Origin of the sequence: Rhodococcus sp. NPDC058505 (assembly GCF_042720095.1) — a bacterium.
In the GTDB taxonomy this organism is placed as follows: Bacteria; Actinomycetota; Actinomycetes; order Mycobacteriales; family Mycobacteriaceae; genus Rhodococcus_G.
Genome location: NZ_JBHXNB010000013.1, coordinates 1 through 114,393, shown reverse-complemented (window position 1 = coordinate 114,393; position 114,393 = coordinate 1). Strand labels below are relative to the sequence as shown.

Sequence of the window (114,393 nt, the reverse complement as noted above, 5' to 3'; positions counted from 1 at the left end):
ATCGGTACGCGAGCAGCAGCGCCCCGAACACCGCGCCGCCGACGAGCAACGCGACGGCGAGGAACAGCAGTATCCGGGTGACCAGCACCGTCGTGAAGACGCCGCGGAACCCGACCTCACCGAACCAGAGCCAGCTCGTGTAGGTCTCGATCAGGCGCGGCCCGATCAGCAGCAGCACCGCCGCAACGAGCGCCAGTACCAACAGGACTCGGCTTCGTCTTGACAGCGAAGGTAATCCGGTGGGGGGCCGCATGCCCACGTGTCACGCTCCGGGGGTCGGGCGGCGCGCCGGGCGAGCCGCAGGGTGTTTTGTCCCACTCTACGTGGGAGCACCGAGGCCGACCGGCGTCGTCCGGGTTGTCCGGGTCCCTCCTGCTGGTGCGAGGATGGCGGGGTGAACGACTTCGACGGCACCCCCCATCCTGCCCGGATCTCCGCCGACGCGCTGCCCCGGTGCGTGCAGGAGGTCGCCGGTCACGTGGATCCCGACGGGTGGGGGCAGCCGCCCCGAATGTTCGCGCTCGTCCCGACCGCCGCGATCGCGGTCGCCGAACCCCACCTGATCGACCAACTCGAGGCTGGCTCCGAACTCACCCCGATCGAGCAGCATCCCCTCCCCGACGACCTGCACGGCACCGGCACCGCCATCGAGGAGTACCTCGGCACCACCAGTTGGTCCGAGGGGGTGGCCGGGTGCCTGCTCGTCCAGGAGATTCTGGTGCTCCCCCCGGCCGCATCCGAGGAGCTGAACTCCGCCGTGTCCGCCGCGCTCGCCGGCGACAACCCGGCCGACGACGTCATCCGGGCGTCGGCCGGTGCGCATCCCGAGCGCCGTGCGGCCCGACTGTTCGCCGCCGTCCTCCGTGACGGACGGTCCGAGTGCGCCCTCGCGCTGGCGCCGGACGAGGACGACGACCCGTTCGCCGAGCCGGAGCTGCGGACCGGGGAAAACCTGGCCCCCGGCCTGGTGCACGCCCTGCACGCAACGTTCGAGGCCACCGACGACGACTGGTGACCCGCACACCCGCCCCCGCACCGCACCGCCCCGCCTGACCCGCCTGACCCGCCTGCCCCGCCTGACCCGCCTGCCCCGCCTGACCGAATGTGGGATTCGGTCACATCAAGTGACCAAATCCCACATTCGGTCAGAGGGCGGGTGTGCGAGGCGAGGCGAGCTGGGGTGGGCGGGTCAGCAGGAGGGCGCGTCGCCGCCCGCGTTCAGCGAGTCCAGCGCGTCGACCGCGCCGGTGAGGTCGTCGACCCGCACCAGCCGCAGCCCGTCCGGTGTCCGTTGGGCGGCCTCGTCACAGTTCTTCGACGGCACCAGGAACGTCGTCGCCCCGGCCTCCCGCGCCGCGATCAGCTTGTACTGGATACCGCCGATCGGCCCGACGTCGCCGTCCGAGTCGATGGTCCCGGTTCCGGCGACGAAACCACCGCCGTTGAGCTCGCCAGGGGACAGCTTGTCGATCACCGCGAGGGTGAACATCAGGCCTGCCGACGGACCACCGACCTCGGCGAGGTTGAAGTCGACGGTGAACGGCACCTCGGGGATCTCGGTGGGGGTGACGCCCAGGTAGCCCACCTCGGTATGCCCGGGCCGGGCACCGAGCGTGACCGGCACCGTCACCGGCCCACCGTCGCGGTCGACGACGATCGGCGCGACGGTGCCCGGGGCGAGGTCGGCGACGGCACGCTGGACGTCCCCGACCGTCTGCACCGGCACCCCGTCGACACTCACGATGCGGTCGCCGACCCGGAGCAGATCGTGGGACGGTCCGTCGTCCGCGACATCCGAGATTTCCAATGCCACCGGCAGGTCAAGGAAGTGCAGCGCGGCGAGTTCCGCGGACTCCTCGGACTGCGCGAAGTCGGCGGCGTTCTCCTGCTGCACCTCGTCGCGACTGCGGTCGGCCGGGTACACCTCCTCGCGGGGCACGAGGCCGTGCCTGCCGCTGAGCCAGAACCCGAACGCGTCGAAAATGGTCAGTCCGTCGCGGACCGACACGGTGGTCATGTTCAGGTTGCCGGAGGTCGGGTCCAGCTCGGTGCCCTCGATGTCGATCACCGGCTTGCCCTCGACCTCGCCGAGGGTGTTGAAGGTCGGACCCGGCCCCAGCGCGACGAACGGCACCTGAACGACCGTCCCGAGCCCGAGTAGCGCCGCGACCGGCACCAGCGCCGCGACCAGGGTCAGCATCCGTCGATTCACCCGGCCCAGCGTAGAGGTCGACGACCGGTGTGACCGCCATCAGGGCGTGTTCGCGCTCGGCGTGATTTCCGCGGCACCCCCCGCCATCGATGCCTTGTACCGTTGACGTATGAGCAATCCGCCGTTTGGCTTCTCCAACTCCGACGACGACCCCGACCGCGACAAGAATTCCGGTGGCGGTCCGACCGGGCCCGGCGGGATGCCGTTCGGCTTCAACACCGGGGGATTCAACCCGGACGGTGCCAACGCGGCGGGCGGGTTCGATCCGGCCGCGCTCGGGCAGATGCTGACCCAGTTCGGGCAAATGCTCAGTGGGATGGGCAGCGCGATGGGCACCGGCGGCCAGTCCGGACCGGTGAACTACGAGGTCGCGAAGAAGCTGGCGATGCAGCAGATCGGTTCGGTCACCCCGGTCACGGCGGGCGCGGCGTCCGCGGTCACCGACGCCGCGCACCTCGCCGAGGTCTGGCTCGACGGTGCGACGACGCTGCCCGCTGGCGCGACCCGGACGGTGGCGTGGACCCCGGTCGAGTGGCTCGAGAACACCCTCGACACCTGGAAGCGGCTGTGCGATCCGGTCGCGGAGCAGGTGTCGGGCATGTGGGTGTCCGGGCTGCCGGAGGAGGCGCGGCAGATGGCCGGGCCGATGCTCGGCATGATCGGTCAGATGGGCGGGCTGGCGTTCGGTTCGCAGCTCGGGCAGGCGCTCGGGCAGTTGGCCTCCGAGGTGTTGACGTCGACCGATGTGGGGCTTCCGCTCGGCCCGACCGGTGTCGCGGCCCTGATGCCTGCCGCGGTGGAGAAGTTCAGTGAGGGTCTTGAGCAGCCCGACCGCGAGGTTCTGGTGTTCCTCGCGGCGCGGGAGGCAGCGCATCAGCGACTGTTCGTGCACGTGCCGTGGCTGCGGCAGCGACTGCTCGCGACGGTCGAGGAGTATGCGCGGGGCATCAAGATGGACTTCTCGGCGATCGAGGAGGCCGCGCAGGGCCTGGACCCGAGCGCGCTGACCGACCCGTCGAAGCTGGAGGAACTGCTCGCGCAGGGCAGCTTCGAGCCGCAGACGACCCCGGAGCAGAAGCAGGCCCTTGAGCGATTGGAGACGCTCCTCGCCCTGATCGAGGGTTGGGTGGAGGTCGTCGTGGCGCAGGCGCTCGGTGACCGGCTGCCCGGCGTCGCGGCGCTGAGTGAGACGCTGCGCCGCCGCCGCGCGACCGGCGGCCCTGCGGAGCAGACCTTCGCCACCCTGGTCGGGCTCGAATTGCGTCCCCGTAAGGTCCGTGAGGCCGCGCAGCTGTGGCGTCTGATCGGTGACGCCGCTGGCGCGGACGGCCGGGACGGGGTGTGGGCCCACCCCGACCTGCTTCCCGATTCGAGTGACCTGGACAACCCGGCCGGGTTCGTCGACCGGGTCGTCGGCGGCGGCACCAGCACATTCGACGATCCGATCGCGCAGCTTGAGGCGCTGCAGGCCCGTGAGCGTGAGGAGCGGGGCGACACCGATTCCCCCGACTCCCCGAACACCTAGCGCGCGGAGCCGGATTCCCAGGTCAGCGCCGCGCCGGCCTGTGGATAACCCCGTCCACTGGGCGGCAGGCAAGGGGTGGGTGCTGGCACGCTGACCGCATGTCGCCCGTTGCCACCCGCCCGCTGACCGGCCCCCGACTCGACCCGTGGACCCCGGTCCTGATCCGCCCCAGCGGAACGCTGCAGGTCGGGTGGAACCCGGAGACGGCGCTGCTGGTGCGGCCCCCCACCGGGGTCACGGCCGAGACGGTCGCGTCCCTGCTGCGCCTGCTCGACGGCAGCCGCAGCCACACCGAGATCGCCTGGCAGGCGAACCGGGCCGGTATCGACAGCGCCGACATCGGCCGGATCCTCACCGAATTGACCGGCGTGGGCGCGCTGCTCCCGCAGCGCCGGGAACCGACGGTGCGCGAGGTGCACCTGCACGGCCGCGGACCGCTGGCCGACGGCATCGCCGCGGCCCTGTCCGATGGCCGGATCAGGGTGGGCCGGTCGGTCCCGGACCGCGCGGGCCCCGAGTTGCCTGCGGGGCGGGCCGACTGCGTGGTGCTCACCGACGAACTGGTGACGGAACCGAGCACCGTCGCGGCGCTGATGTCCGCGGGGACGGCGCACCTGCCGGTCCGTCTCCGGGACGGGCGCGGCGTCGTCGGGCCGCTGGTACTGCCGGGACGGACCAGCTGCCTGCGCTGCGCCGACCTGCACCGCACCGGCGTCGACCCCGAGTGGCCGCACCTGGCGGCGCAGCTGCTGGGGCGGGTCGGGGCAGCAGCTCCGGCGACGGTGCTCGCGACGGTGGCCCTCGCCGTCAGCGAGGTGACGACCCTGGTTGATGGCGATCCGGCCCGACCGCCCGCCAGCCTGGACACCACCCTCGAGTTCGACCTCCGGTCGCCGACGTTGGTCCGGCGACGGTGGCGAGCACACCCGGACTGCGGTTGCCGAGCGGCGGACTAGGGCATGATTGGTGGGTGCCCGACATTCCCCGCCGCAGCTCAGCCCGCACCGCCAAACTGGCGAGCATCCCGTTGGGAATCGCGGGCCGCGCCGCCGTCGGATTCGGCCGCAAACTCGCCGGTGGGGACCGGGAGGAGATCGACGCGAAACTGACCCAGCAGGCCGCGGAGCAGCTGTTCAGCGTGCTCGGCGAACTCAAGGGCGGCGCAATGAAGCTCGGTCAGGCGCTGAGCGTGATGGAGGCGGCCGTCCCCGAGGAATTCGCCGAACCGTATCGGGACGCGTTGACGAAGCTGCAGGCCGAGGCGCCGCCACTGCCCGCGAAGAAGGTGCACCGGGTCCTCGACACCCAGCTGGGCACCCGGTGGCGGGAACGGTTCACCAGCTTCGACGACGCCCCGACCGCGTCGGCAAGCATCGGTCAGGTGCATCGCGCGGTGTGGTCAGACGGCCGGGACGTCGCGGTGAAGGTCCAGTACCCGGGCGCCGACGAGGCGCTGCGCGCCGACCTGAAGACGCTGTCCCGGATGGCGGGAATGTTCGCGGCGGTGATGCCGGGGGCGGACATCAAGCCGGTGCTCGACGAGCTGAGCGCCCGGACCGAGGACGAGCTGGACTACCGGATCGAGGCGAACAACCAGCGGGCGTTCGCCGCCGAGTTCGACGCGGACCCGCAGTTCGCGATCCCGAAGGTGGTGGCCAGCTCGCCGAAGGTCGTGATCACCGAGTGGATGGACGCGACACCGCTGTCGGCGATCATCGGCAGCGGCACCCTCGAGCAGCGCAACACGGCTGGCGCGCGGCTCGCCGAGTTCCACTTCGCGTCGCCTGCCCGGGTTGGGCTGCTGCACGGCGATCCGCATCCGGGCAATTTCATGCTGTGCGATGACGGCCGACTCGGCATCCTCGACTACGGCGCCTGCGCGGCGATGCCCGGCGGGCTGCCGCCGGTGCTGGGGCGGATGGTGCGGCTGGCGCTCGAGGAACGATTCGACGAGCTGACGGAGTTGTTGCGCGCCAACGGGTTCGTGCTCCCCGGCCGGACCGTCACCGAGGCCGAGATCGCGAACTACCTGCGACCGTTCACCGATCCGATCCACACCGAGTCGTTCCACTTCACCCGGGCCTGGCTGCAGCGCGCCGCGGGCACCGCGACCGACTTTTCGTCGGAACATTTCCGGACCGCACGGGCACTGAACCTGCCGCCCGAGTACGCGATGATCTTCCGGGTGCTGCTCGGCTCGGTGGGGATCTGCGCGCAACTCGACGCGGAGGCCCCATACATGGGGATCCTCACGCGGTGGCTGCCCGGCTTCACCGAGGACGTGCGGCGAGCTGAGTAGGGACCCGATTTCCGATCAGGGCACCCGGGCCTCGGACCGCATTCGATCTACCGCTGGCGCGACCCATTTCCGCAGATATGTCCGGAGATCGGCGCCGCTGCGAGGCGGTCGGCCGGGGTCGATGACGAACGACTGCACGATGCGGAGCATGTGCTCGACCAACTCGTCGAGCTGCGCGCCGGCCAGTCCTGCCTGCGTCCAGTCGACGGCGAACCGTTCGAGGATCGACCGGCCGAACGCGAGCGCGGCGTCTGAGGTGACGCCGGCCGAGAAGGCGCTGGCCCGGCCGGGCGCGAGCACCATGTTCAGGTACGTTTCCTCGGGTATCTGCTCGAGGGTGTAGGCGATGCCCTCGACGACGGCTTCGGCGGGGTCGCCGATACCGCCAAGGTGCGCGGCGAGCAGGTCGAGAAACGGTCCGGCCTGAGCGATCACGGTCGCGCCGAGCAGCGCCTCCGTGGTCGGGAAGTACCGGTAGACGGTCTGCCTCGTGACACCGAGATCCCGCGCAACCTCCGTGATGCTGACGTCGCCACCCGATCGGTCCAGGGCGCGACGGGCCGCCGCGAGGATTCGGGCAACGGCCTCGTCGTCGTCGGCCGGTGTTGCCCCCGACCAACCGTGAGTGCGCATCGGCCCGTCTCCCGTCCCGCCCAGCCAGTGTCGGTCGAACCCTACCCGCGCGCGACCCACCGACACGGACCCGGCAACGCGACTCGGATTCCCGGAAAACACAGACCGTACAGACTGGCTTCGTTGTATGGTCTCGGTCACAGCGGCCCACCCGGGCGCGGGAAGGGACACCAGACGATGACCACACCACCCGATACCCGTCGGTCCGACCCGACGGACGACCTCACCCGGCGCGCGCTGCGGCATGTCATGGCAGGCACGACCGACATGGCGGAGACACCGCTGCGCGTGCCCTTGCACTACTACCGGGACCCGAAGCTCACCGAGGTCGAGGAGGCGCAGATCCTGCGCCGCACTCCCCTCGCGATCGTCCCCACCGCCCAGATCGGAGGACCGGACGACTACGTCGTCCGCAGCGTTCTCGGCGACTCCCTGCTCGTCACCCGGGACGGATCCGGCACCGCACACGTCTTCCTCAACTACTGCCGACACCGCGGCGCCATGCCCGCCTGCGGTTCCGGCAATGCGACCCGGTTCACCTGCCCCTATCACGCCTGGACCTACAAGAACACCGGGAAACTGGTCGGCGTGCCCGGCAAGGAGGGCTTCACCGGCATGGAGCGGTCGGAGTACGGACTGGTGGAACTCCCCAGCCAGGAGAAGTACGGATTCGTCTGGGCGGTGCTGACCGCAGGCGAATCCATCGACGTGGACACACATCTCGGCCCGATGGGCCCGGAACTGGCGCGGTTCGACTACCACTCCTACGGCTACCACGACGAGCGCGAGTTCGAGTCGGACGTGAGCTGGAAGGGCGCCCTCGAGGCGTTCGCGGAGAGCTACCATTTTCCCTTCGTCCACTCCGAGAGCGTGATCGGCCAGAACACCGTGGCCAACACCTCGATTCACGACGCGTTCGGCAGGCATCACCGAATGGGCTTCCCGTTCAACTGGATCGCCGACCTGGACACCAACCCGCAGGGATCGTGGGACCCGTCGGCGAACATGGGCGTGATCTACTGGATCTACCCCAACCTCATCCTGGCGAACAGCCCGGTCGGCGTCGAGATCCTCGACATGCTCCCCGCAGGCGCCCCGACGCGGTGCACTCTTCGCCACAGCTGGATGGCCCGCATTCCCGCGACCACGGACGACCAACGCGACCTGTACGACACCGTCTTCGCACAGGTGCACGGCGCGGTCCGCGACGAGGACTTCGCGATGTTGCCGCAGTGCGGGGAGGGTGTGCGGCGCGGCCAGCACGACCACATGATCATCGGCCGCAACGAGATCGGCGTCCAACACATGATCAAGACGTTCGCCGCCGAACTCGGCGTGGCACTTGGTTGAGGTCGACGCCCCGCGACCCACGAAGGAGGAGGCACCAGTGAACGTATCGTCCGCACGCGCCACCCCACCACGACCCCGGCAACTCGACTCCCCCGTCCTGCCCCGGATCTTCAAGCACGTCGGCCGGTGCCAGGTGTGGCTCTACCGCCGGACAGGAGGGCGCATCGGGGGACGATGGCGTATCGGCGCCGGATTCCGCAAGCCGGTTCCGACCCTCCTGCTCGAGCACCGGGGCCGCACGTCCGGCGCCCGGTACACGACACCGTTGCTGTACATCGAGGACGGACCGGACGTCGTCGTTGTCGCGTCGCAGGGCGGGCTGCCGAAGCATCCGCAGTGGTACCGCAACCTGTGCGCGAACCCGGACGCACGCGTCCAGATCGGCAGGCAGCATCGCGACGTCATTGCGGCCACGGCCGACACCGGGCAGCGTGCCCGGCTGTGGCCACAGCTCGTCGACGCCTATGCCGACTTCGACACCTACCAGTCGTGGACCGAACGGGAGATCCCGGTCGTCGTTCTTCGGCCCCGCTCCCCCGGATGACCGCGTGGGCTGCTGCCTAGACTGGGCGATCGTGCGGATTGCGACGTTCAACATCAACGGTATTCGGGCCGCCCAGCGCCGCGGATTCGAGCAGTGGCTGCACGAGCGGGAGCCCGACGTGCTCGCGTTGCAGGAGATGCGATCGCGGGCGGCGACGATCCCGCCCGGCGTGTTCGGCGGATATCACCTGTCCTACGACGAGGGCACGCTGGCCGGGCGGAACGGCGTCGCGATCCTGACCAGGCGTGCCCCCGCCGCGGTCCGGACATGGAGCGGCACCGCGCTGGTGCGGGCGCCGGGTGAGGTGCACACCGACCCCGTCGATCTCGACCCGGTCCCCCTCGCCAGGGGTCTGCGCGAGTTCGCCGACCAGGGCCGCTACATCGAGGTGGACCTCGCCGACGCCCCAATCACCGTCGCGTCCCTGTACCTCCCGAAGGGCGGCCTGCCCGCGCACCTGCAGAAGCCGGGGCGCATGCGCGAGCAACCCGACGGGGGCGCCCGGTATGACCGGAAGATGCGCTTCCTCGACGCGTTCGCCCGGCAGCTGACGCGCTCCCGCCGGGACGCGGGGGCCCGCGGCCGGGAACTGCTGCTGCTGGGCGATCTGAACATCGCGCACACCCGGCGCGACGTGCGGAACTGGCGGACCAGCAGCCGGTCCGAGGGGTTCCTCCCCGAGGAACGCGACTGGTTCTCGTCGATCCTGTCGCCGCGCACCCTGGTGGACGTCGTGCGCGGCCTGCACCCCGACGTCGACGGACCGTACTCGTGGTGGTCGTGGCTGGGGCAGTCGTTCGACCGGGACACCGGATGGCGGATCGACTACCACCTGGCGACCCCGCGACTCGCCGCGGCGGCGGTGGCCGCAGGCACCGACCGCGAGGCGGCAGCGGAGCTGCGGATGAGCGATCACGCCCCCGTCGTCGTCGACTACGACCGGAGCCGCCTGCCCCTCGCCCCCTGACCGAGTGAACGGAAGCGTTCAGTCGATCTGATCGACTGAACGGTCCGTTCACTCGGAGTCAGGCGCAAACGGCGATCTTCCGGGGCCGCCCGCGCGGCCGTTTGCGGGCGATCACCACACCGTGGTCGAGGATCTCCCCGCCCCACACCCCCCAGGGTTCCGCGCGGTCGAGGGCGGCGCTCAGGCATCGGGCCCGGATCGGGCATTCGGCGCACAGGGACTTGGCCTGTTCCAATTCGGCGGGGGTCTCCCCGAACCACAGGTCGGGGTTCGCGGCACGGCACGGTAATTCGGTTGCACGGCTGGGCAATTCGCGCAGCACCGGCCCGGCGGTGGTGGGTTCGATGTTGGTGCGGACTGTCGCGGTGGACACGTCGTGCTCCTTACGGACTGGTCGATGGGTTCGGGATGCGAGCCTGCGACCTGTCCTGGAGCGTCCGCCCCGGAGGGAGATACTCGAAAACACGAAAGGCCACGGTCCGCTGGGCGTCCGTGGCCGGTGAGGAGAGTGCTACCGAGGGCGAGCTCGGAGAGCGATCCGGGGCACGGACGACAGGGCTGCTGCATGTGCGCGACGGCGAAGGACACGCTTCGGCGCCTCCGCCCACATGGCGGCGGGCAGGTGAGCGGCGCCGCCGATTGATGCCGACGGCAGGGGACGCTGGGCGACCACCGCGCAGTGCTGCACGCTGCTGATCCGATCGATCATGGTTCCGATCACCTCCCTTGCTCTTCGAGACGACAACGTCGTCCGTGCGGTCCCGCCGATGCCGGGCATCGGGGGCTGGCCGTGACGGCAGGCCGAAGCCCGCGACGTCGGAATCCAGGGTAAGCGGTCCCGACGGAACCACACAACCCATTTTTGACCTGCGGTTACATGCCTTCGATGAGGGACTGCTGCGCGACGGACCGCGGGTTCTCCCCCCGCACCACCGCAAGGACGTCCGCACCAAACCGTTCGAGCTTCTTCGCGCCGATCCCCGGAATCGTGACGAGCGCGCGGTCGTCGACGGGCTGCTGCTCGGCGATCGCGGTCAACGTGGTGTCGCTGAACACCACGTAGGCGGGCACCTTCAACTCCTTCGCCTTCTCCAGCCGCCACGTCTTAAGCGAGTCGAACAGGGCCGCGTCGAGGTTCGACGGGCAGGTCTCGCACCGTCCGAGCATCGTCGCCGCGGTGCCGAGGAGCTGCTTGCCGCACACCCGGCAGCGGGGGCGCTTCTTCTGCGCTGCCGGCGCCGCGATCCGCGACGCCGGTGAGTCGTCGGGGATCAGTCCGAGCAGGAAGCGGGACCGCCGTCGGGATCGGCGACCGCCCTCGGCGCGCGCCAGCGCCCACGAGAGCTGGAGGTGTTCGCGAGCCCGGGTGACGCCGACGTACAGCAGCCGGCGTTCCTCCTCCACCGCCGCCTCGTCCGGCGGCGTGGTCTTGTCCCCCAGCGCGTGTTGGATCGGGAGGGTTCCGTCGGCGAGGCCGACCAGGAACACCGCGTCCCACTCGAGCCCCTTCGCGGCGTGCAGTGACGCCAAGGTCACCCCCTGCACGGTCGGAGGGTGCCGGGCCTCGGCACGCGCCGCCAGGTCGCGGAGCAGCCCGGCCAGATCCAGGTCCGGCTGGTGGGCCAGCAGTTCCTCGGTCAGCGCGACGAGGGCGGTCAGCGACGCCCACTTCTCACGGGCCTGCGCGCCCGCGGGCTCGGTGTCCGTCAGGCCCATCGGCACCAGCACCGCACGCACGAGGGTCACCAGCACGTCGCCGCGGTCCGCGCCCTCGGGCAGATCCTCCCGCGCCGCGGCCTGCCGCAGCGCGTTCACCGCCTGCCGCACCTCCGGGCGGGTGAAGAAGCCCTCCCCGCCGCGCACCTGGAACGGGATCCCCAGTTCCGTCAGCGCCTGCTCGTGCACCTCCGACTGCGCGTTGATCCGGTACAGCACCGCGATCTCCGCCGCAGGCACGCCCGACTCGATCAGCTTCTTGATCGACGCGGCGACCGCCGCCGCCTCGGCCGGTTCGTCGTCGAACTCGACGAACGTCGGGTCCGGTCCGCTCGGGCGCTGACCGATCAGTTGCAGGCGGGTGCCCGCGATCCGGCCGCGGGCCGCGCCGATCACCCGGTTCGCGAGGGACACCACCTCGGGGGTGGACCGGTAGTCGCGCTCGAGCCGGACGACGGTCGCCTCCGGGAAGCGGCGGGAGAAGTCGAGCAGGTGCCGCGGCGACGCACCCGTGAACGAATAGATCGTCTGATTCGCGTCACCGACGACGGTGAGGTCATCCCGCTCGCCGAGCCACGCGTCGAGGACCCGCTGCTGCAGCGGTGTCACGTCCTGGTACTCGTCGACGACGAAGCAGCGGTACCGGTCCCGGAACTCCTCCGCGACGGCGGCATGATCCTCAAGCGCGGCGGCGGTGTGCAGCAGCAGGTCGTCGAAGTCGAGCAACATCGTCTCGCCGCGCAGCTTGAGCGACTCGTAGGACGCGTACACCTGCGCGACCTTCGCCGCGTCGGCGGGCGGTTCGCGGCGCGTCCGGGCCGCGGCCGCCGGGTAGTCCTCCGGGGCCACCAACGACGCCTTCGACCATTCGATCTCCCCCGCCAGGTCCCGCACGCTCTCGGTGGTGGTGGGCAGTCCCGCACGGTTCGCGGCCTGCGCGACAACCGCAAACTTCCGGTCCAGCAGTTCCCACTGGGCGTCGCCGACCACCTGCGGCCAGAAATACCGCAGCTGCCGCAGCGCCGCCGCATGGAAGGTGCGGGCCTGCACCTGACTCGCGCCGTCCCCGATGCCGAGGCCCCGCAGCCGCTCCCGCATCTCGCCCGCCGCGCGGGCGGTGAACGTCACCGCCAGCACCTGCCCGGCCGCGACGTGGCCGTCCGCAACGAGTCGAGCGATCCGATGCGTGATGGTGCGGGTCTTGCCCGTCCCGGCACCGGCGAGCACGCAGACCGGTCCCCGCGGTGCAAGCACGGCCGCCGACTGCTGCGGGTCCAGACCCTCGACGGTGCCACCGGGTTCCCGAACGCTCGCAGACATGCCACCCATCATGGCAGGACCAACCGACAGACCCGATCCGCCTGCGGCAACCGTGCGCGATTTTCACCCCCATTGGGGTAAGGATCACTCACGGCGGCGGAGCCGCACGGAACAATCCGGCGAGACCGTGGTGTTATATGCCACGTGACCGCAACCGAGACCGCCCCCGCCCTGACCATGTACTCCACCACCTGGTGCGGGTACTGCCGCCGCCTGAAGAAGCAGCTGGACGAGAACGGCATCAGCTACGTCGAGGTCGACATCGAGCACGATCCCGCCTCCGCCGAGTTCGTGGGAAGCGTCAACGGCGGCAACCACGTCGTCCCGACGGTGAAGTTCGCGGACGGCACGACGGCCACCAACCCCACCCTGGCCGACGTGAAGAAGATCCTCGGCGTCTGAGCGGACGCCCGCACCACCGTCGACAACGGATGGCCGCCTCGATCGGAGGCGGCCATCGGCATTCACAGAGACCGGATGCCAGCGAGTTGGCCACGCCGGCGGTGCCGGCTATTTGGCCACGCCGGCGGTGCTGGCTATTTTGCCCACGCCTCGATCATCCCGCGGGCGATGGACACCGAGCCGGGAACGAGCAACCGCGCCTCCTCCGGCGACGACCAGTCTCCGAGGGCGAGGGCGTCACGAACCTCGTCCCGCGAGAACCAGTGCGCCTCCGCGATCTCCCCGTCGGTGAAGGCCAGCGGGGCTTCCGGGTCAGCGATGGCGGAGAAGCCGATCATCACCGATCGGGGGAACGGCCACGGTTGACTTCCGAGGTAGTGGATGTCCCGGACCGCGAGGCCGACCTCCTCCTCGATTTCCCGCGCGACGCACGCCTCAAGGGACTCCCCGGCCTCAACGAACCCGGCGAGCACCGAGAACCGGCGATCCGGCCACATTCCGTTGCGCGCCAACAGGACTCGGTCTGCGCCGTCGTGCACCAGGCAGATCACCGCTGGATCGGTGCGGGGAAACTCCTCGTGTCCGGTGCTGCTGCTGTGCCGGGACCACCCCGACATCGTCGGTTCCGTCGGGGACCCATCGATCGCACTGAATCCGGCGCCGTCATGCCAGTTCAGGATCGCGACCGCGGTGGTCAGCAGTCCGGCACTCGCGTCGTCGAGCCGATGACCGATCATCCGGAGGTCGGCGAGCTGACCGGTCATCGCGGGGACCCGCACCGCCCACAGGTGCTTGCCCTCCCGACGTCCGAGGAACACCGCGCCGGGGACCGGCTCCGCGCCGAGCGCCGCCGCCGGTTCGAGCACCAGGTCCGCACCGTCGACGCGAGCCTGTCCGCGATGGGTGATCCGCAGCAGCAACGCGTCCGCCCACCCGGCCCGCAACGCGTCGACATCGGAACGCAGTTCCTCCGCTCGATCGAGCGCCGAACGCGACAACAACGGGACCTCGGTCATCTCGAAATCAGCCACGTACTCACCCTAGGGCGCGGCCTCCGCGGCACCCCGCCCAGACCCGGGCCCGCCGGTCAGTTGCCGACGCGGCGAATGTAGAGCAGCCGGTCGTCCGCCTCGACGGCGTCGACCTCCGGCGCACCGACCCGGACCAGTCGCCCGTCGCGCACCACGGCAAGAACAATGTCGGACAGGTGCCGCGGCGAACCACCGACCTCGTCGTGCTCGACCTCGCGTTCGGCGATCGCGAAGCCGGCCTCCGGGGTGAGGAGGTCCTCGATCATCTCCACGACGGTCGGGGTGGTGCGCGCGATACCGAGCAGGCGTCCCGCCGTTTCCGACGACACCACCACCGAATCCGCACCCGACTGCCGCAGCAGGTGCGCGTTGTCGGTCTCCCGGATCGCGGCGACGATCTTCGCCTTCGGACCCACCTCGCGGGCCGTGAGCGTCACCAGCACCGCGGTATCGTCCCGGTTGGCCGCGACGATCACCGACGCGGCGTTCTGCACGCCCGCCAACCGCAGCACATCCGACTTGGTTGCCGATCCGAGCACCGTCACCAAACCGAGCCCGGCCGCCGAGTCCAGCACCGTCTGATCGGTGTCGACGACCACGATGTCGGACGGCTTGATCCCGTCACCGAGCATCGCGTCGACCGCGGTCCGCCCCTTGGTCCCGTAGCCGACGACGACGGTGTGATTGCGCATGGTGTTCCTCCAACGCTGAATCTTGTATGCCTGCCGGGACCGTTCGGTCAACGCCGCCAGGGTGGTGCTGATCAGGATGATCAGGAAGAGCACCCGCAGCGGGGTGATGACCAGCACGTTGATCAACCGTGCACTCGGGCTCAGCGGGGTGATGTCCCCGTACCCGGTTGTCGACAGGGACACCGTCGCGTAGTACAGGCAATCCAGGAACGACAGCTCGTTCTCCTGCGCGTCCCGATAGCCGTCCCGATCCAGATAGATGACGATCACCGCGAGAAACAGGACCGTGACCGCCATCATCACCCGGCGGAAGATCAGCCGGAACGGGCTGCGCACCGCCTCCGGGATCCGCAACACGCCAACGAGCGCGTAGTCCGGCTGCGCGATCAGGCTCTCCTGATCGCGTAACCGTTGGCGCAACTTACCGGCCATGTGCGGGACTCCAGTTCGCAGACATCGGCACGGAGCCTAGCCAACGACGCACCCGGCGCGCGCGGGACCACACGGCGCGCACCGAAGAACCGCGGCACACCTGGCGCGGCCCGCCGCGGCACACCTGGCGCGGCCCGCCGCGGTCGTGCACCCTGATGGCATGACCCCCTCCCCCGCCGCCACCCTCTCGGCGCTGCTGATCGGTTCGGGCACCCTGCACTTCGTGTCCCCGGCAGCGTTCGACTCGATCGTTCCGCGCGCGCTTCCCGGGCGGGCACGCACGTACACGCAGGTGTCGGGCGCGGCGGAACTCGCGATCGGTGCCGCACTCGCGGTCCCCCGCACCCGTCGCCTCGGCGGCACCCTCGCCGCCGCACTCTTCGTCGCGGTCTTCCCCGCCAACGTGAACATGGCGGTCGACTGGATGCGCCGCGACTCGGTGTCGGCGCCGCTGAAGGCGCTCGCCCTGGCGCGGCTTCCGCTGCAGGTCCCGCTCGTCGCCACGGCGTTGAAGGTTCGCCGACAGTCGGGTCGACCGGTCACGTAGCCCGACCCGCCCTGCCACCGTCGGCGCCGGTCCCCCAGCCGCCCGCTCGGTCACTCCGCGGCCCTCGTCGACTCGCCCGGTCCGTCCGCTCCTGCCGTCTCGATCAGGTGGGCCAACTCGCCTGCGTCGGGAAGGTCGTCAGGCGAGATTGTCCGGCCGGTCCGCACGTAGTGGAACGCGGCCCGCACCCGCGCCGGGTCGACGGGATCCCCGCCGTTGGCCCGTGCCCGCGCCGACATCAGCTCCGCCCAGGCGAGTCGGTACGCGGCCAACTGCATCGCGACGGCATGCTCGTTCGTGGCGCTCGGTTCGGCGCCGGTCTTCCAGTCGATCACGGTCCAGCCGCCGTCGGGATCGGCGAACACCGCGTCGATCCGGCCGCGCACCACGGTTCCCGCGATGGACGTCTCGAACGGCACCTCCACCTCGACCGGGCTGCGGTTCGCCCACGCCGACCGCAGGAACGCGTCCTGCAACGCCGCCAGCTCCCCGTCCGTTGCGCCGTCGGTGTCTGCCGACCCGGGCAACTCGTCCATATCCAGCAGGCGGGTTGCCCCGAATCGCCGCTCGATCCAGGCGTGGAAAGCGGTTCCCCTGCGCGCCAGTGGATTCGGCGGGAACGGCAGCGGGCGACGCAACCGCGCGGCCAGTGCGTCGGGCGCCGCCGCCAGGTCGACCAGCTGGCTCACCGACATCTGCGTTGGCAGCGACACCTGCGCGCGCGACGCGGCACGGGCGGCCCGCTCGGCGAGCAGGGCGTCCACATCCGCGGCCCACCCCTCGGGATCCGGATCGTCGCCCTCCCCTCCCGCCGCGGGTGACGGGTCCGGATCGGTCAACGCCGCCAGCACCAGAGCAGCTCCCCGCTCGACCGTGATCCTCCTGTCCCCCAACGGGTCCCGTGGCCACTCCGCGGTCACCGGATCCGCCGTCAGCGGGTTCTCGTCCTCCGGGCCGGGGTCCGGCGCCCACTGCTCGACGACCCCGATCGGGCGATCCTCCCCCGCCGCCGCGTCGACGACGGCGCGCATCTCGGTCAGGAAGTCCGACGGCCCCTTCGGGGTGCCGCCGGACTCGGCCCAGTGGTGCCCCGAGAGGTACAGCGCCCGCTCGGTGCGGGTCAACGCCACGTAGAAGAGCCTGCGATCCTCCTCCAGCTTGCGCCGCGCGAGGGCCTCCTTGTTGGCGAGCAGCACCTCCTCGAGGTCCCTGCGGTCGTGCACGTCCTCCAGGTCGGGGACCGGAACCCCGTCGGACCCGTCGCCGCCCTGTGCGCGGTCACCGCGCAACGTTGGCGGCAACTCCGCGACGGAGCCGAGCCACGTGCCGGTGCCGGTCCCGGACGGGAACACCCCAGCCACGATGTGCGGCACCGCGACGACCTGCCATTCGAGGCCCTTCGCGGAGTGCACGGTCAGCACCTGGACCCGGTCGGGCGCGACCTCCACCTCGCCGGGCGCCAGCCCGTTCTCGACGGTCTCGGCCGCGGTCAGGAACGCGAGCAGCCCGGTCAACGTCGCGGCCGGGTTGCGCGCGTACCCCGCGACGGCGTCGGCGAACGCGTCGAGGTGTTCGCGGCCCGCGCCGCCGGGCCGCACCCACGGCAGCCGGGCCTGTGCCTCGATCCCGATGCCGAGGACCCGCTCGACCTCGGCGACCAGTTCCGTGAGCGGCTGCCCGATCCGTTCCCGCAGGGACGTCAGCTCCGCGGCGAGCGCGTCGATGCGGGCGTACCCGAGCGCCGAATACCGGGACGGCGCACCCGGATCGGCGATCGCGTCGGCGAGACCGGCCTGCTCCGCGTACTCACCGGGCAGCGCCGCATCCAGGGCCAGGTCCAGACTGTCGGGGTCGGTGACGGCGCCGCCCGCGTTGCGGGCCGCCCCGACTGCGAGCTCGCGTGCCCGCCGCCACAGCGCGGCGAGGTCGGCGACCCCGAGGCGCCACCGGGCCCCGGTGAGCACCCGAACCGTGGCACTGCCCGCGAGCGGATCCGCGACCAGGCGCAGCATCGCGATCACGTCCGCGACCTCGGGCACGTGCAGCAGCCCGCCGAGCCCGACCACCTCGACCGGCAAACCCCGGCGGCGCAGTGCGGTGGCGATCGGCGCCGCGTCGGCGTTGCGGCGGATCAGGACCGCCGCCGTCGGTGGGGCCTCGTCACGCTCACGTGCGGACGCGTACTCCGCGGCGATCCGTTCCGCGATCCAGTCCCGCTCCCGCTCGACGTCGGCGAGCAGGGCGAGGCGGATGTCACCGGGCGCGACCTCCGGTTTCGGCCGCAGTTCGGGGACCGGTACGCCCCGTTCCCGGAGGCTTGCCGATGCGGCGTTCGCGAGTTCGAGCGCCTCCGCCGGGTTGCGCCAGCTGGTGAGCAGTTCGAGCCGCGGCGCGGGACGCCCGTCGGGCAGCGGAAAGTCGGTCGCGAAGCGGGGCAGGTTCGCCGCGGACGCGCCGCGCCACCCGTAGATCGATTGCATCGGATCCCCGACCGCGGTCAACGCGAGGGATCCGTCCTCGCCGCCACCGAACAGGGACGCCAACAGCACCCGCTGCGCGTGCCCGGTGTCCTGGTACTCGTCGAGCAGCACCACCCGGAAGCGTTCCCGCTCGGACCGCCCGACCTCGGGGTGTTCGGCGGCGACGCGGGCGGCGAGGGACATCTGGCTGCCGAAGTCGAGGGCTCCGTCGCGGCGCAGCGCCTCGGCGACCCGCTGGACGAGCGGCAGCAGCGCGACCCGTTCGTGCTGGGTGTCGAGCAGGTCGAGCAGCTCCTTCTTCGGCCCACCGCGCTGCCGCGGTCCGGCGGGCAGGGTGTGGATCAGCTTGTCGAGTTCGGTGTGCGCCTCGCGCAGGTCCTCGGGCTCGACAAGGTGCTCGGCGAGCTGCCCGGACAGCGCGAGCACCGCCTCGGTCAGCGAGGTCGGGCTGCGGTCGGTGTCGAGGTCGCCGTCGTATGCGCTGACGACCCGGTACGCGAGCTGCCACAGCGCGGTCTCCGACAGCAGTTCGGCGGACGGCTCCATCGGCAGCAGCAGCCCGTGCTCGGTGAGCAGTCTGCCCGCGTACGAGTGGTAGGTGCTGACCTCCGGTTCCCCGGTGAGGATCCGTCCCCGCAGGTCCTCGCCGAGCCCGAGCCTGCGGGTGACCCGCGGGTCCGCCAGCCGAGCGAGGCGCTGCCGGATCCGGGACGTCAACTGCTGCGCCGCTTTTCGGGTGAACGTCAGACCGAGCACCTGCTCGGGGTCGACCAGGCCGTTCGCAACCAGCCACACCACCCGCGCGGCCATCGTCTCGGTCTTGCCCGCGCCCGCGCCCGCGACGACGAGAGTGGGGCCGAGCGGCGCGGCGATCACCGCCGCCTGCTCGGGTGTCGGCGAGAACTGGCCAAGCGCCGCCGCCACCTCGGCCGGCGTGATCCGGGCTGTCGCCATCCCGCTGCTCCCGGCTGCGGCGTTCACGACTCGGTCACCTGGCGTCCCCGCTCCTGCGCCGGGCAACTCGACACCACCGGGCAGTGCCTGCAGCCGTCGTTCGGGTGCGCCAGGAACCGGGGCCCCTGGGTTGCCGCCGCGGCGGCATGCACCACGTCCAGCCACTGTTCCTCGGTCTCCTCGGTCAGCGGCTCCTGCAGCCGTTGGGTCGCGCCGTCCTTCCGGTTCGCCTTGGCCACGAAGACGAGTCGCGCGCCGCCGGGCCGCGCGTCGGGTTCGCCGTCGATGGCTCCCCGCGCCGCGGCGAGCTGGTAGGTGGCGAGCTGCGCGTGCTGCTGCGCGGCCTCCCGGCTGACCGGGGTGCGCGCGGTCTTGACGTCGACGACGACGAGTCGGCCGTCGGCGTCCCGCTCAAGACGGTCAATGCGACCCCGCAGCTGCACGGCCGACTCCCCGTCGACGCGGGCCTCGAGCACCCCGTCGACGGCGACCTCGACACCCACCTCGGTGAGCTCGCCGCGGGTGCGGTGCAGCCAGTCGTCGAAGGTGTCGATCATCTGCGCGGTTCGGTCCATCTCGCGCCGCGAATACCACTGCGACCCCAGATCGACGGCGTCCCACGCGACCGCCAGTGCCCGGCGCACCTGTTCGGGGGGCATCTTCCCGGCGACCGCCTGGACCAGGGTGTGCACCAGGGTGCCGGTGACCGCGTGCGTGTTCTCGCCGTCGCTGCCGCCGTGCCGTTCCAGCGCCCACCGCAGCGGGCACGCGTCGAGCTGCTCGATCATGGACGGCGACAGCGGGACCGGTCCATCCTCCGGCCGCCACAGCGGTTCGGTGGTGCTCGGGTCGCCGACGGCGTACCAGTGTTCGGGGTGCGCGCCGCGAACACCGGCGCGGGCCAGCCGCGCCAACTGCGCGGCGGCCCGCCGCTGCTTGTCGGGATCGGTGTCGGCAAGCTCCGGATCGCACACCACCCGGCGCAGTTCGGCGATCAGGGACGGCAACGCAAGGACCCGGCTCGGCAGCGCAGGAGCAAGGTCCGCGGCACCCTCGCCGAGTTCCGCGTCGGCACCGAGCAGCTCGTCGACGAACCGGGACGGCTCCAGGTCCGCGTCGCCGGTGGTCGACCGGACGGCCGTCACCAGCAGGCTCCGCCGGGCGCGGCTGCACGCCAGCAGGAACAGCCGGCGTTCCTCGGCGAGCAGCGGCGCCGTCCGCGACAGGGTTGCCTCGCCGGGCTCGGCGACACCGGCGGTCAGATCGACGAGGTCCTCGGTGCCGAGGAGGGTGCCGCGGGCCCGCAGCCCGGGCCACAGGCCCTCCTGGACAGCGGCGACCACGACCACGTCCCATTCCCGGCCAGCGGCGGCGTGCGCGCTGAGCACCGACACGGCCTCCGCTCCGGCCGCCGCCGTCCTCGGATCGGTCGGGATCTCCTGGTCGGTGAGGTAGTCCACGAATCCGGCGAGGCTGGCACGGGGCAGCCGGTCGACGTAGTTGGCCGCCGCGTCGAACAACGCGACGACGGCGTCCAGATCACGGTCGGCCTGCGACCCGATCGGGCCGCCGCGCACCGACGCCGCCGACCACCGCTTCTCCAGGCCGGTCGCCTGCCAGGCAGCCCACAGCACGTTCTCGACGCCGCGGCCCTCCCGCTGCGCCTTCCCCGCGCGGGCGAGCACCGACAGCGTGCGGCGCAGGGCACCGAACTCGCCCTCGGTGAGCCCGTCGACAAGCGATCGGTGGGGCTGCTCCCCGTCCACGATCAGCGTCCGCAGCAGCTCCGCCGAGTCCCGTTCGCCGCCCGCGGCGAGCTCGACGCGCCGCAGGCCGCGGCGCAGCCTGCGCAGCGTCACCGGGTCGGTGCCGCCGACCGGGCCCGATACCAGGGCGAGCGCGTCCTCACCGGTGAACGGTCCGCCCGCCACCGCCCGCAGCGCCAGCAGCAGACCCCCGACCGCGTGCTGTCGGGCCAGCGGCAGTTCGGACGCCGCGGTCGTGACCGGCACGCCCGCCGCGAGCAGCGCGCGGCGCAGCGGGGGCAGCACCCGGGGAACGGACCGGACGATCACCGCCATCCGCGACCACGGCACCCCGTCGTGCAGGTGAGCGCGGCGCAGGGTGTCCGCGATCAGCGCCGCTTCCTTCCCTGCCGTGGCGAGCACCGCGACCGCGGCCGTGCCCTCGGCATCGGCGGCAGGCCGGGCACCGCGGTGCGGGGGCAGGCCGGGCAGCCGGCCGGCGATCCGCGCCGACACCGCCGCGATCCGGGGGGCGCCCCGGTGATTCGTGCGGAGCACCACCTGCCGGTCGCCGCCGGTGTCCGCGAGACCGGTGAGGTACCGGGCGTCCGCTCCGCGGAACCCGAACACCGCCTGGTCCGGGTCGCCGGCGACGACCGCGAGATCGGCGCCGCCACCGAGCAGCCGCACCAACTCGGCCGCCTGCGGATCCAGGTGCTGCGCGTCGTCGACGAGCAGGCACCGGATGCGGGCGCGTTCCCGGTCCAGCAGGTCCGGGTCGGTCGCGAACGCGGACAGGGCCGCGCCGACCAGTTCCGCGGCGTCGAGCGCGGGGGCGGTTGCCTCCGGGGCGTCCATCCCGACCGAGCCGCGCAGCAGCATCACCTGCTCGTACCGTTCGACGAAGGTGCCGGCGGCGACCCATTCCGGCCGGTCGTGCCGGTGGCCGAGACGGATCAGGTCCTCGGGGCCGAGGCCGCGTTCGCCGGCCCGCAGCATCAGGTCACGTAGTTGCGCGGCGAACCCGACCATCGGCAGCGCGGGGCGCAACCGTTCCGGCCAGTCCGGTGCGCCGTCCTCGATGTCGCCGCGCAGCAGTTCCCGCAGCACCGCGTCCTGTTCGGCACCGGTGATCAGCCGCGGCGGCGGGTTCGAATGCGCTGCCGCCTGCAGCCGCAGCACCGCGAACGCATACGAGTGCACGGTCCGCACCAGCGGCTCGCGGGTGGCGCGCGACCCGCCCGCCCCCAGCAGTGCGGTGCTGATCTCCTCCCGCACCGACATCGCCGATTTTCGTGAATGCGTCAGCACAAGAACGGATTCCGGGTCTCCGCCCGGTCCGCTGATGCGGGAGGCCGCGAGGTCGACGATCAGGGAGGTCTTCCCGGTCCCTGGACCGCCGAGGATCTGCCACGGGCGGCGATCCGGTGCGCCGGGGCCGGTGGTCGCGGCGGCGAGCAGCGGCGCCGCCTCCGGCCCCCACCGCCGGGTCGGCACGGCGCGGGGGGCACGACGCACCAGGGTGGTGGTCGGCCTGCTCGCCCGCTGCGTACTCATGACCGGCATTCCATCACGGGCCCCCGACAGGTTCGGCGTGGTGCCGGGCACCGACCGGCACACCACCCGTCGGGCACAATGGCGGCCGTGCCCGACCTGAACGTTCACCGCTTCGGCCCCGTCGACGGGCCGCCTGTTCTCGCGCTGCACGGACTGACCGGTCACGGGAAGCGGTGGCGGCACCTCGCCGACGATCACCTGCCCGGCGCCAGGGTGATCGCCCCCGACCTGCGCGGCCACGGGCACTCGACGTGGAACCCGCCGTGGGGTGTCGCCGACCAGGTCGACTCCCTCGTCGAGGTGGTGGACGCCGAGGCAACGGAGCCGGTCGTCCTCGTCGGGCACTCGTACGGCGGGCTGATCGCCGTGCACCTGGCCGCCCGCGTCCCGGAGCGGGTCCGGGGCCTGCTGCTGCTCGACCCGGCGTTGGGCCTCGATCCGGCGCGGATGTTGGAGGTCGCCGACCTGACCATCCGGTACCCGGACTACACCGACGCCGCCGAGGCCCGGTCGGAGAAGGTGCACGGGGCGTGGGCCGGTGTCGCGGCGGACGTGCTCGACGAGGAGATGGCCACGCACCTGATCGACCTGACCGGCGGGCGGGTCGGCTGGCGGTACGCCGTCCCCGCGGTCGTCGCGGCCTGGGGAGAGCTGGCCCGACCGGTGGTGCTGCCGCCCGCCGAGCTGCCGACGATCCTGGTGCAGGCGATGCGGGTGCAGCCGCCGTACGTCACCCCCGCGCTGCGGACCGCCCTGGCCGCACATCTCGGTGACCGGCTGACGGTGGTGGAGATGGACGTCGACCACATGGTCGCAGGCGCGCGTCCCGCGGAGGTCGCGGCGCTGATCGAGACGCTGCTGTAGGCGATGACGACCGAGGAGCAGGTGGAGCGGGTCCGCGACCTCGTCTCCTCGATCCCGCCGGGCCGAGTGAGCACCTACGGCGACATCGCGGCGGCCGCCGGCCTGTCCACCCCGCGGACGGTGGGGTGGATCATGCGCACCGACTCCGCCGACCTGCCGTGGCATCGGGTGGTGCCCGCGTCCGGCAGGCCCGCCCCGCACCTCGCCGCGCGGCAGCTGGAGCGCCTTGCCGCCGAGAACGTCCCGATCCACGGCGGCCGCATCGACCTGGCGGTCGCCCGGCACCGGTTCTAGGGCACCGCGAGTTGGGCGTTTTCCTGCACTCCGAGCCCGGTCGAGCACCACAACAACCAACTCGCGGCGAGGTGCACGTCCGGTCGGTCTAGCGTCGACGGTATGACGTGCACCCTGGTCACCCCCTGGCTCGGCCGTCCGCTCAGCCCCCGGTCCGAGCCCGCCCGCGGTGGGGTCGACGCGACCGCCATCCTCGACTGGGGTGCTCCCGTGTTCGAGCTGCTGCCGACGCGCGCCGCTGGCGAGGCCTCGTCCGATCACCTGCGCGCGACGCACCGGACGGTCGGCGCCCGGATTGGTGCGGTCTACGGGCTCGACGACACCCAGCCCGCGTCGAGCACGCTCCGGCGCGGGCTCGGCTCGTGCAGCCAGCGTCTGGCGGTGATCGAGGCGTGCGCGCGGCGCGCCGGGATCGCCACCCGCGTCGAGGGCCTCGTGCTGCGCGGCGAGTTCTGGTACCCGAGGTTCCGGTACCTGCGCCCGTTTGTCCCGGACCGGGTGCTGCTCGCCTGGCCGAGCTTCCTGATCGACGACGCGTGGCTCGACGCATCGGTGGTGTTCTCCGGCACCGGTTGCGCTGCCCCGCAACCGTTCACGAACAGCGGCGAGGAGACCCTGTTCGACGCGGCGGCGCGGGCACCGATCAGTTGGGCGCCGTCCGGTGACCCCGGCTGCCTGGATCTGTCGGGCGCGGTCGTGCACTCGGTCGGAATGTTCGACTCCCGGGACGAGTTGTTCGCCGCCTACGGGCAGACGCTGCGGCGGCCGGTCCGCGTGGCACTGGACCCGCTGCTGCGGCGCAGGCGCGCAAGCTGATCGCGCGCCACCCACGGAGGCGCGGCAGGTCGTAGCGTCGACCGCAGGCGGGATCGCCGGTGCGCGGGAAGCGAAACGGGCGGCGCCGCCGGGCCGTGCGACCATGGACGCATGACCGCCGAACCGTTTGACGCCATCGTCCTCGCTGGCGGGTCCGGGTCGCGGATGGGCGGGGTGGACAAGCCTGCCCTCGGGGTCGGGGGACGGAGCATGCTCGGCACCGCGCTGGCGGCGGTCGCCGGAGCGTCGACCACCGTGGTCGTCGGCCCACCGCGCGCGGACCTGGATCCGGCGATCCGGCAGGTCCAGGAGTCCCCGCGCGGCGCGGGCCCGGTCGCGGCGCTGGCGGCGGGGCTGCGCGCGGTCGGCGGCAGCGCGGTGGTCGCGGTGCTGGCCGCGGACCTGCCGGAGCTGACGCCGGGTGCGATCGATCTGCTGCGCAGCGCACTCGACGTGGCCCCCGACCGCGGCGCCGCGCTGGCCGTCGACGAATCCGGCCGCGTCCAGTTCCTGCTCGGGGTGTGGCGCGCCGACGTGCTGTCCGCGCGGCTCGGGGAGCTCGACGGCGTCACCAATCAGCCGATGAAAACTCTTGTCCCCGACACGTTCACCCGGGTCGAGATGGCGGGCATCTCGGACTGCGACACGCCCGCCGACGTTGCGGCGGCCCGCGCCAGGGCGACACCGAGCGCGTCGGCCGACGCAACCCCGCTGAGCATCGGCGCCGCCCGCACCGCCGTGCACGCGGCGCTTGAGACGCTACCCGCCTTCCCGCAGTCCCCGCTCGACGCGATCGGCAGCGCGCTCGCCCAGTCGCTGCGGGCCGAGGAGGCGCTCCCCCGGGTGCCGGTGTCCGCGATGGACGGGTATGCGGTCGCCGGGGACGGGCCGTGGCTGCTCGACACCGCCGTCCGGTACGCGGGGTCGACCGACACCGTGGTCCTCGATCCGGGACACGCCGTCCGGATCGCCACCGGCGCGCACCTGCCGACCGGCGCCGACACCGTGATTCGTGACGAGCACGTCGACGTCGCCGACTCCGCGACCGGCGGCCGGGTCGTCGCCCGCGCGCCGGGGGCACCGATCCGGGACGACGTGCGCCGCCCCGGCGAGGACTGGCTGCCCGGATCCCTGCTGGCGACACCGGGCACCGCAGTGACGCCCGCGTTGGCGTCGGTCGCGCTCAGCGCGGAGGTGTCGGAGCTACTGGTCCGCGGGCCGGTGCGCGGGCATGTGGTGGTCACCGGCGACGAGATCCGCAGGGACGGGCCGTTGCGGGACGGGCAGACCAGGGACTCGCTCGGCCCGGTGCTGCCCCGGTTCCTCGCCTGGTGTGGGGTGCCGACGCTCGGGGACACGCACCTGCGGGACACCGCTGGCGGATTCGACGAACTGCTCGGCGGCGATCGGTCCGCCGTGGACGCGGACCTGCTGGTGATGGTCGGCGCGACCGGGGGCGGCGCGGCCGACCACCTGCGCGCCGCGTTGGAGCGGGCAGGCGCCCGCATCGTCGTCGGCCGGGTGCGGTGCAGGCCCGGCGGGTCGCAGATCGCCGCGACCCTGCCGGACGGCCGGATCGTGCTCGGCCTGCCGGGCAATCCGTACGCGGCGGTCGCGACGTTGCTGCTGATGGTTCCGACCGTGGTCGCGGCGCTGACCGGTGCGCCGCAACCCGATCCGGTCGTCGGATTGATCGCGAACGCCGCCGAGATCGACTCGGACGTCACGCGACTCGTGCCCGCGACCCTCGGCCCGGACGGCAGGTGGCGGGTCGAGGCGCAGGTGCGGACCGCGCATCTCGGCGCGTTGGTGAGGGCGCAGGCCCTCGCCGTCATCGAACCGGGGACACCGGACGGCGGCTCGGCCGAACTGCTGCTGCTGCCGCACTGACGCCCTGCCGGAACCGGCGGGCGAGCAGGCGCACCAGCGCCGGATGCACGCCGAGCGGCTCCGCGACACCGTCCGCCCCGCACGCACCGAGCCGGCTGTGAAAGAGGCCGTGCGCCAACAGGTACGACGCGACGAACACCGGGCGCCCGGTCTCGGCCCGCACCCGAGCGACCACATCCGCCACCCTCGGCTGCGCGGTCGCGACGTAGCCGATGTCGACCCGGTCACCGGTCAGGTCGGCCAGCATCCCCGCAGCACGCTGCACGTCCGCCAGTGCCCGCGGGTCGGACGAGCCCGCGGCAGCGAGCACCACCGCGTCCCCGGCGCGCCATCCGGCAGCGCGGAGTCGTTCGAGGAGCACCAGCGCCAGCACCGGATCGGGCCCGAGCGCGGCGGTGACCTGCACCGCGGGGTGCCCGGACTCCGCCACCTCGCGGGGCACGTCGGTGTGCACGTGGTAGCCGGATGCCAGGAAGGCGGGCACCACGACGGCGGGCCCGTCGAGGTCGCGCAGCACCTCCGCCGGTGACGGTCCGAGCACGTCCACGAACGCGACGCGGGTGGTGCCGACGATCGCGGCCACCTCCTCCGCGAGCGCGGCGACCAGGTCAACTCCCCGGGTGGACCGGGTGCCGTGCGCGACGAGCACCAGCGCGGGCGCGGCCGTCACGACCTGCTCCCGTCACCGCACTCGACGGGGTCGATCGCCAGCCGGTAGCCGCGCTTGACGACGGTCTGCACGATCTTCGGCGCGCCGAGGCAGGACCGCAGCCGCGCGATCGCCGTTTCCACCGCGTGCGTGTCGCCGCCGCCGCCGGGGAGCACCGCGAGCAGATCCTCGCGGGAGACGACCCGGCCCGGCCGATGCGCGAGGGTCCGCATCAGGGCCATCGCGGCGGGCGCCAGCTGCCGGACCTCGCCGTCGACGACGACGCAGCCGCCCCGCACGCTCAGTTCGTGCCCGGCCGCGTTCAGCCGCATCGCGCGGCGCGGCAGTTCCTCGGCGATGTGCCGGGCGAGGGACCCGAGACGGGCCCGCCCCGGCATGGTGGTGTGCACGCCGAGCGCCTCCAGCGGCGCCGCCGTCACCGGCCCGACGCACACCGCGAGGACTCGGCCGTCGAACGCCTTCAGCAGCGGGTCGACGAGCCCGATCTCCTTGGCGCGCATCAGCATCGCGGCAACCGCTGGCGCGCTGGTGAAGCTGACCGCGTCCAGGCCGCCGCCGACGGTCAGTTCGATCAGCCGGTCCATCGCGGTCTGGTCGTCCGGTGGTGTCCACCGGTAGACGGGGACCGGGACCACGTCCGCCCCGGCAATCCGGAGGACCTCGCAGAAGTCCGGCAGCGGCTCCCACTCGGTGGTGGCGCCGTGCAGCTGCACGGCGATCCGCTTGCCCTCGACACCCTCGGCGAGCAGGTGGTCGAGCACCTCGGCCGAGGACTCCGACGGCGGCGACCATTCCTCCCGCAGGTCGGCGGCCCGGATGGCACCCTTCGCCTTCGGGCCGCGGGCGAGGATCCGGGACCGGCCCAGCGACCGTCCCAGGTCCTCGGCCAGCCCCCAGCCGTCGGCGGCCTCCATCCAGCCGCGGAACCCGATCCCGGTGGTCGCGACCGTGATCTCCGCGGGCCGTTCGATCAGCTCGCGGCTCACCCGTTCCAGCTCGGCGTCGTCGACGAGCGGGATGATGCGGATCGCGGCGGCCTGCACCAGTGTCGCGCCGCGCCGGGTGAGCAGCGTGCCGAACTCCTCCGAGCGGCGGGCGGCGGTCATCCCGACGGTGAATCCCTTGAGGGGCTCGCCGCCCGCGCGTACCTGGCTCATCGTCTCCGCCCGTTCCAGCACCGTCATGCGCTTCCCCGCAGCGGACTGTGCACCTGCACGACCCCGCCCCACACCCGAACGTCGTAGACCGGTAGTCGCACCGACTCGTCGTCGAGGCAGCGGCCATCGACGAGCGAGAACACCTGCTTGAGCAGCGGCGACGCGACGGTCGGCTCGCCTGCCCGGTCCCCGACCAGGCCGCGCGACATCACCGCGGCGCGGCCGAAGGGGTCGATGTTGCCGACCGCGCGCAGGGTGCCGTCGTCGAGCAGGAACAGCGCCACCTGCTCGCCGCCCCGCAGCAGCACCGCAACCCCCAGTCCGGGGATCAGGCGGCTCAGCGGGCAGGCCGACGTCCATTCGAGCTTGCCGTCGGTCACGCTCGCGCGTCCCGCCGCCCCGAGCTCACCCGCGCCCGCGTGCGGTGGTGATTCGATGATTGTCATCGCGGTCCTCCCTGTAACTGCAGGCCTCATTTCTACGGACCGGGTGTTACCCCGGCGTTAAGGCCCGATTCCCTGGCGGTAAGGAGCGTTACCCGGCGGGCATCGCGGGCAGGCCCATCAGCACCGGCACCTTGCGCGTTCCGGTCTCGTCGAAAGCGACGGTCGGGTCGGCCTCCTCCGGGGCGTTGACGAAGGTGACGAACCGGGACAGCTTCTCCGGGTCGTCGAGCACCCCGGCCCACTCGTCCCGGTAGCCGTCGACGTGCCTGGCCATCGCCGACTCCAGGTCGGCGGCGATGCCGAGGCTGTCGTCGCAGACCACGGCCCTGAGGTGGTCGAGCCCGCCGTCCATCGCCTCCAGCCAGGGCGCGGTGCGCTGCAGCCGGTCGGCGGTGCGGATGTAGAACATCAGGAACCGGTCGATGTACCGGGTCAAGGTGGCGTCGTCGAGGCCGCCCGCGAGCAGTTGCGCATGCTTGGGTGACTGACCGCCGTTGCCGCAGACGTAGAGGTTCCAGCCGTTCTCGGTGGCGATGACGCCGACGTCCTTGCCGCGGGCCTCCGCGCATTCGCGGGCGCACCCGGAGACGCCGAACTTCAGCTTGTGCGGTGAGCGAAGGCCGCGGTACCGCATCTCCAGGTCCACCGCCATGCCGACCGAGTCCTGCACCCCGTACCGGCACCAGGTGGAGCCGACGCAGCTCTTCACGGTGCGCAGCGACTTGCCGTACGCCTGACCGGATTCCATGCCCGCGTCGACGAGCCTGCGCCAGATCGCGGGCAGCTGGTCGACCCGAGCACCGAACAGGTCGATCCGTTGGCCGCCGGTCATCTTCACGTACAGGCCGAAGTCGCGGGCGACCTCGCCGATCACGATCAGCTGCTCCGGGGTGCACTCGCCGCCGGGCATCCGCGGCACCACCGAGTAGGTGCCGTTCTTCTGGATGTTCGCTAGGAAGTGGTCGTTGGTGTCCTGCAGGCCCGCCTGCTGCCGGTGCAGGATGTGGTCGGAGTCGGTGGACGCGAGGATCGAGGCGACGACGGGCTTGCAGATGTCGCAGCCGGAGCCGGTGCCGAACTTGCCGATCAGCGCCGAGAAGGTGCGGATGCCGGTGGCCCGGACGATCTCGAACAGCTCGGCGCGGGACTGGTCGAAGTGCTCGCACAGCGCCTTCGAGAGCACCACCCCGGAGGACGCGAGCAGCTGCTTGATCGTCGGGAGGCAGCCACCGCACGTGGTGCCCGCGTTCGTGCAGGCCTTGACCTGCGCGATGTCGCAGGCACCGTCGGCGATGGCCCCACAGATCGTGCCCTTGGTGACCGCGTTGCAGGAGCACACCTCGGCGTCGTCGGGCAGCGACCCGGCACCGGGCTTCTCCCCTGCAGGCGAGATCAGGGATGCCGGATCACCGGGCAGGTCCCGGCCGACCAGCGGCCGCAGCGAGGCGTACGCGGACGCGTCGCCTACCAGGATGCCGCCGAGCAGGGTCTTCGCGTCGTCGGAGACCACCAGCTTGGCGTAGGTGCCCTTCGCGGCGTCGCTGAGCACCACCTCGAGTGCGCCGGGTTCCTGCGCGTGGGCATCGCCGAAGCTGGCGACGTCGACCCCCATCAGCTTGAGCTTCGTCGACAGGTCCGCGCCGGGGAATTCCGCTGCGCCACCGAGGATCCGGTCCGCGACGACCTCGGCGGTGGAGTAGCCGGGGGCGACCAGGCCGTAGCAGACGCCCTCGATGGCAGCGCATTCGCCGACCGCGTAGATCGCCTCGTCGGCGGTGCGGCAGCCGATGTCGGTGATGATGCCGCCGCGGGGTCCGACCTCGAGGCCCGCGTCGCGGGCGAGTTGGTCCTGCGGGCGGATGCCCGCGGAGAACACGAGCAGCGCCGCGTCGATCGCCGAGCCGTCGGACAGTTCGACGCGGATCCCGTCGGGGCCGTCGGTGATCGCCGCGGTCCCAACCCCGGTATGTACGCGGACGCCGAGGCTCTCGACGAGTCGGGCGAGCAGCGCGCCGCCGCCCTCGTCGACCTGCAGCGGCATCAGCCGCGGCGCGAACTCCACCACGTGCGGGGTCATGCCCATCAGCCGCAACGCATTCGCCGCCTCCAGCCCGAGCAGCCCGCCGCCGACGACGACACCGACGGGGCGGTCCCCCGTCGCGTCGCTCGCCCCGCGGCCCGCTCCTGCGGCCTCGGCCCGCGCCCGGATCCCATCGAGGTCGTCGACGGTGCGGTAGACGTGGCACTCGTCGCGGTCGTGGCCGGGCACCGGCGGCACGAACGCGTAGGAGCCGGTGGCCATGACCAGCGCGTCGTAGCCGACGGTGTCGCCCGCCGAGGTGGTGACGGTCCGCGCGTCCCTGTCGATCGCGGTGGCCCGCACCCCGGTCCGCAGGTCGACCAGGTCGTCACCGGTGTAGTCGTTCCCGGCGAGCGCGAGTTCCTTTGCGTCCCAGGATCCGACGTACGACGACAGGCCGACGCGGTCGTACGCGGGCAGGGCCTCTTCGCAGAGCACCGTCACCCTCCATCCGCCCGACTCGTCCCGCGCCCGCAACGCCTCCACGAACCGGTGCCCGACCATTCCGTGGCCAACGACCACTACTGACTTGTGGCTCATGCCGCCCCTCTTCTTCGTTGGTTCGTGAACTGCATCAGTCGGTGACGAGAACCGGTGACCGGTGGCCGTCGGCGTTCCGTCGCTCGGTGGGGCGGCGCAGGAACACCGCCCAGGTGACGACCAGGCAGGCGACGTAGAAGCCGAGGAACACCCAGAACGCCATCGTGGCCGACTTCGCATCGCTGCTGTAGGAGGCGCGGAGCACCAGGTTGATCCCGACACCGCCGAGGCCGCCGATCGCGCCAGCGAAGCCGATCAGCGCGCCGGACATGTTCCGGGACCAGGTGGCCTTCTGCTCCGCGTCGAGGTGGTCGAGGCCCTGCGCCTTCGCCTCGAAGATCGACGGGATGATCTTGTAGACGGACCCGTTGCCGAGGCCAGACAGCAGGAACAGGGCGATGAAGCCGAGGACCAGTGTCACCAGGATGCCGGTGCTCGCGGCGCCGGGGGTGCGGTCGTCGAGGGTGCTCGCGGTGACCAGGACACCGGACGCCAGGATCATCGCGGCGAAGGTGTAGAGGGTGATCTTGCCGCCGCCGATCCGGTCGGCGAGTTTGCCGCCGTATGGGCGGGCGATCGACCCGAGCAGCGGGCCGATGAACGCGATCTGCGCGGTGTGCAATGCGGCCTGCGCCGGGGTGTCGCCGCCCGCGAGGAAGTTGATCTGCATGACCTGGCCGAACGCGAAGCTGTAGCCGATGAAGGAGCCGAAGGTACCGATGTAGAGGAAGGCGATGACCCACGAGTGGCCGTACCGGAGCGTCTTCCCCATCGCCCGCAGGTCGGCCTTCTGGTTGCCGAGGTTGTCCATGAACAGCGCCGCGCCGACCGCGGCGACACCGCACAGGACCAGGTAGATCGCGCAGACGATCCAGGCCTCGGTGTTGCCGACGGTCGCGATCACCAGCAGGCCGAGCAGCTGGATCACCGGGACCCCGATGTTGCCGCCGCCCGCGTTCAGCCCGAGCGCCCAGCCCTTGAGCCGCTGCGGGTAGAAGGCGTTGATGTTGGTCATCGAGGAGGCGAAGTTGCCGCCACCGACGCCGGCGAGCGCGGCGACCAGCAGGAAGGTGGTGTAGCTGAAGCCGGGGTTGAGCATCAGGTACAGGGTCGCGACCAGCGGAATCATCAGCACCAGCGCGCTGAAGACCGTCCAGTTCCGGCCGCCGAACCGGGCCGTCGCGACGGTGTAGGGGATCCGCAGGATCGCGCCGACCAGCGTCGGGACCGCGACGAGGAAGAACTTGCCGCCCGCGTCGATGCCGTAGATCTCGGTCGGCATGAACAGCACCATCACCGACCAGACGGACCAGACGGAGAAGCCGACGTGCTCGGCGATCACGGACCAGATCAGGTTGCGCCTGGCGATGTCCTTGCCGCCCGCCTCCCAGGCCTCGACGTCCTCCGCGTCCCAGTGCGCGATGTGGTGCCGTTGCGCCGCCGTGGTGGGGGTGTCGAGGCCGTCGGCGGCTGCCGTTGCGTCGTCCGAGCGTGTGGTCACCAGGCCTCCTCGTTGGGTGTGGTGACCCGAAACTACGAGGGCGATGTTGCCTCGGTGCTGCCGTCAATGACCCCGCAATGAACTTGCACTCACCTGCCGCCGACCCGGCGTGTGAGCCCGTTTGCGCTGGTGAACGCCGTGTTAACGGGTGTGACCTGCCCGCGTCACGCGGCGCGGGCACCCCACGAATCCTCAAGGAACCGCGGCTTGCACGCCACCCAGCCCGCGACCATGATCACCGCGACGGCACCGACGAGCAGCAGGAACGGCCAGGCCCAGCCGCCCGTGACGTCGTGCAGCACCCCAAACATCAGCGGTCCGATGCAGGCGAGGGCGTAGCCAAGGCCCTGGGTGAAGCCGGACAGGGCGGCCGATCCGGCGCCGGTGCGGGTGCGCAGGTTGATCAGGGTCAGCGACATCGGGAAGGTGCTCGGTCCGAGACCGACCGCGACGATCCACAGGATCGGTGCCGCCATCGGCGCGAACAGCAGCCCGGCGAACCCGATCAGGTAGCTCACCCCGCACAGCAGGACCACCGGATACGGGTTGGCGATGCGGATGCACAGCGACGGCGCGCCGACCGCGGCGAGGAATCCGACGGCGCTGAACAGCGCGACCATCGAGCCGCCGAACCCGGCGGTGGCACCGGACTCGGCGAGGATCTTCGGAATCCAGGTGAACATCGAGTACGTGATCAGCGAGGTCATGCCGAACATGCCTGCCATGCCCCACGCCACCGGCGACCGCCACACCTGCCCGCGCGGTTCACCGGCGGCCTCGACGGGGGTCCGGTCGTGGACGTCGCGGCCGCGCCTGCCGAGGGTCACCGCGATCCACGGCAGCGCCGCGGCGACCGGCAGCAGCGTCCACATCCCGAGCGAGGTGCGCCAGTCGGCTGCCTCGGCGACCGGAATCGCGACGGCGGCGGGGAGCATCGTTCCGATCTGCACGCAGAGGATGTAGAGGGTGCTGACCGCCCCGACTCGGTCGGCGAAATAGCGTTTGACCAGTGGCGGGATCACGACGTTGCCGATGCCCATGCCGCCGAGGGCGAGCGCGGAGAAGGCAAGCAGCCCGGCCGTCCCCGACATCACCGCACGCGATCCGAGCCCGATCGCGGTCATCACCATCGCCGCCAGCGCCACGTGTTCGAGGCCGAACCGGACCGCGAGTCGGGGGGTCAGCAACCCGAACACCGCGAACATCGCGGTGGGGAGCATCCCGAAGACCCCGATGACGGTGGAGCCGAAGCCGATCTCCTGCCCGATCTCGTCGAGCAGCGGGGTGAGGGAGGTGACGGCGATCCGCAGGGTGAGCGCGGACAGGACGATCGCCGCGAGCACGACGAGACGCCCGGAGATCAGCGAGCGACGGCGGTCGCCCGCCGATCCGGTCGCCTTCTGCACGTGTGCCTGCTGCACCGTCACCACAACACCTCACTCACCCGATTGCGTCCCGGGACACCGTGGACCGAAGAATCATAGGATGACTGGATGAATTGGGGCAAACGATTACACTCCCTGCGTCCGGCCACCAGGCCACCAGCACCGGCAGAAGGGTCCCCGTGCAACCCGTACGACGCACCAGCCTGATCGCGCAGGTCACCGAGCAACTTCGCGCCGAGATCACGGCCGGACGCTGGCCGGTCGGCGGCCGGATCCCCACCGAACCCGCGCTCGCCGAGCTCACCGGGACGGGCCGCAACACCGTCCGCGAGGCAGTGCAGGCCCTCGTGCACGCGGGGATGCTCGAACGGCGACAGGGGTCGGGCACCTACGTGATCGCCACCAGCGATCTCGGCGGCACCCTGGCGAAGTACTTCGCGAGCGCGCTGGAGCGGGACGTGCTCGAACTGCGCCAGGCGCTCGACGTCACCGCGGCCGCGCTGGCCGCCCGCCGCCGGGACGAGGCGGACATCGAGAACCTGCGCGCCCTGCTGCGCGAGCGCAATCTCCTGTGGCGCAGCGCCGAACCGCGCGACCCCGACCGGCGCCGCGCCGCCGTCGCCGCAGACGTTGCCCTGCACCGGGCGATCGTCGCGGCCAGTCACAACGAGGTGTATCTCGAGTTTTACGACTCGCTGCTCCCGACGATCGAGCAGATCGTCACCGGACACCCCGTCGACGCGGCGAACTCGTACGAACACGAGCACGAACTGCTGGTGCAATCGGTCATCGACGGCGACCCCGAGCTGGCCGCGACCGAGGCCAGGCGGTTCCTGACCGAGTTGATTGAGCTCCGTCGCCCGCCGGGCTGATGCGCTGCCGGGAATGCCGCCCCGTCACAGTTGGTTGAACTTTGCATGACTTCCGCCGACCCTGTGCTGCACCAGTTCCGCCTCGGCTCCCCGTGGCAGGCCGTCGACCCGTTCCTGTTCGTCGCCCACCACGACGACGCCTACCCGCAGGGCACCGCGGACCTCGGGCCCGACGCCGCCCTCACCGGGCGCCCGCTCGGCCGGGACTTCGGGCACCCGTCCGGCTGGAACATGTACCACGGGCAGACCGTGCCCGGCTTCCCGCAGCACCCGCACCGGGGCTTCGAAACCGTCACCTACGTGCGCCGCGGCACCGTCGACCACGCCGACTCGCTCGGGGCAACCGCACGCTACGGCGACGGCGACACCCAATGGTTGACCACCGGACGCGGCGTGTCGCACTCGGAGATGTTCCCGCTCCTGCACCGGGACCGTCCGAATCCGCTCGACCTGTTCCAGATCTGGCTGAACCTCCCCGCCGCGTCCAAGTCCGCGGATCCGCACTTCGCGATGCTCTGGAACGAGCAGACCCCGCGGCTGACCCGCACCGATGACGCCGGCCGCGAGAGCGTGGTGACGGTGATCGCGGGCGCCTTCGACGGCGTCGCCCCGCTCGCGCCGCCACCCGAGTCGTGGGCCGCAGACTCCGACGCCGACCTGGCGATCTGGCATCTCGACCTGACCCCCGACGCCCGCCTCCCGCTGCCCGCCGCGGACGGACCCGACACCCACCGGGTGCTGTACGTGTACGAGGGCAGCGACGTGCGGATCGGCGCCGACACCATCGGCACCGGCACCGGCGTCGTGCTCGACGCGGCCGCAGCGGTGACGCTGACCGCGGGAGCGGGGGGAATCCGGATCCTGCTGCTGCAGGGCCGTCCGATCGGCGAACCCGTCGCCCAGCACGGCCCGTTCGTGATGAACGACGAGGCCGGTCTGGTCGCCGCGTTCGACGACTACCGACGCACCGGATTCGGCGGCTGGCCGTGGCAGGCGGACGGCCCGGTGCATCCCGCCGACGCGGGCCGGTTCGCCCGGCACCCCGACGGCCGGGTCGACAGCCCGCACTGAGCCGCACCGGGGAACGTCACAGCATCAACCGGATCAGGTCGGAGGTGCGCACCAGCCCCGGCAGCGCCTCCGCCGTCGACCTCGGGTGCAGCGCGTGCACGGCGAGCCGGAACATCAACGCCCGCAGCAACATCTGCGGCCACTCCGGAAGATCCTCCCACCGCCCGACCAGCTCCTCGTCGGCACCGCCCCAGGACAGGGCGTCGACGACGACCACCCCGGCCGCCCACGCCGCGGGGCGCCAGTACGGCGTGAGGTCGGTGATCCCGGGCGCATCCGAGCCGGCGAACAGGACGGTGCCGAACAGGTCGCCGTGCACCAGCTGGTCGGGCGAGTGCACCGGTTTACGCAGCGTCGCGAGCTGGCCGATCAGCTCGATGCTGGTCCTGCCGTCCGTCGATGCGGGCTCGAACTGGCCCTTCACACCGCGCAGCGGCACCTGCTCCCACGCGGCCCGGTCCGCGGCGACGAACACGTCGACATCCGCCCACGGCGGGACCGGTGGTTGCACCAGGAAGCGGGGCCGCTCGAGTGCCGCGGTCGCCGCGTGCAACCGCAGCGACAGCGACACCACCTCGTCGTGCCGCGGTTCCGGGGCGCCCTCGATGTAGGTGTCGGCGCGCCACCCCGACACCACGTACCGCCCGTCCGTCGCCCGCACCGGGCGGGCCAACCGGACGCTGTCCGGTTCGAGGGTCTCGCGCACCTTCGCCGACCACGCCGCCCGCGCATGATCCGCGACGGGTGAGAGCACCACGTCACCGCAACGCCAGCCGCCCTCCCAGTCGGGACCGAGTGCGACGGGGGTGGTCTCGCGGAGACCAAAAGTGGACCGCACATGGGTGGGTGGTTCGACGGAGCTCACGCGTTTAAACCTACCGCCGTGCACTCCGTCCCCCGACGCTGACGCGCCCGCGGGTATGCGCTTCGCGCCCGTGCGCGATTTTTACCCCGATCGGGGTAAAAATCACGCACAGTTCCTAGTAGGTCGGCAGGCTCGGGTCGACCTGGGTCGCCCACGCGACGATTCCCCCGTGCAAATGTGTCGCGTCGGCGAACCCGGCCGCCTTGAGTGCGGCGAGCACCTCCGCGGACCGGATCCCGGTCTTGCAGTACACGGTGATCGGACGGTCCTGCGGCAACTCGGCGAGGGCCTCCCCCGACAGGATCCGGTCCTTCGGGATCAGTGTTGCGCCGGGCAGGTGCACGATGTCCCACTCGACCGGCTCCCGCACGTCGATCAGCGCGATGTCCCCGCCAGCGCCGAGCCGCTCGGCGAGTTCCGCCGCGGTCACCGCCGACCCGGACACCGCTGCCTGCGCGTCGTCGGACACCACCCCGCAGAACGCGTCGTAGTCGATCAGTTCGGTGACCGGAACCCGGCCCGGGTCGCGGCGGACCCGGATGGTCCGGTAGCTCATCGCGAGGGCGTCGTAGATCATCAACCGGCCGAGCAGCGGCTCCCCGATCCCGACGATCAGCTTGATCGCCTCGGTCGCCATGATCGACCCGACCGAGGCGCACAGCACGCCGAGCACACCGCCCTCGGCGCAGGACGGGACGGTGCCCGGCGCGGGGGCCTCCGGGTACAGGTCCCGATAGTTCAGCCCGCGACCGTCGGGTGCTGCCTCCCAGAACACCGACACCTGACCCTCGAAGCGGTAGATCGACCCCCACACGTACGGCTTGCCCGCGAGGATCGCGGCGTCGTTGACGAGGTAGCGGGTGGCGAAGTTGTCGGTGCCGTCGAGGATCAGGTCGTACTGCTCGAACAGGCCGACCGCGTTGGAGGTGTCGAGCCGGAACTCGTGCAGCCGCACGTCGACGCCGTCGTTGATCTCCAGGATGGCGTCGCGGGCGCTGTGGGCCTTCGGCCTGCCGACATCGCTGCGGCCGTGGATGACCTGACGCTGCAGGTTCGACTCCTCGACGTGGTCGAAGTCGACGATGCCGATCGTCCCGACCCCGGCGGCCGCGAGATACAGCAGCGTCGGGGCGCCGAGTCCACCGGCACCAATCACCAACACCTTCGCGTTCTTCAACCGCTTCTGCCCGGTCATTCCCACGTTCGGGATGATCAGGTGCCTGCTGTAGCGCGCCACCTCGGCCCGGTTCAGTTCGGGCGCAGGCTCCACGAGTGGCGGCAGGGCGGGCAGCAGCCCGGCGCCGGTCGGCGTGGTTGCGGATTGTGCTGACGTCGACATGCCACCCATTCTCCCAGCGGCGGTGCCGCTCATCCGAACCGCGGGCGGTGCCGCTCATCCGAACCGCGGGCGGTGCCGCTCATCCGAACCGCGGGCGGTGCCGCTCATCCGAACCGCGGGCGGTTCCGCTCAGCCCCGAGGATAGGGCCAGGGGTTGAATCGGCAGGTCTTGCCGTCCATCGGCACGACCCCCTCGGGGTCGAGTGTGGCGATGTCGTCGTTCGAGGTCCCGAAGGTCTGCTGCATCATCACCGGCGCCAGCCCGCTCTCCGCCTCGCACGGCTGGTGGGCCTGGTAGCCGATCGCGTGCCCGACTTCGTGGTTGATCTGGTACTGCCGGTAGGAGCCGATGTCCCCCTGGTAGGCGACGGCGCCGCGCACCCAGCGGGGCTCGTTGAGGACGACCCGGTCGATGCCCGGGTTGTAGCAGGAGACCTCCAGCTGGATGTCGTAGCCGCAGGCCTGCCGGATCGTCATCTGCGAGGTCAGCGAGATCCGGAAGGTGGGGTCACCGGAATCGACCCGCTGGAAGGCGAACCGCTCGTCGTTGGTCCAGCTCTTCGGGTTGGCGAGCGTCTGGTCGACCATCCGGGCGAAGGATTCGTCGCCGCCGAATCCGGCGGTATCGACGCCGTCTTCGACCTCGACGGTGTAGGTGAACACCTGCTCGGTGCCGCGCCCGACCTTCGGTGTCGTTCCGGGGATGACGCGCCAGGTCCCGGCGCCGGTCGCGGTGAACGGCCCGCCGTCGGGGAGCGTCCCGGACGGGATCGAGGCGGCGAAGTTGCCGTCGCCCTGCGGCGGAACGCCGATGACACCGGTTCCGTCGACGCTGGTGCTGCGGGCCCCGAACCCGGGATCGCCGTACGCGCCGGGTTCGGCGGGCCCGGTGCCGCGGACCGCGTCGATGACGACGAGGACGGTGACGACGGCGAGGACCGGGATGGCGTAGGCGCGCCAGCCGTAGGTGGCGACGAACTTGCCGAGCCTGCTCTGCTTGCGGGCCTGCCGTTCGGGTCGGGGGCTGCGGGCTCGTCCGGCACTCTCGGTGATCGGGTCCCACAGCGCGCGCAGCGGCTGCCGCGACGCGACCGGCCCGCCGGTCCAGCGGCCTGCGCGCGGTCCGCCGGGTTCCGGCTCGTCCGACCCCGCGCGTCTCCACTCGGGTTCGTCCTGCGGTGCCGCCTCGGGATCCCGCGCCGATCCGGCCCGCTCCGAGCCCGCTGTCGAGTCGTCGGCACTCCAGGGGTGTGCACCCCGCAGTCGCGGTCCGCCTCCATCCGTCACCGGTCCAGCGTCTCACAACCGGCGGCGGCGTCCGCCCGGGCACGCCGGGCACCTGCACCGGGCGGGCGGACACCGGAACCCGGCACGACCTGCACCGGGACCGGGGTGTGTACGGCGAGAACGTGCCCGCAACGGTGACCTGGAATACTCGGTGGTGGCAGCGTTCGCGGTTTCGCGAATGTCCGGGCGTCGGTCCGGTATCGTTCGATCACTTTGTGCACCCGGTGCCGTGAGCAACCTCACCCACGCAGCACGAGGCACGGATGGTGACAACGCAAAGATGGGGAGCACGATGACTGAACTCGCGGATCGTTCCGCAACTCCGGCCGGGCGACAAGGCGCCAAGCGCAGCACGCGACTGCCCCGGGACGCTCGTCGACTCCAGTTGCTGCAGGCCGCGAGCGAGGTGTTCGTCAGCCGCGGGTACCACTCGGCGGGCATGGACGAGATCGCCGAGTGCGCTGGCGTCAGTAAGCCCGTCCTGTACCAGCATTTCCCGGGGAAGCTGGACCTGTATCTAGCGGTGCTGCAGAGCTACGTGGACAGCCTGATCTCGGGGGTCCGGCAGGCGCTGCGCTCGACCACCGACAACCGTCAGCGTGTCCGCGCCGCGGTCCAGGCGTTCTTCGATTTCGTCGACAACGACAGTCAGGGCTACCGGCTGGTGTTCGAGTCCGACCTGATGGGCGATCCGCAGGTGCTCTCCCGCGTCGACCGCGCCACCGAGGCCTGCGTCGACGCCGTCTTCGACCTCGTCGCCCACGACTCGGGCCTGGACCCCTACCGTGCGCGGATCCTCGCCGTCGGACTCGTCGGGACCAGCCAGTTCACGGCCAGGTACTGGTTGCAGGCGAATCGGCCGATCCCGAAGGAGGAGGCGGTCGACACCACCGTTCAGCTGGCCTGGGGCGGGCTGTCCCACGTGCCGATGCACGCCTGACCGCCGACGATCGACCCGATGACGCGAGGACGGGGCGTGCGGATTCGCACGCCCCGTTCCCCGTCTCCCGGTCAGCTCGCGAAGCCGACCTTGCGGCTGTCGGGCTGCCCGATCTCGACGTAGGCAACCTTCGACGCCTGAATCAGGAACTTGCGCTCCTTGTCGTCGGTGAGGACGAGAACTCCCGATGCGTCGCCGCCGATTGCCGCGGAGACGAGCTCGGTCACCTCATCCGGGGTCTGCGCGCTGCTGAGGATCAGCTCGCGCGGGCTGTCAGAAATGCCGATCTTGACCTCCACGGCCAACCTCCGAACTCTCGTGCCATCACTGTCTGGTGGGGGAACCAACTGGTGTCAGGCTAGTGCAGCCGACCAGGACCGGGCCGCCTCGATGCCTGTGCTGAGAGCGAACAGGAGCGTCAGACGAGACCGAGCACCGCCATCCGTTCGGCATGCCGCTCCTGCATCCGGTCGAACAGTGCCGCGACACCGTTGAGGTCCCCGCTGGCCGACAGGACGAGGTCCGTGAGCGCCTCCCGCTGCGCCATCACGTATTGCGCCTGCGTGATCGCCTCGCCGAGCAGCCGCCTGCCCCACAACATCAGGCGGTCCTTCTCCTTCGTCGACGCCAGCACCGCGGCGCTGACCTCCTGAACGACGAACTCGGAATGCCCGGTCTCCGCGAGCACCTCCCGCACCACCGCACCGACCGACGGGTCGAGCGCGCCGGCGATCTCGAGGTAGAAGTCGGCGGCGATGCCGTCACCGACGTGGGCCTTGACGAGCGACTCGAGCCAGGTCGATGGGTGGGTGGACGCGTGGTAGTCGTCGAGCGGCCGCACGAACGGGGACATCGCCGCGTACACCTCGAGTCCGCGTTCGGTGAGCGCGGACTCGAGCGTCTCGAAGTGCCGCATCTCCGCGCCTGCCATCCGCGCCAGCGCCACCTTCCCGGCCAGGGCCGGGGCCATCCGGGCGTCCTCGGCGAGCCGGTAGAAGGCGGAGATCTCGCCGTAGGCGAGGAGGGCGAACAGCTCACTGACACCCGGGTGGTCGGCGGCGATGACGGGCGACAGCGAATCGGCAGAATTGGCTCCCATGTGGACAGCGTAGACCGCGCCTACCTGCGAACTCGGCCGCGGCGGTTACCATGGTTGCGGGCCGCAGCCCGATCGTCCGGGCAATCGGACGCATCGCGGCGACCATGGCGGCCCGAAGATGATGTGCGCGCACCTGATCCGTAGGTCCGTTCCCGCGCCGCGCCGAGAGACCCCTCTTGCGCGCCGGGCAGCAGGAACCGAGGCCGTCGGACGAGGCACCGACGACAGTCGGACCCGGGGTTGCCGTATCGGACGGTGGGCACCACCCACCCGTCGGACACGGATCCGCCCGGGCGGTCGACACCCGGCCTGGCCCAGCTCGTGCGCGCGTGCCGACGAGGAAGGCCAGACCACTGAGCAAGATCACGATCGACCATGAAGACGACGCGAGCGAGACCACACTGTCCGCCCAGCTCGACGAGACCCACACCGCCCCCAGCTTCGCCGAACTCGGCGTCCGCGACGAGATCGTCCGGGCGCTGGCGGAGATCGGCATCGAACGCACCTTCGCCATCCAGGAGTTGACGCTTCCGCTGGCGCTCGCTGGCGACGACCTGATCGGTCAGGCCCGCACCGGGATGGGCAAGACGTTCGGCTTCGGCGTCCCGCTGCTGCACCGCGTCAGCACCGGCTCCGGCACCGCCGCGCTCGACGGCACCCCGCGGGCGCTGGTCATCGTCCCGACCCGGGAACTGTGCATCCAGGTCACCGAGGATCTGGTGAACGCGGGCAAGTACCTGAAGGCCGGCACCCGGAAGCTTGAGGTGTTGTCGATCTACGGCGGCCGCCCCTACGAAACGCAGATCGAGGCCCTGCGGAAGGGCGTCGACGTCGTCGTCGGCACCCCCGGCCGACTGCTCGACCTCGCCAAGCAGGGGCACCTGATCCTCGGGAAGGTCGGGGTTCTGGTCCTCGACGAGGCCGACGAGATGCTCGACCTCGGCTTCCTGCCCGACATCGAGCGCATCCTGCAGATGGTCCCGGACGGACCCTCCGGCTCCGCTCCCGGCCGCCAGACGATGCTGTTCTCCGCGACGATGCCCGGCCCGATCATCACCCTCGCGCGCACGTTCCTGACCCGGCCGACGCACATCCGCGCCGAGGAGCCGGAGTCCTCGGCGGTGCACGACCGCACCACCCAGCACATCTTCCGCGCCCACGCGCTCGACAAGGCCGAGATGGTGGCCCGAATCCTGCAGGCCGACGGCCGCGGCGCGACGATGATCTTCACCCGCACCAAGCGCACCGCACAGAAGGTCGCCGACGAGCTGAACGAGCGCGGATTCTCGGTCGGGGCCGTGCACGGCGACCTCGGCCAGATCGCACGGGAGAAGGCCCTCAAGGGGTTCCGCACCGGCAAGGTGGACGTGCTGGTCGCGACCGATGTCGCGGCCCGCGGCATCGACATCGACGACGTGACACACGTCATCAACTACCAGTGCCCCGACGACGAGAAGACCTACGTCCACCGGATCGGCCGCACCGGTCGCGCAGGCCGCACCGGCACCGCGGTCACCCTCGTCGACTGGGACGACGTGCCGCGCTGGCAGCTGATCGACAAGGCGCTGAACCTGGGCGTCGCCGATCCGGTCGAGACCTACTCCAGCTCCGAGCACCTCTACACGGATCTCGGCATCCCGACCGACGCGAAGGGTTCGGTCCGGAAGCCGAAGCCCGCGCGCACGAACGAGGCTCCGGCGGAGAGCGCCGACAAGGCCGAGCGGCCGCAGCGGACCCGCACCAGGAAGCGGACCCGAGGTGCACGGTCCGCCGAGGCCGCCACCACCGCGCCTGCCGACACCTCATCGGAGGCCGTCGCCCCGGAACCCACGTCGCCGAGCGGCGAGGGGACCCCGGCCCGGCGCCGGCGCCGGCGCCGTCGCCCGTCCACCGGCGCGGCCACCTCAGCGGCGCCCGCAGCGACGGAGTAGCCACCCACGTGCTCGCACCCGAGCGGCGCACCCGCGCCGACGTTTTCGCCGCCTGCGCGATCGCGCTGCTCGTCGTTGTCGCCGCGGGCGCGGTCTGGTTCACCGGGGATGCCCGCGGCACCGAATCGGTAACCGCGAGCACCCCCGCCGTCCCGGCGGAGACCGCGCTGACGGTGCCCGACACCCTGACCGAGTCCTGGCGTGCCGCCAGCGGCGCCACCGCCGCCCCCGTTGCCGCGGGTGGCGCCGTGGTCAGCGGCGCGGGCGACACCGTCACCGGACACGACCCGGAGACCGGAAGCGCGCTGTGGTCGTATCGGCGGGACCGGGCACTGTGCGGGGTGATCGGGGCCTGGAACACCGCGGTCGCGGTCTACCCCGATGATCGGGGCTGCGGTCAGGTCACCCAACTCGACGGGTCCACCGGGGTTCGGCAGGCGCAGCGATCCAGCGACGCGGACCCCTCCGTGACGTTGTCCGAGGACGGCACCTACCTCACCTCCCGCGGCGACTCCCGGCTGGAGGTGTGGCGCTCGGACCTGGTGCGCACCCTCGAATTCGGTCGGGTCGACGCCGCGGTCAACCCCGGTGTGCAGCCCCGCTCCGGCTGCGCCCTGCTGTCGTCCGGGTCCAGCAGCAGCCGGCTCGCGGTGCTCGAATCCTGTCCGGGGGAGGACGGCGTCCGGCTCGACATCCTGAACCCGGCACCGAAGGACAATTCCGAGCCCGAGGAGTTCGGGTCGACCCTGCTCGGTGACGTCGCGCGCGCCGCCGTCCTCGGCGTCTCGGGGGAACGCACCGCCGTCTACGTTCCCGGGACCCCGACGGCGGCGGCATCGGTCGCGGTGTTCGACGGCAGCGGCAACGAAACCGCCCGGCATCCCGCCCCCGCCGACGTCTCCCCCACCGCCACCGTCGCCCGCACCGCATCGTTCATCAGCTGGTGGACCGGCTCCACCGTGATCGCCCTGCGGACAACGGATTTCACGCCGTTGTGGTCGTTCCCCGATGCGCTCGGCCCCGGCGCCGTGATGGCCGGTCAGGTCCTCGTCCCCGTCGAGGGCGGCATCGCGGTGCTCGACCCGGTCACCGGCGCCGACCTCCGCCGCATCCCGGTCGACCGACCCGACAGCACGCCGCCCCGACCGGTCACGACCACCGTCCTCGGTTCCGTCGTCGTCGAACAGCGCGGGGACGAGCTCGTCGCGCTGCGCTAGGAGACATGCCCTAGGATCCCCGGTCACTCGCAGTGCGGCAGCGGGGTCCCGTCGTCCCAGTACGCGACGAGGCCGCGGGCCAGCTCGCGGTACGCCTTGGCCCCCTTGTTGGTGCGCCCGGCGAGCACCGTGGCCCCCGACGCGCTCGCCTCCGCGAATCGGACGGTGCGCGGGATCGGCGGCGCGAGCACCGGCAGGTCGTAGCGGTCCGCGACATCGGCGAGCACGTCCCTGCTGTGCGTCGTGCGGGCGTCGTAGAGGGTCGGCAGGGCACCGAGCAGCGCCAGCTCCGGATTGGTGATCTCCCGAACCTCGGCGACCGTCCGCAGCAGCTGCCCGACCCCGCGGTGCGCGAGCGTCTCGCACTGCAGCGGCACCAGCACCGCGTTCGCCGCCGTTAGCCCGTTGAGGGTGAGCACGCCCAGCGACGGCGGGCAGTCGACGAGGACCACGTCGAAGTCGTCGCCGAGCGTGGCAAGGGCCCGCTTGAGCGCGAATTCGCGGCCCGGCCGCATCAGCAGCACCGCCTCCGCCCCCGCCAGGTCGATCGTTGCCGGAACCAGGGCGAAACCCTCGTCGGTATCGACGATCACCTCCCGGAGCGGCAGCTGCCCCGTCAGCACCTCGTGCACCGACGCCTCGACCCGGTCCGGGTTGTGTCCCAGCGAGAAGGTCAGGCAGCCCTGCGGGTCGAGGTCGACCACCATCACCTTCCGCCCCAGCCCGGCCAACGCCGCCGCCAGTGATGCCACCGTCGTGGTCTTCGCGACCCCACCCTTTTGATTCGCCACCGCGAGCACAGTTGTCACGGCAGTGATCTTTGCGCACTCGGGGCGCGCTGGCGAGACCCTCACCTGAGATGATCGCGGATGTGCCCTCTCAACGACCACTCGGCGACACCGAACGCGCGGGCGCGGCGACACCGGACCGCGCTGGCGGACGGATCGTGCTGCTGCGGCACGGGTCAACGGAGTGGGCGGCCCGTGGACGGCACACCGGCCGCACCGACGTCGCGTTGACCGCCGAGGGGGAGGCACAGGCGCGGGCCGCCGCCGGGCGCCTGACCGGGCTGGGCCTGCACGACCCGGCGGTCCTGTGCAGCCCCCGCAGGCGCTCGGCGCGCACAGCCGAACTGGCCGGCCTGGACGCCCGCACGTGGGACGCGCTCGCCGAATGGGACTACGGCGACTACGAGGGTCTGACCACCCCGCAGATCCGGGAGCTGGTGCCGCACTGGACGGTGTGGACGCATCCGTGCCCCGGCGGCGAGGACGCCGACGCGGTCGAGTCGCGCGCGGACCTGGTGCTGTCCGTCGCCGAATCCCACCTCCCCGGCCGCGACGTCGTCCTCGTCGGGCACGGCCACTTCTCCCGGGCGCTGATCGCCCGCTGGGTGGGGTTCCCGGTGCTCGAGGGCCGTCGCTTCGCGCTGTCCCCCGGTGCCGTCACGGTGCTCGGGTACGAGCGCGGCGTCCGGCAGATTGTCGCCCACAACGCCAGCTGACCACCGACCCATCCGAAACGAAAGAGGTTCCCGATGATTCGCCGCATCACCGCCGCGGACGTGCCCGCCGTCACCGGCCTGGTGTACGACCTGGCCGAGTACGAAAAGGCCAGGGACGAGTGCACCGTCACCGAGGCCCAGCTGACGGCCGCGCTGTTCGGTCCGCAGCCGACGGTGTTCGGTCACGTCGTCGAGGACGGCGGCGCGGTGGTGGGGACCGCGCTGTGGTTCCGGAACTTCTCCACCTGGGACGGGGTGCACGGCATCTACCTGGAGGACCTGTACGTGCAGCCCGCCTTCCGCGGCCGAGGTCACGGGCGGGCACTGCTCGCGACCCTGGCCCGCGAGTGCGTCGCGAACGGCTACACCCGGCTGGCGTGGTCGGTGCTGAAGTGGAACACCCCGTCGATCGAGTTCTACGACTCCCTCGGCGCGGAACCGCAGGACGAGTGGACGGGCTACCGGCTCAGCGGTGCCGCGCTGGCCGGACTGGCGGGTACGGCCTGACCGCCGGTCATTCCTCGGCGGCGTCGTCCCCGTACTCCTGCGCCATCCACCGCGACGTCGGCGCCGCGAACAGGCACGCCAGCGCGGGCAGGACGACGATGCCGAACACCACGCCGAGTGCGGGCTGGTGCGAATCGGTCAGCAACGACCACACCACCGGCAGCAGCAGCAGCTGGGCCACCACCGCGATCGCCCGGCCCCACCGGTGCCCGCGCAGCAATGCGATCCCGGCCGCGAGCACCGCACCACCGAGGATGACGAACCAGGCGGCCGTCCCGTACGGGTTCGCGGCCTCCCGGTCGTGCCCGAGCAGACCCCGGATCACCAGCACGAGCGCGACGACGACGGCGACGACGCCCTCGAAGGTGACCAGGCCGCCGGCCCAGCGAACCGTGGCGGGAAGGGACGGAGATGCGGGTGACTCGGACACGGCAGCCACCCTATAGAACGCGGCACCCGGGTCGCCGCCAGCGTCCCGGCGACCGCGTTGGGCGCGGGCCGGCGCCGACGCCCTAAGCTCGTGATCCGTGCGCGCGCTGCTGATCGTGAACCCGAATGCGACCTCGACCACCCCGGCTGCCCGGGACCTGCTCGCGCATGCCCTGTCGAGCCGGGTGCAGGTCCGGGTGGTGCACACCACCCACCGTGGTCACGCCGCCGAGCTGGCCCGGCGGGCGGTCATCGAGGGGATCGGGCTGATCATCGTGCACGGCGGCGACGGCACCGTCAACGAGGTCGTCAACGGACTGCTCGGCGCCCCGGAGCCCGGGTCGATGAGCGCGCTGACGATCGGACCGACCCCGCTCGTCGCGGTGGTGCCGGGTGGGTCCGCGAACGTCTTCGCCCGCTCCCTCGGCATCGACCCGGATCCCGTGGTTGCGACGAACCAGCTGATCGAACTGCTCGAGCTGCGGGAGCGGCGACGAATCGGGCTGGCGCACTGCGACGGCCGATGGTTCACCTTCAATGCCGGGCTCGGGCTGGACGCGCAGGTGTGCGAGGCGATCGACCTTGCCCGCGCGAAGGGCCACGCAGCGACCCCGTCCCGGTACGTGCGGACCGCGGTGCGCACCTTCCTCCGGACCCGGCGGATCGAGCCGACGCTGACGGTGGAGGTGCCGGGGCACGAGCCGGTCGACGGGGTGCACTACGCGTTCGTGTCGAACTCGAGCCCGTGGACGTACCTGAACCAGCGCCCCGTCGCGGTCAACCCAGACACCGCCTTCGACACCGGTCTCGGCGTGTTCGCGATGCGCACGATGAGCATCGCACGGAGCCTGCCGATGGTGCGCCAGCTCCTGAAGCCGGGGTCGAACCCGAAGTCGCGCAACCTTTTTCGGGTGGATGACACCCCTCGGGTGCGGATCACCTCGACCACCCCGATCGGGCTCCAGATGGACGGGGACTACATCGGAAAGCGCACCGAGGTGAACTTCGTCGCGGTGCGCGACGCGCTGACGATGGTGGCCCCGAGCCGCGGCTGACGCCGTGCCGACCCCGCCGCCGATGCCGCACGGCGGGCGCGGAGCCGGGCAAGAACCCTACTCCCATAGTGCAAAAGTCCCGCGAGCGGGGTACAAAGTAATGCAGACCACACCGGGTGATTCGCAATAGTGAGTTACCCCACGGACGGGCCATTTTCTATTGACTTCCTGCGCGTTCGTGAAAGCATTCACAAGCAACAGCGCGGAAACATTCGACTCAACCGCGCATGAACGACGCGATACGCAACGGTGCGTGACGGCCCGACTTCCGGAGCCAGTCCGCTGCCAACGAACACACAGACGACACGGTGCGATGCACCCGGTAAAGGAGCAGAAGGATGGACTGGCGCCACAAGGCAATCTGTCGGGACGAGGACCCGGAGTTGTTCTTCCCTGTGGGCAACAGTGGACCGGCCATCGCGCAGATCGCGGACGCCAAGCTGGTGTGCAACCGCTGCCCCGTGACCGCCGATTGCCTGTCGTGGGCCCTCGAGTCGGGTCAGGACGCAGGCGTGTGGGGCGGCATGAGCGAGGACGAGCGGCGCGCGCTCAAGCGGCGGAACGCACGCACCCGGGCTCGCAGCGCGGTCTGACACACAGCTGTCGTCACTGAGGCCCGGCACCGAAAGGTGCCGGGCCTCAGCGCTGTTCACACCGAGCGACGGTCACACGCGGGTGGCGGCACGGCGCCCCAACGGAACCCGCAACGCCGCCTCCGTTCCACCACCGCGCCGAGCGGGGCGCAACCCGAGCGAGCCACCGAGTTCCGCGGACACCAGGGTCCGCACGATCTGCAGGCCCAGGCTCTCCGAGCGCTCCAGGCTGAAACCGTCGGGCAGGCCCGTCCCGTCGTCGTGGATCACCACGTCCAGCCAGCGCGCCGACCGCGTCGCCCGCAGCGTCACCGTCCCGTCCTGTCCCGGCTCGTACCCGTGCTCGATGGCGTTCTGCACCAGCTCGGTCAGCACCATCACCAGCGGTGTGGCCCGCTCCGCGGGAAACACCCCGAAACTGCCCTCCCGGCGGATCTGCACCGTGCTGTTGACCGCGGCCACGTCCGCCATGATCGGCACCAGCCGGTCGACGACCTCGTCGAGGTTGACCTCCTCGTCGACGGACATCGACAGGATGTCGTGGACGAGCGCAATCGAGGTGACCCGGCGCACCGACTCGGCGAGCGCCAGCCGCGCCTCGTCGTTCTGGGTGCGGCGGGCCTGCAATCGCAGCAGCGCGGCCACCGTCTGCAGGTTGTTCTTCACCCGGTGGTGGATCTCCCGGATGGTGGCGTCCTTGCTGAGCAGAGCCCGGTCGCGGCGTTTGACCTCGGTGACATCCCGAATCAGGACCACGGCGCCCGCCGGGTTTCCGCCGGGCCGCAACACCAGCGTGCGCAGCAGCACGATCGCCCCGCGCGCCTCGACCTCCATCCGCTTGCCCGCCTTCCCGGCGAGGGCGGCGCGAATGTCGGTGGCGACATCCTGCGCGTCGAACGGGTCGGTGATCAGGGTGCGGGTCACCGCGGCCAGGTCCCGACCCTTGAGCGTGGTCGTGGTCAGCCCCATCCGGTGATACGCCGACAGTGAGTTCGGGCTCGCGTAGACGACGATGCCGTCCGGGTCGAGCCGGATGAAGCCGTCCCCGGCCCGGGGGCTGGACAGGATCTCGCTCTGCTCCTCCGGCGTCGGGAAGGTGCCCTCGCTGATCATCTGGCACAGCTCGGCCGCGCAGTCGAGGTAGGCCACCTCCAGCGGGCTCGACTGCCGCTGCTGCGTCGGGTTGGTGTCGCGGCTCAGCACCGCGATCACGTCCCCGTTGCAGCGCACCGGGATGGCCTCGCGGCGCACCGGGTTGCCTCCCCCGGAGTCCTGCACCCGCACGATCCGCCACTCGGTGAGCGCCTGCCGCACGTGCGGATGCTCGCTGTCCGAGACCACCCAGCCCACCGCGTCCTCCGCGAACGCCGTCGGCGCGGTCGTGGGACGACACTGGGCGACGCACACCAGCCGGGCATCCTCGTCCTGCTCGGCGAGCCCGGCGTCGGTGGAGACCCAGAGCAGCACGTCGGCGAACGACAGGTCCGCAAGCAGTTGCCACTCCCCGACCACCCGCTGGAGGTGGTCAACGCCCTCACCGGGGAGTTCGGTGTGCTCGGCGAGCAGGTCACTGAGGGTCGACATCGGCGGCGCGGGTCAGGAGATGACGGCGATCAGGTCGCCCTGCTGAATGACGTCGCCGACCGCGACGTCGACCGAGGTGACGGTGCCGTCGACCTCCGCGATCACCGGGATCTCCATCTTCATCGACTCCAGGATCACGAGGGTGTCCCCCTCCTTCACCGCGTCACCGGCGGCGACAACCACCTGGAAGACGGTGGAGACCATTTCGGCGCGCACGTCTTCGGCCATCGAGCACCTCACTTGTGTTGGGACCTACCAGTGGAAGTACAGCCAACCACACGTGGAAGAATGTCCCCGAGCGAGATCGGACAAGAAGGGAGACAACCATGGGTAAGCGTGGTCGCAAGAAGCGCAGCCGCAAGGGCAGTGCCGCAAACCACGGCAAGCGTCCCAACGCCTGAGCGCGTAGACGAAGCCAGTAACGCCGAACGGGCGGTTACCGCGTCCCCCTCTCGGGTGATGTTCCGGTAACCGCCCGTTCGACGTCCTTGCTACTGCGCGGGATCGATGCGGGTGACGATCGTGGTCTGGCTCAGCTGAATCCGCAGCCGCTGCCGGAGGCCCTCCGGCGCGTGCTCGCCGCCGCACTTGCGCGAGAGCAGCGACTTCACCTTCGCCTCGATGCCGTAGGCCTCGAAGCAGGAGCCGCAGTCCTCCATGTGCTGCTGCAACCGGGCGCGGGTGCGCTCGTCGCATTCGTTGTCGAGCATCAGCCAGACGTCGGCGATCACGGCGGAGCAGTCGAGCCGCTCGAATTCGTTCTGCTCGCTCACCGGGACGCCTCCTGCTCCTGGCCTGTGGTTGTTATGGTGGCGCCGCGGTTGAATCCGCGTTCGCGGGCGACATCGGCGAGCAGCCCGCGCAGTTGCTTCCTGCCGCGGTGCAGCCGCGACATGACCGTTCCGATCGGGGTACCCATGATCTCGGCGATCTCCTTATACGGGAACCCTTCGACGTCCGCGTAGTAGACGGCCATCCGGAACTCCTCCGGCAGCTGCTGCAGCGCGTTCTTGATCTCGTCGTCGGGCAGCGCATCGAGCGCCTCCACCTCCGCCGACCGCAGACCCTGCGAGGTGTGCTCGGCGGTGGCGGCGAGCTGCCAGTCGGTGATCTCGTCGGTCGGGTACTGCGCGGGCTGCCTCTGCTTCTTCCGGTACGAGTTGATGTACGTGTTGGTCAGGATGCGGTACAGCCACGCCTTGAGGTTGGTGCCCTCCTTGAAGGAACGGAACGCGGAGTACGCCTTGACGTACGTCTCCTGCACCAGGTCCTCCGCGTCGGCGGGGTTGCGGGTCATCCGCAGCGCGGCGCCGTACAGCTGGTCGAGCAACGGCAACGCGTCCCGCTCGAATCGCTGCGTCAGCTCGGCCTCCGTCTCACCTGCGGCGCCAACATCCGGGCCGGTGTCTCGGGGTTCGCTCAGGTCGTTGGGCACGGTGATCCCTTCGCTCTCGTCAGAGATCAAGGCTACCGCCACCGGCCCGACGGGCTGTCGATCAGCGCCCCTCACGACCTTCCTCGCTGCGGGACGTTCGAGGCATTGCACCGACACCGGCGGCTCCTTCCGACATGGACCAACGTGCCCGGTGCAACGCGCCGACGGCGAAGACTGTTCCCCACCGCAACGACCACCGCCCGCGGCCCTACAGTCTTCAGGCATGGCAGGCTCCGCAACCCCGGCGACCCAGACCCTGGTCAAGGCCAAGGTTCCGCATCGCGTCCACGGATACGACCACGACCCGACCAACGCCTCCTACGGCACCGAGGCCGTCGATGCGCTGGCGGGAGAGCTCGGCCTTGACGCCGCGCAGATCCTCAAGACGCTGGTGATCAAGACCTCGGACGGCAAACTCGCGGTCGCGGTGCTCCCGGTCCCGTCGAAGCTGTCGCTCAAGGCGGCCGCCGCGGCACTCGGCGCGGGGAAGGCGGTGATGGCGGAGCAGGCGGACGCGGAGCGGTCGACGGGCTACGTGCTCGGCGGCATCTCCCCGCTGGGGCAGCGCCGGACGCTGCCGACGGTGATCGACGCGTCCGCCACCGACTGGGATCGGGTGCTGTGCAGCGCGGGCCGCCGCGGCCTGGAGATCGACCTGGACCCGCGGGACCTGGTTCGGTTGACCGGGGCGGTGCTGGCGCCGATCACCGCGGGCTGACCCGTCGGGAACAAACCCGCCCGGCGAAACCGTTGCACGTGGCAACCATGTGTCCGTGTCAGAAAGCCGGTGCCCTCGTGACCGTTCCGCTCTCCATCCTCGACCTCGCGCAGATCGGCGACGGCGAGCACGCCCGGGACAGCTTCCGCGCCAGCGTCGAGATGGCCCGGGCCGCTGAACGACAAGGCTACCAACGTATCTGGTACGCAGAACACCACAACATGCCGTCGATTGCCTCGTCGGCGACGAGCGTCCTGATCGCGCACATCGCCGCGAACACCGAGTCCATCCGGCTCGGATCCGGTGGCGTCATGCTGCCGAACCACGCGCCGCTGACCATCGCCGAACAGTTCGGCACCCTCGCCGAACTGCATCCGGGCCGCATCGACCTCGGACTCGGCCGCGCCCCGGGCAGCGACCAGCAGACGATGCGGGCGCTGCGCCGGGACCCGTCGTCCGCCGACTCCTTCCCGCAGGACGTCCTCGAACTGCAGGGCTACCTCACCGGCCCGACCCGGGTGGCGGGCATCGAGGCCACCCCGGGCAAGGGCACGAACGTGCCGCTGTACATCCTCGGCTCGTCGCTGTTCGGCGCGAAACTCGCGGCGATGCTCGGCCTGCCGTACGCGTTCGCCTCACATTTCGCCCCCAACGCCCTCGACGACGCGATCGCGATCTACCGCCGCGAGTTCCGCCCGTCGGCGCAGCTCGCGGAGCCGTACGTGATCGCGGCCGTCAACGTCATCGCCGCCGACACCGAGGACGAGGCGCAGGCCCTGTTCACCGCGACCCAACGCAAGCGGGTCCAACTGTTCGTCGGCCGCGGCCGCACCTTCACGCCGGAGGAGACGGACCTCGTCCTCACCTCGCCGGCGGGCCAGCAGGTGCTGCAGATGCTGCGGTACACCGCGGTCGGCACCGCGCAGCAGGTGCGCGACTACCTCGACACGTTCACCGCACGCACCGGCGCCGACGAGCTGATGGTCGTCTCCTCGGCAACGGACCGGTCCGCGTGGCTGCGGTCGCTGGAACTGGTTGCCGAGGTCAGCGACCTCGCCTCCCCCGCACCCTCACCCCAGGTTCCGTAATGTCACATTGGGGGTCGCCACGTAAGCCAATGTGACATTAGGGAACGCACGCGGGGATCAGAGCAGGCTGATCTGCTCGCCGATGGCGGTGCCGGGCGGCGCGGCGGGCGCGATCAGGTCGGCGCCGTCGTTGCGGACGCTGTTGACGCGGTCCGAGACGCGCCGGATCTCGATGCCCGCCGCGACCGCCTCGGAGACCCCGGCGAGCAGGTCGCCGGGGTCCTCACCGTCGGGGTCGAGCCAGCGGTCCCAGTGGTCCGGGGTGAGGATCAGCGGCATCCGATCGTGCACGGACCGCAGTTCCCCGACCGCGTCGGTGGTCAGGATCGTGCAGCTGAGCAGCGGGACGCTCGCGCCAGCCCGGGCCGCGGGGTCGTGCCACACCGACCAGAGCCCGGCCATGAACAGCCGCGACCCGTCGGCCGGGGTCAGGTAGTGGGGGACCTTCACCGCCTTGCCCGCCGCGGTCGGCTCGGTCGTCCACTCGTACCAGCCGTCCATCGGGATCAGCGCCCGCTTACCCCGCACCGCGGCCCGGAACGCCGGCTTCGTCGGTGCGGTGTCGGCGCGGGCGTTGAACAGCGGCGCCGACCGGACCGGCGCACCGTCCTCGCCCGCCTTCGTCCACGGCGGCACCAGCCCCCACCGCATCCGCCGGATCCGCCGCGTCGGGTCGGCGTCGGGGTGTTCCCGGTCGTGCCGGGCGACGACGGCGAGCACCGGGTCGGTCGGCGCGACGTTGTACCGCTCGGTCGGCCGCGGCGGCGCCGACCCGGTCTCGTCGACCGCATCAAGTTCGACCGCGAGCAGGGCCGGGTCGACCGTGGTCGCATATCTCCCGCACATGCCGTCCATTCTGGTCGCCCGCACCGACACGTGCAGGGGGCGTGCCGACCGGCGTGCCGCCCGATGCGGGAAGATGGTGGCCGTGAGTCTGTGGAGAGCGCCCCGAGCCGTATCGCCCGTGCACGCGACCGTGACCCTGCCGGGGTCGAAGTCGATCACCAACCGGGCGCTGATCCTCGCCGCGCTCGCCGACGGGCCGTCCACCGTCACCGGAACCCTCCGCAGCCGCGACACCGACCTGATGATCGATGCCCTGCGCGCGCTCGGCGTCGACATCACCGAACTCGACTCCCCCACCACCCTGCGCGTCACGCCGGGGCCGCTGCACGGCGCCGGCGTGGACTGCGGCCTTGCCGGCACCGTGATGCGATTCCTGCCCCCGGTGGCGGCCTTCGCCGACGGCGCGGTCGCGTTCGACGGTGACGAGCAGGCCCGCAGCCGCCCCCTCGGCACCATCCTCGACGCGCTGCGCGGCCTCGGTGTGTCGATCGACGGCGACGGACTGCCGTTCACCGTCACCGGCCGCGGCGCCGTCGCGGGCGGTGAGGTGACGATCGACGCGTCCGGGTCGTCGCAGTTCGTGTCCGGCCTGCTGCTGTCCGCGGCGCGGTTCACCGACGGCGTCGTGGTGCGCCATGCGGGCGCGGCGGTGCCGTCGATGCCGCACATCGACATGACCGTGGAGATGCTGCGCACCGCCGGGGTGCGGGTGCACACCCCCGCCGCGGGGGGGCAGGTGATCTGGCGGGTCGAGCCGGGACCCGTCGCCGCGGTGGACTGGGTGGTCGAACCCGACCTGTCGAACGCGACCCCGTTCCTCGCGGCGGCCGCGGTGACGGGTGGCGTGGTGAGCGTGCCGCGGTGGCCCGCGTCGACGACCCAGCCCGGTGACGCGATCCGCGGCATCCTCACCGACATGGGGGCCGCCGTGTCCCTTGATGATTCGGTGCTGACGGTCACCGGACCGGACCGCCTGCACGGCATCGACGTCGACCTGCACGACGTCGGCGAGCTCACCCCCACGGTCGCCGCGCTCGCCGCGCTCGCCGACTCGCCGTCGACGCTGCGTGGCATCGCCCACCTGCGCGGGCACGAAACCGACCGGCTCGCAGCGCTGTCCGCCGAGATCAACAACCTCGGCGGCGCGGCAACCGAGACCGCGGACGGCCTGCACATCGACCCGCGACCGCTGCACGGGGGCGAGTGGGGCTCGTACGCGGATCACCGGATGGCCACCGCGGGTGCGATCGTCGGGCTGGTCGTCGACGACGTCCACGTCGACGACGTGGAGACCACAGCGAAGACCCTCCCCGGCTTCGAGAAGTTGTGGGCGGACATGCTTTCCGATCGCATCGGGGCATCCTCCTGAGCGCGCGCCGGTACGACGAGTCCGATGTCCGGGTCCGCCCGGGCAAGGGCTCACGACCCCGCACCAAGAAGCGGCCGGAGCACCGGTCCGCCGAGTCCGCGATGGTCGTCTCCGTCGACCGCGGACGGTGGGGCTGCGTGCTGGACGACGACCCCGACCGCCCGGTCGTCGCGATGCGGGCGCGGGAACTCGGCCGCACCCCGATCGTCGTCGGGGACCGGGTCGGCGTGGTCGGTGACGTGTCGGGACGCGTGGACACCCTGGCCCGAATCGTGCGGGTCGAGGACCGGGCCACCGTGCTGCGCCGGACCGCCGACGACACCGACCCGTACGAGCGGGTCGTGGTCGCGAACGCCTCGCAGTTGCTGATCGTGGTCGCGCTCGCCGACCCGCCGCCGCGGACCGGCTTCGTGGAGCGAGCACTGGTCGCCGCCTATGTCGGCGGACTCGATCCGATCCTCTGCCTGACGAAGGGCGATCTCGCCGACCACCGCGAGTTCGCGGCGGCCTTCGAGGACCTCGACGTCCCGGTGGTATTGGCCGGAACCTCGGAACCACTGGACACCGTCGAGCGCATTCTGGCGGGGACGGTCACCGCACTGATCGGCCATTCCGGTGTCGGCAAGTCGACGCTCGTCAATCGCCTTGTCCCGGAGGCAGATCGGGCGACCGGGGTGGTGTCCGGGGTGGGCAAGGGCAGGCACACCTCGACGCAGTCCGTCGCGCTGCCGCTGCCGATCCGCGCTGGCGCCCCGGAGGGGGCGCCCCGCGGCTGGGTGATCGACACGCCCGGCATCCGGTCGTTCGGCCTCGCCCACATCTCGCCCGACGACGTGATGGGCGCGTTCGCCGACCTGGCGTCCGCGATCGAGGACTGCCCCCGCGGGTGCACCCATCTCGGGCCGCCCGCGGACCCCGAGTGCGCGCTGGACCGACTCGACGGGCAGGCAGCGCGCCGCGCCGGCGCGGTCCGACAGCTGCTGGTGGCGCTGTCGTCGAACGAAACCTGGTGAGACCGGCGGCATCACCGGGCGAGATCACGATTCGGCCACCGCGGCCCGCCCGGGATGCCACACCCCGGTCCCTGTGTTTACGCTGTACGAGCTCAATCTGATTCGAATCAGCTCAGGTCACGACACAGGCTGGATTTCCCCGCCGTCACGAGACAAGGAGTAACTCAGATGGGTAGTTTCGAGGACGTCATCGACGCAGGTTCGGCCATCTTCGGCGATGTCAGGAGCATCTTCGCCACCCTCATCGACCTCGGGTCGTCGATCGTCGGCTCCTCCAACGAGCCTCCCGAGTAGCCACCTCCGGCTCCGCGAGCGACCCCGGATCCACCGGGTGGTCGTGACGCGCAGGTGGACCCACCGTCACGGGCGGGTCCACCTGCGCATGCACGCGTCGACGTCTCGGCCTGCCGAGCCCGCCGGATGGTCAGCGGGGCAACAGCTTCCGCAGCCCGCGCCGCTTCCTGCTCTCCCGGATCGCGGTCTTGAGCCCGCGCGAACGCCCGGTCGCCGGATCCCGGGTGAGGACGGCCTCGCGGCCCTCCCACTTGCGCTCGGAGGCGGTCTCCGGCGCGTCGTCCGTGGTGTCGGTGAGGTACGTGTTCGGCAGCGACAGCTTGGCGATGGTGCGCCACGCCTTCCCGTACTGCACCAGCAGCGGCCCCGTGGTGTACGGCAGGTCGTACTTGTCGCACAGTTCGCGGACCCGCACCGCGATCTCCGCGTAGCGGTTCGACGGCAGATCCGGGAAGATGTGATGCTCGATCTGGTAGCTGAGGTTGCCGGTCATGAAGTCCATGGCGCGGCCGCCCGAAATGTTTGCGCTGCCGAGCATCTGCCGCAGGTACCACTGGGCCTGCGTCTCGTTGTCGACGTCGGCCTTGGTGAACTTCTCGGCGCCGTCCGGGAAGTGCCCGCAGAAAATAACGGCGTTGGTCCACACGTTGCGGATCACATTCGCGGTGAAGTTTGCGCTCATCGTCGACTTCCACGCCCTGCCGGTCAGCGCGGGGAAGACGACGTAGTCCTTGAGCAGCTGCTTGCCCATCTTGTCGCGGACCTCGCGCAGCTTGCGCTTGGTTTCCTCGCGGTCGTCCCGCCCCTTCGCGACCTTGCCGAGCTCGACATGCTGGGCGGCGATGCCGAACTCGAAGAACAGCGCGAGCAGGGTGTTGTAGACGAGGTTCCCCGCATTGAACGGCTTCCACCGCTGATCCCGGGTGACGCGCAGCAGCCCGTATCCCACGTCGTCGTCCATGCCGAGGATGTTGGTGTACTTGTGGTGCAGGTAGTTGTGGGTCTGCTTCCAGTGGGCGGACGGGCCGACCACGTCCCACTCCCAGCTGCTCGAGTGCACCTCGGGGTCGTTCATCCAGTCCCACTGCCCGTGCATCACGTTGTGCCCGAGCTCCATGTTCTCGATGATCTTCGCGACCCCGAGCATGCCGGCACCGAGCGCCCACAACGGGCGCTTGCGGCTGCCGAAGAGCACCGCGCGGCCACCGACCTCGAGGGAGCGCTGCAGCCGGATGGTGTTACGCAGGTACCGGGCGTCCCGCTCGCCGCGGGACGCCTCGATGTCGCGTCGGATCGCATCCAGCTCCCGACCGAGGGCCTCGATGTCGGCCTCGGTGAGGTGCGCGTATTCCTTGACGTCCGAAATAGCCATCGTTCTCCAGGTCCTGCTCGTCGATTACCGGCCTACCGTACCGTAGGTTACGCCAGCGTAGGTTTCCGTCGGCGGCCTGTGACGTCAATCACAGGCGTCGCCCTCACCTGCCGCGCAGCCGCCGCAGCGCGGACCGCAGCCCGACCCGGCGTCCGGTCGCCGGATCCACCCGCGGGGCACCCCCGTCGCCGAACCTGCGCTCCGACGACGTTTCCGGCGCATCGTCCGACGTCGCGGTCAGGAATCGGTCCGGGAGGGACAGCTTGAGCACGGTGCGCAGCGCCAGCAGGTACTGCCGCGACAGCGGCCCGGTCGTGTACGGCAGGTCGTACTCGTCGCACAGCGCCCGCACCCGCACCGACACCTCGCGCAGCCGGTTGCTGGGCAGGTCCGGGAACAGGTGGTGCTCGATCTGGAAGCTCAGGTTCCCGGTCAGGAAGTCCAACGCACGCCCACCGGAGATGTTCGCGCTGCCCAGCATCTGCCGCAGGTACCACTCCGGTCGGGTCTCCCGCTCCTGCTCGGCGACCGTGAACTTCTCGGCGCCGTCGGGGAAATGCCCGCAGAAGATCACCGCGTACGCCCACACGTTGCGGATCAGGTTCGCGGTCGCGTTCGCGGTCAGGGTGCTTCGCCACGCGGGCCCGGTGATCGCCGGGAACAGCACGTAGTCCTTGACCACCTGCCGGGTCGCCTTGCGCAGGAACGCCCGGTCGACCGCGCGCACGTGTTCCTGCCCCCGCGCCGCCTCCCCCGCCCTGGTGATCTTCCAGTCGTGCAGCGCGATGCCCCACTCGAACCCGGCGGCCAGCACCACATTGGCGACCGGCTGCAGCAGATTGATCGGCCGCCAGGGCACGTCCCTGGTCATCCGGATGATTCCGAACTGGACGTCCTCGTCCATCCCGACGACGTTCGTGAAGGTGTGATGCGAGTAGTTGTGCGCCCGCTTCCACTGCGACGACGGCCCGGTCTGATCCCACTCCCACGTTGTGGAGTGGATCTCCGGGTCGTTCATCCAGTCCCACTGGCCGTGCACGATGTTGTGCCCGAGCTCCATGTTCTCGACGATCTTCGCGAGGCCGAGCATCGCAGTCCCCGCGATCCACGCGGGCCGGTACCTGCTGCCGAACAGGATCGCCCGGCCACCGATCTCGAGTGCCCGCTGGGCCCGAATCACGTTGTGGACGTACCGGGCGTCCGCGGCGCCCCGCGACTCCTCGACGTCCCTGCGGATCCGGTCCAGTTCCCGCCCGAGCTCCTCGATGTCCCCCTCGGTCAGGTGCGAGAACTCTCTGATGTCCGTGATGGCCATCGTCGGCGCTACAGATCGATGGTGCAGTCGCCGGCCGCGACCGAGACGCACGTCTGCACCCGCTCGCCCTCGCCGTGCTCCTGCCCGGACCGCAGGTCGCGGACGTGGCCCGACAGCAGGGGCGCGACGCAGGTCTGGCAGATGCCCATCCGGCAGCCGAACGGCATCTGCACGCCGAGGTTCTCGCCCGCCTCCAGAATCGTGGTGACGCCGTCGACGTCCGCGGTGCGGTCCGACTTCGCGAACGTCACCGTGCCGCCCTGCCCGGAGGTGTCGGCCCGCGCGATCGTGAACCGCTCGGTGTGCAAGCGGTCGGTGAGGCCCGCCTCGGCCCACACCCGCTCCACCTCGTCAAGCATCTCGACCGGCCCGCACGCCCAGGTCTGCCGCTCCCGCCAGTCCGGGTACAGCTCGTCGAGGTCGGCGAGCCGGAACCGGCCACCGCCGCGCGTGCACTGCACGTGGGAGACGAAGCTCGGGTGCGCGTCGTGCAGCGCGGCCAGTTCGTCGCCGAACATCACGTCCTGCTCGGTCGGCGCCGAGTGCACGTGCACCACGTCGGGCACGGTGCCGCGCCGGACCATCGACCGCAGCATCGCCATCACCGGCGTGATGCCGCTGCCCGCGGTGAGAAACAGGATCTTCTCCGGCGGCGGCTCGGGCAGCAGGAAGTTGCCCTGCGGCGCGGCGAGCCGGACCACGGTGCCCGCGGGGACGCCGTTGATCAGGTGGCTCGACAGCCGACCCTCCGGCATCGCCTTCACCGCGATCGTGATCAGCCGGTGCTCACGACTCGGCGGCGACGTCAACGAGTAGGAGCGCCAGTGGAACCGGCCGTCGACGAGGATCCCGATGCCGATGTACTGACCGGGCTGGTAGTCGAAGTCGAAGCCCCAGCCCGGCTTGATCACCAGGGTCGCCGAGTCCGCGGTCTCGGTCCGCACCTCGACCACCTTGCCGCGCAGTTCGCGGGCCGACCACAACGGATTGGCCAGGTGCAGGAAGTCGTCCGGCAGCAGCGGCGTCGTCACCCGGGTCACCGCCCCGCGCAGCATGTTCACACTCGGCCGTCGCGGTGCCGACACGTCGGCCGCCGGCGCCTCGAGCCACTTCCTCAAGCCCATCAAACTTCCATCCACTCGCAGAGGTTACGGGCCCGTAGGTTACCCGCAGGTGAGGCAGCCTGTCACGCACTCCGCCGGACGCTCAGAGCAGGTCGAGCAGGAAGGGGAGTTCCTGGGTGGCATACCAGGCCAGATCGTGGTCCTCCGCATCCCCGAGCACGAACTCGGCGTCCGCGTCACCGAGGTCGGCGGCGTCGACGACCTCGGCGGCCCGCTCGACCGCGGCCTCCGCAGCCGAGAGGTCGACGTGCACCGACGCCACCGCGGACAGCGGCAGCGGGGCCGCGAGCCGGACCACCGCGTCGTCGAGGTCCGGGCGCAGCGCCACCTCGTCCACGTCGGCGGCGATCACCGCCCGCCGATACATCACCGACCCCGCCGGGTGCTCGCCCTCGGCGGCCTCGGGTCGCTCACGCTCCCCCGCCTCGGTTGCGATCAACCGCAGCGATGCCCGGGCCGCCTCGGTCATCGCCACCTCGGCGAGCTCGTCATCGTCACCGGTCGCGTAGGACTCCCGCAACGCAGGCGTCACCGCGAACGCGGTCCGGCTGACCGGGTTCAGCTCCTCCTCGGCGACCAACCGCTGCAACATCGCGATCGTCGCGGGCACGTAAACCCTCATGCATTCCCCTTCACCGGCAGACTTCCACCAACTCGTCGAGCGCCTCGTACAGCAACCCGGTGATCACGTCGACGTCGGACATCGCGTCCCGGTCACCGTTCAAACCGTAGTAGACGTGGCCGTCGTACGACGTCAGGCCGATGCTCAGCGCCTGGTTGCGGATCAGCGGCGACACCGGATACGTCTCCAGCAGCTGCGCGCCCCCGAGGCACAGCGTCGACTGCGGGCCCGGCGCGTTGGTGATCATCACGTTGAACATCCGCTGCGACAGCCCACTCGCCATCCGCAGCCCCATCGCGTGCAGGGTCGCCGGGGCGGTCCCCGACACCCGAACCAGGGTCTGGGCCGCCACCGTCCGGTTCTGCTGGGTGTGTGCCTCGGTCGCGTGCGCGATGTGGGACAGCCGGACAACCGGATTGGGCTCCCCGACCGGCAGATCGATCAGCAGCGACGACGCCCGCCGCTCGTCGCTGCCCGGCGCGTCGATCGCCATCGGCACCATCGCCCGGACCGTCGAGAACGCGGTGACCGGTTCGCCCCTGGACAGCAGCCAGTTCCGCAACGCCCCGGTCAACACCGCGAGGATCACGTCGTTCACCGCGCACCCGAAGCGGCGGCGCACCGTCCGGTAGTCGTCGAGCGACGTCTTCGCGGTCGCGAACCGCCGGTTCCGCGAGATGGTGGCGTTCAGCGGGGTGGCGGGCGCCGTCGACGCCGCGGTGCGCAGCAGCGCCGCCACGTTGCCGATCGCGGCCGCCGCCGTTCCTGCGACGTCACCCACCCGCATGCGGACCGTCGCGACGCCCTCCGCGGGCCGGGTGATCATCTCGGCGACCGCGTTCATCACCAGCTCGGCCTCCCGCGGCTCCCGCGCGGGCATCCATAGTTCCGCGGGGACCTCGCGCGGATGGTCGCATCGATCGAAGATCACCTGCCCGATCTCAAGCGCGTCGACACCGTCGACGAGCGCCGTGTGCGACTTGGTGAAGATCGCGATCCGGTCGTCGGCCAACCCCTCGACGAGATACATCTCCCACAGTGGCCTGCTGCGGTCCAGCGGTCGTGACGTCAGTCGGGCGACGAGGTCGTACAACTGCTCGTCGGAGCCCGGCTTGGGCAGCGCCGACCGGCGCACGTGATAGGTGATGTCGAAGTCCCGGTCGTCGACCCACACCGGCCGCGCCAACCCGAGCGCCACCTCCCGCACCCGCTGCCGGTAGCGGGGAACGAGCGGAAGCCGGTGCTCGACGTGGCTGAGCAGATCCTCGTGGTCGAGGCCGCCGTCGGGGGCCCGCAGGATCGCCAGGGACCCCAGATGCATCGGGGTGCTGCTCGCTTCGAGGAAGTAGAAGGACGCGTCCTGCGTCGTCAGCCTGGTGTCCATGCCGCCCCCGTGTTCATCCGTCCCCCGCATCGGGGGACGCCGGGCCGTCTCCGCCCGCCCCGCCGGGCTCGGAATCGAACAGTATCCGCAGTTCCTCGACGGTGGCGTCCGCGCCCACATGGTGGACACCGACCATCCCCACCGCGACTGCGCCTCGGACGTTGCCGATCAGGTCGTCGACGAACACGCAGCGCGCTGGCGGGACGCCCAGCAGTCGGGCGGCATGCAGAAAGATGCGCGGATCCGGTTTCGCGAGGCCGACATCACCCGAGAGGACCACCTCGTCGACGACGCGGCCGCCGAGCCCCCGCAGCGCGGCACCGCCCGGACCACCGGGGTCGTTGCTGAGGATCGCGGTCCGCACCCCGCGGGCCCGCAGGTCCGCGACCACGGCCACCAGCGGTTCCGGGTCGGAACCCGGCCCGTCAAGGACTCCACCGAAGTCGAGGATCAGCCCACGCACGGCCCCCACCCTAGGGCTGGCCCGCCCTGGCGCCGCGCCGGAATACCGGAAACCGTGCGGGCGATGGCAATTCGTGCCATCCTCGCACCGTCCGGACTCTCCCCGGGATCGACCCCGTACCGCGGTGTCGGCGGAATCGCCGCCGCCGCACCGGCAGCCCGTCGACGAGGAGAGCACCATTGAGGACCTACGTCACCGACGCCCCCAGCCCCGAACCGCCCACCGAGCCAACACCGCCGAGGCACACGCACCGGCTCGCACTCCGCACCCCGCGACCCCTCCCGCATCGCACCCTCACCCCGCGGCACGCCGCCGCCGCCGACCGGCACCCAGCGGGCGACGGCGAGGCACCCGGCGTCCCGGACCTCGGATGTCGACGATTCGGCGAGATGGCCCTGCGGATGGTCCTCGAGGCACTCGACCGCCGTCGCCACCTGTCCACCCTGCGTCCGCTGCTGGGGTCGACCCCGTTCGACCTCGTGACCGCGGTCGTCAGGGCGGGCGCACCGGGGCGCGGGCTCGGCACCGCGCACCTGCGTCGGGTGCACGTGCGACCGCTGGACCAGGACCGGGCCGAGGTCTTCGGCAGCTACGTCCGCGGCGGCCGCACGTTCGCCATCGCGGGACGCCTCGAACGCGCACCAGCCGCCCGCCGGCGGTCCGCGGACGCCGGGGGCGGCTGGAGGTTCACGTCACTTCAGGTCGGCTGACGCCGGCCGCGGCTAGCGCTTTTTCTTCTTCTTGGTGTCCCGCTCGGCCTGCCTGCGCTCGCGTCGGGTCGGCCCGACCACGGACGTGGGATCCCCGCTGGTACGGACCGACGCGGTCCCGTCCTCGGCCGGTCCGGAGAAGGTCAACGCACCCTCCTCCTGATCGTCGAGCCCCTTCGCCCGCAGCGCGGCAGGCGCGGCCTGCGCGGTGGGTGCCTGCTGCTGCCCGCCCTGGCTCGGCGGCGGGGTCGCGGTCCGGGCCGGAGCAACCGACTCGCTGCGCGCGGCGGCGGCCGCGGTGGTCCAGCCGGACTGTTCCGGCGCGGGCGCCGCCTCGACCTGCAGGTTGAACAGGAACCCGACCGACTCTTCCTTCAGGCCCTCGAGCATCGCGGTGAACATGTCGTAGCCCTCACGCTGGTACTCGACGAGGGGATCCCGTTGGGCCATCGCCCGCAGCCCGATGCCCTCCTTGAGGTAGTCCATCTCGTAGAGGTGCTCGCGCCACTTGCGGTCGAGCACGGACAGCAGCACCCGGCGCTCGAGCTCCCGCATGCCGTTCTCGCCTGCGATGGCGTCGATCTGCTGCTCCCGCTGCGCATAGGCCGAGCGGACGTCCGCGAGCAGCGCATCGCGCAGTTCCTCGCGGGACAGGTCGCCGCGGTCACCGTCCTCGGTCTCACCGGTGAGGGCCCGATGCTCGACACCGACCGGGTAGAGGGTCTTCAACGCGGTCCACAGCTGGTCGAGATCCCAGTCCTCGACGTACCCCTCGGCCGTCGCCCCGTCCACGTAGGCGGTGACCACGTCGGTGATCATCGTCTCGACCTGGCCCTCCATGTCCTCGCCCTCGAGGATCTGGCGGCGCTCCTCGTAGATGACGGTGCGCTGCTGGTTCATCACCTCGTCGTACTTGAGGACGTTCTTGCGGATCTCGTAGTTCTGCTGCTCGACCTGGGTCTGCGCGCTCTTGATCGCCTTCGAGACCATCTTCGCCTCGATCGGCACGTCGTCCGGCAGGTTCAGCCGCGTCATGATCGACTCCAGCGCCGCGCCGTTGAAGCGGCGCATCAGCTCGTCGCCCAGCGACAGGTAGAACCGGGACTCGCCGGGGTCGCCCTGACGACCCGACCGACCGCGGAGCTGGTTGTCGATGCGCCTCGACTCGTGCCGCTCGGTGCCGAGCACGTACAGGCCACCCGCGTCCCGCACCTGGTCGGCGTCCGCCTTCACCTGCGCCTGCACCTGCGCGAGCGCGCCCTCCCAGGCCGCCTCGTACTCGTCGGGGGTCTCCACCGGGTCAAGGCCCTGCTTGCGCAGCAGCACGTCGGCGATGATGTCCGGGTTGCCGCCGAGCACGACGTCGGTGCCGCGGCCCGCCATGTTGGTGGCGACGGTCACCGCGCCGGTGCGGCCCGCCTCCGCGACGATCTGCGCCTCCTTCTCGTGGAACTTGGCGTTGAGCACGTTGTGCGCGATCCCGCGCTTGGTGAACTGCTTCGACAGGTACTCGGACCGCTCGACGCTGGTGGTGCCGATCAGGACCGGCTGCCCCTTCGCGTGCCGCTCGGCGACGTCGTCGACGACGGCATCGAACTTGGCCTCCTCCGTCTTGTAGATCAGGTCGCCCTGGTCGACGCGGACCATCGGCCGGTTCGTCGGGATCGGGATGACGCCAAGCTCGTAGGTCTGGTGCAGCTCCGCCGCCTCCGTCTCGGCGGTACCGGTCATGCCGGACAGCTTGTCGTAGAGCCGGAAGTAGTTCTGCAGCGTGATCGTGGCGAGGGTCTGGTTCTCGGCCTTGATCTCGACCTTCTCCTTGGCCTCGATCGCCTGGTGCATGCCCTCGTTGTAGCGGCGGCCGACGAGGATGCGTCCGGTGAACTCGTCGACGATGATCACCTCGCCGTCCCGGACGATGTAGTCCTTGTCCCGCTGGTACAGCTCCTTCGCCTTGATCGCGTTGTTCAGGTAGCTGACCAGCGGCGAGTTCGCGGCCTCGTACAGGTTCTCGATGCCGAGCTGGTCCTCGACGAACTCGACCCCGGCCTCGTGCACGCCGACGGTGCGCTTCTTGATGTCGACCTCGTAGTGCACGTCCCGCTTCAGCAGCGGCGCGATCCGCGCGAACTCGCCGTACCACTTGCTGGACGCGTCCGCCGGACCGGAGATGATCAGCGGGGTGCGGGCCTCGTCGATGAGGATGGAGTCGACCTCGTCGACGATCGCGAAGTTGTGCCCACGCTGGACGAGGTCGTCGAGGGTGTGCGTCATGTTGTCGCGCAGGTAGTCGAAACCGAACTCGTTGTTGGTGCCGTAGGTGATGTCGGCGGCGTACGCCTCCCGCCGCTGCGCCGGGGTCATCCCGGACAGGATCACGCTGGTCTCGAGGCCCAGCGAGCGGTGCACCCGCCCCATCCACTCGGAGTCACGCTTGGCCAGGTAGTCGTTGACGGTGACGACGTGCACGCCCCGGCCCGCGATGGCGTTGAGGTAGGCGGGAAGGACGCAGGTCAGGGTCTTGCCCTCGCCGGTCTTCATCTCCGCGACATTGCCGAAGTGCAGCGCGGCACCGCCCATGATCTGCACGATGTAGTGCTTCTGGCCGAGCACCCGCGCGGACGCCTCCCTGGCCACCGCGAACGCCTCCGGCAGCAGGTCGTCGAGGGATTCCCCGCGTGCGAACCGCTGCTGGAACTCCCCCGTCTTGTCCCGCAACTGCTGGTCGGACAGCGCCTCGTACTCGGGCGAGAGGGTATCGACGTGCTCGGCGATGTGCTTAAGCCGCTTGACCATGCGACCTTCACCAACACGGAGCAGCTTGGACAGTGACAGCGAGGGCACGGGTGTGAACGTCCTAGGGTCTCGGCGGGCGGGTGTGCGATCCGGCAGGCATCGCAGCAGGATCCGGTCGAGAGGAGCGAACCCCTCGACCGGATCCCATGGTAGGCGCTGCGGCCGCCGCTCGAGTCGATCGACCACTCATTCTTGTCGGTTACTCAGGCTTCCGCCGCGACGTCCTCAACCGATCCGGGTCGGTGTTGCGGTCAGGTTGCCGCTGGCCAGCGCGGGTCTGCCCGGTCAGGCGAGCCGGATCAGTCCGTAGTCGAACGCGTGACGCCGGTACACGACCGACGGTCGGTCGGTCTCCTTGTCGTGGAACAGGAAGAAGTCGTGTCCGACCAGTTCCATCTCGTACAGCGCATCGTCGACGGCCATCGGGGCGGCGGAATGCACCTTCGTCCGCACGATCTGGCCGGGGCCCTCCGGTTGTTCCGGCTCGAGCGACAGGTCCGGGGAGATGCCGAGCGAATCGTCCTCGGCGAGCGCGGCGGTCGCCTGCGCGACCGACACCGGGGTCTTGTCTCCGTAGTGGACGCGCCTGCGATCCTTGGTCCGACGCAGCCGGGCCTCGAGCTTGGCGGTCACGCTCTCGAAGGCGGCGTAGAAGCTGTCGGCGGCGGCCTCGGCGCGAACCACGGGCCCTTTACCTCGGGCGGTGATCTCGACCCGCTGGCAGTTCTTCGCCTGCCTGCGGTTTCGTTCGTGCTGGAGTTCGACGTCGATGTGGTAGATCGTCGGATCGAAGCGCTCAAGACGAGCGAGCTTCTCGGAAACGTAGACCCGGAAATGGTCCGGGACCTCGACATTGCGGCCCTTCACCACGATCTCGGAGCGTGGGGCATCGGATTGCCCGGTGGATTCTGCAGCGTCCTGAACGAAGACAGATGCTGTCGAAGGGGTCGTCACGCGTACCTCCCGAATACGGCCGAGCCAAGAATTTGACCTGCGGCGGATGAGCTACGCCGGGAAGGGGACCGCCCGGCGTCAGGGTTTGGAACTATCACCTCCCACCCGTGTCGTCGGCTGTGCTGGCGACGGTAGTACGAGTTCGACACAAGTGCCAGCATTCGGGTCGAACGCGTCATGCGACCCCGATCACCAGCACCGCGTCGACCCGGACACCGACCCCCGCGAGCGCGCGAACGGACTCCGCCGCGGTCGCCCCGGTGGTCAGGACGTCGTCGACGAACACCACGCAATCCGACCGGACGGTCCCCACCGGCGGGGTGGCCCGGACCCGTCCCGCCAGGTTCGCGACTCGGGCGTGCGCCGAGAGCCCGACCGAATCCCGAACGCCAGCACCGAAACTCAGGGCACGCTCGACCCGCACCGCCTCCGGGGCCAACCGCTCGGCCGCGCATCGCACCATCGCCAGCACCGGATCGCCGCCCCTGGCCCGTGCCGCTCGCCGCCGGGTCGGCGCGGGAACGACCGTCAGCCCGGCCAGCTCGGGGGGATCGAGTTCGCCGAGTGCGCGCAACTGTCGCACCGCACCGGCCAGCGCGGCGCCGAGGGGGCGGGCGAGGTCGCGGCGGCCCCGTTCCTTCGCCGCGATCACCGCCGCCCGCCGCGCCCCGCCGTGTGCTCCCACCGCCCACACCGGGACCCCCGTATCGATCCGCGGCGACACCGCGACCGGCGGTCCCGCCAGCTGTGTCGCGCAGCGCGCGCACCACAGGGTGCCCGCGACGCCGCAGCCACCGCACTCGCGGGGGAGGATCAGGTCGAGCAGTGCGCGCATGCCCGGCAGTGTGCCCCGGCCCACCGACAGCACCGGCGACGAGGAGTCGGGCGGGTCAGCCCGCCAGCACCGGGACGGCCCTGACCCCGGTCAGGCCGGGGACCTCACGCCAATAGCGGTCCCCCGCCGGGTCCGTGCTGTTGAGCTGGAAAACCGCGAGCGCGTCCGCGACGTACGTCATGGACGGGGTTGCCTCGACCGCGGTCACCGGCGGGGTGAGGTTGCGGCTCGGCAGCGCGTCCATCCGGGACCCGTCGACGGAGACGCTGACGACCGGGATGTCCGAGGCAGCGCGCACCACCACGATCGCGTCGCCGGTCGACCAGTCGAGGGTGACGGCGGGGCTGCCGAGACCGACCGCGATCGGTTGCGCGCCGGTCAACCGGTAGCCGCCCTCCGGTCGGGGGATCACGGTCACGGCATAGACCTTGCCGTCGATGATCGCCGCGGCGCGGGTGCCGTCCCTGGACAGCCGGAACTCGGTGATCGTGGTGCCGAGCGAGGCGATGTCGGCGGTGTCCACCTGCTCCACGGTCCACTCACCCGCCGGTCCCGGCGCCGTCCGCAGCACCCGCGCGCCGTCGACGACCGTCCACACCGCGGTGTCCCCGAGCGCCCAGGTCGGCCGGGTCAGCGTGCCACCCTCGGCGACCCGGGACGCCTGCCCGTCCACCGGCCCGACCATCAGCGTCGACACCGCCTCGGGCGGCGACACCGACTCGGTGCCGGGCCGGGTGGCTGGCGCCGCCACCGCGGCCGCGGATCTGCCGTCCCGGGACAGCGCGGCCGACCGCAGGTCCGATCCCGACCCGAAGTAGCCGGGCTCCGGATCGATACCCTCGTCGGTGACCCGGACGAGGGCGCCGTCCCGCAGCGCGTACAGGCCGACCGCGGCCGCCCCCGACGCCGCCGGGTTCGTCGACGACACGTCCGCCGTCGTCCAGCCGTTGGGGAGCCGCTCGTCGAGCGGTTTGCCGTCGCCGATCAGCACGTACGGGCCGGGGATCTCGGCGTTGGCGAGCGTCCAGACGACCTGCGCGGCGAGGCGGTCCCGGCTCACCACGTCCAGCGGTCCGGTGCCCTCGAACTGGATCCGCAGCCCACCAAAGCCGATACCGACCCCGGCGCTGCGGCCGTCCGCCTTGGTGATCGGATCCGCCAGCCGCACGTCGGCGAGCTGGTTCGACACCGCGCCCTGCAGCGACGGCTTCGGGCCCGCGATCAGCATCCGGATCAGCGTGTCGGCCAGGTCCTGCGGGTTCGTCGAGATCCACCGCAGGTCGGGGACCGTGGTCGACCCGGTCGGGTCGAGGAAGTACAGCGCCTTGCGCTGGTAGGTCTTGAGGAACTGGGGCCGGTCCAGGATGACACCCGGCGGCAGCTGATCGATCCGCCACTCTCCGTTCTCCCGAACCAACCGGACCGTCGCCTCGTAGGTTCCCTCGACCGCCTGGTACACGCCGCCCTGTCCGAGCTGCCCGACCCGGTTCGCCCGGATCGTGTATCCGGCCTGGTCGTCGGATCGCTGCGACTCGGGCAGCACGTCCACCTTGTCGACGATCGTCGTCTCGACGCTGTCGTCCCAGGTCGCGGCCGCCGAGGTGGTCAGGAACTTGCGGGCCGCGGCGTGCCGGTCGGTCGGGTCGGTGCTGGCCGCGAGGAAGTCCCGCAGCAGCAGGTTCGGTTCCCGTCCCGGAGCGGGCGCGGGCACCACCGGGTTCGCCGGCTCCTGCGCGATCGTGCCGATCGCCTGCGGGGTGGACGAGTCGGGCAGGCTGGCGCAGCCGCCGAGCAGGACGGCGGCAACCACCGCCGCCGCGCAGCCAGCCCACCGCCGCCGCCTCATGTCCGTCGCTCCCGGAGCATCGGCAGGCTGGCCGTCTCGTCGGGGTCGAGCGGCTCGGACTCCCCCGACTCCGTGTCGCTGGTCTCAGTGTCCCCGTCGGGGTCGCGGCCCTGCACCCGCTTGATGGTCGGCGGGCGCAACGGGAGCGGGCTGCTGGTCACCTTGTGCCCGCGGACCAGCGGCAACGTCAGCCGGAAGCACGCGCCGACGCCGGGCGCACCCCACGCGTCGAGCCTGCCGTCGTGCAGCCGGGCGTCCTCGACGCTGATCGCCAACCCGAGTCCGGTGCCGCCGGAACGGCGGACCCGGGACGGGTCCGACCGCCAGAACCGGTTGAACACCAGCTTCTCCTCCCCCGGCTGCAACCCGATGCCCTGGTCGCGCACGATGAACGCCGCCGCGTCCGCGTCGGCGCGCAGCCGCAGCAGCACCGGCCTGCCCTCGCCGTGGTCGATCGCGTTCGCCAGCAGGTTACGCAGGATCCGCTCGACCCGACGCGGGTCGACCGTCGCGTCGACCGGTTCCTCGGGCAGGTCGAGGATCAGTTCGGTCCCGGTCTCCCTGGCCAGGTGCCGGATCGTCGACACCGCGGCGCGGGCGCTCATCCGCAGGTCCAGCTTCTCGGCGGCGAGCTCGGCGACCCCGGCGTCGTGGCGGCTGATCTCCAGCAGGTCACCCAGCAGCGATTCGAACCGGTCAAGCTCGGCGACCAGCAGCTCCGACGATCTCCGCAACGCGGGGTCGAGGTCGGCGCTGCCGTCGTGGATCAGGTCGGCGGCCATCCGGACCGTCGTCAGCGGAGTGCGCAGCTCGTGGCTGACGTCGGAGGTGAACCGCTTCTGTAGGTTGCCGAACTCCTCGAGCTGCGTGATCTGCTTGGACAGGGATTCGGCCATGTCGTTGAACGACATCGCCAGCCGGGCCATGTCGTCCTCACCGCGCACGGGCATCCGTTCCCGCAGCTTGCCCTCCGCGAACCGCTCGGCGATCCGCGACGCGGACCGGATCGGCAGCACCACCTGACGTGCCACGATCAGCGAGATCGCGGCAAGCAGCACCAGCAGCACCGCGCCGCCGATCAGCAGGGTGCTGCGCATCAGTGACAGGCTGCGGTCCTCACCCGCGAGGGGGAACACCAGGTACAGCTCGAGGTCGGGGACGTCGGCGATCACCGGGCTGCCGACGATCAACGCGGGCCCCGTGTAGCCGTCGGGATCGCTGACCGTCGAGAACTGGTAGCTGACCTGACCGTTGAGGACGAACTCGCGCAGACTGTGCGGAATCTGATCGACCGGCCCCGCCGACGGCTCCGCCGCCGGGTCGCCGCGGGCGATCAGCACCGGGTCGAAGGTGCCAGCCGCACCGGACGCCGGACCGGAGTCCGAGCTGCGGGCGGTCAGCGACGACCGCGCCCCCTCGAGGCGGGTGCTGATCGAGGCGGTCTCGTCGGTGCCAGCGAGGTAGCTCTGCACGGTGCCCCGCGCCCGGTCCATCTCCTCGGTGGCCGCCGACAGCTTCGCCTCGACCAGGCGGTCGGTGATCTGGCTCGTCAGGACAACGCCGAGGATGGTGATGACGACCAACGACAACGTCAACGTCGACACGACCACCCGCAGCTGCAGCGACCGCCGCCACAAGTGCGCCAGCGCGACGCTCGTGTTGCGGAACCGTCGGAGCAGCGGCGTGAACGTGCCGTTGATCCGACGCCGCATCCGGGTGCTACGGATCACGGCGGTCCGGCCTTGTAGCCGACCCCCCTGACGGTGAGAACGACCTGCGGATTCTCGGGATCGCGCTCGACCTTCGCACGCAGCCGCTGCACGTGCACGTTGACCAGCCGGGTGTCGGCGGCATGCCGGTAGCCCCACATCTGCTCGAGCAGGACCTCCCTGGTGAACACCTGCCGCGGCTTACGGGCGAGGGCCACCAGCAGGTCGAACTCGAGCGGGGTCAGGGAGATCAACTCCCCGTCCCTGGTGACCTTGTGGGCGGGAACGTCGATGTCGATGTCGGCGATCGACAGCAGTTCCGCAGGCTCCTCCTCGGTGCGCCGCAGCCGGGCCCGCACCCGCGCCACGAGTTCCTTCGGCTTGAACGGCTTCATCACGTAGTCGTCCGCCCCGGACTCGAGGCCCAGCACCACGTCGACGGTGTCGGTCTTCGCGGTGAGCATCACGATCGGCACCCCGGAGTCGGCGCGCAGCACCCGGCAGACGTCGATCCCGTTCATGCCGGGCAGCATCAGGTCGAGCAACACCAGGTCGGGGCGGATCTCCCGGACCGCGGACAGCGCCTGGGTGCCGTCACCCACCACGAAGGGCTCGAATCCCTCCCCGCGCAGCACGATGGTGAGCATCTCGGCGAGTGCCGTGTCGTCGTCGACAACCAGAATGCGTGGCTTCATGTCTCTATCGTGTCACTCCGAGGCGCGCCCGACGTTGATTGGTGACATCGGCGGCGAGTTGTGCCGGGTCGACGTCCGGTCCGACCACCGTCCACGGCGAGATCCACTGCCGCACCGCAAGCCCGTCGTAGACCTCGCCGGTCCTGGCCTGCAGGCCTGAATCGCGCTCGTAGGCGTCGCGTTGCCGGTCCGCTTCGATGCCCGCGCGGCTGCGCGCCCGGCTGGCGGCCAACTCCACCGGAACCTTCAACAGGATCTGCAGTGCGGGCCGCGGCAGCCCGAACCGGCCGAACTCGAGGTCCTCGATCCAGGAGACGTCGGGGCCCTGCGCGCTCTGGTGCCGCCGCGCGGCGGTGTAGGCGGCGTTGGACGCGACGTAGCGGTCGAGCAGGACGATGTCGTGGGTGGCGATCATCTCGCGCAGGTCGGCTGCCGCGTCGCGGCGGTCGAGCGCCCACAGCAGCGCCATCGCGCTGATGCTTTCGGCGGTGTCCCCGTGCCCGCCGTGCAGCGCCTCGGCGCCGAGGTCCGCATGCACGGACACCCCGTACCGCGGAAAGGCCAGCGTTGCGACGCTCAGTCCGGCGCCGCGCCAGGCGTCAACCAGCGCGTTCGACAGCGTGCGCTTGCCAGCGCCGTCGAGCCCCTCGAGTGCGATGAGGATTCCCACGGTCGCCCAGCCTAGGCGCTGCCGCGCCTGTGAGTCCTTTTGGCCCCGGACGGGGCCAAAAGGACTCACAGGCGGCGGAGCCGCTAGTAGCGGTAGTGCTCGGGCTTGTACGGGCCCTCGACGTCAACGCCGATGTACTCGGCCTGATCCTTGGTCAGCTTGGTGATCGAACCGCCGAGTGCCTCGACGTGGATCCGCGCGACCTTCTCGTCGAGGTGCTTGGGCAGGCGGTACACCTCGTTGTCGTACTCGTCGGGCTTGGTCCACAGCTCGATCTGCGCGATGACCTGGTTCGCGAACGAGTTCGACATCACGAACGACGGGTGGCCGGTGGCGTTGCCCAGGTTCAGCAGGCGACCCTCGGACAGCACGATGATGCTGTGCCCGTCGGCGAAGGTGAACTCGTCGACCTGCGGCTTGATGTTGACCCGGGTGACCTCCGGCGAACGCTCCAGCGTCGCCATCTCGATCTCGTTGTCGAAGTGACCGATGTTGCCGAGGATGGCCTGGTGCTTCATCTGCTTCATGTGCTCGAAGGAGATGATGTCCTTGTTGCCGGTCGAGGTGATGACGATGTCGGCCTGGCCGATGAACTCCTCGACGGTCTTGACGTCGTAGCCGTCCATCATGGCCTGCAGCGCGTTGATCGGGTCGATCTCGGTGACCGTGACGCGGGCGCCCTGGCCGCGCAGCGCCTCGGCGCAGCCCTTGCCGACGTCGCCGTAACCGCAGACGAGGGCGGCCTTGCCGCCGATCAGCACGTCAGTGCCGCGGTTGATGCCGTCGAGCAGCGAGTGCCGGGTGCCGTACTTGTTGTCGAACTTGCTCTTGGTGACCGAGTCGTTGACGTTGATCGCCGGGAACACGAGCTCACCGGCCGCGGCGACCTGGTAGAGGCGCAGCACGCCGGTGGTGGTCTCCTCGGTGACACCCTGCACGGACTCCGCGACGGTCGTCCACTTGGACTTGTCGGCCTCGAGGGACGTGCGCAGCAGCGCGAGGAACACCTTGTACTCGTCGGAGTCGTTCGCGTCGTCGGTCGGCGGGACGACGCCGGCCTTCTCGAACTGCGCACCCTTGAGCACGAGCATGGTGGCGTCGCCGCCGTCGTCGAGGATCATGTTCGCCGGCTGGTCGGGCCAGGTGAGCATCTGCTCGGCCGCCCACCAGTACTCCTCGAGGGTCTCGCCCTTCCACGCGAAGACCGGGGTGCCCTTGGGCTCCTCGGGGGTGCCGTGCGGGCCGACGACGATCGCGGCGGCGGCGTGGTCCTGAGTGGAGAAGATGTTGCACGACGCCCAGCGCACCTCCGCACCGAGCGCGGTGAGGGTCTCGATCAGCACCGCGGTCTGGATGGTCATGTGCAGGGAGCCGGAGATCCGCGCGCCCTTGAGCGGCTGCACTTCGGCGTACTCGCGGCGCAGCGCCATGAGGCCGGGCATCTCGTGCTCGGCGAGGCGGATCTCCTTGCGGCCGAACTCGGCGAGCGAAAGGTCCGCCACCTTGAAGTCGATCCCGTTGCGGGTCTCCGCGACACACTTGTTCTCAGACACTGAGGTCGTCATCTGCCTCTCCTGGTTGGCAATAGCTGCGGTAGAGGCTACCGGGAGGCGAGCCCGACGAAACACCGGCTAATCGCCGGTCCCGGTGATCTCCTCCCCGAACGGACCGATCAGCGCGGCCAGGTCCTCGGCGACATCGGCGTGCGCGGCGGGCGGCATCGAGATGTAGCTCAGCGCGAGCCGGACGATCCCCCGGCCGAGAATCCCGGCCTCCACCGGTCCGGCCTGTATCCAACTGCGCCGAAACGTCTCCGACAGCTGTGCGGCACCGCGCTCCAGGATCGGGGCGCTGTCCGTGGTGATCAGGCGCAGCAGGTCGGGCTTGGCTATTCCGGCGAGCAACGACTTCACTAGCGGGTCCGCGGCGCTGAGGGTGAAGAAGCCGGTGAATCCGTCGACGAGGGCGGTCCGGACCGAGCCAGGATGCCGGTACATCGCGGCGTCCACGACCTCGACGAACCGGTCGACCAGGCGCAGCGCGTAGGCCTGCGCCAGCCCGGGACGGGACTGAAACTCGTTGTACACGGTCTGCCTGCTCACGCCAGCCTCGGCCGCGACCTGCGACATGGTGACCTCGGACCAATCCTTCTCGGTCAGCAGGTCCCGCATCGCGTCGAGCACCGAATCTCGCAGCAGCGCGCGGGCGGCCTGCGGATACGGGATTCGGGTCGAGGGCGGCATGTCCGCGAGGGTGGCACCTGCCGGCCGGGCCGTCAACGACGACTCGCCCCACCGTGATCGGGACCACGCTCCGGCGGTGATGTCGAGTCCGGGTCGACGTTCACCGCTGCGTTCACGGTCGCGCGACCTCGACCATGTCGAAGTCCGCCTTGGCCGCGCCGCAGTCGGGGCAGCTCCAGTCGTCGGGGATGGCGTCCCAGCGGGTACCGGGAGCGATCCCGTCGTCGGGCCATCCGAGTTCCTCGTCGTACTCGAATCCACACTGGGCACAGCGGTAGAGCCTCATGACGCAATCTCCTCGAAGTCGACCTTCTCGCGGACCCCACAATCCGGGCAGCACCAATCGTCCGGCACCGCCCCCCACTCCGTGCCGGCCGGGAAGCCTTCGCGCGGAGCTCCTCTCGTCTCGTCATAGACGTACGCGCACACCGGGCATCGATACGCGGCCATCATGCAACCCCGTGCTTCGCGTAGATGCGCTCACGCTTGCCCGGCGCGATGTTGACTCGGGTGATGTCACCCTCGTAGTGGGCGAGGACGCGGTGGTCCATGACCCGACGCCAGACCGGCGGAAAGTACGCGAGCGAGATCATGCTGGCGTAGCCGCTGGGCAGGTTCGGCGCCCCGTCCATGCTGCGCAGGGTCTGATAGCGCCGCGTCGGGTTGGCGTGGTGGTCGCTGTGCCGCTGCAGGTGGTACAGGAAGATGTTGGTGCAGATGTGGTCGGAGTTCCAGCTGTGCTCCGGTGTGCAGCGCTCGTAGCGACCGCTCGCAGTCTTCTGGCGGAGCAGCCCGTAGTGCTCGAGGTAGTTGACGGTCTCGAGCAGCGAGAACCCGTACACCGCCTGAATCACCAGGAATGGCAGCACCCCCCAGCCGAAGGCGGCGACCAGCGCGGCCCAGAGCGCAACCGACATCAGCCAGGCGTTGAGCACGTCGTTGCGAATGGTCCACGGACCCTTGTCGAGTCGCCGCAGGCGCGCCTCCTCCAACGCCAAGGAGGATCGCAGACTGCCCAACACGCTGCGCGGAAGGAAGGCCCAGAAGCTCTCGCCGAACCGCGCGCTTGCCGGGTCCTCCGGGGTGGACACCCGGACGTGGTGGCCGCGGTTGTGCTCGATGTAGAAGTGCCCGTAGCAGGTCTGGGCGAGGGTGATCTTCGACAGCCACCGCTCCATGTCATCCTTCTTGTGCCCCAGTTCGTGCGCGGTGTTGATGCCGATGCCACCCATCACGCCGACGCTCAACGCCAACCCGATCTTCGAGACCAGGCTCAGGCCACCGTCGACGCCGAGCCACGCGAGGTTGTCGGCGGTCCAGAGGTAGCAGGCGAACCCGAGGCTCGCGAGCTGGAACGGGATGTAGGCGTACGTGCAGTACCGGTAGTAGCGGTCGTTCTCGAGCTGCTCCATCACCTCCTCCGGCGGGTTCTGCCCATCCGGTCCGAAGAAGATGTCCAGGATCGGGAGCAGCGCGTAGACGAGGATCGGGCCGATCCACCACAACACCGGCGAGACCGCGGTCGCGCCGAGCTCGTTGAGCCCCCAGACCAGTCCTGCCGCCAGGAAGATCGCCGTCGGCGGGATCAGCCCGAGCAACCACAGGCGCCTCTTGCCGTCCCGCCACTGCACGGTGGTCCGCCCGTCCGCGGTTGCGCTGTACGTCCTCACCCTTGCCTCCCACCCACCGACCAGATGTGATCCACACCACTTACGATTGGACAGTACGCCTAGAGTTGTCACATGTATATACATTTCGGCCTATATGTAAACCTTGCTGTGGGCGCCGGACGACAACGGCCCCCCGGCAGTGAGCCGGGGGGCCGTTGGTGTCGCGGCGCTACTTGCCGCGGTGTCGCGGTTCGTCGGGACCACCGAGCCGGTCAAGTGCCCGCGACTCCAGGCCCGGTTCGGGGCGCTGCCGCTTGCCGAGCAGGGAATGCCGGTGCCCGTACGCGAAGTACACGACGACGCCGATCGCCATCCAGACCACGAACCGGATCCACGTCTCCACCGACAGGTTCAGCATCAGCCACAGGCACGCGAGGACCGCCACGATCGGGATCAGCGGCACCAGCGGCACCCGGAATCCGCGCGGCAGGTCGGGTCGCGTCCGGCGCAGGATGATCACGCCGATGCAGACCAGCACGAAGGCGAACAGCGTGCCGATGTTCACCATCTCCTCAAGGGTGCCCATCGGGAAGAAGGCGGCAAGCACACCGGACACGATGCCGACGATCACCGTGATCCGGACCGGCGTGCCGCGCTTGCCGGTGTGCGACAGGGTCCGCGGCAGCAGCCCGTCCCGCGACATCGCGAACGCGACCCGGGTCTGACCGAGCAGCATCACCATCACCACGGTGGTGAGACCGGCGAGGGCCCCGAGGTTGATCACCCACTGGGCCCAGGTGATGCCGTGGGCCTCGAACGCCGTCGCCAGCGTCGATCCCTCACCTGCCAGCGCGGTGTACGGGACCATCCCGGTCAGGACGAGGGTCACTGCCACGTACAGCACGGTGACGATCGCCAGCGACCCGAGGATGCCGCGCGGCAACGCCTTCTGCGGGTTCTTCGTCTCCTCGGCGGTCGTCGCGACCACGTCGAATCCGATGAACGCGAAGAACACCAGCGACGCGGCGGCGAGCAGCCCGTACCACCCGAAGGTGCTGCCGCCCGCCCCGGTCAGGAAGGAGAACAGGGACTGGTGGATGCCCTCACCGGTGTCACCGGGCTGCGACGGCGGAATGTACGGCGAGTAGTTCGATCCGGTGATGAAGAAGGCGCCGACGATGATGACCAGCAGCACGACGCCGACCTTGATCGCGGTGATCGCGGCCGATACCCGGGACGACAGCTTCGTTCCGGTCGCCAGCAACACGGTCAGCCCGGCGATCAGCAGGACCGCGCCCCAGTCGAACTTCAGCCCGCCGAGTTGCACGACGGTCGACTCGACGCCAATCACATCCGCGAGGTAGAGCGACCACCCCTTCGCGACCACCGACGCGGCGAGCGCGAACTCAAGGATCAGGTCCCAGCCGATGATCCACGCGACGAACTCGCCGAACGTCGCATACGAGAACGTGTAGGCGCTACCCGCGACCGGCACCGTCGACGCGAACTCCGCGTAGCAGAGGGCGGCGAGGCCACAGGTGATCGCGGCGATCACGAACGCCAGTGACACCGACGGCCCAGCCACGTTGCCCGCGGTCCGTGCGGTGAGGGTGAAGATGCCCGCACCGACGACGACGGCGACACCGAAGACCGTCAGGTCCCAGGCGGTGAGGTCCTTCCGGAGTTTGCTGTCCGGTTCGTCCGTGTCGGCGATCGACTGCTCGACCGACTTCGTCCGGAAGATCCCGGATCGGCCGGCGTTCGCGCCCGGCCCCTCGTGCATCGTCATCGCTGCCTCCTCGACAGGGGTACCGGGTCGAGCCTATTGCGCCGACGGGCCGGTGCCGCGAATTTCCACGCCGCGTACCGCGTCGATTCGGCATCGCCGCGGCTGCCGGGTCGGCCCGCCGTCGCGGCAGGCTCAGCCGACGGTGGCACTGAACACCTGCGCCGACTCCCCCGCCGCGGCCGACCGCACCGTCACCGCCGGGTCCGATGCCGCGATCCAGGCCGACTCGCCGCGGGCCAGGTCGAGTCGCTCGCCGCCACAGTGCAGCGTGACGGATCCGGACGTGCACAGCAAGATCCGGGGGCCACCCTGCCGCAGTTCGACTCCCGGCGCGTCCGCGGTCAATTCGATTCGAGCAAGGGCGAACTCGGGCGCGGGAGTGTCGTACACCAGGACCGGGTCTGTCGGTGTCGCCGCGGACGCGGTGCGGATCGGGCCGGTCAGCGGCTCGAAGTCCAGCACCCGGAGCAGTTCCGGCACGTCGACGTGCTTCGGGGTGAGCCCTCCGCGCAGGACATTGTCGGAGTTGGCCATCACCTCGACCCCGAGCCCGTGCAGGTAGGCATGCAGGTTGCCCGCCGCCAGGTACAAGCCCTCGCCGGGCTCGAGGGTGATCCGGTTGAGCAGCATCGACGCAAGCACACCGGCGTCGCCGGGATAGGACTCGCCGAGGCCGAGCACCGTCTGCACCTCCCTGGTCCACCGCCGGTCCCCGCCCGGGTCGGACAGGTAGCGCACACAGCCCTCCAGGATCTGCGGCAGCAGGGACGCCAGCGCGGGTGCGGGCAGGGTGATCCAGGTGGTGAACAGCGCCCGCAGGCCCGACGAATCCGGTTGCCCCGCAAGCATGGCCACGTAGTTGTCGAGGGCGGGCACCCGCAACGCCCGGAGCAGGTCGACGGTGCGGTGTGGATCGCGGAACCCGGCAAGCGCCTCGAACCGGGTCAGGGCAACCACCAGCTCGGGCTTGTGGCTGTCGTCGCGGTAGTTCCGGATCGGCGCATCCAGGGGTATCCCCGCCGCCTCCTCGCGTCCGAACCCCTCCTTCGCCTGCTCGGCGCTCGGATGGGCCTGCAGGGACAGCGCTTCCTCCGCCGCGAGCAGCTTCAGCAGGAACGGCAGCCGGTCCCCGAACCCGGCCCTGGCGCGGGGGCCGAGTTGCCCGACGGGGTCGTCGGCGATCGTGTCCAGCAGCGACACCGTCGCGTCACCGACGGCAAGGCGGGATGGATTCGCGGGGTGGGCACCGAGCCACAGCTCGGCCTCGGGATGGTTGGACGGGACCTGACGGCCGCACAGTTCGGCGATCGCGGTCCGCGACCCCCAGGCGTAGGTGCGGAGCGCGCCCTGCAGCGGATGCACTTATCGCCCACCGATCAGCCGCAGGTACACCGCCGCCATCTCGAACCGGACGGCGAGCACCGCCAGCTGCTCCGCTTCGGTACGGTCCCCCTGATCGGGGCCCCCCGGGGTCCGCCCCGTCATCTCACGACCACCTGTTCCGAGTTCGTCGACGCCGTCCGCTGTCGACAGCAGCTCCGCGTCGGGCAGCGCCACGATGCGCCGCATGGTCACGTTCCGCGACTGCGCTGTCGCGAGGACGAACACCCGTGCCGGGGTGACCGGCAGCGGTCCGTCCAACTCTTCGTCGTGGAAGAGCGGATCGTATCCGGGCGGGGCGGCATGCGCCCCGGACAGCACGACGGCCGACGCCAGCGCGTCGGCGAGATCCGCGGCAGCCGCGGTCACCCCGGCCGTGCGCAACAGCATGTCCGCGGTGTGGCCGGCGAACGCGGCGGTAGCCGGGCCGTCACCGGCGACCAGCACCCGGTGGCCCTGCATGCGAACGGCGAGCGACTTCGCCGGGTTGTGGAATACCTCCGCCGAGGGATGATTGCGGGCGGCCTCGGCGTCGAGCCGGTCGGCGAGGCCAACCAGGTCCGGAATCCGAGCGCCGCGGCCCGCGTCGAGCGTCCCGAGCACCGCGAGCCCGGCGGCGAGGTACCGGAGGAACCCCTGCCGGTCCGGCACCGGGACCCGCGGCGCCAGCAGGGATCCCCGTGTCGCGGCCGCGCCGAGCGGACCCTCGTCGCGGGCCACCACGACCAGCTCGGCGCCGCGGCGCAGCGCGGAGTCCGCGGCGTCGACCAACCCCGGATCACCGGCATCGTCGCCGGCGACGACCACCACGTCCAGCGGACCGACCCACGGCGGCACCGCGGACGTCGACAGCACGGGCAGCCCGTATCGCGGGCCGATGGCGGCACCGAGGACCGACGCCGCCCGCGCCGCCCGTCCCCCCGACGTCACGATCACCACGCTGCGCGGACGCAGCTCACGGAGGCGGTCGACCATGCCCTCGGCGACGGCCTCGGCAACGGACCTGACCTGGGCTCCCCCCAGCGCCGCGGCGCGCATCGCGCCCTCGGTGTCGGCGGCAGCGACGCTCGCGGCGTCATCGAGATCGAGAAGAGGTGACGGAGCCGTCATGGCAACCTTCCTTTCTCGCAACCGCACGTCGGACGCGGCCCGTTGGATCGGACATGCGCCGACGTACACACCCCGGTTCGACCATTCTCGCACCGCCGGGGCCGCCGGGACGTCCCCGTGACCGCGCAGTCTCTGGACACGACGCCGCTCAGGCGCGCACCACCGCGAGCACCTCCGCGACGAGCGCGTCGACCTCGGCGCGGGTGCGGGCCTCGACATTGAGGCGGAGCAGCGGCTCGGTGTTCGAGGCACGCAGGTTGAACCAGGCACCGTCACCCAGGTCGACGGTCACCCCGTCGAGTCGGTCGACGGACACGGTGCGCGCGGCAAAGGCCTCGAGGACCGCTGCGGTGCGCTCGGCTGCATCGGCGACGGTGGAGTTGATCTCCCCGGACGCCTCGTACCGGTGGTAGACCGACATCAGCTCGGACAGCGGGCGGTCCTGCTCCCCCAGCGCCGCGAGCACGTGCAGGGCGGCGAGCAGTCCGGAGTCGGCGCCCCAGAACTCGCGGAAGTAGTAGTGCGCGGAATGCTCGCCGCCGAACACCGCACCGGTCTCCGCCATCTGCTGCTTGATGAAGGAGTGCCCGACCCGGGTACGCACCGGGACGCCACCGAGCTCGGCGACCAACTCCGGGACCACCCGCGAGGTGATCAGGTTGTGGATGACGGTCGCGCCCGGTTCCTTCGCCAGCTCCCGCTGCGCGACGAGGGCGGTCACCGCCGACGGGGACACCGGCTGCCCCTTCTCGTCGACGACGAAACAGCGGTCCGCGTCGCCGTCGAAGGCCAGGCCGATGTCGGCGCCGGTCGCGAGCACGTGCGCCTGCAGGTCGACGAGGTTCTTCGGGTCGAGCGGGTTCGCCTCGTGGTTCGGGAAGGTGCCGTCGAGTTCGAAGTACAGCGGCTCGATCGTCAGCGGCAGCGACCCGAGCACGGCGGGCACCGTGTGGCCGCCCATGCCGTTCCCGGCGTCCGCGGCGACCGTGAGGTGCCGGATCCGGGACAGGTCGACGAGACCGTTCAGGAAGGCCGCGTAGTCGCCGAGGACATCCTGCTCGGTGACGGCGCCCGCGGCACCGTCGTGCGCGGGCACCCCGGAGATCACCTCGGCGGCGATGGCCGCGAGCCCGGTGTCCTGACCGACGGGCTTGGCGCCTGCGCGGCACAGCTTGATCCCGTTGTACTGGGCCGGGTTGTGGCTGGCGGTGAACATCGCGCCGGGGCAGTCGAGCAGTCCGGACGCGAAATACAACTCGTCGGTGGACGCCAGGCCGATCAGCACCACGTCGAGTCCCTGCGCGGTCACGCCGTCCGCGAACACCGCGGCCAGCGTCGGTGACGAGGCACGCATGTCGTGCCCGACCACGATCCGGGTCGCCTGCTGGGTCGGGTCCTCCCGCATCAGCCGGGCGAACGCGCCTGCCACGTCCCGCACGAAGTCGCTGTCGAGTTGCTCCCCGACGACACCGCGGACGTCGTATGCCTTGATGAGGGCATGGACGGATTCGGCGGTTCGTGCCACTGCAAGTTCTCCTCGTTCAGCCACCGCGTGTCGCACGGTGTTCGGTCATCCGGTACGTGGTCGCGCGGATCGGTGCCGACGCCGTACCCCGCTCACCCTAGTGCCCCCGTTGCCGCTTCCGCCCCACCGTCATTGACGAGAGGTGACGGGAATCCGGTCGGCGTGCGGCGATCAGTTGCCCGGATCGGGCAATACCCGCAGGTGACCACGGCGGCCGGTCCGGGCCACCGTTGCGGCAGGGGCCGACCGATCCGCACTTGGCGTCTCGCCGCGTCCGGCCTCGCGCACCGCCTCGGCGAGCGCCGTCAGGTCATCCTCGTCGGGTGTGGAACTGGAGAATCCGCCCTCGTGGCGAACGAGCTCCCAACCCTTCGGCGCGGTGATCCGGGATGCGTGCGCCTCGCACAGGTCCCAGGAATGCGGTTCGTCGACCGTGGCGAGCGGGCCGACCACCGCGGTCGAATCGGAATAGACGTACGTCAGGGTCGCAACGGCGGGGTTCTTGCACCCGGGCCGGCAGCATCGACGCAGTCCTCTCACGAATGAGAGGGTAGCGCCCCGCCGCCACGGCGCCTACTCGGACACACCGGTGACGGCTCGACGCCGGTAACATTGACGGTCATGCACAGAGCCCGACCACTAACGTCCCGTTCCGCGGCTCGACGGGGTCGCGGCATCCGCGGCCCGGTTCTGCCGCCGAGCGTGCCCGCGTGGCAGAGTCGGGCGGAACACTTCGACACGCTGGTCCTCGAGGCGTTCGCGCCCATCGACGCACGGTGGCGGGACCGCATCACCAAACTCGACATCGCCGTCGACGAGGTGCCGAAAATCCGTGCGCTGGACCCGGATTCGGTGACCTGGCCGCCCGAGGTCGTCGCCGAGGGCCCCGTGCCGCTGTCCCGACTGGTGCCTGCGGGCGTCGACCGGCACGGCAACGCCACCCGGGCACGGCTGGTGCTGTTCCGTCGACCGTTGGAGCTGCGGGCGAAGCGGCCCGACGACCTGGTCGATCTACTGAACGAGGTGCTGGTGCGGCAGGTCGCGACGTACCTCGGCGTGGAACCCGAGGTGATCGATCCCGACCTGGCCGACGACCAGGACGATTGACGCTCCGCGGCGAACGCCGACCTCACCGCGGTCGGCGGTCACACGGGCGGGGACCTCTCGGACGGAATGACGATTGACGATGCGATGATCCGCCGAAAAGCATACGCGCCGAACCTCTTCGAGATTTCGGCGCGTTAGACGACGATGCCTCGCTTGAGGCGGCGGCGCTCCCTCTCCGAGAGTCCGCCCCAGATTCCGAAGCGTTCGTCGTTCGAGAGTGCGTACTCGAGGCACTCGTCGCGAACCTCGCAACCGAGGCAGATGCGCTTCGCCTCCCGGGTCGATCCACCCTTCTCCGGGAAGAACGCCTCGGGATCGGTTTGCGCGCACAGCGCGCGGTCCTGCCACTGATCCTCCATGTCGTCGAACATCTCGTCGACGCCGCCGGTGATCAGGCTCAATATCGGGCGGTCGGCAAGCCGCTCACCCTCGTTTTCGCGGACGTCCCCCATTACGTCTGCCATGGAATCGGTCTGCGGTTCGTCGCCAAGCGCGCTCAATCGAGTAATCGATCCTCCGTGCTGGTTGGCCATCCGTTCCGCCTCCTCACCTGTGATAGCCCAGAATTTTCTGGGCTGTTGAATTGTCCTCCCCGACAATGTCGTTCCGCCCCGCGCGCATACGCCCCGAGCTGCGAGAACGCATGTTCGAAATCGGATTAACCACAATCGTTCTCAAGTGGTTACCGCGAAATGACATACACGTGATTAGACACGGACCCTCCGGTCCGGTCAAGCCGAGGAAAGGTTTGCTAGCACCTCTGTTCCCAATTCGTGACACAACGCGCATTCCTGCCTGTCAAGAGCGTGTCGAACGATCTCCCGTCGCGCCATCGACCGGCATGCGCCGGACCCGCGCGGACCGGCGCGGGGTGTGCCCGCCTGCCCGCCGATTCGGACGCCTAGGCTTCTCTCTCGTGAAGGTCACAGTTTTGGTCGGCGGCGTCGGCGGCGCCCGCTTCCTCATGGGGGTGCGCGGCCTGCTCGCGCAGTCGGACACGGGCAGCGACGCCCACGAGATCACCGCGGTGGTCAACGTCGGCGACGACGTGTGGATGCACGGGCTTCGGATCTGCCCCGATCTCGACACCTGCATGTACACCCTCGGCGGCGGCATCGATCCCGAACGCGGATGGGGCCACGCCGGGGAGACCTGGAACGTGAAGGAGGAACTCGCCGCATACGGCGCGAAGCCGGACTGGTTCGGGCTCGGAGACCGGGACACCGCGACCCATCTGATTCGTTCCCAGATGCTGCGCACCGGATATCCGCTGTCCGCGGTCACCGAGGCACTGTGCAACCGCTGGCAGCCCGGGGTCCGTCTGCTTCCGGTAACCGACGACCGCAGCGAAACCCACGTCGTGATCACCGATCCCGCCGACAACGAGCAGCGCGCCATCCACTTCCAGGAATGGTGGGTCCGGCATCGCGCCCAGGTCCCGACCCACGGCTTCGCGCATGTCGGCGCGGAGACCGCGACGCCGGCCCCCGGCGTGCTGGAGGCCATCGAGGACGCCGACGTGGTCCTGCTTGCGCCATCCAATCCGGTGGTCAGCATCGGCGCGATCCTCGCGGTGCCCGGCATGCGGGGTGCCCTGCGGACCGGACGCGCGAAGGTGATTGGGCTGTCCCCGGTTGTCGACGGAAAGCCGTTGCGCGGCATGGCCGACGAATGCCTCGAGGTGATCGGGGTCGAGACGTCGGCGGAGGCCGTCGGCAGGCACTACGGTGCGCGCTCAGCGACCGGGATCCTGGACGGCTGGCTGATCCACGACACCGATACCGCCGACGTACCCGGGGTGGAGGTCCGCGCCGTGCCGCTGCTGATGACCGACCCGGACGCCACCGCCGCGATGGCCCGCGCCGCGCTGCACCTGGCCGGGATCGACCTGTGAGCGCAGGCTTCTCCACCGGTCCCGGCGCCGGGACCGGTGTGGACGATCACGGCGCGGTCGGCGGGATCGAGATCCTGCCGATCCCCGGCCTGCCGGAGTTCCGGCCCGGGGACGATCTCGCAGCCGCCATCGCGGCGGCGGCGCCGTGGCTGACGGACGGCGACGTTCTCGTCGTCACCAGCAAGATCGTCTCGAAGGTGGAGGGTCGCATCGTCGCCTCCCCCACCGATCCCGAGGAACGGGATGCCCTGCGCCGACGGCTGGTCGACCAGGAGGCGGTGCGGGTGCTCGCCAGGAAGGGCCGCACCCTGATCACCGAGAACAAGCTGGGCATCGTGCAGGCGGCGTCGGGGATCGACGGCTCGAACGTGCACCCGACCGAACTGGCGCTGCTGCCGGAGGATCCGGATGCGAGCGCCCGCGCACTGCGGGAGCGGATCGCGGACCTGCTGGGGGTGCAGGTCGCGGTCGTGATCACCGACACGATGGGCCGCGCCTGGCGGAACGGGCAGACCGATGCCGCGATCGGGTCGGCCGGGGTCCCGGTCCTGCACGGCTACGCGGGATCCGTCGACGCCCAGGGCAACGAGTTGATGGTCACCTCGGTGGCCGTCGCCGACGAGCTCGCCGCGGCGGGCGATCTGGTGAAGGGTAAGACCGGCAGCATGCCGGTCGCCATCGTGCGCGGCATTGCCCTGCCCGACGACGGGTCGCGGGCAGTGGATCTGATCCGGCGCGGCGAGGAGGACCTGTTCTGGCTCGGCGCCGACGAGGCGATCGACCGGGGCCGCGGGGAGGCGCTGCTGCTGCGGCGGTCGATCCGCGCCTTCGGACCGGAACCCGTTGCCCCCCACTTGATCCGGGACTCGATTTCCGAGGCCCTGACGGCGCCTGCGCCGCACCACACCCGTCCGGTGCGGTTCGTCTGGATCCGCACCCCGGAGGTACGCACGCGCCTGCTGACGGCGATGCGCGAGAAGTGGCGGGCAGACCTCACCGCCGACGGGTGGAGCGAGCAGTCGATTGCCCGGCGACTCGACCGCGGCACCATCCTGTTCGACGCCCCGGAACTGGTGATCCCGTTCTGCGTTCCGGACGGCGCGCACAGCTACCCGGACCCGGCGCGCACCGCGGCCGAGCAGACGATGTTCACGGTCGCCGCCGGTGCCGCGGTGCAGGGACTGCTGGTCGCGTTGGCCACCCGGGGGGTCGGGAGTTGCTGGATCGGGTCCACGATCTTCGCGCCCGGCGTGGTGCGAGCCGAACTCGGGTTGGCGCCGGACTGGGCCCCGCTCGGCTCGGTTGCTATCGGGCACCCTGCCGAACCGCTGTCCCCGCGCGAGCCGGTCGTCCCCGGCGACCTGCTGGTCGAACTGTGAGCGCGGCGTCGCTACACCGCTCCGCGCGGGACGCCCTGACCGGATGGCAGACCCCGAGCGCGGCCGACGAGTCGCTGCGGCACACGATGCTCGCGTTCCTCGACGCAGCGCCGCTGGGCTGCCTGCGCGAGCACGAACCGGGGCACATCACCGCGTCGTCGCTGGTGCTGACCGAGGACGGCGCGCGGGTGCTACTAACCCTGCATCCCAAGGTGGGCAGGTGGATTCAGCTCGGTGGCCACTGCGAGCCGGGGGACGAGACGGTGGTCGACGCGGCACTGCGCGAGGCGACCGAGGAGTCCGGGATCGACGGCCTGCGCATCGACCCGGCGCTGCTGTCCGCGCACACCCACCCGATCACCTGCTCGCTCGGGAAGCCGACCCGTCATCTGGACCTGCGATTCCTGGTGTGGGCACCGGTGGACGCGCGGCCGGTGCGCAGTGACGAGTCGGACGACCTGCGCTGGTGGCCGGTCGACGCCCTCCCTCCCGACGCCGAGCGGGAGACCGTCGACCACCTCGTCGCGCTGGCCCGCCTGCGCGGCTGAGCGGTTCAGGCGCCGAGCCGCGACTCGAGTCCGCTGCGGACGTCCGGCCAGTCGTCGACGGTGACGGCGAACATGACCGAGTCCCGGATCGTGCCGTCCTCCCGACGGAAGTGGCGGCGCAGCGTGCCCTCATAGGTGGCGCCCAGGCGCGCGATCGCCTGCTGCGAGCGGTGATTGCGGGTGTCGGTCTTGAGCTGGGCCCGTCCCGCCCCCAACGTGTCGAAGGCGTACCCGAGCAGCAGCAGCTTCGTCTCGGGGTTGACCGCGCCCGCCCAGACCGCGGGTGTGTACAGGGTGAACCCGATCTCGACTCGGGCGTCGTGTGCACTCACATCGAGGTAGGAGGTGACGCCGACCGCCGCGCCGGCGGGAAGGTCACCGAGCGGCCCGCGGGCACGGACCGTCCACGGCTGCCAGTCCGGCAGCGCGCAGCGAGCGGCCAGGATCTCCGCGAAGTGCGCGGGATCGCGCGGTCGGCCGGGGACGTGCGCCCACACGGCGTCGTGGTCGAGCGCGCGGAACAGTTCGGCCGCGTCCGCCGTCGGATCCGTCGGCGTCAGTTCGACGACGCGCCCGGTCAGCGTCGTTCCGGCGGGGATCGGCCAGGTCATCTGCGGCCACGGCGTGTCGCCCGGACGCGGATCCCGGATCGGGTCGAAGCGGTCCTGCTGTGGGTTCTGCTGCACTCGTCGACCCTAGACCGGCCCGCGACGGCCGGCCGCACCCCGCCAACAACACCCCTGTACACACACCCGATCCCGCACCAACACCCCCACTACACGCCGAACACCCCCGCGCACACCACACCACCCCTGTGCACACGGGCATTCACCGCACACGTGCACGGCGATGCGGGCATCTGTGTGCACACGGGCGTTCACCGCCCGCGCGCGCGGCGGCGGGGCGTCAGTCGGTGACGGCGATCGGCGCGAGGACGGGCCTGCGGGCGGTGACGTGGTCGCCCGACGACCTCCCGGTCAGCCTGCGCCCGATCCACGGCATCAGGAACTCGCGCCGCCAGGTCGAGTCGATCTTCTTCTGTTCCGCCCTGGACCGGACCGGCGCCGGGCCGAGGTCGGGCGGCGTCAGCTCGTGCGGCACCCCGAGCGCATCGAGCACCTCGACGGCCATCCGCTGATGCCCGGCGGTGGACATGTGCAGCCGGTCCCAGTCCCACATCCGGTCGTCGTCATAGCCGTCGAACCGCCAGAAGTCGATCAGCGTCGCGCCGTGCCGGTCGGCGACCCCACGGACCAGTTCGTTGTAGATCGCGGTGCGCCCGCGGAACATCCGGAACACCGCGTCCCAGCCCGCGTCGTAGGCGGTCCAGATCGCCACGGTCGCGCCCGCCGCGGTGAGCTTGCCGACGGCGTCGTCGTAGCGGGCGACGAGCGCGTCGATGTCGACGGACGGGCGCATCATGTCGTTGCCGCCCGCGTACACCGTCACCAGGTCCGGTGACATCGCGAGGGCGGCGTCCAGCTGATCGTCGAGCACCTGGCCGAGCAGCTTGCCCCGGATCGCCAAGTTCGCGTACCCGAAGTCGTCGGTGCGGGCGGCGAGCTGCTCGGCGACCCGGTCCGCCCAGCCCCGCAGCGCGTTGGGGCGTGCGGGAGCCGGGTCACCGAGCCCCTCGGTGAAGGAGTCACCGAGGGCGACGTATCGATGGAAGACGGGTGCGGACGCAGTCACGCGATGCCATCCTGCCAGCGTGTGGGCGGTCACACGCGACCGGGTTGCATCCCGCAACACTCGTCGTCAGACGTCGGTGGAGAACCGCACCCCGCCGTCGGGCAGGGTCACCCCCGGCCACACCCGCGCCCCGCGCAGCAGCTCGCAGCGGGCGCCGACGTCGGCGCCGTCACCGATCACCGCGTCCCGCACCAGCGCCCGCGGCCCGATCCGGGCACCGAATCCGATGATGGACCGCTCGACGGTCGCACCGGCCTCGACGACCGCACCCTCGAACAGCACCGCACCGTCCAACCGGGCCCCGGCACCGACCTCGGCGCCGCGACCGACCACGGTGCCGCCGATCAGCACCGCGCCGGGCGCGACACCGGCACCGGGGTGCACGAGCGATTCGCCGCGCTGTCCGTCCAGCGCGGGCGAGGGGGCGATGCCCCGCACCAGATCGGCGGACCCGCGGACGAAGTCCTCGGGGGTGCCCATGTCCCGCCAGTACGAGTTGTCGACGAATCCGAACACCCGGCGACCGTCGGCGAGCAGGTTCGGGAACACCTCACGCTCGACCGAGACCGGCCGGCCCGACGGGATCTTCTCGATGATCTCGCGCTTGAAGACGTAGCAGCCGGCGTTGATCTGGTCGGTCGGCGGGTCCTGCGTCTTCTCCAGGAAGTGCGTCACGCGGTCGTCGGCGTCGGTGGTGACGCAGCCGAACGCGCGCGGATCGGACACCCGCACCAGGTGCAGGGTGACATCGGCCTCGTTGGTGCGGTGCGCATCGAGCACGTCCCGCAGGTCCATCCCGCCCAGCACGTCGCCGTTGAAGACGACGACGTTGTCGGCACGCAGCCTCGGCAGCACGTTGCGGATGCCGCCGCCGGTGCCGAGCGGCTCGGTCTCGGTGACGTATTCGATCTCGAGTCCAAGATCGGACCCGTCCCCGAAGTGCTCCTCGAAGACCTCCGCCTTGAACGAGGTGCCGAGCACCACGTGGGTGATGCCCGCCGCCTTGATCCTGGCCAGCAGGTGGGTCAGGAACGGCAGCCCCGCCGTCGGCAGCATCGGCTTCGGCGCCGACAGGGTCAGCGGCCGCAGCCGGGTCCCCTTCCCCCCGACCAGCACCACCGCGTCCACGGACCCGGCGTCCGGCGTCACAGCGGCATCACCCGTCACCGCACCGTCGTTCGTCATCTGTCAGTTCCCCTCGTCCTTCGCCCTGCTCCGTACGGCCGCCGAGACGGCCACTCTCGATCGCACCGCAAGGCCCCCCTTGAGCGCCCACCGCAGCGGCGCCTGCCACCAGTGCGGGTGGCGATCGGCCTGGAATCGGTACGCACTCGCATGATGTGCGGGCAGCATCAGCTCCGGATGACGTCCGGCCGCGTGCCCCTTCGCGTGGGTCACCGCCGCCGACGGCACGAACACGTTGTGCCATCCCGCCCGGCCGAGGCGGTCACCGAGATCCACGTCCTCCATGTACATGAAGTAGCGGGAGTCGAAACCGTTGATCGAGTCGAACGCGGCCCGCCGCACCAACAGGCACGACCCCGACAGCCAGCCGACCGACCGCTCCGAGATCTCCTCGTCCTCCTGCCGGTAGCGGGTGGTCCACGGATTCGACGGCCACACCGTGCCGAGCACCGCGTGCCCCGCCCCGGACACCAGGCCAGGCACGTGCCGGGCCGACGGGTAGACGCTGCCGTCCGGTTCCCGCACCAGCGGCCCCAACGCGCCGGCCCGCGGCCACCGGGCCGCGGCCTTGAGCAGTTCGTCGATCGACCCCGCGTCCCACCGAATGTCCGGGTTGGCGATCACCACAAACTCGGCCGCCGGATCGAGCTCGGCGACGGCCCGGTTGATCGCACCGCCGTAGCCGATGTTTCCGCCGGTCCGCAGGAGTCGGACGTGCTCGCGCGTCTCGGCGGCTGCCTCGGGCGCACCGTCGGTCGACCCGTTGTCGGCGAGGATGACCTGCGTCGACAGTTCGGTCGCGTCCTCGAGGGTGTCCAGGAACTCCTGGAGATGAATGCCTGGCGAATAGGTCACCGTCACCACGGCCAGCTGCGAACTCACGCCAGCCACCCTAGTCGGGGAGTTCGGTCAGGGCGGACGCCAGGGCATCACCCCACGGCCGGAGCGGGGTCAGACCCGCCCCGACCCACGCGGCGGGGGCAAGGACCGAGTACCCGGGCCGCGCGGCAGGCCGCGGAAACGCGGCGCTGGTGCACGGGCGGACCCGCGCCGGATCGGCCCCGACGGCGGCGAACACGGCCCGCGCCAACTCGAACCAGCTCGCCCGCCCGGCGTTCGTCGCATGCAGCACCCGCCCGGTGACATCGGGGCGGGCCGCGAGCTCAAGCAGCGCGTCCGCCAGGTCCGCGGCGTAGGTCGGCGACCCGACCTGGTCGTCGACCACGTCGACGGTGTCGCGCTCACGCTGCAGCCGAAGCATCGTGGCCACGAAGTCGGTCCCGGTCCCGGTGTACACCCACGCGGTCCGCACCACCGCCGCGGTCGGGTCCGCGGCCAGCACCGCCCGCTCCCCCGCGAGTTTGGTGCGCCCGTACACGGTGCGCGGGCCGGTCGGGTCGTCCACCTGGTACGGCTCCGACGCGTCCCCGGGGAACACGTAGTCGGTCGACAGGTGGATCAGTCGGGCGCCGACGCGGGCGGTGGCCTCGGCGAGGATCCGCGGGCCGGTCACGTTGGCGTCCGCGGCCGCCGCCTCGTCGGCCTCCGCGGCGTCGACGGCGGTGTAGGCCGCGCAGTTCAGGACGACGGTTCCGGGTCGGACCGCGTCCCGCACCGCGTCCGCATCGGTGATGTCCAGCTCGCGCGAGGTCACCCCGACGACGTCGAGACCGTCCCCGGCGCCCGCGGACCACCGGCGCAGCACCTGCCTGCCCAGTTGCCCGCCTGCACCGGTCACAAGGATCTTCGTCACAGCACAAAGTCTGGCACGCCGGTTTCGGGTCACCGGGTCTCCGGGTGTTCGCCGTTAGCCTGGACGACGGATTGACGGAGAACGGTGAGGGGCAGTGTTGCCGGACAACAGGGCGGCGGGCGAGCGGCGGGCACGCCGGTCGGCCGCGAGCGGACCGCGAGCGAGGAGCGTCGGGGGTGGGCGCGGCGACCAGCGGCGGCCCGACCCCGGCCCGGCCCGGGCCCGGCCGGTGCAGGTCGGGGTCGCCATCGTCGCTGCCCTGGTCCTGGTCGTGACGGGCTTTGCGTGGCGCAGCGTCGACGCGCTGGAGTCGAGCCTCGCGACCGCCCGACTCGGTCTCGGCGGCACCAAGGACGGCGCGCTGGACCTGCTGCTGGTCGGCACGGACAGCCGGACCGACGCGCACGGCAACCCGCTCAGCACCCAGGAACTTGAGGCGCTGCGCGCCGGTGACGCCGAGGCCGACAACACCGACACGATCGTGCTCGTGCGGATCCCCAACAACGGCGAGTCCGCGACCGCGATCTCCATTCCGCGTGATTCGTACGTCAAGGTTCCCGGCGTCGGGATGTCGAAGATCAACGCGGCATTCGGTGCGACGAAGGCCACCGAGAAGCAACAGCTCATCGACGAGGGCACCGACGACGCAACCGCGGAGAAGGAGTCCACCCAGGTAGGCCGGGAGGCGCTGATCACCGCCGTCGCCGACCTGACCGGGGTCACCGTCGATCACTACGCCGAGATCGGGCTGCTCGGGTTCGTCCTGCTCACCGACGCGGTCGGCGGCGTCGACGTGTGCCTGAACCAGGCGGTCGACGAACCCCTGTCCGGCGCGAACTTCCCGGCAGGCGAGCAGACCCTGTCCGGCGCGCAGGCGTTGTCGTTCGTGCGCCAACGGCACGGCCTGCAGCGCGGCGACCTGGACCGGATCGTGCGACAGCAGGTGTTCATGGCCTCCCTGGTGCACGAGGTGATCAGCGCGAAAACCCTGAGCAACCCCGGCAAACTGTCGCAGTTGACGTCCGCCGTCCAGCGGTCCGTTGTGCTCGACGAGGACTGGGACGTCATCGGTTTCGCGAAGGAACTGCAGAGCCTGGCCGGTGGTCAGGTGAGGTTCGAGACGATCCCGGTGGTGGACATCAACGCGATGACAGACTACGGCGAGTCGATCGTGCAGGTGGAGCCGAAGGCCGTCCGCCGCTACGTCGCCGAGCTCGCGGGCGAGGCCGACACCGAGGCATCCGCCGGAGAGTCCGATCCGGTGCCGACCGTGGATCCCGCCACCGTCACCGTCGACGTGGTCAACGACAGCGCCATCGGGGGTCTCGCGGGCCGGGTCTCGGACGCGGTGTCCGCGAAGGGGTATCGGGTCGGTGTCGTGGGGAACAACACCGGCGAGTCGGTGTCGGCGAGCGAGCTGCTGGCCGCCGACCCGGACTCCGACGCAGCCACGTCGGCGGCCGCCGCACTGGGCGGACTGCCGGTGGTGCAGGATTCCTCCTTGGCGCGGAACACGGTTCGGGTGGTCCTCGCCGCGGACTACGACGGACCTGGGTCCGAATCCACGAGGGATTCGGCCGAGCCGACATCCGACATCCTCGACCTGGGGACCAGCCCGACACCGGTCCCGCCCGGGCCGCCGATCGATGCGGGACGCTCCGGACCGCAGTGCGTGAACTGACCGGGGCGGGCCGACCGACCACGTCAACAGCAGGAGCCTGCGCGACCCGCGCAGGCGAACCGAGGGAGTACCGCGACACCATGGCAGCAGCACCCACTCTCACCGCGGCACTGCTCGACCCGATCCTGCAGCGCGACCCGGCGGGACCCCGCGTCACCTGGTACGACGACCTGTCGGGCGCCCGGATCGAGCTGTCCGCGCTGACCCTCGCGAACTGGGCGGCCAAGACCGCCAACCTGATTCGCGACGAGTTCGGCCTGGTCCCGGGGTCCCGCGTCTGCGTCCTGCTACCCGCGCACTGGCAGACCGCTGCGGTGCTGCTCGGCTGCTGGTGGGCGGGCACGGAGGTGGTGCTTGAGCCGGACCCGGATGCGGAGTTGGCACTGATCACGGCGGACCGGCTGGACGAGGCGTCCGATGCCGCCGAGGTCGCGGTCCTCTCCCTCGACGCGTTCGGCCGTCCCGCCGACAACCTCCCGGTCGGGGTCACCGACTATGCGACGTCGGTGCGGGTGCACGGCGACCAGTTCCGCCCCGACCCCGCATCCGCCGACGCCCCGGCGCTGGACGGACGGACGATCAGCGAGGTGCTCGACGCCGCCACCGGGTCCGCGGCAGCACAGGGGTTCACCGGCGAGGATCGGGTCCTGTCGACGTCGGACTGGACCACCGCGGGCGAACTCGTCGACGGGCTGCTTGCGGTGCTGGCCGCTGGCGCGTCGCTGGTTCAGGTGAGCAGCCCGGACGCCGGTCGGATGGATCGACGCGTCGAGTCGGAGAAGGTCACCGCGCGGCGTCCGTGACGGGCCGCGTCGTGTGCAGCGATCGCCACAGGAGGGCAACATGAGCACCCAACCGAACACCGGAAACCTCACCGAGATCACCGGGCTGCGGCAGAGCAATCCGCAGGACGGGTCCTCACCGCGCATCGAGCGGCTCGGCGCGCAGGCGGGAGTCACCGTGGTGCGGCTGAGCTTTCGCGCCGGACAGACCATGGAGGACCATCAGGCACGATTCCCGATCCTCGTGCAGGGCCAGACCGGGTCCGTCACCTTCGCCACCGCGGACCGCACCGTCACCCTGGTTGCCGGCACCGCCGTGCACGTCGACGCCGGGATCGTGCACCGGCTCGAGGCGGGCGAGGACTCCGTCGTCACGCTGCTCGTGCTGCGCTGACGACGTCCCGGTCCCCGCCCGCCTCGCGGTCACCTCACCCGGCCAGCGCCGCCACCGGGACGGCGCGAGCGGCGGTCCGGGCGGGCAGGACCGCGGCGAGCACCCCGGCGATTCCGCCGACCAGCACGATCAGCATCAGCTGCAGCCAGGGGATCGCTCCGAATGTCAGTCCGTCCCAACCGAATACCGACGCAGTCCCCGCCGCACCGAGGATCGACCCAAGCAACACCCCGAGCACCGACGCGACGACCGCGACCAGCACCGCCTCGCAGATCAGCACGGACCGCAGGCCGGACCGGGTGACGCCGAGCGCCCGCAGCAGGCCCGACTCGCGGCGACGCTCAATCACCGACAGCGCCATCGTGTTGCCGACCCCGATCAGCGCGATCAGCACCGCCACCGACAGCAGCCCGACCACCACCAATAGCAGGACATCGAGGATCGAGTCGATCGCCGCGCGCATCGACACCGCGCCGCTCACCTCGGCCATTGGTGCGAATTCCTCTGCCACGTCGGCAATCTCGTTCTGTGCCGCGGCCAGCTCGCCGTCGGAGAGACCGTCGAGCAGCCGGATCCACAGGGACTGCGGAACCGCGGCGAGGGCGAGTGCGTCGGCCGGGCCGACCAACGCGGGCTGTCCCTCCCGGCCCGCGACCACGGTCAGGGAGCGGCGGGTACCGGCGTGCTCCACGTCCAGCCTGCCGCCGGGCACGACACCCACCGCGTCCGCCTGCTCGGGCGACAGCGAGATCTCCCCGTCCGCGGGCAACACCAGCGGGATCCGCAGCGTCGCCGCGCCGTCGACCCGGTCGACACCGAGGACGGTGAGCCGGGTGCCCTCCCCGGCGACCACCTCGGTCCCGAGCAGCGGCGCGGTGGCCGTCACCGTGTCGATGCCGCGCACCCCCGCGTCGAGGCCCGGCGGCAGGCCGCCATCGGCGTCGATCGTCACATCGACGGGGAACTGCTCGTTCAACTCTCGCGGCGCCGCCGCCCCGACCGTCGCGATGCCGACGACCATCGTCGCGGTGACCGTCACGCCGACCAGCAGCGCCGTCGCGGTCGCCGTCGTGCGGCGCGGATTGCGCAGCGCGTTACCGACGGCCACCTCCCCCAGCGGCCCGATCAGCCGTGCGGGCACCCGACCCACCGCCGCCACCAGCGGCGGCACGATGCTGCGGCCGAGGAGCACGACGCCGAGCGCGGTCACGATCCCGCCCGCGCAGGCGAGCAGCACCTGCTCGGCGGACGCCCCGAACCAAAGCACGCAGACCCCGCCGACGAGCCCGGTCAGTCCGGCGACGCGGCGGGCCCGCGAGGCGGCGGCGGGTTCGACGACGGCCTCGGCGGGCGCAAGCGCGGCCAGCGGCGACACCCGGGTCGCGGCCCGCGCCGGCGCAACCGCGGCCAGGTAGGTGACGACCATTCCGACCGCGAGGCCGGCGAGGACCGCGGTCGGGGTGACCGCGAGGGTGTCCAGCGGCACCGGGGCGTCGACCGCCTCCGCCGCCAGGGTCACCGCCGACGCCAACCCGATTCCGACGAGGACCCCGGCGATCGATGCGGCGGCGCCGACGAGGAGGGCCTCGATCCGGGCGCCCCGGCGGATCTGGCGTGCGGTGGCCCCGACGCACCGCAGCAGCGCCAGTTCCCTGGTCCGCGCGGCGAGCAGCACCGCGAACGTGTTCGCGATGACCAGCCCGGCCACCACCACCGCGACCGCGGCGAACGCGAGCAGCACGTTGCGGATGGTGTCGGTGTCGCCGAGGTAGCTCGCCGAGACGCGCTCGGCTTGCTCGGCGCCGGTCCGCACCCCCAGGTCCGGACCGAGCGCCGCGGTGACGGCCTGCCGCAGCAGCTCCGGATCACCGTCCCCGGCGACCCGCAGCTCGTGATCGGCGGCGGCGCCCGCCCACGCCCGCAGCTGCGGCCCGGTGGTGTAGACGGAGACGCCGCCGAGTCGCTGGGCGCTGCCGGACAGGTCGATCGAACCGACGACCGTCGCGGTGCCGGTGCTCGCCTCCGTCGACTCGTCGTCGCGGGCGCCCCGCACGGTGACCGCGACCGTGTCCCCGACGACGAGTCCGGCGTCGGATCCAACCGCGATCTCGCCGGGCGCGGCCGGGAACCTGCCCTCCGCCAGTCGTTGCCATCGGAGCTCCGCCTGCTCGGCCAGCGTGGCGAGGGTGCCGAACAGCCTGCCCCGGCCCGCGGCCGCCACCTTCACCGGCGCCGCGGCGTCGACACTCACCGCCGTAACCCCGGGAAGGCCGGCAACGGTCGCCGCAACCGTCCGCGCCTGCGTGTCGTCGGCGAGGCCGTCGACCACCACCGCCGACGACCAGTACTGACCGGCAAGCGAATTCGTCACGCTCGCCGAGGTGGTTGCGCCCAACACCAGGGTCGCGACCACGAAGGCCACCGCAATCAGGATCGCGGCGCCGGACGCCAGGTAGCGGCCCGCGTGTGCCCGTGCCTGCGCGAGCGTCAGCCTCAGCACGCGCGCGCCACCAGATCGCGCATCGTCTCAAGCACCGAATCCGGTGTCGGACTGATGATTTCCCCGGCGACGCGGCCGTCGGCGAGCAGCACGACGCGGTCGGCGTAGGACGCGGCGACCGGGTCGTGGGTCACCATCACCACCGTCTGGCCGACCTCCCGCACGCTGGCCCGCAGCAGGTCCAGCACCTCCGCGCCCGCGTGGGAGTCCAGGTTCCCGGTGGGTTCGTCGGCGAACACCACGTCGGGACGCGGCAGCAGCGCCCGGGCCACCGCGACCCGCTGCTGCTGCCCGCCGGACAGCTCATGCGGCTTGTGGCCCAACCGGTCCGCGAGGCCGAGCCGGGCCACCATCTGATGCATCCACATCCGGTCCGCCTCGACGCCCGCGAGCCGCAGCGGTAGCAGCATGTTCTCCTCCGCGGTGAGCACCGGCAGCAGGTTGAACGCCTGGAACACGAACCCGATCCGGTCGCGGCGCAGCTCGGTCAGGCCACGGTCGTCGAGCCCGGTCAGGTCGGTGTCGCCGAGGTACACGCGACCCCCGGACGGCGTGTCCAGGCCGGCCAGGCAGTGCATCAGCGTCGACTTGCCGGAACCCGACGGCCCCATGATCGCCGTGAAGGCGCCGCGGCGGAAGTCGACGTCCACGGCGTCGAGCGCGCGGACCGCCGCGTCACCGTCCCCGTACCGCTTGCTCAACGCGACCGCACGGGCCGCCGAAATGTTCGGTCTCGTCATGGCTTCGACGGTAGGGATCACGCCGGGGTCGCACATCGGAGCGGCGAGCGATCTGCGCGGGCTGTCGGGTCATCCTGAGGGATGACGGTCGGTCATCCCCCGGGATGCTCCCCGCCGAGCAGATCCTCCGGTCGCACCAGGCCGCACCGATAGGCGAATACCACCGCCTGCACCCGGTCACGCGACCCGGTCTTCGAAAGGACCCGTCCAACATGAGTTTTCACGGTCGCCTCGGAGACGATGAGCTTGCCTGCGATCTCGGTGTTGGACAGCCCATGCGCCATCGCCTCGAGCACCTCGACCTCGCGGGGCGTCAGATCCGGCAGCGCGGGCCGGGCCACCGCCCCCTCCAGCATCGGGCCGACGTGCCGGAGAAGGCGCCGGGTGGACCTGGCCGCGATCACGGCGTCCCCGCGGTGCACCGTCCGCACGGCCGACAGCAACTCCTCCGGCTGCGCATCCTTGAGGAGGAATCCGCTGGCCCCCGCCGAGATCGCCCCGACCACGTACTCGTCGTTGTCGAACGTGGTCAGCACCACCACCCGCGGGGCCGAGTCGAGCGCGGTGAGCGTCCGGGTGGCCTCGATGCCGTCCAGGTTCGGCATCTGCACGTCCATCAGCACCACATCGACCGGCACCCTGGCCAGTTCCCGCAGCGCCTGCGCGCCGTCGGACGCCTCCACCAGCACGGTCATGTCGTCCTGGGAGTCGATCACCATCCGGAACCCGGCCCGAACGAGTTGCTGGTCGTCGACCAGGGCCACCCGAATCGGGCGTCCGTCGTCCGTCATCGTCACGCTCACATCCTTCGCTCGTAGGGCAGTTCGGCCCGGACCCGATAGCCGCCACCGACGACCGGGCCGGCGTGCAGCGTTCCGCCGTGCAGTTCGGCCCGTTCCCGCATTCCCAGCACGCCCTGCCCGCCCCCGGTGGCAGGCACCAGCGCGCCAGCGGCGCCGCGTCCGTCGTCGACGATCGAGAGCAGCAGGCCGCGCTCCGTCCACCGCTCGGTCACCACGACCCGCGCCGCAGGCCCGGCATGCTTGAGCACGTTGGTCAGCGATTCCTGCACGATCCGGTAGGCGGTCAGCCCGGCACCGGGCGACAGGTCCCGTGCCTCGCCCTCGGCATGCAGGTCCACCAGCAGGCCACCGGCCCGTAGGTCCTCGACGAGCTGCTCGATGTCGGAAACCTGTGGGGTGGAACGCGTCTCCCGGGGCGTGTCCTCCCGCAGCACCGAGAGCAGGGCACGCATGTCGGCGAGCGCCTGCCGTCCCGTCTCCGCAATGGTCTCCAGCGCGGCGATCGCCGCCTGCGGGTCCGCCTTGGCACCGTAGCGTCCGCCGTCGGCCTGCGCGATCACCACGGTGAGCGAATGCGCGACGATGTCATGCATTTCGCGGGCGATCCGGGTGCGCTCCCCCAGCGCGGCCAGCTCCGCCTCCTGCGCTCGCTCGAGCTCGAGCAGCCGGGCCCGTTCGGCGAGTCCCTCAAACTCCTGGTTACGCACCCTGCGGAGATCGCCGAACGCCCACACCGCGACGATATAGACGATCAGGAACGCGATGAGGAACGCGTGCGCCTGCCAGGTGGACTGCTCGCCGCCGAAATACCGGACACCCGCCACGGTCACCCCGACGATGGCCGCCGCCAGACCCCATCCGCTCGCCCACCTCGGCCCGTATGCCGCGAGTGCGTACAGCGCGATCGGCACGCAGATCCCGGGCATCAGCAGATTGGTCTGGTCAGTCGTGACGATCAGATACGCCACCGAGGACAGCGCAACCACCGCCGCGGCAGCGACCGGCCGGATGCGACGCCAGGCAAGCGGCACGGTCAGTCCCAGCGCGATCACCACGTCAACCCACCCGACGCCAACCGACGCCGCAACACCGAGGAGCACGAGAGGGGCCGCGATGGCGCGGTCGATGCCTGCGACGTGCTCGGCGCTCCAGCGGTACCACCGCTCGCTCAGCGGAAATCGGGGCATGCGCACCAGCGTAGCCACCTCCCCCGAAAACACCTGTTCCCCAATGTCACATCGGATCACTTCACGACAGCCGATGTGACATTGGGGAACGCGGGCCGGTGCCGCCCGTCAGCTCACTTGAGCAGTGCGCGCGACATCACGACGCGCTGAATCTGGTTGGTGCCCTCGTAGATCTGGGTGATCTTGGCGTCGCGCATCATCCGCTCGACCGGGAAGTCGGTGGTGTAGCCCGCGCCGCCGAACAGCTGCACCGCGTTGGTGGTGACCTCCATCGCGACGTCGGAGGCAAAGCACTTGGCGGCCGCGGAGATGAAGCCGAGGTTCTTCTCGCCGCGCTCCGCCTTGGCGGCCGAGGTGTAGACCATCAGCCGGGCGGCCTCGATCTTCATCGCCATGTCGGCGAGCATGAACTGGGTGTTCTGGAACGACGCGATCGAGGTGCCGAACTGCTTGCGGTCCTTGGTGTAGGCGATGGCCGCGTCGAGCGCACCCTGCGCGAGGCCGACGGCCTGGGCGCCGATGGTCGGCCGGGTGTGGTCGAGGGTCTGCAGCGCGGTCTTGAAGCCGGTGCCGGGCTCGCCGATGATCCGGTCGCCGGGGATCCGGCAGTTCTCGAACGCGAGCTCCGCGGTCGGGCTGCCCTTGATGCCGAGCTTGTGCTCGAGGCCGGTGACCGAGAAGCCGGGGTCATCCTTGTGCACGACGAACGACGAGATGCCGTTGGCACCCTTGTCGGGGTCCGTCACGGCCATCACCGTGTACCAGGTCGACTTGCCGCCGTTGGTGATCCAGCACTTCGAGCCGTTGATGATCCAGTCGTCGCCGTCCGCCTTGGCTCGGGTCCGCATGGCGGCGGCGTCGGAGCCTGCCTCGCGCTCGGACAGCGCGTAGGACGCCATCGCCTCACCGGAGGCCAGCGTCGGCAGCACCTGCGCCTTGATCTCCTCGGAACCGTTGAGGATCATGCCCATCGTGCCGAGCTTGTTGACCGCGGGGATCAGCGAGGACGAGCCGCAGACGCGGGCCACCTCCTCGATGACGATGCAGGTCGCCACGGAGTCCGCGCCCTGGCCGCCGAACTCCTCGGGAACGTGCACGGCGTTGAAGCCGGAGTTCACCAGCGCCTTGAGCGCCTCCTCGGGGAACCGGGACTTCTCGTCGACGTCCTTCGCGTACGGAGCGATCTCCTTCTCCGACAGCGCGCGGATCGCGGCCCGCAGCTCGTCGTGCTCGTCAGCAAGCTTGAACAGGTCGAAGTCCGGGTTTCCAGCCATCAGTCGCTCCTAGAGGAAGTCGAGTCACGGCACTCAGTGCCATTCGCCGACCATCATAGCGCAGGGACGACCGCCCACTCGGGTACCACGTGCCACCAATGCGGCACTGAGTGTCACCGCCCGTGGTCGCGGGCCTCCAACCGGCGCTGGACCAGGTCCGCCACCCGGCGCGGCGCAAGACCCCGCGGGAACACCGCGACCACCACGTCCTCGTCCCGCCCGCCGTCGACGCCCGCCCGGTCGATGCCGTGCCGGATCTCGGCGAGCGCGGTCCGCAGTTCCTGCGAGGTGGTCTCGACGCCATCCCGGACCATCCGCCGCAGCAGATAGTTGTGGGTCGCGATCACCGACGCGGCGAACTGCACCCGGGCCAGGTCCGCCGAGTCGGGCAGCGCGCGTCGCAGGTACTCGACGAAGAGTCGTTCGTAGCGGTAGCCGGTGACGATCTCCCGGTCCCGCAATGCGGGCACCCGGTGCACGACGGCGTACCGCCGGGTCGCCACGTCCTCCCAGTCCGCGAACCGCTCGAACACGATCGTCGCGGCGTCGCACACCGCACCCCACGGGTCCGGGTGGTCGGCGCCGAGGAACTGCGAGGCCTGCTCGAGCAGGATCTCGTGGTCGGCGAAGACCACATCCTCCTTGGAACGGAACTGCCGAAAGAAGGTCCGGCGCGAAATGCCTGCGGCGTCGGCGATCTCGTCGACGCTGGTGGCCTCGTACCCCTGCTCGGAGAACAGGCGCAGCGCCTCCGACACCACCTGGAGTCGGAAGCGGTCTGAATCGTCGGGCATGCGCCAAGCGTAAGGGCGGTGCGGACCGATCGAACCCCGCGGTGCGTCGGCGCGTTGACGCCGGGACGTCAGCGGACCACCTGCGTCGGGGGCGGGACGGCACGAACGACCGCGGGCTCCGGCATGGCGGGCAGGTCGCGGCGATCGGCGTCGCCGCCGCGCAGACACCACACGGTGCCCGCCGCGGTGATCGCCAGGACCAGCGGGTAGCAGCCGGCGTAGATCGGCACCAGGATCTGCGCCGACCACCCGGCGTCGTCGCGGGGCAGCATGAACAGGCCGATCCCGATCGGGTGATCGGCCCCGTGCAGCGGCGGACCGTCGGGATAGTTCCACCACCAGGCGAACGCCGGAATCAGCAGCGCCGTCGGGACCAGCCAGCGCAGCCGGGCGGTGGCGGTCAACGCGTAATGCAGGGCGAGGACCAGCAGCGGAACGAACCACACCCAGTGATGCCCCCACGAGAACGGGGACACCGCCGCCGATGTCATGCCGGTCAGGGTGACGGCGAGCAGTTCCTGTCCGCGGCGGTGCGCGAGCACCGCAGCGGACAGGCCGACGGCGGCGGCAACGGCGGCGCCGAGCAGCCACATCCAGGTCGGTGCCGCGAAGACACCGGTATCCGGATCGCGGTAGCGGGTGATGTCGTAGAAGCGGAGCAGCTGCGAGAAGAAGCCGTTGACCGACTGATTGCTGGGGGCGTCGACTGGGCCGACCCGCTGGGCCTGGGTGATCCGATGCGTCCAGTACGACCACGCGTCGGCGGGCACGATCGCGAAGCCGAGCGCCACCGTCGCCGCGAAGACCGACAGCGCGGTCACACCGGTGCGCCACTGCCGGGTCAGCGCGAGGTAGGCGAGGAAGAACGCCGGGGTCAGCTTGATGCCCGCGGCGATCCCCACACCGAGGCCCTTGAGTCGCGACCCGTCGGCCCTGGTCAGGTCCCACACCACGAGCAACACCAGAAAGACGTTGATCTGGCCGAGCCAGATGGTGGTGCGGACCGGTTCGAAGGCGGTCGTGACCACCGCGAGCAGGGCGCTGAACACCCAGACCCGCGGGGTGAGCCGGTAGCGCAGGCTCTTCAGGCTGAGCGCCACGATCGCGACGAGGGCGACAAACGTCGCCACCCACCAGATCACGTTGGTCAGCGACTGCCCGATCAGGGCGAACGGCGCGAAGACCAGGGCGGCGAAGGGGGTATAGGTGAACTGCATCCCGAACAGGATCGGGCCGTCGTACAGCCCGGTTCGGTGCACGATCGCGTCCCCGCCCGCCCGGTAGATCGCCAGATCCGCGTAGTTGACGAACAGCCCGTAGAACGGGTTGCCGATCGGCACCGCGACCAGGTGCCAGATCACCACGCCGACCGCGACGACCGCCGCCCCGGCGAGCACGGGCCACGACAGCGTGCGGTCATCGACGACGGACCGGGAGCTACTTCGCACGGGTAACGACGATACGGGTTGCCCGGGCACCGGCGAGGTAGCCACACGGTGACCGAGCCGATGCGAGCCGGCCTCCGAGCCGGCTCGCGCGATCCGCTACGGCGCGACGGCGGTCCAGTCCGCGAAGCCGGTCGGGTCGTGCCTGCCCATGCTCGCGTGTTCGAACAGGCCGGCACCGGGCAGGCCGTTACAGGTCGCGGAGGCGGAGAAATCACTGACGCCAAACGGGATTCGGCCCGCGATCGCCGGGTCGGTGAGGTCGTACACCGACCGCGCCGACCAGTTCCGGCCGCGCCACTGCCCGTGCGTCCACTCCGGGTCGCCGCCGTAGCCTGCGCCAACGTGCAACGCGATCCCGGTGCGCGGGGTGACCTCGATCGTCACCGGGCTGCCGTCGGACGCGGTGAGGTGCAGGGTTGCGGCGAGCGCCTGCCGGGTGCCGGACTTGTAGTCGAACTCGACCCGCGGCCAGCCGAGTTGCTCGATCCGACCGTCGTCCCAGATGCGGGTGGCGTCGTTGAGGGTGCGGAACCCGTCGGGGTTCTCCTGCACGATGACGATCACCGAGAACCCGTCGAACCGCAGCGGAACGTACAACCACCAGAACCCCTCGGACGGCCGCTCGAGCAACCGGCCAGCCGGGTCCGGGTCCCCGACCGGACGGATCCCCCAGGACCGGTCACGGGTGCCCATCCAGCGGTCCGGGTCGACGGCGACGTCGCGGCCGTCGACGGACAGCACCCCCGACCAGGCCCCGGTCTGCGCGAACCGGCTCGACTCCAGTTGCGGCCGAAGCCCGTTCATCAGCAGGTGCGACTGCTCCTGGACAGCGGGGCAGGTGCCCTCCCAGGTGAGGTCGAAGCCGAGGCCGCCCGCGTCGTCGCCGTCGCAGACCACCCGCAGCCGCCGCAGCGGCTCGAGCACCTCGATCCGGTAGCCGCCGACCGCCAGGTCGAGCGATCGGTGCTCGAGCGCGTCGGAGAACCGCACCGACACCTGCCGGTCGCCGGTGCGGACGGTGGCGAAGGCGTCGGTGACGCCGAGGTTCGGGTAGACCCCGAACCCGGTGACCAGAAACAGGTCACCGGCCGTGTCGACGGCGTTGAAGTACGAGCGATCGTAGAAGTTCTTGTCGCTGCTGACCACACGGTCCATCGGCAGCGGAGTCTGGTGGATCGGGTACTCGTCGAGCGGTGTTGGCATGGCGGCACTCCGGGGCTCATACGGCAACAGGGCATGTTCCGTTACAGGGCGTTACGCAATCGGTTGCCCTGCGAATCTAGCCCCGGCCACCCCGGCGTGTCCGACGATTCGGTCAGCCGAGCAGCGTCGCGCGCAGCGCCGCGTCCTTCTCCAGCACCATCGTCTCCAGCCCGGCCTGGAACTTCTCCATCGCCGCCCGAACGGCCGGGTCGGCGGCGCCGATGATCCGGGCCGCGAGCAGCCCCGCGTTGCGGGCGCCGCCGATCGAGACGGTCGCGACCGGAACCCCGGCGGGCATCTGCACGATCGACAGCAGCGAGTCCATCCCGTCGAGGTACTTGAGCGGAACCGGAACCCCGATCACCGGCAGCGGGGTCGCGGCGGCGACCATGCCGGGCAGGTGCGCGGCGCCGCCTGCGCCCGCGATGATCACCTTCAGGCCCCGCCCCGCCGCGGCGTTCGCGTAGTCGAGCATGCGCTGCGGGGTGCGGTGCGCGGACACGACCCCGACCTCGAAACGGATACCGAACTCGGCGAGCGCCTCCGCGGCGGCCTCCATCGTCGGCCAGTCCGAGTCGCTGCCCATGATCAGGCCGACCTGGGGTCCCTGCTGCTGCGTCATCTCTCTCCTGAAAAGTGTCGGGTCGGTCGGTCAGTTGCCTGCGTGCGGGTCCCAGCCATCAGTCCACACCCCGTGCGAGAGCCAGTGCGCCGCCCGCTCCGCCCGTTCCCGGACCGCGGCAACGTATGCGGGGTCGTCGAGGGAACCGGACGCGCCGCCGACGATGTTGACGTGCCCGATCTTGCGGTCCTTGCGCTCGCCCTTGCCGTACAGGTGCACCTTCGCGTCGGGCATCCGCGCGAACAGGTGGTGCACCCGCTCGTCCATGCTCATCTCCGGCGCCTCGGGCGCACCGAGCACGTTCGCCATCACGGTGACCGGCGCGATCGGCGCCGGATCGCCGAGCGGGTAGTCGAGCACCGCCCGCAGGTGCTGTTCGAACTGCGAGGTGCGGGCGCCGTCCTGCGTCCAGTGCCCGGAGTTGTGCGGGCGCATCGCCAACTCGTTGACGATCAGCCTGCCGTCGACCGTTTCGAACAGTTCGACCGCCATCGCGCCCGTCGCGCCGAGCGCCGACGAGATCCGCAACGCCATCTGCTCGGCCTGCGCGGCCAGGTCCGCAGGCAGGTCCGGTGCGGGCGCGATCACCACCGCGCACTGCCCCTGCCGCTGCACGGTCTCGACGACCGGCCAGGTCGCACCCTGCCCGAACGGCGAGCGGGCCACCATCGCGGACAGTTCGCGACGCATCGGGACCTTCTGCTCGACCATCAGCGTCACGCCCTTGTCGAGCTGCTCGGCGACGATCGCCTCCGCCTCCTCGGCGTCCGCGGGCATCCACACGCCGCGGCCGTCGTAGCCGCCGCGGACCGCCTTGAGCACGATGTCCCAGCCGTGCTCGGCCGCGAACGTCTCGACGTCACCCGCCCAGGTGACCTCCGCGAAGGCGGGCACCGGCGCGCCGAGCTCGGCCAACTTGCGGCGCATCGCCAGCTTGTCCTGCGCGTAGATCAGCGCCTGCGGCGGCGGCTGCACGTTGACCCCCTCGGCGACGAGGGTGTCGAGGTGCTCGGTGGGGACGTGCTCGTGGTCGAACGTCAGCGCGGAGGTCCCGACGGCCGCCGCGCGCAGGGCCTCAAGGTCGGTGTGGCTGCCGAGTACCACGTTGGCGCTGACCTGCGCGGCGGGCTCGTCCGGTCCGCCGGAGAGCACCCGAAGGCACTGCCCGAGTTCGATCGCCGCCTGGTGCGTCATCCTGGCCAGCTGGCCACCGCCGATCATCGCGACCACCGGCATCGCGGCGTTCGGGCCGCGGGGGGTCGTTGGGCGGGGCTGGGATCCGGAATCGACGCTCACGAGTGTCCATGGTGTCACGACCGGCACCCCGACCGCGCCGCAGGTGCCGCCGTCGGACGCGGGGTGTCGCAGGTCACCGCGGAGCCGCGGGCGGACACCGTTCGGAGTGTCCGGTCGGGACTCGCGCGACGGAGTTCGTAGAATAGTCTGCTGTGTCAATTGTCGATCAGGCGCTGAGCCGCGTACCCACACGATTACGGGACGTGGTGCTGCGTCATCGGGAGCTGATCAAGTTCGCGATCGTCGGCGGCACCACAATGGTCTTCGACCTCGCCATCTTCTACTCGCTGGCCTTCACGGTGCTCGAACAGAAGCCGACCGTCGCCAAGATCATCTCCGGCGTGATGGCCACCATCCTCAGCTACGTGCTTAACCGCGAGTGGGCGTTCAAGAACCGCGGCGGACGCGAACGCCACCACGAGGCACTCCTCTTCTTCGCGATCAGCCTGATCGGGGTCGGCATCGCCGCGGCCCCGATGTGGATCGCGAACAACATCTTCGCCATCCGTGCCGACCAGTCCAGCGTGACGACGGTCGTGATCATCGACTTCGTGCTCAACTACATCATCGGCAATCTGATGCAGATGGTGTTCCGGTTCTGGGCGCTGCGCCGGTTCGCCTTCCCGGAGGAGAACGTCCGCGGGGACGACGGCTTCGACCCGACCCCGGACGAACTCGCCCACCCCGAACACAGCGGTTCCTGACCGCCCCAACCGAGCCCGATCAGCGCGGCTCGGTCACGGCCCCCGACTCCGCCTCCCGCCCGATGTCCGGGTGCCGCTCGGTCGGCAGGAACAGCGCGAACAGCGCCGGACGACGCCGCTGCAGGTCGAGGCGGCCGCCGTCGGCCTCCACCAACGCCCGCGCCAACGCCAACCCGACACCGGTGGATCCGCCCGCCGAGAACCCGCGGGCGAAGATGTGCGGCGCCAACTTGTCGCTGACGCCGCCCTCGTCACCCACCTCGACGCAGACCATCGCCTCCCGCCGCGGGCCGACACCCGGCACCAGCCGCACCACCACCGTGCAGGTGCCCTTCCCGTGCATCAAGGCGTTGTCGACGAGGACCGCGACCGATTCCCGCAGCCGGGACGGCGTCGCCGCGGTCCGCACCTCCCGGTCACCGCGCAGCACCAGCGACCGCCCGAGCTGCTCGTACTGGGTTTGCCATTCGGCGACGACGGTGGCGAGTTCGGGCATCACCACCAGCGACCTGCGGTCCGCGCCGTCGCTGCGCGAGGAGCGAACCAGGTCGTCGATCGCTGCGGTCAGCCGGTCCACCTGCGCCATCGCCGCGTTCGCCTCGTCGACGACATCCGGATCCGGATGCACCGACAGTTCGTCGAGACGCAGCCGCACCGCCGTCAACCGGCTCCGCAGCTGATGGGACACGTCACCGACGAGGGCGCGTTCGCGCTGCAGCCTGCCCGCGATCTCGACGGTCACCGAATCGAGGACGTCGGACACCCGGTCCAGTTCCGGGATCCCGTAGCGGCGGGCATCGGTCCGGAAGTCGCCCTTGGCGAGTCGGGCCGCGCGGTCCGCGACGTCCTGCAGCGGGTCGGCCAGCCTGCGGGCGGTGACCGTGGCGACCGCGGTGCCCGCCGCGAGCGAGGCCAGCACCACGAGGACGACCGCACCGATCGCCTGCTGCTGCAGGATCCGCATGGACGCGGACGGGGTCTCCAGCCGCAGCGCCCCGGACCGGCCCATCGAGATCGCCTCGACGAGCGGCGCATCCACCCGGTCCGCGCCGATGTCGATCCGGGCGTTCGGGTTCTCCGCGGTCGGATAGATCACCGTCAGCCTGCCCCCGTCGGGGACCGCGACCCGCAGCGACCCGACGTCGAGGGTGCCCTCGACGAGCCCGGTCTGCCCCTCCTGGGCGATGATCTCGGCGGACATCCGGTCGAGGCGGGCCTGCAGGTCGCTCCGGGTGAAGTCCTCCACCCACAGCCACGCCGTGTAGGTCAGCGGCAGGCCGAGCAGCAGCCCGGTGACCAGGACGACCGCGATGATCGACAGCTGGATGCGACGGCGCACGGTCGGCCCTCCCGGTCAGGTGGTCGCGCGGTCAGGTGTTCAGGCGGAACCCGACGCCGCGCACGGTCGCGATGCGCCGCTCCCCGACCGGGCCCTCGTCGCCGATCTTCCGACGCAGCCACGACATGTGCATGTCCAGTGTCTTCGAGCCGCGCAGGTCGGCGTCGCCCCACACCTCCTGCAGGATCACGTCCCGGGAGACCACCTCGCCCGCGCGGTCCATCAGCACCTTGAGCAGTTCGTATTCCTTGTTGGCGAGGGAGATCTCGCTGCCGCCGACCAGGACCCGGCGCGCGGCGGGCTCGAGCCGGATGTCGCCGACCTCGACGGTCGAGTCCTCGGGCCCGCCGCGGCGCCGCAGCAGCGCGCGGACCCGGGCCATCAGCTCGGCGAGCCGGAACGGTTTGCCGACGTAGTCGTCCGCGCCCGCGTCGAGGCCGACCACGAAGTCCACCTCGTCGGTGCGGGCGGTGAGCATCAGGACCGCGAGTTCGGATCCGCTGGCGCGCAGTTGCCTGCACACCTCCAGCCCGTCCATCCCCGGCAGACCGAGGTCGAGGATCAGCAGGTCGAACGAACCGCTCAGCGCCAGCTCGAGGGTCGACGGGCCCGCCTCCTCGACGGTCACCTCGTAGCCCTCGCGGCTCAGTGCCCGCGACAGCGGCGCGGCGATGGCCTCATCGTCCTCGGCGAGAAGTACGGCAGTCACGTCACCACAGTACGGAGCGACCCGCGGGTGGGTGCGCCGCGGCACGCGGTGAATCCCCCGCCGCGCCGCGGCGATCAGTGCCGCCAGCCGCGGCGTGGTCGCCTGTCGTCCCGGCCGCCCGGGCCCGGGTTCCCGCCGAAGTCGACGGCGCCACCGTCGCGGTGCAGCTGCATCGCGTCGAACACCTGGTGGTACAGCAGGGAATGGACGCGTTGCACGTCGGGGATGTCGTCGAATTCGAGCGGATCGTCGGCGGCCGACGCGATCACCAGCGTCCCGGTGCGCATCATCCGGTCGATCAGCCCGTGCCGGAACTGCACGTTGCTGATCCGGCCCATCGGGATGTCGATGCCGCTGTGCGTGAACACGCCCTGCCGGATCAGCACCCGCCGGTCGGTGACGATGAAATGGGTGGACTTCCACCGGATCAGCGGCGCGGCGCACCGCCAACCGAGCACGGCCAGCCACGCCACCAGGACGAGCAGCAGCACCACGGTGCGGGCGGTGCCGTCGAGCCGGTCCTGCGCCATCCCGCCGACGAAGCCGGCGACGGCCGTCGCGACGACCAGCGTGACCGCCGGGAGCACCAGCATCTTCCAGTGCGGATGCCGGTGCAGCAGCAGTTCCTCGTCGGCGGCGAGCGCATCGTCCGGGTAGCCCATGACCGGAAAGTGTGCCACCTACACCGGCCGGTCGGCGCCGGTGCTCGCGGCCGCGCCCGGGCCGTCCCCCGCGTCGACCGCCTCCGCGACATCCTCCGCCGCGGCGGCCTGCAGTTCCCTGGTTCGCTCCAGCGCCTCCCGCTCGGCGGTCACCAGTTCCTCGGCGGACGGCGGCGATCCGGAGATCAACGCGTTCGCCCACCTCGTCGACGGGTCGATGTCCAGCAGCAGCGCCTTGACCAGCAGCGTCATCGGGATCGCCAGCAGCGCACCGAGCGGGCCGAGCACCCAACCCCAGAACACCAACGCCAGGAACGTCAGCGTCACCGACAACCCGACCGCGTCGCCAACGAACTTCGGCTGGATCACCGACTGGATGATGACGTTGATGACGCTGTAGACGACGATCACCCACAGCATCAGCGTCGGGCCGCCCTGAAGCAGGGCGATCAGCGCGGGCGGGATCAGGCCGATCACGAAGCCGATGTTCGGGATGTAGTTGGTGATGAACGACAGCAGACCCCACAGGATCGGCAGCGGAATCCCCATCGCCCACAGGGCGCCCGCATCGATCACCGCGACGATCAGACCGAACACCGTCGACACGACGAGATAGCTGCGGGTGCCGGACGCGAACGACGAGAACGCGTACGCGATGTCGGGGCGGGAGAACGCGACGGCCCGCATCCGGTCACCGAACGAGGACGCATCCATCGCCATGAAGATGAGCACCGCGAGGATGAAGAAGATGTTCGAGAACACCCCGAGCAGGCCGGCGAGAATGTCGTCGAGCAGCCCGACGAGCTTGCCGAAGTCGAAGTTGGAGAACACCGTGTCCAGCTCCGCGGACCCGATGTCCCACCGCATCAGCCAGTCCTGCACGTCGGCGACGAGCTGGTTGGCCTTGTCCGCGTACTCCGGAAGCAGGGTGGCGAGCTGGGCGACGGAGACCGCAAGCGCGCCGATCAGGCCGAGCAGCACGGCGTAGACCGACGCCAGGGTCGCCAGCACCGCCACCCAGGTCGGGGCGCCCTTGCGTTGCAGCCAGTCCCCGAGCGGCTGCACCGCAACGACAAGCATCAGCGCGAGGAAGACGGGGCCGATGATGCCGGAGAACGCCCGGATTCCGGCGATCGCGACGACCGCACCCGCCGCGCCCAGCAGCACGATCAGGCCGCGCGGCCACGGCGAGGACTGCGGCGGCGCCTGCCGCACCGGGGCCTCCCGCCCGTGTCTCACCTCCACACCAGGGCCCGACGGGCAACGCCGGGAAGCAGCCCGAGGATCGGCACACCCAGCGACAGGTGCACGAGCGCGGTCGCGACCCGATCGCCCGCGGTGGCGTCGTACACGAACGGCAGGATCACCGACGCAACGACGAGCAGCCCGACGATCCAGCCGAAGAACGACTCGCCGCCGGGGGTGCTCAACTCCAGCAGGTACAGCAGCACCGCCGCGAGCAGGGCGGCGATGAACCCGAGCACGGCGAACCGTACCGACAGGGTCAACTCCGGAAGCCACGGCGGCGCAAGCGGGTCGAGCCCGAACGCCCGCACGATCAGGGTGACCACCAGCCCGGACAACGCGGTCACCAGCGCGGTCGCCGCCGCCCCCGGCCAGAACTTGGCGGCCGACAGCGTCCGCTCCCCCGCGCTCGGCCCGCCACCTGTCCCCGGATAGCCCGTCATCACGTCCCCTTTCACCGCAGTCGGATCCACTGCGAGGGTTCCCCGTCGCCGCCCGGCAAACCTCACCCTCGACGGATGAGGTTTCGCGCGGCGGCAGCGCCGAGACTGCAGTGGACACTCACGGCCCATCTCTCATCGGCGCTCGCAGCCGCTGGGACTTTCGGAGAGGAATGGTCATGACCGACCACTCGGTGGCAAATCACAGCGACGGCAGCGTCAAGCAAGGCTTCGCCGCGGGCACCTCCATCGCGGCGGCGATCCTGCTGCTGACCGTCGGCATTCTGCAGATCTTCCAGGGCATTTCCGCCGTCGCCAAGGACAACGTCCTCGTCTTCGGACCCGAGTACACCTACAGCTTCGACGTCACGACCTGGGGTTGGATCCACATCGTCGTCGGCATCCTGATCGCGCTGACGGGCTTCTTCCTGATGACCGGTGCGACCTGGGCGAGGATCACCGCGATCTTCCTTGCCGCACTGTCGATCATCGCCAACTTCCTGTGGCTGCCGTACTACCCGCTGTGGTCGATCCTGATCATCGCCCTCGACGTGGTGGTCATCTGGGCGGTCACCACCTGGGACACCGACCGGTACTGACCAGCCCGGTCCACCGGACCCGCGAGGGGCGTCGACGTCACCGTCGGCGCCCGTCGCGTCGTCCGGTCAGGCGGGGCCCGGGTACGGCCGCAGGTGCGTCACGTCGCCCGCCGACACCGCAACCGCCTCGCCGCCGCCGTCGGGACGCACCACGACCCGGCCCTGCAGGTCCACGTCCACCGCGGTGCCGATCAGCTCGGCATCCCCCGGCAGTTCCACCCGCACCCGCTGCCCGACCGTGACACACCGGCGCCGGTAGTCCGCGGCAAGTCCGTCGACCCGCCACCCGTCCTCCCGCCATGCGGTGAACTGCGCGGCCAGCGACCGCAGCAACGCGCGGGCGATGGTGTCCCGGTCCGTGGTCGCCGCGCCAGCGACGGCGAGCGAGGTGGCCGTCGGCACCGGCAACTCCGCCTCCGTCAGGGTCACGTTGAGCCCGACCCCGATCACCACCGACGGGACCGGCGCCGTCGACGCGACCTCGGCGAGGATCCCCGCCACCTTCTTCCCGCCGATCAGCACGTCGTTCGGCCACTTCAGTTCCGCGTCCACCTCCGCGACGGACCGCAACGCGTCCAGCACCGCGACCCCGGTCATCAGCGGGAACCAGCCCATCGATTCGAGCGGCAGCCCGGGCATCCGCAGCAGCACCGACACCGACACCGACGACCGCGGCGGGGCGACGAAGCTGCGCGCATGCCTGCCGCGCCCGTGATCCTGATACTCGGCGATCAGCACCGCACGGTCGAGCGCGCTGTCGACCGCGCGGGCCAGCAGGTCCGCATTGGTGGATCCCGTCTCCGGAACCACCTCGAGGCTCGAATAGAAGGCGTTGGGGTCGGCGCCGCCCGCGACGAGCGCGGTGCGCAACGCGGCCGCGTTCAGCGGGGGCCGGTTCAGGTCCGTGTACATGGGTCGAGCGTAGGCGCCCCGCGCCGCACCGATCGGCGGCACCGCGGGCGGACAATACCCGCAGGTAGCTTCGGTTTGATCGGGCACCGCGAGCCGACCTCGCGCGGTCGGGCGTGCACGGCTGTCGATAAGCTCGTACCCATGACCAGCGTCCAGGAGCCGGCCGCGACCGCGGCCCCCGATATCCACACCACCGCGGGCAAGCTCGCGGACCTGCACCGCCGTCAGGCCGAGGCACACTTCC

General features: G+C 70.9%; 110 protein-coding genes (1 of these 110 only partly in view). 38 read left to right on the top strand and 72 right to left on the bottom strand.

The features are described from left to right. Window positions 1–259, bottom strand: the beginning of a protein-coding gene (locus ACFWPA_RS12455) for a UPF0182 family protein (protein WP_378570330.1). It extends 2,714 nt beyond the left edge of the window; 259 of the gene's 2,973 nt are visible here — the first part of the coding sequence; the start codon lies at window positions 257–259; its stop codon lies beyond the left edge, outside the window. 135 nt (window positions 260–394) lie between these two features. Here ACFWPA_RS12455 and ACFWPA_RS12450 point away from each other — a divergent pair, with 135 nt between their 5' ends. After that, window positions 395–1,015 carry a PPA1309 family protein gene (locus tag ACFWPA_RS12450; RefSeq protein ID WP_378506992.1) on the top strand — a complete coding sequence of 207 codons (621 nt, stop codon included), beginning with the start codon at window positions 395–397 and terminating at the stop codon, window positions 1,013–1,015. 174 nt (window positions 1,016–1,189) lie between these two features. On the opposite strand, the gene ACFWPA_RS12445 is transcribed toward ACFWPA_RS12450, so the two are convergent. Continuing rightward, window positions 1,190–2,212, bottom strand: a complete 1,023-nt coding sequence (locus tag ACFWPA_RS12445) for a PDZ domain-containing protein (RefSeq protein ID WP_378506991.1) — start codon at window positions 2,210–2,212, stop codon at window positions 1,190–1,192. Window positions 2,213–2,321: 109 nt separating this feature from the next. Here ACFWPA_RS12445 and ACFWPA_RS12440 point away from each other — a divergent pair, with 109 nt between their 5' ends. The 3 genes from ACFWPA_RS12440 (at window position 2,322) to ACFWPA_RS12430 (ending at window position 6,036) form a co-directional block, all read left to right on the top strand. Further along, the gene (locus ACFWPA_RS12440) at window positions 2,322–3,737 is read left to right on the top strand and encodes a zinc-dependent metalloprotease (RefSeq protein WP_378506990.1); all 1,416 of its coding nucleotides are present in this window, start codon (window positions 2,322–2,324) and stop codon (window positions 3,735–3,737) included. A gap of 98 nt (window positions 3,738–3,835) precedes the next feature. Next, window positions 3,836–4,693 (top strand): hypothetical protein, encoded by an 858-nt coding sequence (locus tag ACFWPA_RS12435; protein WP_378506989.1) that lies wholly within the window; start codon window positions 3,836–3,838, stop codon window positions 4,691–4,693. Between the two features lie 14 nt (window positions 4,694–4,707). Beyond that, a complete protein-coding gene (locus ACFWPA_RS12430; RefSeq protein ID WP_378506988.1) occupies window positions 4,708–6,036 on the top strand; it encodes an ABC1 kinase family protein in 1,329 nt (442 codons plus the stop codon). A 15-nt stretch (window positions 6,037–6,051) separates the two neighbouring features. Here ACFWPA_RS12430 and ACFWPA_RS12425 read toward each other — a convergent pair whose 3' ends face one another. Then, a complete protein-coding gene (locus ACFWPA_RS12425) occupies window positions 6,052–6,669 on the bottom strand; it encodes a TetR/AcrR family transcriptional regulator (protein WP_378506987.1) in 618 nt (205 codons plus the stop codon). Between the two features lie 177 nt (window positions 6,670–6,846). Here ACFWPA_RS12425 and ACFWPA_RS12420 point away from each other — a divergent pair, with 177 nt between their 5' ends. The 3 genes from ACFWPA_RS12420 to ACFWPA_RS12410 are packed head-to-tail and all read left to right on the top strand — an operon-like array spanning window position 6,847 to window position 9,530. After that, on the top strand, window positions 6,847–8,019 hold the full coding sequence (locus ACFWPA_RS12420) for an aromatic ring-hydroxylating dioxygenase subunit alpha (RefSeq protein ID WP_378506986.1): 1,173 nt from the start codon (window positions 6,847–6,849) through the stop codon (window positions 8,017–8,019). A gap of 37 nt (window positions 8,020–8,056) precedes the next feature. After that, window positions 8,057–8,563 (top strand): nitroreductase family deazaflavin-dependent oxidoreductase, encoded by a 507-nt coding sequence (locus ACFWPA_RS12415; RefSeq protein WP_378506985.1) that lies wholly within the window; start codon window positions 8,057–8,059, stop codon window positions 8,561–8,563. 31 nt (window positions 8,564–8,594) lie between these two features. Further along, complete coding sequence (locus tag ACFWPA_RS12410) at window positions 8,595–9,530, top strand: exodeoxyribonuclease III (protein ID WP_378506984.1); 936 nt, start codon at window positions 8,595–8,597, stop codon at window positions 9,528–9,530. Between the two features lie 58 nt (window positions 9,531–9,588). On the opposite strand, the gene ACFWPA_RS12405 is transcribed toward ACFWPA_RS12410, so the two are convergent. Together ACFWPA_RS12405 and ACFWPA_RS12400 are read right to left on the bottom strand one after the other, a co-directional pair. After that, complete coding sequence (locus ACFWPA_RS12405; RefSeq protein WP_378507052.1) at window positions 9,589–9,876, bottom strand: WhiB family transcriptional regulator; 288 nt, start codon at window positions 9,874–9,876, stop codon at window positions 9,589–9,591. Between the two features lie 527 nt (window positions 9,877–10,403). Beyond that, window positions 10,404–12,578 (bottom strand): ATP-dependent DNA helicase UvrD2, encoded by a 2,175-nt coding sequence (locus tag ACFWPA_RS12400; RefSeq protein ID WP_378506983.1) that lies wholly within the window; start codon window positions 12,576–12,578, stop codon window positions 10,404–10,406. A 132-nt stretch (window positions 12,579–12,710) separates the two neighbouring features. On the opposite strand from ACFWPA_RS12400, the gene ACFWPA_RS12395 reads away from it, so the two are divergent. Further along, window positions 12,711–12,968, top strand: a complete 258-nt coding sequence (locus tag ACFWPA_RS12395; protein ID WP_378506982.1) for a mycoredoxin — start codon at window positions 12,711–12,713, stop codon at window positions 12,966–12,968. Window positions 12,969–13,102: 134 nt separating this feature from the next. On the opposite strand, the gene nudC is transcribed toward ACFWPA_RS12395, so the two are convergent. Then, on the bottom strand, window positions 13,103–13,984 hold the full coding sequence (gene nudC / locus ACFWPA_RS12390; RefSeq protein WP_378507051.1) for an NAD(+) diphosphatase: 882 nt from the start codon (window positions 13,982–13,984) through the stop codon (window positions 13,103–13,105). Window positions 13,985–14,055: 71 nt separating this feature from the next. Continuing rightward, on the bottom strand, window positions 14,056–15,123 hold the full coding sequence (locus ACFWPA_RS12385) for a potassium channel family protein (RefSeq protein ID WP_378506981.1): 1,068 nt from the start codon (window positions 15,121–15,123) through the stop codon (window positions 14,056–14,058). A gap of 160 nt (window positions 15,124–15,283) precedes the next feature. On the opposite strand from ACFWPA_RS12385, the gene ACFWPA_RS12380 reads away from it, so the two are divergent. Then, window positions 15,284–15,670 (top strand): hypothetical protein, encoded by a 387-nt coding sequence (locus ACFWPA_RS12380; RefSeq protein ID WP_378570328.1) that lies wholly within the window; start codon window positions 15,284–15,286, stop codon window positions 15,668–15,670. Window positions 15,671–15,720: 50 nt separating this feature from the next. Here the strand turns inward: ACFWPA_RS12380 and ACFWPA_RS12375 are convergent, their stop codons facing one another. Both ACFWPA_RS12375 and ACFWPA_RS12370 read right to left on the bottom strand, forming a co-directional pair. Continuing rightward, window positions 15,721–19,104, bottom strand: a complete 3,384-nt coding sequence (locus tag ACFWPA_RS12375) for an ATP-dependent helicase (protein ID WP_378570349.1) — start codon at window positions 19,102–19,104, stop codon at window positions 15,721–15,723. Window positions 19,105–19,127: 23 nt separating this feature from the next. Then, the gene (locus tag ACFWPA_RS12370; RefSeq protein WP_378570326.1) at window positions 19,128–22,406 is read right to left on the bottom strand and encodes an ATP-dependent helicase; all 3,279 of its coding nucleotides are present in this window, start codon (window positions 22,404–22,406) and stop codon (window positions 19,128–19,130) included. Between the two features lie 78 nt (window positions 22,407–22,484). Between ACFWPA_RS12370 and ACFWPA_RS12365 the strand changes: the two genes are divergently transcribed. From ACFWPA_RS12365 to ACFWPA_RS12350, 4 genes are all read left to right on the top strand, one after another. Then, complete coding sequence (locus ACFWPA_RS12365) at window positions 22,485–23,270, top strand: alpha/beta hydrolase (RefSeq protein WP_378506978.1); 786 nt, start codon at window positions 22,485–22,487, stop codon at window positions 23,268–23,270. Between the two features lie 3 nt (window positions 23,271–23,273). Beyond that, window positions 23,274–23,564: an MGMT family protein gene (locus ACFWPA_RS12360; protein ID WP_378506977.1), complete on the top strand. Its 291-nt coding sequence runs from the start codon at window positions 23,274–23,276 to the stop codon at window positions 23,562–23,564. A 102-nt stretch (window positions 23,565–23,666) separates the two neighbouring features. Beyond that, window positions 23,667–24,380, top strand: coding sequence for a hypothetical protein (locus ACFWPA_RS12355; RefSeq protein ID WP_378570324.1), 714 nt, complete (start codon window positions 23,667–23,669; stop codon window positions 24,378–24,380). Window positions 24,381–24,491: 111 nt separating this feature from the next. After that, window positions 24,492–26,270 (top strand): NTP transferase domain-containing protein, encoded by a 1,779-nt coding sequence (locus ACFWPA_RS12350; protein WP_378570322.1) that lies wholly within the window; start codon window positions 24,492–24,494, stop codon window positions 26,268–26,270. Here the strand turns inward: ACFWPA_RS12350 and ACFWPA_RS12345 are convergent. From ACFWPA_RS12345 to ACFWPA_RS12320, 6 genes are all read right to left on the bottom strand, one after another. After that, window positions 26,212–26,940 carry a sirohydrochlorin chelatase gene (locus ACFWPA_RS12345; protein ID WP_378506974.1) on the bottom strand — a complete coding sequence of 243 codons (729 nt, stop codon included), beginning with the start codon at window positions 26,938–26,940 and terminating at the stop codon, window positions 26,212–26,214. The two genes, ACFWPA_RS12350 and ACFWPA_RS12345, sit on opposite strands and share 59 nt — an antisense overlap. Next, window positions 26,937–28,124: a uroporphyrinogen-III synthase gene (locus tag ACFWPA_RS12340; RefSeq protein WP_378506973.1), complete on the bottom strand. Its 1,188-nt coding sequence runs from the start codon at window positions 28,122–28,124 to the stop codon at window positions 26,937–26,939. Before ACFWPA_RS12340 ends, ACFWPA_RS12345 begins: the two co-directional genes overlap by 4 nt. Beyond that, window positions 28,121–28,543, bottom strand: a complete 423-nt coding sequence (nirD, locus tag ACFWPA_RS12335; protein WP_378506972.1) for a nitrite reductase small subunit NirD — start codon at window positions 28,541–28,543, stop codon at window positions 28,121–28,123. The genes ACFWPA_RS12340 and nirD overlap by 4 nt, the downstream gene beginning before the upstream one ends. 88 nt (window positions 28,544–28,631) lie before the next feature. Continuing rightward, entirely contained in the window at window positions 28,632–31,163 is a 2,532-nt protein-coding gene (gene nirB / locus ACFWPA_RS12330; RefSeq protein WP_378570320.1) for a nitrite reductase large subunit NirB, read from the bottom strand. Window positions 31,164–31,197: 34 nt separating this feature from the next. Further along, window positions 31,198–32,586, bottom strand: a complete 1,389-nt coding sequence (locus ACFWPA_RS12325) for an MFS transporter (RefSeq protein WP_378507049.1) — start codon at window positions 32,584–32,586, stop codon at window positions 31,198–31,200. A 242-nt stretch (window positions 32,587–32,828) separates the two neighbouring features. Continuing rightward, on the bottom strand, window positions 32,829–34,085 hold the full coding sequence (locus ACFWPA_RS12320; RefSeq protein WP_378570347.1) for a CynX/NimT family MFS transporter: 1,257 nt from the start codon (window positions 34,083–34,085) through the stop codon (window positions 32,829–32,831). 143 nt (window positions 34,086–34,228) lie between these two features. Between ACFWPA_RS12320 and ACFWPA_RS12315 the strand changes: the two genes are divergently transcribed. Both ACFWPA_RS12315 and ACFWPA_RS12310 read left to right on the top strand, forming a co-directional pair. Continuing rightward, window positions 34,229–34,921: a FadR/GntR family transcriptional regulator gene (locus ACFWPA_RS12315; protein ID WP_378506970.1), complete on the top strand. Its 693-nt coding sequence runs from the start codon at window positions 34,229–34,231 to the stop codon at window positions 34,919–34,921. A 45-nt stretch (window positions 34,922–34,966) separates the two neighbouring features. Beyond that, window positions 34,967–35,992 carry a pirin family protein gene (locus tag ACFWPA_RS12310; protein WP_378570318.1) on the top strand — a complete coding sequence of 342 codons (1,026 nt, stop codon included), beginning with the start codon at window positions 34,967–34,969 and terminating at the stop codon, window positions 35,990–35,992. 16 nt (window positions 35,993–36,008) lie between these two features. Here ACFWPA_RS12310 and ACFWPA_RS12305 read toward each other — a convergent pair whose 3' ends face one another. The 3 genes from ACFWPA_RS12305 to ACFWPA_RS12295 form a co-directional block, all read right to left on the bottom strand. Then, entirely contained in the window at window positions 36,009–36,857 is an 849-nt protein-coding gene (locus tag ACFWPA_RS12305) for a TIGR02569 family protein (RefSeq protein WP_378506968.1), read from the bottom strand. A gap of 115 nt (window positions 36,858–36,972) precedes the next feature. Then, window positions 36,973–38,196 carry an adenylyltransferase/sulfurtransferase MoeZ gene (gene moeZ / locus ACFWPA_RS12300; protein ID WP_378506967.1) on the bottom strand — a complete coding sequence of 408 codons (1,224 nt, stop codon included), beginning with the start codon at window positions 38,194–38,196 and terminating at the stop codon, window positions 36,973–36,975. Between the two features lie 129 nt (window positions 38,197–38,325). Continuing rightward, complete coding sequence (locus tag ACFWPA_RS12295; RefSeq protein ID WP_378570345.1) at window positions 38,326–39,270, bottom strand: DUF3152 domain-containing protein; 945 nt, start codon at window positions 39,268–39,270, stop codon at window positions 38,326–38,328. A 505-nt stretch (window positions 39,271–39,775) separates the two neighbouring features. Here ACFWPA_RS12295 and ACFWPA_RS12290 point away from each other — a divergent pair. Further along, window positions 39,776–40,423, top strand: coding sequence for a TetR/AcrR family transcriptional regulator (locus tag ACFWPA_RS12290; protein WP_378506965.1), 648 nt, complete (start codon window positions 39,776–39,778; stop codon window positions 40,421–40,423). Between the two features lie 71 nt (window positions 40,424–40,494). Here the strand turns inward: ACFWPA_RS12290 and ACFWPA_RS12285 are convergent, their stop codons facing one another. After that, a complete protein-coding gene (locus ACFWPA_RS12285) occupies window positions 40,495–40,722 on the bottom strand; it encodes a DUF3107 domain-containing protein (RefSeq protein WP_378570316.1) in 228 nt (75 codons plus the stop codon). 119 nt (window positions 40,723–40,841) lie between these two features. After that, window positions 40,842–41,522: a ferritin-like fold-containing protein gene (locus ACFWPA_RS12280; RefSeq protein ID WP_378506963.1), complete on the bottom strand. Its 681-nt coding sequence runs from the start codon at window positions 41,520–41,522 to the stop codon at window positions 40,842–40,844. A gap of 329 nt (window positions 41,523–41,851) precedes the next feature. Between ACFWPA_RS12280 and ACFWPA_RS12275 the strand changes: the two genes are divergently transcribed. Next, window positions 41,852–43,453: a DEAD/DEAH box helicase gene (locus tag ACFWPA_RS12275; protein ID WP_378506962.1), complete on the top strand. Its 1,602-nt coding sequence runs from the start codon at window positions 41,852–41,854 to the stop codon at window positions 43,451–43,453. An 8-nt stretch (window positions 43,454–43,461) separates the two neighbouring features. After that, window positions 43,462–44,670 carry a hypothetical protein gene (locus tag ACFWPA_RS12270; protein ID WP_378570314.1) on the top strand — a complete coding sequence of 403 codons (1,209 nt, stop codon included), beginning with the start codon at window positions 43,462–43,464 and terminating at the stop codon, window positions 44,668–44,670. A 23-nt stretch (window positions 44,671–44,693) separates the two neighbouring features. On the opposite strand, the gene ACFWPA_RS12265 is transcribed toward ACFWPA_RS12270, so the two are convergent. After that, a complete protein-coding gene (locus tag ACFWPA_RS12265) occupies window positions 44,694–45,479 on the bottom strand; it encodes a ParA family protein (protein ID WP_378506960.1) in 786 nt (261 codons plus the stop codon). Between the two features lie 143 nt (window positions 45,480–45,622). On the opposite strand from ACFWPA_RS12265, the gene ACFWPA_RS12260 reads away from it, so the two are divergent. Together ACFWPA_RS12260 and ACFWPA_RS12255 are read left to right on the top strand one after the other, a co-directional pair. Beyond that, the gene (locus ACFWPA_RS12260; RefSeq protein ID WP_378570343.1) at window positions 45,623–46,174 is read left to right on the top strand and encodes an acid phosphatase; all 552 of its coding nucleotides are present in this window, start codon (window positions 45,623–45,625) and stop codon (window positions 46,172–46,174) included. A 33-nt stretch (window positions 46,175–46,207) separates the two neighbouring features. Next, window positions 46,208–46,681: a GNAT family N-acetyltransferase gene (locus ACFWPA_RS12255; protein ID WP_378506958.1), complete on the top strand. Its 474-nt coding sequence runs from the start codon at window positions 46,208–46,210 to the stop codon at window positions 46,679–46,681. Between the two features lie 7 nt (window positions 46,682–46,688). Here the strand turns inward: ACFWPA_RS12255 and ACFWPA_RS12250 are convergent, their stop codons facing one another. Continuing rightward, complete coding sequence (locus ACFWPA_RS12250) at window positions 46,689–47,111, bottom strand: hypothetical protein (RefSeq protein ID WP_378506957.1); 423 nt, start codon at window positions 47,109–47,111, stop codon at window positions 46,689–46,691. Window positions 47,112–47,208: 97 nt separating this feature from the next. Between ACFWPA_RS12250 and ACFWPA_RS12245 the strand changes: the two genes are divergently transcribed. Together ACFWPA_RS12245 and ACFWPA_RS12240 are read left to right on the top strand one after the other, a co-directional pair. Further along, window positions 47,209–48,165, top strand: coding sequence for a diacylglycerol/lipid kinase family protein (locus ACFWPA_RS12245; RefSeq protein WP_378506956.1), 957 nt, complete (start codon window positions 47,209–47,211; stop codon window positions 48,163–48,165). A gap of 338 nt (window positions 48,166–48,503) precedes the next feature. Then, window positions 48,504–48,758 carry a WhiB family transcriptional regulator gene (locus ACFWPA_RS12240; protein ID WP_007537924.1) on the top strand — a complete coding sequence of 85 codons (255 nt, stop codon included), beginning with the start codon at window positions 48,504–48,506 and terminating at the stop codon, window positions 48,756–48,758. Window positions 48,759–48,830: 72 nt separating this feature from the next. On the opposite strand, the gene ACFWPA_RS12235 is transcribed toward ACFWPA_RS12240, so the two are convergent. Both ACFWPA_RS12235 and ACFWPA_RS12230 read right to left on the bottom strand, forming a co-directional pair. Then, a complete protein-coding gene (locus ACFWPA_RS12235) occupies window positions 48,831–50,342 on the bottom strand; it encodes a sensor histidine kinase (protein ID WP_378570312.1) in 1,512 nt (503 codons plus the stop codon). Between the two features lie 12 nt (window positions 50,343–50,354). Continuing rightward, window positions 50,355–50,570, bottom strand: coding sequence for a biotin/lipoyl-binding carrier protein (locus ACFWPA_RS12230; RefSeq protein ID WP_378506954.1), 216 nt, complete (start codon window positions 50,568–50,570; stop codon window positions 50,355–50,357). A 98-nt stretch (window positions 50,571–50,668) separates the two neighbouring features. Here ACFWPA_RS12230 and ACFWPA_RS12225 point away from each other — a divergent pair, with 98 nt between their 5' ends. Then, complete coding sequence (locus ACFWPA_RS12225) at window positions 50,669–50,743, top strand: 50S ribosomal protein bL37 (protein ID WP_095887907.1); 75 nt, start codon at window positions 50,669–50,671, stop codon at window positions 50,741–50,743. 90 nt (window positions 50,744–50,833) lie between these two features. Here ACFWPA_RS12225 and rsrA read toward each other — a convergent pair whose 3' ends face one another. After that, window positions 50,834–51,115 carry a mycothiol system anti-sigma-R factor gene (gene rsrA, locus ACFWPA_RS12220; protein ID WP_378506953.1) on the bottom strand — a complete coding sequence of 94 codons (282 nt, stop codon included), beginning with the start codon at window positions 51,113–51,115 and terminating at the stop codon, window positions 50,834–50,836. Beyond that, complete coding sequence (locus ACFWPA_RS12215; RefSeq protein ID WP_378570341.1) at window positions 51,112–51,765, bottom strand: sigma-70 family RNA polymerase sigma factor; 654 nt, start codon at window positions 51,763–51,765, stop codon at window positions 51,112–51,114. Before ACFWPA_RS12215 ends, rsrA begins: the two co-directional genes overlap by 4 nt. Window positions 51,766–52,000: 235 nt before the next feature. Here ACFWPA_RS12215 and ybaK point away from each other — a divergent pair, with 235 nt between their 5' ends. Then, entirely contained in the window at window positions 52,001–52,495 is a 495-nt protein-coding gene (gene ybaK / locus ACFWPA_RS12210) for a Cys-tRNA(Pro) deacylase (RefSeq protein ID WP_378506952.1), read from the top strand. Between the two features lie 77 nt (window positions 52,496–52,572). Then, complete coding sequence (locus ACFWPA_RS12205; RefSeq protein ID WP_378570309.1) at window positions 52,573–53,583, top strand: LLM class flavin-dependent oxidoreductase; 1,011 nt, start codon at window positions 52,573–52,575, stop codon at window positions 53,581–53,583. Between the two features lie 57 nt (window positions 53,584–53,640). Here ACFWPA_RS12205 and ACFWPA_RS12200 read toward each other — a convergent pair whose 3' ends face one another. Next, complete coding sequence (locus tag ACFWPA_RS12200; protein WP_378570307.1) at window positions 53,641–54,429, bottom strand: SOS response-associated peptidase; 789 nt, start codon at window positions 54,427–54,429, stop codon at window positions 53,641–53,643. 73 nt (window positions 54,430–54,502) lie between these two features. On the opposite strand from ACFWPA_RS12200, the gene aroA reads away from it, so the two are divergent. The 3 genes from aroA to ACFWPA_RS12185 all read left to right on the top strand — a co-directional run bounded on the left by aroA (window position 54,503) and on the right by ACFWPA_RS12185 (window position 57,105). Continuing rightward, a complete protein-coding gene (gene aroA / locus ACFWPA_RS12195) occupies window positions 54,503–55,798 on the top strand; it encodes a 3-phosphoshikimate 1-carboxyvinyltransferase (protein ID WP_378570305.1) in 1,296 nt (431 codons plus the stop codon). Continuing rightward, window positions 55,756–56,811, top strand: a complete 1,056-nt coding sequence (gene rsgA, locus ACFWPA_RS12190) for a ribosome small subunit-dependent GTPase A (RefSeq protein WP_378506948.1) — start codon at window positions 55,756–55,758, stop codon at window positions 56,809–56,811. Before aroA ends, rsgA begins: the two co-directional genes overlap by 43 nt. A 168-nt stretch (window positions 56,812–56,979) precedes the next feature. Beyond that, window positions 56,980–57,105, top strand: coding sequence for a hypothetical protein (locus tag ACFWPA_RS12185; protein WP_378506947.1), 126 nt, complete (start codon window positions 56,980–56,982; stop codon window positions 57,103–57,105). A 130-nt stretch (window positions 57,106–57,235) separates the two neighbouring features. On the opposite strand, the gene ACFWPA_RS12180 is transcribed toward ACFWPA_RS12185, so the two are convergent. The 6 genes from ACFWPA_RS12180 to ACFWPA_RS12155 form a co-directional block, all read right to left on the bottom strand. Beyond that, window positions 57,236–58,477, bottom strand: coding sequence for a fatty acid desaturase family protein (locus ACFWPA_RS12180; protein ID WP_378570303.1), 1,242 nt, complete (start codon window positions 58,475–58,477; stop codon window positions 57,236–57,238). Between the two features lie 103 nt (window positions 58,478–58,580). Continuing rightward, a complete protein-coding gene (locus ACFWPA_RS12175; RefSeq protein WP_378570301.1) occupies window positions 58,581–59,792 on the bottom strand; it encodes a fatty acid desaturase family protein in 1,212 nt (403 codons plus the stop codon). A gap of 8 nt (window positions 59,793–59,800) precedes the next feature. After that, on the bottom strand, window positions 59,801–60,916 hold the full coding sequence (locus ACFWPA_RS12170) for a ferredoxin reductase (RefSeq protein ID WP_378570299.1): 1,116 nt from the start codon (window positions 60,914–60,916) through the stop codon (window positions 59,801–59,803). Between the two features lie 82 nt (window positions 60,917–60,998). Beyond that, window positions 60,999–61,538 carry a DUF6912 family protein gene (locus ACFWPA_RS12165; protein ID WP_378570297.1) on the bottom strand — a complete coding sequence of 180 codons (540 nt, stop codon included), beginning with the start codon at window positions 61,536–61,538 and terminating at the stop codon, window positions 60,999–61,001. A 10-nt stretch (window positions 61,539–61,548) separates the two neighbouring features. Next, the gene (locus tag ACFWPA_RS12160; protein ID WP_378506942.1) at window positions 61,549–62,922 is read right to left on the bottom strand and encodes a wax ester/triacylglycerol synthase family O-acyltransferase; all 1,374 of its coding nucleotides are present in this window, start codon (window positions 62,920–62,922) and stop codon (window positions 61,549–61,551) included. A 13-nt stretch (window positions 62,923–62,935) separates the two neighbouring features. Continuing rightward, window positions 62,936–63,385 carry an HAD-IA family hydrolase gene (locus tag ACFWPA_RS12155; RefSeq protein ID WP_378570295.1) on the bottom strand — a complete coding sequence of 150 codons (450 nt, stop codon included), beginning with the start codon at window positions 63,383–63,385 and terminating at the stop codon, window positions 62,936–62,938. Window positions 63,386–63,564: 179 nt separating this feature from the next. Here ACFWPA_RS12155 and ACFWPA_RS12150 point away from each other — a divergent pair, with 179 nt between their 5' ends. After that, a complete protein-coding gene (locus tag ACFWPA_RS12150) occupies window positions 63,565–64,095 on the top strand; it encodes an Rv3235 family protein (RefSeq protein WP_378570293.1) in 531 nt (176 codons plus the stop codon). Between the two features lie 12 nt (window positions 64,096–64,107). Here the strand turns inward: ACFWPA_RS12150 and secA are convergent, their stop codons facing one another. From secA to ACFWPA_RS12065, 17 genes are all read right to left on the bottom strand, one after another. Further along, window positions 64,108–66,939 (bottom strand): preprotein translocase subunit SecA, encoded by a 2,832-nt coding sequence (gene secA / locus ACFWPA_RS12145; RefSeq protein ID WP_378506939.1) that lies wholly within the window; start codon window positions 66,937–66,939, stop codon window positions 64,108–64,110. Between the two features lie 237 nt (window positions 66,940–67,176). After that, complete coding sequence (gene hpf, locus ACFWPA_RS12140; RefSeq protein WP_378506938.1) at window positions 67,177–67,845, bottom strand: ribosome hibernation-promoting factor, HPF/YfiA family; 669 nt, start codon at window positions 67,843–67,845, stop codon at window positions 67,177–67,179. Between the two features lie 175 nt (window positions 67,846–68,020). Further along, the gene (locus ACFWPA_RS12135) at window positions 68,021–68,680 is read right to left on the bottom strand and encodes a ComF family protein (protein WP_378570291.1); all 660 of its coding nucleotides are present in this window, start codon (window positions 68,678–68,680) and stop codon (window positions 68,021–68,023) included. Between the two features lie 55 nt (window positions 68,681–68,735). Beyond that, on the bottom strand, window positions 68,736–70,526 hold the full coding sequence (gene lpqB / locus ACFWPA_RS12130; RefSeq protein WP_378506936.1) for an MtrAB system accessory lipoprotein LpqB: 1,791 nt from the start codon (window positions 70,524–70,526) through the stop codon (window positions 68,736–68,738). Then, window positions 70,523–72,238, bottom strand: a complete 1,716-nt coding sequence (mtrB, locus tag ACFWPA_RS12125) for an MtrAB system histidine kinase MtrB (RefSeq protein ID WP_378570339.1) — start codon at window positions 72,236–72,238, stop codon at window positions 70,523–70,525. Before mtrB ends, lpqB begins: the two co-directional genes overlap by 4 nt. 14 nt (window positions 72,239–72,252) lie before the next feature. Further along, window positions 72,253–72,930 (bottom strand): MtrAB system response regulator MtrA, encoded by a 678-nt coding sequence (gene mtrA / locus ACFWPA_RS12120; RefSeq protein WP_378570288.1) that lies wholly within the window; start codon window positions 72,928–72,930, stop codon window positions 72,253–72,255. Window positions 72,931–72,934: 4 nt separating this feature from the next. Next, window positions 72,935–73,600: a dTMP kinase gene (locus ACFWPA_RS12115; protein WP_378506934.1), complete on the bottom strand. Its 666-nt coding sequence runs from the start codon at window positions 73,598–73,600 to the stop codon at window positions 72,935–72,937. An 83-nt stretch (window positions 73,601–73,683) separates the two neighbouring features. Then, a complete protein-coding gene (gene ahcY / locus ACFWPA_RS12110) occupies window positions 73,684–75,165 on the bottom strand; it encodes an adenosylhomocysteinase (RefSeq protein ID WP_378506933.1) in 1,482 nt (493 codons plus the stop codon). A gap of 66 nt (window positions 75,166–75,231) precedes the next feature. After that, window positions 75,232–75,843: a TetR family transcriptional regulator gene (locus ACFWPA_RS12105; RefSeq protein ID WP_378570286.1), complete on the bottom strand. Its 612-nt coding sequence runs from the start codon at window positions 75,841–75,843 to the stop codon at window positions 75,232–75,234. Between the two features lie 112 nt (window positions 75,844–75,955). Further along, window positions 75,956–76,129, bottom strand: a complete 174-nt coding sequence (locus ACFWPA_RS12100) for a rubredoxin (RefSeq protein WP_378506931.1) — start codon at window positions 76,127–76,129, stop codon at window positions 75,956–75,958. Beyond that, a complete protein-coding gene (locus ACFWPA_RS12095; RefSeq protein WP_378570337.1) occupies window positions 76,126–76,293 on the bottom strand; it encodes a rubredoxin in 168 nt (55 codons plus the stop codon). The genes ACFWPA_RS12100 and ACFWPA_RS12095 overlap by 4 nt, the downstream gene beginning before the upstream one ends. Next, complete coding sequence (locus ACFWPA_RS12090) at window positions 76,293–77,513, bottom strand: alkane 1-monooxygenase (RefSeq protein WP_378506930.1); 1,221 nt, start codon at window positions 77,511–77,513, stop codon at window positions 76,293–76,295. Before ACFWPA_RS12090 ends, ACFWPA_RS12095 begins: the two co-directional genes overlap by 1 nt. A 169-nt stretch (window positions 77,514–77,682) precedes the next feature. Then, complete coding sequence (locus ACFWPA_RS12085) at window positions 77,683–79,242, bottom strand: amino acid permease (RefSeq protein ID WP_378506929.1); 1,560 nt, start codon at window positions 79,240–79,242, stop codon at window positions 77,683–77,685. Window positions 79,243–79,374: 132 nt separating this feature from the next. Beyond that, window positions 79,375–80,604: a mannose-6-phosphate isomerase, class I gene (manA, locus tag ACFWPA_RS12080; RefSeq protein ID WP_378506928.1), complete on the bottom strand. Its 1,230-nt coding sequence runs from the start codon at window positions 80,602–80,604 to the stop codon at window positions 79,375–79,377. Beyond that, window positions 80,605–81,732 (bottom strand): tobH protein, encoded by a 1,128-nt coding sequence (locus ACFWPA_RS12075; protein WP_378506927.1) that lies wholly within the window; start codon window positions 81,730–81,732, stop codon window positions 80,605–80,607. It lies immediately after the preceding gene. 148 nt (window positions 81,733–81,880) lie between these two features. Continuing rightward, on the bottom strand, window positions 81,881–83,257 hold the full coding sequence (locus ACFWPA_RS12070) for a phosphomannomutase/phosphoglucomutase (protein ID WP_378570284.1): 1,377 nt from the start codon (window positions 83,255–83,257) through the stop codon (window positions 81,881–81,883). Window positions 83,258–83,428: 171 nt separating this feature from the next. Beyond that, on the bottom strand, window positions 83,429–83,797 hold the full coding sequence (locus ACFWPA_RS12065; protein ID WP_378506925.1) for a DUF3499 domain-containing protein: 369 nt from the start codon (window positions 83,795–83,797) through the stop codon (window positions 83,429–83,431). Between the two features lie 81 nt (window positions 83,798–83,878). Between ACFWPA_RS12065 and ACFWPA_RS12060 the strand changes: the two genes are divergently transcribed. Beyond that, entirely contained in the window at window positions 83,879–84,364 is a 486-nt protein-coding gene (locus ACFWPA_RS12060) for a metallopeptidase family protein (protein WP_378506924.1), read from the top strand. A 134-nt stretch (window positions 84,365–84,498) separates the two neighbouring features. On the opposite strand, the gene ACFWPA_RS12055 is transcribed toward ACFWPA_RS12060, so the two are convergent. Beyond that, window positions 84,499–84,735, bottom strand: a complete 237-nt coding sequence (locus ACFWPA_RS12055; RefSeq protein WP_378507045.1) for a WhiB family transcriptional regulator — start codon at window positions 84,733–84,735, stop codon at window positions 84,499–84,501. Between the two features lie 545 nt (window positions 84,736–85,280). On the opposite strand from ACFWPA_RS12055, the gene cofD reads away from it, so the two are divergent. From cofD to ACFWPA_RS12040, 3 genes are read left to right on the top strand one after another with little or no spacing between them, the layout of a single operon-like run. After that, on the top strand, window positions 85,281–86,258 hold the full coding sequence (cofD, locus tag ACFWPA_RS12050) for a 2-phospho-L-lactate transferase (protein ID WP_378506923.1): 978 nt from the start codon (window positions 85,281–85,283) through the stop codon (window positions 86,256–86,258). Then, window positions 86,255–87,637 carry a coenzyme F420-0:L-glutamate ligase gene (locus tag ACFWPA_RS12045; RefSeq protein WP_378506922.1) on the top strand — a complete coding sequence of 461 codons (1,383 nt, stop codon included), beginning with the start codon at window positions 86,255–86,257 and terminating at the stop codon, window positions 87,635–87,637. Before cofD ends, ACFWPA_RS12045 begins: the two co-directional genes overlap by 4 nt. Then, a complete protein-coding gene (locus ACFWPA_RS12040; protein ID WP_378506921.1) occupies window positions 87,634–88,185 on the top strand; it encodes an NUDIX hydrolase in 552 nt (183 codons plus the stop codon). The genes ACFWPA_RS12045 and ACFWPA_RS12040 overlap by 4 nt, the downstream gene beginning before the upstream one ends. Window positions 88,186–88,190: 5 nt before the next feature. Here ACFWPA_RS12040 and ACFWPA_RS12035 read toward each other — a convergent pair whose 3' ends face one another. From ACFWPA_RS12035 to rfbD, 5 genes are all read right to left on the bottom strand, one after another. Then, window positions 88,191–88,871, bottom strand: coding sequence for a GNAT family N-acetyltransferase (locus ACFWPA_RS12035; RefSeq protein WP_378506920.1), 681 nt, complete (start codon window positions 88,869–88,871; stop codon window positions 88,191–88,193). A 220-nt stretch (window positions 88,872–89,091) separates the two neighbouring features. After that, window positions 89,092–89,877, bottom strand: coding sequence for an SGNH/GDSL hydrolase family protein (locus ACFWPA_RS12030; protein WP_378506919.1), 786 nt, complete (start codon window positions 89,875–89,877; stop codon window positions 89,092–89,094). A 66-nt stretch (window positions 89,878–89,943) separates the two neighbouring features. Continuing rightward, window positions 89,944–91,062, bottom strand: coding sequence for a sugar phosphate nucleotidyltransferase (locus ACFWPA_RS12025; protein WP_378506918.1), 1,119 nt, complete (start codon window positions 91,060–91,062; stop codon window positions 89,944–89,946). A 3-nt stretch (window positions 91,063–91,065) separates the two neighbouring features. Continuing rightward, window positions 91,066–91,944, bottom strand: coding sequence for a glycosyltransferase family 2 protein (locus tag ACFWPA_RS12020; RefSeq protein ID WP_378506917.1), 879 nt, complete (start codon window positions 91,942–91,944; stop codon window positions 91,066–91,068). 10 nt (window positions 91,945–91,954) lie between these two features. Then, window positions 91,955–92,815, bottom strand: coding sequence for a dTDP-4-dehydrorhamnose reductase (rfbD, locus tag ACFWPA_RS12015; RefSeq protein ID WP_378506916.1), 861 nt, complete (start codon window positions 92,813–92,815; stop codon window positions 91,955–91,957). A gap of 229 nt (window positions 92,816–93,044) precedes the next feature. Here rfbD and ACFWPA_RS12010 point away from each other — a divergent pair, with 229 nt between their 5' ends. From ACFWPA_RS12010 to ACFWPA_RS12000, 3 genes are all read left to right on the top strand, one after another. Then, window positions 93,045–94,496 (top strand): LCP family protein, encoded by a 1,452-nt coding sequence (locus ACFWPA_RS12010; protein ID WP_378507044.1) that lies wholly within the window; start codon window positions 93,045–93,047, stop codon window positions 94,494–94,496. Window positions 94,497–94,576: 80 nt separating this feature from the next. Beyond that, window positions 94,577–95,299, top strand: coding sequence for a TIGR03089 family protein (locus ACFWPA_RS12005; protein ID WP_378506915.1), 723 nt, complete (start codon window positions 94,577–94,579; stop codon window positions 95,297–95,299). A gap of 40 nt (window positions 95,300–95,339) precedes the next feature. After that, a complete protein-coding gene (locus ACFWPA_RS12000) occupies window positions 95,340–95,672 on the top strand; it encodes a cupin (protein WP_378506914.1) in 333 nt (110 codons plus the stop codon). A gap of 34 nt (window positions 95,673–95,706) precedes the next feature. Here the strand turns inward: ACFWPA_RS12000 and ACFWPA_RS11995 are convergent, their stop codons facing one another. The 10 genes from ACFWPA_RS11995 to ACFWPA_RS11950 all read right to left on the bottom strand — a co-directional run bounded on the left by ACFWPA_RS11995 (window position 95,707) and on the right by ACFWPA_RS11950 (window position 107,479). Then, the gene (locus tag ACFWPA_RS11995; protein ID WP_378570282.1) at window positions 95,707–98,172 is read right to left on the bottom strand and encodes an FtsX-like permease family protein; all 2,466 of its coding nucleotides are present in this window, start codon (window positions 98,170–98,172) and stop codon (window positions 95,707–95,709) included. After that, window positions 98,166–98,912: an ABC transporter ATP-binding protein gene (locus tag ACFWPA_RS11990; RefSeq protein ID WP_378506912.1), complete on the bottom strand. Its 747-nt coding sequence runs from the start codon at window positions 98,910–98,912 to the stop codon at window positions 98,166–98,168. Before ACFWPA_RS11990 ends, ACFWPA_RS11995 begins: the two co-directional genes overlap by 7 nt. 92 nt (window positions 98,913–99,004) lie before the next feature. Beyond that, entirely contained in the window at window positions 99,005–99,703 is a 699-nt protein-coding gene (locus ACFWPA_RS11985) for a response regulator (protein WP_378570334.1), read from the bottom strand. A gap of 8 nt (window positions 99,704–99,711) precedes the next feature. Then, window positions 99,712–100,902: a sensor histidine kinase gene (locus ACFWPA_RS11980; protein ID WP_378570280.1), complete on the bottom strand. Its 1,191-nt coding sequence runs from the start codon at window positions 100,900–100,902 to the stop codon at window positions 99,712–99,714. Between the two features lie 113 nt (window positions 100,903–101,015). Continuing rightward, window positions 101,016–102,176, bottom strand: a complete 1,161-nt coding sequence (locus ACFWPA_RS11975; RefSeq protein ID WP_378570278.1) for an acyl-CoA dehydrogenase — start codon at window positions 102,174–102,176, stop codon at window positions 101,016–101,018. Between the two features lie 113 nt (window positions 102,177–102,289). Continuing rightward, a complete protein-coding gene (locus ACFWPA_RS11970; protein WP_378506909.1) occupies window positions 102,290–102,970 on the bottom strand; it encodes a TetR family transcriptional regulator in 681 nt (226 codons plus the stop codon). Window positions 102,971–103,038: 68 nt separating this feature from the next. After that, complete coding sequence (locus tag ACFWPA_RS11965) at window positions 103,039–104,418, bottom strand: glycosyltransferase 87 family protein (protein ID WP_378570276.1); 1,380 nt, start codon at window positions 104,416–104,418, stop codon at window positions 103,039–103,041. 96 nt (window positions 104,419–104,514) lie between these two features. Continuing rightward, window positions 104,515–105,621 (bottom strand): hypothetical protein, encoded by a 1,107-nt coding sequence (locus ACFWPA_RS11960; protein ID WP_378570274.1) that lies wholly within the window; start codon window positions 105,619–105,621, stop codon window positions 104,515–104,517. 112 nt (window positions 105,622–105,733) lie between these two features. Next, window positions 105,734–106,243, bottom strand: coding sequence for a 5-(carboxyamino)imidazole ribonucleotide mutase (gene purE, locus ACFWPA_RS11955; protein ID WP_378506906.1), 510 nt, complete (start codon window positions 106,241–106,243; stop codon window positions 105,734–105,736). A gap of 30 nt (window positions 106,244–106,273) precedes the next feature. Then, window positions 106,274–107,479 (bottom strand): 5-(carboxyamino)imidazole ribonucleotide synthase, encoded by a 1,206-nt coding sequence (locus ACFWPA_RS11950; RefSeq protein WP_378570332.1) that lies wholly within the window; start codon window positions 107,477–107,479, stop codon window positions 106,274–106,276. 212 nt (window positions 107,480–107,691) lie between these two features. Between ACFWPA_RS11950 and ACFWPA_RS11945 the strand changes: the two genes are divergently transcribed. Further along, entirely contained in the window at window positions 107,692–108,243 is a 552-nt protein-coding gene (locus ACFWPA_RS11945; protein WP_378506905.1) for a GtrA family protein, read from the top strand. 19 nt (window positions 108,244–108,262) lie between these two features. Here the strand turns inward: ACFWPA_RS11945 and ACFWPA_RS11940 are convergent, their stop codons facing one another. The 5 genes from ACFWPA_RS11940 to ACFWPA_RS11920 all read right to left on the bottom strand — a co-directional run bounded on the left by ACFWPA_RS11940 (window position 108,263) and on the right by ACFWPA_RS11920 (window position 112,641). Next, window positions 108,263–109,582 carry a sensor histidine kinase gene (locus ACFWPA_RS11940; RefSeq protein ID WP_378570272.1) on the bottom strand — a complete coding sequence of 440 codons (1,320 nt, stop codon included), beginning with the start codon at window positions 109,580–109,582 and terminating at the stop codon, window positions 108,263–108,265. Window positions 109,583–109,613: 31 nt separating this feature from the next. After that, on the bottom strand, window positions 109,614–110,291 hold the full coding sequence (locus ACFWPA_RS11935; RefSeq protein ID WP_378506903.1) for a response regulator transcription factor: 678 nt from the start codon (window positions 110,289–110,291) through the stop codon (window positions 109,614–109,616). 74 nt (window positions 110,292–110,365) lie between these two features. Further along, the gene (locus ACFWPA_RS11930; protein WP_378506902.1) at window positions 110,366–110,953 is read right to left on the bottom strand and encodes a PH domain-containing protein; all 588 of its coding nucleotides are present in this window, start codon (window positions 110,951–110,953) and stop codon (window positions 110,366–110,368) included. A gap of 18 nt (window positions 110,954–110,971) precedes the next feature. Then, complete coding sequence (locus tag ACFWPA_RS11925; RefSeq protein WP_378506901.1) at window positions 110,972–112,168, bottom strand: AI-2E family transporter; 1,197 nt, start codon at window positions 112,166–112,168, stop codon at window positions 110,972–110,974. 20 nt (window positions 112,169–112,188) lie between these two features. After that, window positions 112,189–112,641 (bottom strand): DUF6069 family protein, encoded by a 453-nt coding sequence (locus tag ACFWPA_RS11920; protein WP_378506900.1) that lies wholly within the window; start codon window positions 112,639–112,641, stop codon window positions 112,189–112,191. A gap of 170 nt (window positions 112,642–112,811) precedes the next feature. On the opposite strand from ACFWPA_RS11920, the gene ACFWPA_RS11915 reads away from it, so the two are divergent. Continuing rightward, window positions 112,812–113,237 (top strand): hypothetical protein, encoded by a 426-nt coding sequence (locus ACFWPA_RS11915; protein WP_378506899.1) that lies wholly within the window; start codon window positions 112,812–112,814, stop codon window positions 113,235–113,237. A gap of 66 nt (window positions 113,238–113,303) precedes the next feature. On the opposite strand, the gene ACFWPA_RS11910 is transcribed toward ACFWPA_RS11915, so the two are convergent. Next, window positions 113,304–114,149, bottom strand: a complete 846-nt coding sequence (locus ACFWPA_RS11910) for a biotin--[acetyl-CoA-carboxylase] ligase (RefSeq protein WP_378506898.1) — start codon at window positions 114,147–114,149, stop codon at window positions 113,304–113,306. Window positions 114,150–114,393: the final 244 nt, after the last annotated feature.

Coding starts and splice junctions, on each gene's coding strand:
- ACFWPA_RS12440 (WP_378506990.1), top strand. CDS start 2,322: ATGAGCAATCCGCCGTTTGGCTTCTCCAACTCCGACGACGACCCCGAC.
- ACFWPA_RS12435 (WP_378506989.1), top strand. CDS start 3,836: ATGTCGCCCGTTGCCACCCGCCCGCTGACCGGCCCCCGACTCGACCCG.
- ACFWPA_RS12425 (WP_378506987.1), bottom strand. CDS start 6,669: ATGCGCACTCACGGTTGGTCGGGGGCAACACCGGCCGACGACGACGAG.
- ACFWPA_RS12420 (WP_378506986.1), top strand. CDS start 6,847: ATGACCACACCACCCGATACCCGTCGGTCCGACCCGACGGACGACCTC.
- ACFWPA_RS12400 (WP_378506983.1), bottom strand. CDS start 12,578: ATGATGGGTGGCATGTCTGCGAGCGTTCGGGAACCCGGTGGCACCGTC.
- nudC (WP_378507051.1), bottom strand. CDS start 13,984: ATGACCGAGGTCCCGTTGTTGTCGCGTTCGGCGCTCGATCGAGCGGAG.
- ACFWPA_RS12385 (WP_378506981.1), bottom strand. CDS start 15,123: ATGGCCGGTAAGTTGCGCCAACGGTTACGCGATCAGGAGAGCCTGATC.
- ACFWPA_RS12380 (WP_378570328.1), top strand. CDS start 15,284: ATGACCCCCTCCCCCGCCGCCACCCTCTCGGCGCTGCTGATCGGTTCG.
- ACFWPA_RS12375 (WP_378570349.1), bottom strand. CDS start 19,104: ATGGCGACAGCCCGGATCACGCCGGCCGAGGTGGCGGCGGCGCTTGGC.
- ACFWPA_RS12370 (WP_378570326.1), bottom strand. CDS start 22,406: ATGAGTACGCAGCGGGCGAGCAGGCCGACCACCACCCTGGTGCGTCGT.
- ACFWPA_RS12365 (WP_378506978.1), top strand. CDS start 22,485: ATGGCGGCCGTGCCCGACCTGAACGTTCACCGCTTCGGCCCCGTCGAC.
- ACFWPA_RS12360 (WP_378506977.1), top strand. CDS start 23,274: ATGACGACCGAGGAGCAGGTGGAGCGGGTCCGCGACCTCGTCTCCTCG.
- ACFWPA_RS12355 (WP_378570324.1), top strand. CDS start 23,667: ATGACGTGCACCCTGGTCACCCCCTGGCTCGGCCGTCCGCTCAGCCCC.
- ACFWPA_RS12350 (WP_378570322.1), top strand. CDS start 24,492: ATGACCGCCGAACCGTTTGACGCCATCGTCCTCGCTGGCGGGTCCGGG.
- ACFWPA_RS12340 (WP_378506973.1), bottom strand. CDS start 28,124: ATGACGGTGCTGGAACGGGCGGAGACGATGAGCCAGGTACGCGCGGGC.
- nirD (WP_378506972.1), bottom strand. CDS start 28,543: ATGACAATCATCGAATCACCACCGCACGCGGGCGCGGGTGAGCTCGGG.
- nirB (WP_378570320.1), bottom strand. CDS start 31,163: ATGAGCCACAAGTCAGTAGTGGTCGTTGGCCACGGAATGGTCGGGCAC.
- ACFWPA_RS12310 (WP_378570318.1), top strand. CDS start 34,967: ATGACTTCCGCCGACCCTGTGCTGCACCAGTTCCGCCTCGGCTCCCCG.
- moeZ (WP_378506967.1), bottom strand. CDS start 38,196: ATGTCGACGTCAGCACAATCCGCAACCACGCCGACCGGCGCCGGGCTG.
- ACFWPA_RS12290 (WP_378506965.1), top strand. CDS start 39,776: ATGACTGAACTCGCGGATCGTTCCGCAACTCCGGCCGGGCGACAAGGC.
- ACFWPA_RS12280 (WP_378506963.1), bottom strand. CDS start 41,522: ATGGGAGCCAATTCTGCCGATTCGCTGTCGCCCGTCATCGCCGCCGAC.
- ACFWPA_RS12255 (WP_378506958.1), top strand. CDS start 46,208: ATGATTCGCCGCATCACCGCCGCGGACGTGCCCGCCGTCACCGGCCTG.
- ACFWPA_RS12240 (WP_007537924.1), top strand. CDS start 48,504: ATGGACTGGCGCCACAAGGCAATCTGTCGGGACGAGGACCCGGAGTTG.
- ACFWPA_RS12235 (WP_378570312.1), bottom strand. CDS start 50,342: ATGTCGACCCTCAGTGACCTGCTCGCCGAGCACACCGAACTCCCCGGT.
- ACFWPA_RS12230 (WP_378506954.1), bottom strand. CDS start 50,570: ATGGCCGAAGACGTGCGCGCCGAAATGGTCTCCACCGTCTTCCAGGTG.
- ybaK (WP_378506952.1), top strand. CDS start 52,001: ATGGCAGGCTCCGCAACCCCGGCGACCCAGACCCTGGTCAAGGCCAAG.
- ACFWPA_RS12200 (WP_378570307.1), bottom strand. CDS start 54,429: ATGTGCGGGAGATATGCGACCACGGTCGACCCGGCCCTGCTCGCGGTC.
- aroA (WP_378570305.1), top strand. CDS start 54,503: ATGGTGGCCGTGAGTCTGTGGAGAGCGCCCCGAGCCGTATCGCCCGTG.
- ACFWPA_RS12185 (WP_378506947.1), top strand. CDS start 56,980: ATGGGTAGTTTCGAGGACGTCATCGACGCAGGTTCGGCCATCTTCGGC.
- ACFWPA_RS12180 (WP_378570303.1), bottom strand. CDS start 58,477: ATGGCTATTTCGGACGTCAAGGAATACGCGCACCTCACCGAGGCCGAC.
- ACFWPA_RS12175 (WP_378570301.1), bottom strand. CDS start 59,792: ATGGCCATCACGGACATCAGAGAGTTCTCGCACCTGACCGAGGGGGAC.
- ACFWPA_RS12170 (WP_378570299.1), bottom strand. CDS start 60,916: ATGGGCTTGAGGAAGTGGCTCGAGGCGCCGGCGGCCGACGTGTCGGCA.
- ACFWPA_RS12165 (WP_378570297.1), bottom strand. CDS start 61,538: ATGAGGGTTTACGTGCCCGCGACGATCGCGATGTTGCAGCGGTTGGTC.
- ACFWPA_RS12160 (WP_378506942.1), bottom strand. CDS start 62,922: ATGGACACCAGGCTGACGACGCAGGACGCGTCCTTCTACTTCCTCGAA.
- ACFWPA_RS12135 (WP_378570291.1), bottom strand. CDS start 68,680: ATGCGCGCACTGCTCGACCTGATCCTCCCCCGCGAGTGCGGTGGCTGC.
- lpqB (WP_378506936.1), bottom strand. CDS start 70,526: ATGAGGCGGCGGCGGTGGGCTGGCTGCGCGGCGGCGGTGGTTGCCGCC.
- mtrB (WP_378570339.1), bottom strand. CDS start 72,238: ATGCGGCGTCGGATCAACGGCACGTTCACGCCGCTGCTCCGACGGTTC.
- mtrA (WP_378570288.1), bottom strand. CDS start 72,930: ATGAAGCCACGCATTCTGGTTGTCGACGACGACACGGCACTCGCCGAG.
- ahcY (WP_378506933.1), bottom strand. CDS start 75,165: ATGACGACCTCAGTGTCTGAGAACAAGTGTGTCGCGGAGACCCGCAAC.
- ACFWPA_RS12105 (WP_378570286.1), bottom strand. CDS start 75,843: ATGCCGCCCTCGACCCGAATCCCGTATCCGCAGGCCGCCCGCGCGCTG.
- ACFWPA_RS12100 (WP_378506931.1), bottom strand. CDS start 76,129: ATGAGGCTCTACCGCTGTGCCCAGTGTGGATTCGAGTACGACGAGGAA.
- ACFWPA_RS12095 (WP_378570337.1), bottom strand. CDS start 76,293: ATGGCCGCGTATCGATGCCCGGTGTGCGCGTACGTCTATGACGAGACG.
- ACFWPA_RS12085 (WP_378506929.1), bottom strand. CDS start 79,242: ATGACGATGCACGAGGGGCCGGGCGCGAACGCCGGCCGATCCGGGATC.
- ACFWPA_RS12075 (WP_378506927.1), bottom strand. CDS start 81,732: ATGACGGCTCCGTCACCTCTTCTCGATCTCGATGACGCCGCGAGCGTC.
- ACFWPA_RS12060 (WP_378506924.1), top strand. CDS start 83,879: ATGCACAGAGCCCGACCACTAACGTCCCGTTCCGCGGCTCGACGGGGT.
- ACFWPA_RS12055 (WP_378507045.1), bottom strand. CDS start 84,735: ATGTTCGACGACATGGAGGATCAGTGGCAGGACCGCGCGCTGTGCGCG.
- ACFWPA_RS12025 (WP_378506918.1), bottom strand. CDS start 91,062: ATGACGAACGACGGTGCGGTGACGGGTGATGCCGCTGTGACGCCGGAC.
- ACFWPA_RS12005 (WP_378506915.1), top strand. CDS start 94,577: ATGGCAGCAGCACCCACTCTCACCGCGGCACTGCTCGACCCGATCCTG.
- ACFWPA_RS12000 (WP_378506914.1), top strand. CDS start 95,340: ATGAGCACCCAACCGAACACCGGAAACCTCACCGAGATCACCGGGCTG.
- ACFWPA_RS11990 (WP_378506912.1), bottom strand. CDS start 98,912: ATGACGAGACCGAACATTTCGGCGGCCCGTGCGGTCGCGTTGAGCAAG.
- ACFWPA_RS11985 (WP_378570334.1), bottom strand. CDS start 99,703: ATGACGGACGACGGACGCCCGATTCGGGTGGCCCTGGTCGACGACCAG.
- ACFWPA_RS11980 (WP_378570280.1), bottom strand. CDS start 100,902: ATGCCCCGATTTCCGCTGAGCGAGCGGTGGTACCGCTGGAGCGCCGAG.
- ACFWPA_RS11975 (WP_378570278.1), bottom strand. CDS start 102,176: ATGGCTGGAAACCCGGACTTCGACCTGTTCAAGCTTGCTGACGAGCAC.
- ACFWPA_RS11970 (WP_378506909.1), bottom strand. CDS start 102,970: ATGCCCGACGATTCAGACCGCTTCCGACTCCAGGTGGTGTCGGAGGCG.
- ACFWPA_RS11960 (WP_378570274.1), bottom strand. CDS start 105,621: ATGCCAACACCGCTCGACGAGTACCCGATCCACCAGACTCCGCTGCCG.
- purE (WP_378506906.1), bottom strand. CDS start 106,243: ATGACGCAGCAGCAGGGACCCCAGGTCGGCCTGATCATGGGCAGCGAC.
- ACFWPA_RS11950 (WP_378570332.1), bottom strand. CDS start 107,479: ATGCCGGTGGTCGCGATGATCGGCGGTGGCCAGCTGGCCAGGATGACG.
- ACFWPA_RS11930 (WP_378506902.1), bottom strand. CDS start 110,953: ATGGGCTACCCGGACGATGCGCTCGCCGCCGACGAGGAACTGCTGCTG.
- ACFWPA_RS11920 (WP_378506900.1), bottom strand. CDS start 112,641: ATGACGGGCTATCCGGGGACAGGTGGCGGGCCGAGCGCGGGGGAGCGG.
- ACFWPA_RS11915 (WP_378506899.1), top strand. CDS start 112,812: ATGGTCATGACCGACCACTCGGTGGCAAATCACAGCGACGGCAGCGTC.
- ACFWPA_RS11910 (WP_378506898.1), bottom strand. CDS start 114,149: ATGTACACGGACCTGAACCGGCCCCCGCTGAACGCGGCCGCGTTGCGC.